We start from the raw sequence: 109,284 nt of genomic DNA, 5'->3' as shown, positions 1-109,284 counted from the left end.
CAAATCCTGCTCCCGCAACCAAAATACTACAGCCAAATCAAGATGATAGCGCCACAAGGGGCGCTTCCCGCGTTCGCGCCACCGCAACCGCTGGAAGCACTGTGGAAGCAAACGAGCTCAACTCGCACTGTGGCAGACATACAACAACGGCCAAAACCTCAGAGACAGTGATAAAGCCTAATGCAGACCTTGGATAGCGGCTGCAGAGCCGATCCTGTTGCGGAAGAAAAGGTTGTCATTGAAGGTCCGCTTGTCGGAAGGAACCAAAGCCTTCCTTTGATGGACACCTCACGAAGTCGACACTGCCCCCACGGCGGCCAAGACCCAGTCTACGGGACAAAGCGATCATGCCCGGAAAATACAGCGCCCGCATAGGACGCAAATTGTCTAACCTATAGGATCAGTCGTCGAAAACCAGCAACTCGTCAGAGGAAAGGTCGTAAACTTCTTCATGGTATTGGTAGAAGAACCATGTCCGAAACAATTCAAATGTTATCTCGGACGGCCAATGTTCTTTAGGGACATATAGGCTTTGAGAAAGCTCTTGCTCGACGACCTTTTTGAAGTGCTTTTCAAGGACCAAGCCGTGGCAGTTTTGATCCTCCATTTCAATTAAGTATGCCGACGGTCGATGATTGAGGGTGCGCAAGTCCCATCTGCGCAGTTCAGGCTTGACTGACTTCAGCCAGTCAAGCAATGCCTGCGTGCCAAATAGAGTTATCTGGTGGCGATTTAGGCTCTTCATTCTCAAGGTCCGTCCTAGCTTCAGCACACAATCAAGAGTTTTCAAAACAAGAATCTGCTACTGATCAAAGGTGCATCTGACCTCCTTTCTGGACTTCCGCCAACCTTCGAACACAAGGCCGCGAACAGAATGGCGACAAGAGCACCGAAAACATAGGACCCGGTATCGAGTGAGCGCATAATCCCAGCTCCAACCGCTGCGCAACTAACCGCTAGCAAGAGAACCCTATTCTTACTCATACCTTGCTCCCTTTTTTGGACGCAGCTTACTCGCTTAGCGCGACAGCGCAATTGTCGTTCCGAGCCCATTGCGGTCATCGAGCAGCGGACGGCCCTTTGCGAATTCAGCAGGCCGCGAACGGCGCGAAGCGGCCATTGAAAGGTGCGCTAAGGAAAGACAGCAGGGCGGACCTGACAAGCGCCGAGCCTTGGCTGTCAAAATACGCGTCTGAATACCCTAAAACCAACCAAGGCAATTCCGAGGAAACTGGCGGTCAGCAGTACAACATTTGCAACCTCAAGCGATCCGACGCAGCCTCCTAGTTGGCCGAGGTAAAGATCATCAACGAGATTATACTTGAACAAGTTCCAGTCTGCCAAAAGAGCTAAGGAAAGGAATGCCAGCAATGCGCCGGAAAGGGCGTTTCTCTTCCAAAGGAACAGGGTAACGACAGCCACCCAGACATATCCAGATGGCGAATTCATTGCTATGAGCAACTCATAGAAAGAAGACGCCACACCATCATCCGGCGTCCAATCGGGGCGCGCACGCTTGCAATCCACCAAATAGTCTAAGTCGATGCTCATGTGTTCTATCCGGCTTCGGTTGGATGCGCTGCCAGTACCAAAAAACCACGCTTTGCATGTAACCTACCTAGTTTGAGGCCTAATTTGTAGGCTTGAGCTCGCTTCTGAGGTCCGTAGCTGTTGAGAACAGCTAGGCTGGTTGGATCCGGCCGCCCGCTGCGGGGAGAACAGACGGACACGAGCCCTTAGCTGCCGCTGGTCAGGTGAGGCCACCTCGCAGCTGCAGCATGTCGATCCCAGCCCGAAACGGACCTTGGCCCAACCTGCGCATTTGCTCAGAAGCTCAAGGCGATGGAGCGTGCCTGAGAAAAATCAAATTGATCCTTCCTGACCCAGTGTTGCCCTTAAAGTTTCACAATCCCATCGCAGACTAGCTACTTTAGGTGAGAGGAAAGCCGATGTTGAAGTGGGTGGCTTTGGTCCTTGGCTGTCTAACCAGTCAAATAGCCGCAGCGGACGAAACTACTCTGATTACGGCGGCCCAACTCAGGGAAGCTATATACAACCGGCAAGTTGATCGGGTTGAAACCAGGCTAGATGCAGCACAGCAAGCGTTTGAGGCTGGTGAAATATCGGCCTATGACATGCGTGCCCTGTTCAGCATATTCGCGGTTACTCATCCTGATGTGATTTCATTTGTTGAGGGTTGGCGAGATGCCCACCCCGGTTCGCCCTATGCAAAGGTTGCACAGGCTTGGGTGTATTATCGCGCGGGGTGGATCGTTCGTGGGCAGAAGCCGGCCCGGCGAACACATCCCGAAGCGATGGAGAAACACTACCTCCTGCATCATGATAGCCTGGAACTGGCGCTTGAAGCTTATGAGTCAAATCCCAAATTGATCCCCGCTTCTGACGCGATTATCCTGCTGGGCAACACTGGCGGAAACAGGCAAAAGTCATTCGACGTTTTCGACCAGACCATGCAGGATGCACCCAATTGGGGTACCATTGAGAGAGCTTTCACCTTCACCCATCCAGGCTATGGCGGCAGTTATGAGATGGGGCAGGCAATCTGCGAACACTACGCGCCGATGGCTGAACACGAACGCAACAACCTCACACGTTACTGCCAGATCGCCTTTCTGGTTCAACGCAATCCTGTAAATGAGTGGCCAAAGCTGGCACTCAGCTTGCTGGATGAAGAGAGCGATCCCTCTCTCGGCCAGCTGGAATTTATAGCGCGCCTAAACAACCATCCGCAGTCACGGGAGGACGCAGAGTATCTGCGCGGCTACAGTGACGAACATGGCTTCGATACTCTGCGCCGGGCCAGATACTACGACGACTATGTCGCCAAGCGCCATGGCTTTGCCCCTAAGTATCACGAGATGCTGGAGCTAGAGAAGACCCGTGCGGAAGACGCCTTGGCTCATGATCCCTATTCCCCTGAATTGCTCGATATCCTGTCACAAAGATCCACACATGTGACGAGAACAGAGAACGGCTGGAGCTATAGTCCGGTCCAGAATTCGCCCAGCCCGGAGCAGGAGCTCGACCTCTTGCTGCGCAGAGTTGTGATCGCCCCCTACAATCCTGAACAGTGGGACAGATTGGCGAGTGCGATGGAGACCCGCAGCCGCCTATCCCATCGAGAGGGTGCTGACTTGATCCGCTGGGATGATCTTTATGGCAATGCAGTGTACTACAGCCAGCACGCCCCCGAATATCTGGAAACCTTTTTGAGAAAGAAGGTCACTCAATTGATGCTCATCCGGAAAGTGCGCGAAGAAGGTGTCAAATTCAATGGCTGGGACATTGCTCTTCTCAATATCGACGAAACTGACGATATCATTTGTCCGATAATCCGTGCCGGGCGTCTGTTGGAAGCAGTTCGTCTGGGCGAGAGCGCCAACAATGCATTTGCTGAGGGATACCAGCCCGTGATCGACGTTCTCACACGCGAAGCGGCGCAGACTGGCGATTGCAAACATGTGCTGAATGCAGAAATCGAGGCCTTAGCTTTTGCGCCCACCGTAATGGGTCTTGGAGCTCTGAGGACATTCGTGGCCGATACCACGTCCACAGAGTAACATCGGGAATTCAGACGGATTTCGGCATCCTTTTTTGCCATAAAATGGGCTATTGGGATGTGGCTGAAGACTGCCAAGTAATGTGTCTTGCAGTCGGGCTTTGCAAAGCCTGTTTCCTGTGCAATGCGGACACTATGGGCCGCCCAGACTGCGTGTGCGCCGAATGGCGGCAAGGTTCCGCGAGGCGTTGCTAGGTATAAAATGCTGCACCCGGTTGCCAATGGCCGCTTTGGCGACCGCTGCAATGCGGCGGTTGGATGGTGACGAATGTCTGGATTGGGCCGCCTCTTCGCGCGCCAGGCGGGTCTCATGGACACCCAGGCTGCACGTCTACCGGCCCCATAACTCAGCGCTCGGAACTCAGTGATCAGCAGTTGGCGGCTTTGCCCGGAAGCTGATGTTCAGCAGAAGTCTTTTACTCCGCCCCGGAATTCCGCCGCCGCAAATTCAAAGAAAGCATGAACGCGCGCGCTCCGGCGGATGTCAGGGTGTGCGAGCATCCACAAGCTCGAGTTATACTTTTCTTGGGGTTCATGCACGCGGATCAGTTCAGGGCAAGTTTCACCGAGGTAACCCGGCAAGACAGCAATCCCAAGGCCGGCCCGCACAAGTTCGAACACTCCCATCAGCGTGTTGGTAAGGGTCACCGGAGCCATCGTGGGTTTAAGCTCTGTGGTCATCTGGCTCATTGCTGATTGATTGGCACTGTCGTTCATTCTGATCCAGCGCTTTTCGGCCTCTGGCAGATCCAGGCAAGTCTCCAGAAAGTCCTTATGCGCATAGGCTGCAAAACTCAGCTGTGCCAAATTGCGGCCGATCCAGTGCTCCGGAGGGTTTCGTGTTGGGCGCAAAGCGATGTCTGCGTCCCGCTGCATCAGATCAAGCGGCCGTGTGCCAGACAGCAGCCGCAACTCGACATCCGGAAACCGGTTCTGAAACGCCACGAACACTGGCGACAGAGTATAAAGCAATGAATCCGTCGTGGTGACGGTCAAGACGCCTTCCAGACGCAGATCCTGCCCGCCAAGCTCCCGTTGAATGCCGTTCATACCGTCGCGGAGCTGCAGGCCGCTCCGGTAGAAATGCTCACCGGCTGCGGTCATCACATAGCCATGGCTCAGCCTTTCAAACAGCCGGACGCCCAGCCTGGCTTCGACGCCCTCAATCCGGCGGAACACGGTGGAGTGGTTGACCCCAAGCTGCCGCGCAGCACCGGACAGGCTTCCAGCCTCGCAGACCGCCAGAACGAACGGGATATCGCTCCAGTCCAATGTTTGTGCATTCATGCAAGGCCTCCTTGCATTCACTGTGAATTACTTTGCGCGAACCATCAATCTAAGTTCGTCCTGCATCGAAATGGAGAAACGCCATGAGACAAGCATTGAACCTCCCGCAGCGCGCTGGTCCAAAACCCCAGACCACCCATGGGCTGCCGCATGCCCAAGTCACACAGCATGGGCCAGATCACATCGTTGATCGGATGCGGGATTGGGCCTTCGCCCTGCCCGGGGTCGAAGAGCACCACAGTCTGGTATCGGTTCCTGGCGCAAGGGCGTTGGTCATGCACGATAATGCCACCTGCAACCATGAGGCCTTTATGGCTGGACGCGAGTTTGCCCATATCCATCCGCACCCCGACAACGGCAGCCTGCACGTTCAGTTGCCGAAGGACGAAGCTCTCGAAGTTGTCGAAAAGGGATGGGGTGAGCATCACACGCTTGTTCTGAAAGGTCTCCGCTCGATTGGACTGGTGATGGTGTTTTCACCCCGGGACGAGGCCGGGCTGGAAACTGTCAAAACCATCATCCGGCGTTCCTACGAATATGCAACCGGCACAAGCCCTGCGGAAGCATGATCTGTCAAACTTGAACTCGAACAAACTGGAGAAACATGATGAACATCCTGGTCGTAGGTGCGACGGGCACCATTGGCAAAGCGGTCGCAGATGCCTTGGCCGAGAACCACACGGTCATCCGCGCCGGATACAATGACGGCGACGTCAGGGTCGACCTCGGCTCCAAAGCTTCCATCGAAGCGATGTATAATTCCATAGGGCAGGTTGATGCGGTCGTCAGCACCGCCGGTCTCGCAGGCTTCGCCCCTTTCTCGGAACTGGACGATGCTGCCTATGATCTGGCACTTCAGAACAAACTGATGGGGCAGATCAACCTCGTGCGGATCGGGCAGGCGCACATCAGCGACGGCGGGTCGTTCACGCTCACAGCGGGTATTCTGTCGCGCAATCCCATGCCTGGATCCGTTGTGATCAGCCTGGCGAACGGAGCGCTGGAGTCCTTCTCCAAAGCCGCAGCTCTGGAGCTTGGACGCGGCCTGAGAGTGAATACTGTCAGCCCGGTATTCGTCAAAGAGACGATGGAAGTGATGGGAATGGACTCCAGTTCAGGGCTTTCGGCGGCAGACACCGCCAAGGCTTATCTCGCCGCTGTCGAAGGTGATCTTACTGGGGCTGTTTTCGACGCACCCGACTACGCGTAGATCTTGCCGGCTAAGACGTTCCTGCATCTCAAACTTTCTGAAACGGTCAGTGCAGCTTCTAACATGACTGCGCTGACTTGTTGCTCCTTCTGTCGGGCACAAACCCGCGGTAGCAGCAGTCCTTAGTTCGATTAGGCCCAACAAAAGCACTGTGTTCAGACCAAGGGAGTGAGAACTGCTCTGCTCACCCGAGGCATGATCAGGGAAAGCTGTTGCATCAGACCATTAGTTCCGGAAATCTGAAGCGGTCTTGTCAAGGCGCCGCTTGATACTTGCCAGATGAAGCCGGGCAGACTCTGCATCTTCTGCCCTCATTTGTTTGGCAGTGGCTTCAGCGATCGCCTCACTGACCGGGGTGATTTTCCTGCCGCTGGATAAAGCAAGATGCTGCACCTGGCATGCTCTTTCCAGATAATAGAGATCATCCCAAGCTTCAGCGATCGTTTCCGCCAGGATCATGACGCCATGATGAGCCATGAAAATGATGTCGGCTTCGCCTGTAGCCTCTGCAATGCGGGTGCCTTCATCGGTGTCAAGCGCCAGTCCACGGTAATTGTGGTCTACACAGGTCCGGCCGTAGAATTTGAGAGCCGTCTGTCCGGCCCAAAGCAGGGGCTCGCCTTTTGTCATGGTCATTGCGGTTGCATAGGGCATATGTGTGTGGAAAGCCGCCTTTGCCTTAGGTTTTCTGCGGTGCAGCTCTGCGTGGATGTAAAATGCCGTGGCTTCCGGTTTACCCACTCCGCTCACGACATTCCCTTCGAAATCACAGATCAGCAGGTCCGAAGCTTTGATCTCTTCAAAGGCAAGCCCATAGGGATTGACCAGAAACAGATTGGAGTGACCGGGGACCACGGCAGAGAAATGATTGCAGATCCCTTCTTCCAGCCCCATTTGCGCGGCGGCGCGGAAACTGGCTGCCAGATCAATCCGTGCATTGCCGATGTCATCTTTCTCCAGATCGATGTTGATCCTTTGCGGTGCGGCACTGCTGGCTAATTTATGAGCCATGTCTAACCCCTATCTTTCAAAAAATTGATGATGGCGCTGAAATCCCGGCCAGCCCCGCCACCATCTTCAACAAAATCCGTAAACAGCTCGACGCTTTTCTCGGTAATGCTGAGTTGTCGGCCTTGCTGCCAGCCGGCCGTCAGCGCCAGCTTGGCGTCTTTCAGCATGAGTTCCGCGGCGAAGCCTGGAGCGTAATCCCGGTCTGCAGGTGTTTCAGGGCCCACGCCGGGCCAGGGGCAGTAGTCATTCATAGCCCAGCTGTAACCCGACGAGGTACTGACAACATCGAACAGTTTCTGCGGATCCAGACCGAGCGACTGGGCCAGGAGAAAAGACTCGCATGTGCTGATCATCGTTGCTGCAGCAATCATCTGGTTGCAGATCTTTGCGGCCTGCCCAGCACCGGCTTCGCCGCAATGAACCGCTTTAGAACCCATCTTCTTTAGAATGGGGAGAACCGTTTCGAAGTCCTCTGCTGACCCGCCGGCCATGAAAGTCAGGGTTCCCTTTTCTGCCCCGGTTGTCCCTCCCGAAACCGGCGCGTCCAGAAATCGCAGATCTCTTGCTTGCAATAGCTTGGAGACAGTTTGCGCAGACGCGACATCGGTTGTTGAGCAATCGACAACCATGGCACCTTTGTGCAAGCTGCCCAGCATATCGGCCACGACATTCTGAAGCGCATCACCATCCGGCAGCATTGTGACGACGAGGGACGCATTGGCGACGGTGCTTTCGAGTGTTTTGCCCGGATTGATACCGTGTGGAATTGGACGCGAGCGGTTGTAGCCGCATACATCAAACCCAGCATCTTTTAGATTGCGTGCCATTGGCCCGCCCATGTTCCCAACGCCAATAAACGCAACCTTCATGTCTGACCTGCCTCATGCCAATCCCAATCTGGTTGCCGTACCGGATAAGGGAGCTTTGAGTTAGATACAGGCCCGGAAATCTATCATTACAATGGCGTGCTGTTTGTTGCGAGTTCATGAATGGCTGCGGCGATCACGCCGATACCAGCCGGAATTGCTGCAACATCAATTAGCGAGAAGCCAAGCCTAATGTATGAGTGGTTCAGCCGGGTGTCAGAGAAAGCGTTGCCAACAACCTCGAACACCGCGCCCTTTCGCTTTACCGCTTCCTGTAGCTGATGCGAGTCGATGCCTTCGGGCAGGCGGAACCAGATGCTGCCTCCGCCATAGACTGGCCGGGTTGAGTGACCGGGAAAATGACGTTCCAGTTCGTGGAACATCACATCGCAGCGTTCGCGGTAGACATCAGTCATACGTTTGACGTGACGGTCGAAGTAGCCGCGCTGCAGGAACAGGGCGACGGTGCGCTGGTTGTTGACCGGGGGATGTCGCAGGATGTGATGGCGCAAAGCCCGCGCCTCCCGGACAAAGGCCTTGTCAGCGACCAGATAGCCAATCCTCAGGCCGGGCATCAGCGATTTGGTCAGGCTGCCCACGTAGATCACGTTGCCATTCTTATCCATGCTTTTCAGCGCAGGCGGCGGCGTCTTGTTAAAGCTGATCTCTGCCTCGTAATCGTCTTCGATGACAAATGTCCCGTTGCGCGACGTCCGAGCGAGAAGCTCATTGCGCCGTTCCATCGGCATCGTCACATTGGTCGGGAATTGATGGCTTGGGGTGACAAAGACGCTTTTCAGATGGGCGCCGATGCCGTCCACAATCACCCCTGAAGAGTCTATGGGCAGCCGCTCGATCTCCAGCCGCTCCAGCTGGGCGATATTGACGATATCGGGGTATCCCGGGTCCTCGATGCCAATGCTTTCACCCCGCCGGTGCAGCACTTTGATAGCCAGATACAGCGCCATCTGCCCGCCAATGGTCACCAGAACCTCGCTGGGATGGGCATTGATACCGCGGCGGAACAGGCAGCGCTGGATCAGCTTTTCCACCAGCAGTTCGTCGTCGATATCCGAGAAATCCGCCGCCCAGTTCCGCAGCTCAATGGCGTTGACCGAGTCCCGCAGGCATTCCCGCCAGCTGGTGATCGGAAACAGGGAGGGATCGACCAGCCCGCAAATGAACGGGTAGCGGTAGCGCAGCAGAGCATCCGCGGGTTTCACCACCCGGTCTAGGTCGAAGCTGCGTTCGCCGAACAGCGTATCGAAGTCGACCTTGGAGGCAGTTTCTTCAACAGCACCAGAGCCGGTCCTGGCCTCGTAGCCGCTATTTTCAGCCGCAAGCACATCCGGATTGACGAAGAAACCGGACCGGCCTTTGCCAAGTACAAAGCCGTCCGACTTCAGCGCTTCATAGGCCAGGGTCACGGTGGTGACGCTGACCTTCAGGTCTGCCGCCAGTTTTCGGATCGATGGCAGCGGGTGATGAATCGGGAACTGGCGGCCGAGGATGGCAATCGCCATCTGCCGCCGGATCTGGGTTTGCAAACTTTCGCTGGAGGCCCGATCAATCGATATGATGTTCTCATACATCGCCTGAAACCTTAAATTCTCGCATCTTTTCAGTGGAGTATGCTCTGTACTTAGAGATTTGCTCCTCTGTATCTAACAGCGCGAAGCAAATTTCGAAAGTCTTGGGGAAGAGGAAAACCTGTTGAGCGCTCCGGCCATTGCCGCGGCGCTCGCCCCAAGATGGAGAAGGACATGGCCATTCAGTTTCGTGTCGAGGATGGTGTCGCCACCATAGCACTGGATCGCCCGCGTCAGCGCAATGCGATGAACGCCGAAATGCTCGGCAAACTGCAGGACGCCGTTACCGAAACACGCAGGAACGGCGCAATCCGCGTACTGCGGATCGTAGCAGAAGGGCCATCTTTCTGCGCGGGCAGTGATCTGACCGAATTGGGTGGCCTGTCAGTTGACGAAATGTGCGAAGTTGAAGCCCGCAAGGCCGCTTTGCTGCGCGATATCGCGCTTTGCACAAAGCCTGTCGTTGCCGCCGTGCAAGGGTATGCGGTTGGCGGCGGGGCATTCCTAGCTGCCGTCTGCGACGTCGTTGTCGTCTCGGATGACGCGAAGCTGCGCTGCATGGAAGTCCCCAACGGCTGGATCACCCCGTGGGGCATGCATGCCCTGACAGCCCGCCTTTCCCCGCGGAACGCGCAGCGCGTTTCCTGGGGCCATGAGTTCCTCGGTGCCGAGGAAGCGCTGCGCATCGGCCTCGCTGACTATCTCTCTCCCCATGCCGAGCTCGACAACCGATCGGCTGAGATTGCCCGGAACCTCGCGGCTCTGCCGATGGTCAGCGCCGGTGCGACCAAAGAGTTCTTTCTGGAGCGCACCCTTGGCACCGGGGAAACCGAAGACACCCGTCTCAACAACCTGTTCCGCCTGCACTGCTCGCAAGAGGCCGCACAAGAAACCTTCAAGAAGTTTGCGAATTAACCATGACCAAGCTCTGTTCTCTCGAAGAAGCTCTCTCCGTCATCAAGGATGAAGATTCCGTTGTGTCCACCGGTGTAATCGGATGGATCACACCCGATGCGCTGCTGAAAGGCGTTGCCGACAAGTTCGAGGCCACCGCGCACCCCAAGGACCTCACTTTCTATTTCCCCTGCGGCACTGGGGATGCGATGCATATCGGCGGTATGGATCATGTGGCCAAGAAAGGCCTGATGAAGCGCATCATTGGCGGCTCTTACCTGAACCCTATCCACCCGGACACCGGCGAGCGGCCCAAGCTGATGCAGCTTATTCATGCGGATGAGGTCGAGGCCTACAGCTGGCCGATTGCCACCACCATGCTGTGGCTGCGCGAAGTGGCGCGCGGCACGCCGGGTTACATGACCAAGACCGGGATCGGCACCTATGTAGACCCCGATAACCAAGGCGGCCGTTTTACCCCGTCCGCCAAGGAAGATTTGGTCGAAAAGATCAATTTCCGCGGCGAGGATTACCTGTTCTACCCGGCCCGGCCGCTGCAAGTCGCCTTCCTGCGGGCCACATCCGCGGATGAAAATGGCAACCTATCGTTCGAAAACGAAGCGCTGCAATCCTCCAACCTGGGCATCGCCATTGCCGTAAAGGCATCCGGCGGGACCGTCATTGCGCAGGTCGAGCGTAAGGTGCCTCTGGGGTCACGGAAAGTGTCGGATGTCTGCATCCCCGGCTCTCTGGTCGACAAGGTTGTGATCGTGCAAGATCAGAAGTTTGTCACTAATATCGACAAACCTGATCCGGCCTATCTAGGCGGCAATCCGGTTGATCCCAAGAACCTGCCCAAACCTGCACCCGGCGCGGACAAGATCATTGCCCGCCGTGCTTCGATGGAGGTCCGCAAGAAGGAACTGTCGATCTTCGGCTTCGGAGCCTCGGGTGATGTGCCGCTGGTCATGGCCGAGGACGGCAAGTTCGACGGCGGCCAGATATACGACTACGAGTTCACCACCGAGCACGGCAGCTATGGCGGAGTGGTGATGAGCGGCTGGCAGTTCTCGGCCAATATCAACCCCGAAGCCCTGATCGATGGTCTCTATCAGTTCGACGTGATCGAAGGCGGACTGTGCAAATTCGCGGCTCTGGCTTTTGCCGAGTTCGATCAAAGCAGCACCGTCAATGTGTCGAAATTCGGCAAGGTGAACCCGGGTTCGGGCGGTTTCGTGAACATCGCCCATAATGCTGAGCGTGTAATCTTCACCGGCACTTTCACCACCGCCGGGCTGAAGACCGCTGTGCAGGACGGCCAGCTATCGATCATGCGCGAAGGCAAGGTCAAGAAGTTCGTCCAGACCGCCCAGCATATCACCTATCTGGTGCGGGAGGGCGTTCTGGAGCGGGGCCAGACTGCCAAGCTCATCACCGAACGTGCGGTGTTCGAAGTCACCGCCGACGGCCTGGAACTGGTCGAGATCGCACCGGGCATCGATCTGCAGCGCGACGTGCTGGACCAGATGGAATTTGCTCCCAGCCGCATCGTCGATCCGCTGCCGCTGATGGATGCGGCGCTGTTTGCCGAAAACTACGAAGAGTGAGGAAGCTGACATGAACTGGCAACCCACATTCAAATTCGATCCCGGCCACACATTCCCCGTCTTTGCCGAAGTTGACGCCCTAGTCGTCGGCGGCGGGGCGGCAGGTGTCGCGGCGGCTGAAACTATCGGCCGGAGCGGGCACAAAGTACTGCTGATTGAGCGTTACGGGTTCTGCGGCGGCGGTGCCGTTGCGGGACTGTCCGGCACCATCTGCGGCCTCTACATGTCCACGGATGCGCCGGGTGCCAAGCCGGAGCAGACCGTATTCGGTTTCGCCGACCGCTTCCGGCGCCGGATGATCGACATGGGCGGGCTGACGGATCCCATCCAATACGGCAAGACCTGGACCGTGACCCACGATCCGCTGATCTGGCGCGAGGCGGCGGACGGCTTCCTGCAAGAGGCCAACGTGCAGATCCTTTACCACTGCCAGGTGGTTGGCGTGATCATGGAGGATGACCAGTTCCGCGGTGTGATCGTGAACTCCAAATCCGGCCTCGCTGCGGTCCATGCCAAGCGCATCATCGACGCGAGCGGCGACGCAGATGTCATCTACCGGGCCGGGTTCAAGACTTCTAAAGGCCGGGATGGCGTGATTCAGAACCCGACAATGATCTTCCGCATTGGCGGGATCGATGTGAATGCTTTCAATGAATACTGGGGGAAGGACTCGATCTCTCCCAAAAAGGTGATCGATCAGCTGATTGACGCAGATCCGTCGGGCAAGGAACTGCCCCGCAAGAAGATCTGGATCTTCAACACCTCCCGCCCGGATGAGCTGATGGTCAACGCCACCCGCATCCTGGGCCGCGACGGGCGTGATCTGGACGTGACCGACCCGGTCGATCATTCCGAAGGCGAGCTGACCGCCCGCGAACAGGTCCGCGCCTATCACAAGTTCCTGCGCGAGCATATTCCCGGCTGCGAAAACGCCTTTGTCGTCGACACCGGCGTTGAAATCGGCATCCGCCAGACCCGCTCGATTGCCGGGATCAAGACCTTGTCGAATGACGATGTGACCGGCCGCCGGAAGTTCTCGGACGGCGTGGTGCGTTCGCCCTGGCCGATCGAGCTGCACTCCGGCGACAAGCCCTATGTCGAATGGCTGCTCGATGACTTTTACGAGGTGCCCTATGGCACGCTTGTGCCTGAAACCGGCGAAAACCTGATCGTGGCCGGCCGTTGCCTCAGCTCGGAACATGAGGCGCTGGCCTCCTGCCGTGTGACCGCGCAGTGCTTCGGCTATGGCCACGCAGCCGGGCTGGCCACCGTTCAGTCGCTGAACGAGCAGGCTGCCTACCGCAGCCTGTCAGGTGCAGACCTTCGTGAACAACTCAACCGGGACGGCGCAGCGCTCTGAGCGCTGCCCTTACCAGAAGGAATTTGAGCCGCCAGCGGCCTCAAATCGCGCGACCGCGCGGAGCCTGTGAGCTCCAAATACCTACAATGAAAGGGAGAACTAAGATGCTGAAATTTTCGAAGGCGAAGGCTGCCGTTGCCGCCGCTGCGATGGGGTTTATGTCCTTGTCGCCAGCGGCCTCGCAGGCGGACGAGAATTTCATTCTTGCCCACGCGATGAACACCGACCATGTGTTTCATTCCTTGTCGGAACGCTTCCTCGGTGAAGTCGAAGGCAGCGGGTTGAATGTGGCTTACCACCCCGGCGGAGATCTCGGCGACTGGACCTCGCTGTTCGAGCAATCGATGCAGGGTGTGGTGCCGATGACGCTGACCTGGGGGGCATCGGAGTTCGATGCGCGCCTTGATCTAGCCTATCTGGGCTATGTCGTGTCGAACTGGGAGGAAGCCCGCGCGCTTTACGGCCCCGGATCGGCCATGCTGGGTGTCTACAATTCCATCCTGCATGACCTGGGTGTGCATGCCGTCGGCATCATTCCGACCGATTTTGGCTCGGTGGTGATCCGCAAGGGCGTTGGCGCCATGCCCGTCAACCTGCCCGAGGACGGCAATGGCCTGAAAATCCGCGTGCCGGGCCTGCCGGTTGCTGTGGACCGGTTCAACAACTTCGGCTTCTCCGCTGTGCCGATCCCGCTGGCCGAGGTCTACACCGCGCTGCAGCTGGGTACAGTTGATGCACGCTCCTTCTCGACCGCGGTCGAGACCTACCAGCTGCGCGACGTGCTGGAGACCAACATCCTCACCAATGACTACTTCGAGACCGCCTTCTGGCTGGTCAACAAGGATTGGTGGGAAGGCCTCGATGCTGCCGACCGCGAAAAGCTGCAGGGGGCGATCGACTCCACCATCGAATTCTCCTGGGGCGAAGCAGAAGCCAAGTCCAACGAGTTCCTGCAGAAGGCACGGGACGAAGGCATCAACGTTGTCGAGCTGACGGACGCGCAGCTGCAGGCCCTCAAGGACATCACCTACGAAAAAGAGTGGCCCGCAATGGAAGAAACCCTGGGCTCCGAGGTGATGAACCAAGTTCGGGCAGCCATCGGTCTCAAGTAACCGGTGAACAAAGAGGCTGGGCGCTGCAGCCCGGCCTCACGAAATGCTTCGGGAGGAACACGCATGCCAGTCCGGCAATCAAAGCAACACCCACGCAATCCCACGGCAGCCGGGGAATCGTTCATCTACGATGCTGAGCTGGACGCACTTGAGCCGCCGGAACATGTCACCGCTATTCCCGAAGAGCCGAAGTCCGGGGTCTACGGGCTGGTTCTCAAACTGGAAGCCGCGCTAGAAAAGCTGCTCTTCATGACCATCGTTCTGGCCGGCCTTGGCCTGGCTGCCCTGATGTTCACCCAGGTTCTGCTGCGCTACGTCTTCCACTCGCCCTTTGTCGGCATCGAGGAACTGGCTCTGCTGCTGGGCGCCTGGTCCTATTTCCTCGGCCTGGCCTATGTCACCCGCAATGGCGAGCACATCCATGGCGGCATTGTCACGCTGCTGACTCAGAACCCAAGGACCATCCAAGGCATCCGCCTGTTCATGTCTTTGGCCAGCATCGCTGCCTGCATCGTTTTTGGCTACTATGCTTCCAAATACGCCTGGTTCGAAATTGAGAAGGGCCGCATGAGCTCTTACATGCGCTGGCCCAAGGGGCTGTGGTCTGCCTCCATGATCTTCGGGTTTTCGCTCACCATCCTCTATCTCGCGCTGCAAGCCATCAACCAGTTCGTTGAACTGCGCAAGGGCTCCAAGACTGCGGAGACCGCACAATGACTATTTTCCTGATTTCACTTGCTATCATCATCGTCCTGCTGCTGGCAGAAATGCCGATCGCCTTCGCATTCGGCATCGGGGCGCTGGTCTTTGGCGTCGCCACTGGCTCGAATATCTCCTTTCTCATTCCTTTCGCCTATCAGACTACGCTCAGCTTTGCCCTGCTGGCGCTGCCGCTGTTTGTGCTCGCCGGCACGCTGATGGCAGAAGGCGGCATCTCCGACCGGCTGCTGAACTTCGTGAACGCCTTCGTCGGGCGGCTTAAGGGCGGCCTGGGCGCGGTAACCGTGATCACCTGCGCCCTGTTCGGCGCGATTTCAGGATCGTCATCGGCGGCCATCGCTGCAATCGGCCAGATCATGATCCCGCGCATGGTCAAAGAAGGCTACCCCGTCGGCCATGCCACCGCGCTTGTGGCCTGTTCCTCGGTTTTGGCCCTGATGATCCCGCCCTCCATTCCGATGATCGTCTTTGCTGTTACTGGCGGGCTATCGGTTGGCGCGGCCTTCTTGTCGACCGTCATTCCCGGAGTGCTGCTGGCGCTGGTTTATGTCGGGCTGAATTTCTGGTTTCTGCGCAACAACGACAATATTAAAGTCGAAGATGCGATCCCGATGGCACAGGCCGTCCGCAACATCGGCACCAGCGGCATCAGCGCCTTCTGGGCGCTGCTGATGCCGCTGCTGATCCTGGGCGTAATCTACACCGGTATCGCCACCCCGACCGAGGCCGCAGCCATCGCGCTCGTCTACGCCGTCGTTGTTGGGCTGTTCATTTACCGCGGCCTCACCTTCCGCAGTATTCCCAAGGCAGTTGTGCGCGCAGCGATCACCACTAGCTCAATCATCGCGGTGCTGTTCTTCCTGTTCGTCATGAGCCGCGCCATGATTCTGCAGCAGGTGCCCAAGGAAGTTGCCGGGGCGCTGATCTCGATCACCGACAACAAAGTGCTGATCCTGCTGATGATCAATCTGATCCTACTGTTGATCGGCATGATTGTGGATGATGTCTCGGGCAGTGTGCTGGCTGCGATTGTTCTCTTGCCTGTGGCCACGGAAATCGGCGTGCATCCGATCCACTTCGCGGCCATCGTCGGCACCAACCTCGGCCTCGGCAACGTCTCTCCACCCTGCGCCCCCATGCTTTATATGGCTGCAGGTGTGAGCAAACTGACCCTGGACAAATATGTTGGGATCACCCTGAAGTTCCTGCTTCTTGGCCACCTCCCGATGGTTCTTGTCGTCACCTTCATCCCCGACCTGTCCCTGGCGCTGCCGCGCTGGATCATGGGAATTGCCTGACCTCCCCAGGCAATTTGGGGCCAATCCCGCGCAAGGAGTTTGAGCAATGCTGCTGACCAAGCCTTTGGCACCTCAGAAAACCGAAACGGGATACAGCGTCGAGATCAGATTTCTCGACGCAGCCCCTCCTAACCAACTGAGAGGCCTGAATGAACAGTCCTACCGCCAGCACGCAATTGCTGCACTGGAAGAGATACTAGATCTTGTTTCCCGAGAAGATGGGGATGTAATCCCGTGGCAGGACGTATTTCGCATTCGCGACTTCGAGATCGAGTGGAACCGGGCTAACCCCTATCTTTATACGACGGCAATTGAGTTTACCTTGCATGACCTGGAAAACTCATCAGCCACAATAGAGATGCGGATCACGTCCCAGGACGGCAAAGTGGAAGTCGCACGGGCTCTTTGCGGGCTGGCAATCCTCTCAGGGGACATCTCGATTGCGGGAAACGCCTACGGCGCTAACAGGCTGCTGGGATACTTCAGCGACCCGGAGACGACTCCGCAATGACCGCTCAGCCTGTTATTCGCATAAGCATCGATCCGACCTGGATCGATGCTTATGGCCATTTGAATGAAGGCTATTATCTTGTGGCCTTCTCAGAAGCCAGCTGGCCGTTTCAGGAGCACATCGGACTGGGAGAGACCTACACCCGGAAAACCTCAAATGCGATCTACACTGTGGAATCCCGCATTTCCTATCTGCGGGAGGTTACCTATCCCGCGGACCTCACCATCACCAACCATTTGTTAGGAGCCCAGGACAAGAAAATCTGGTCTGCGCATGTCCTGTCGGCCGCCGGTGAAGAATGCTGCCGGCTTGAACGGATATCTCTTAACTACAACCAAGCGAGCAAACGTGTGGCTCCATTCCCCAAAGACATCTTTGCCGAGTTGAGCTGCTTCAGTGAGGTCATAGCGCCGGATTGGGTGCGGTTGGAGAACATTTTTTCCAAGCCTCGCCGTCAAAACAGCCCAACCAGCGTACCCGCCAAGGAAATGCATGACCGGCTTCAAAACAGACCCTGATTGCCAACCAGGGTGAGACTGGATTGCGGCCGCAGACACAATCAAAGAAGCGCCTAAAATGGAGAGAAGTCGGAAACTGCCATGACTCATGCAGAAAGGGCCTACGAGGGTATTGAAACTTTGGTCATTGTGGGAGACTTGGCACCTGGCAGCTTACATACAGAGCGCGAATTCTGTGAGCTTCTGCAAATTGGGCGTACTCCTATTCGGGAGGCACTTCAGCGCCTTTCGCATGAGGGCTTAGTGGAGTTTCAGCAACGCAGGGGAATAAGAATCCCAGCACTCCATGTAGAAGACCAGTTGAAACTTCTGCAAGTTAGGCGTGTTGTCGAGGTTATGTGGGTTGAAGATGCTTGTGAGCATGCCACCAGTGGCCAACGGTTTGCATTGTGCAAGCAGGCCGACGTATTACAAGGTTCCGTATTGCGGTCGAAGACTCGTATTGAGTTCTTCCGAAACTTGGGTAATGCACAAAACCTTTTGAACGCTGCTGCAGGGAACCCTTTCCTTATGAGCAGTATGCGGCCGATTCAGGGATTGTCTAATCGCTTCTGGTTTCATCACGCTCATTGCAAAGATTATGAACCATACGCCAGATTGCACTCAGTTATTCTTAGGACCGTCAGTGCAGGGTGCAAAATTGCCGCGACTAGCGCAGCAGACGCGCTGGTAGATTACTTGCTGGCTCTAGCGATTAACGCGCAACAGTCACTCCCCGCAAATAGGATTGACTAATTTGCAATCCAATTCTCAGGCTAGGAGTACTGACGTACTCCCCATGGAGTTCGCATTCCTGGTTTGCTCTGTTCAGTTCTCTACCAGTCACTGTCATCTGAGGCGGCCGAATGCTGCATGATGCTTCAATGGCAGGTTTTACAGGCTGCATTGCGGCAAACGTCGGGGCCGCTCGAGGTCGGCTTTGGGCCGAAAAAACACTGGTGGAGCAGGGCATCATTGATAAAGGGTTGTGCCCGCCCCGTGGTCAGCAAAACTCGTAATCTTTGGTGCTAGCTGTCGTCCTGCAATCGATAAGACCGTTACGATTCAATTGGCTCCCGAAGCCGCTATTCCTATTTCGACAAACCGGCTTTTTTGCGATCTGTCAAAAAGATGTATTGTAACGCCGTTCATGCTCGAGACTGAAGGATGCTACAATGCCGTTGGAACTTGCTGATCTTCAAGACGAAGGCACGTATTTCGTCTGTAAGCCAACCGTTGTCCTTAAAGAAACCAATGACGGTAAAACCGGAATCAACCATTTGCTACTTGGCGACTGGCTTCAATTTCAAGGCGAAAGCAACGTTCATGAAGGCAAGACATACGCAAAGGTGAAGTGTCGCGGCGACACAGGATGGTTGCAACTTGACGAATTTGACGCCGTGCGCGGGCTAGAGGTGAATTTTGTCGACGTCGGTCAAGGCGACGGCTGTCATATCGTGACACCTGACGACAAGGTTTTTCTGATCGATGCTGGAGTGTCGGATAACATGAACCGCTTCTTGAGCTGGCGTTATAAACTCAGGGGGCGCAACGTACCAGATACTGAGGGTTTTGATCCGAACAGGGCTGAGAAGCGGCCCTGGAAAATTGACTATGTTTTGATTTCGCACCCCGACAATGATCACTACCTTGGGCTGAAATATGTCATTCGAAACCCCAAACTGCAATTTGGCGATGTCTTTCACAATGGCATTATTGAACGCCCTGACGAAGAGGAACACGATGGTGTTGACTACCCGTGGGATCTTGGCGGTCAGTTTGAAGCATCGGGCGAGAAGTATTTGTTCGACTATGTCGCCACGACCGCTGAACTAGAGGCAATTTCGGATCGGCACCCGAGAACGACCAAGGACCTCTTGACGACAGTGCGGGCTTTGTTTGCATCTTCGCCCAATTGCACGGTGCGGTCGCTCGGCGTTGATATGGCGACATTGGATCAAGATATCTTTGTGCCCGATTTTGAAGACGACAAAGCGTTCTCGCTGCAGGTGCTTGGGCCTATCCGTGAGCAAGTCACATTCAGTGGAGCTGATCGCAAAGCATTGCGCCGACTTGGCAACGAAAGCGAGACGAAAAACGGACATAGCGTGATTCTGAAAGGCTGTTATGGAAATCTGCGTTTGTTACTTGGCGGTGATCTAAACGAACCATCGCAGAATTTTCTGCTAAAGGCCTACGCCGGGACCGAAAAAACGCCAGATGAGGTACACAAGGCGATTGGAAAATTGATGGCCAAACGCCAGCCACTTACAAGCGCTCAGCAACAAGAGTTAAACGCGTTGGAGGCCCAGCGTGTCAGGCTCGCCACGCGAGGAAACGAAGTGTTTGGCGCGGACATTGCCAAGGCGTGTCATCACGGCAGCCAGCACATTCTGGACGATTTCATTCGGGCAACCGATGCTGTTGCAACTGTTCTGTCCAGTGGCGACAACGAATCCCACAGCCATCCGCGTCCTGATGCGCTTGGGGCTTATGGCAAGCACAGCCATGGAAACCGCCCTTTAATATTCTCGACCGAATTAGCACGCAGCACCAAGGAATTTTCGACGCCAGTGCCTGACTTTGTGGCACTATTGGAAGAAATTGGTGCCGTTGATGCCATCACCGATACTGCCGAAAGAAGGGCTGCGATCAAAGCAATCGAAGCCCGCAAGGACCGCAACGTAGCCGTCTACGGCATGATCACAGTGCGCGCGTTGGGCGACAAGGTTGTTATTGCGCAAAAACTGGAAAAGCCGCGCAAGGACTCGCAAAAATGGGACTGGTACGAGCTGCGCTTTGATGCCGGCGCCGGACGATATTTGCGTTACACTGGCCGTAAACACTAGGACTTCTATCTGGGGCGAGTTGACCATTCAGTCCGTCCAGTGGCCCGCCCTCTTCGTCGTACATTATTTGATCGACCAAAGTCAGTTCTAGGTCGGCTGCGGTAGTCGTGAAGCTGCCCAAAAAATGTCCAATAAGGTAAATCTGGACGTTCTGAAGCAGTCATCAGGATAGCTTCCAAGAAATGACTCTTAGTTCAGCACGGCAGTCATAAGGGGATTGACGTCCGCTTCCAAGAAGCCGCACTGCAGCGCTTGATAACAACGGCAATGTCCGCTTAGGGCCGCTACTCGCACTGCAGCGCGCAGCCCGAAACGGTATTCATTCAAGGACATCCTGAAGCGTCGTGCGGGATTGAACTTAAGCTGCCCGGACAGCTGCGACCTGGTCCGGGGTTCAGTCGAAAATCAGATCAGTGACCGAACTGTCCTTGTCGCTTGCCTGAACAAATCCCTCTTCCCGGCGGATCTGGCTGGGGGTGGCACCAAATTGCTTCTTCAGGCTTCTGGAGAAATGAGAAACGCTTTTGTAACCGCATTCAAATGCGATCTGAGCATGGCCGAGACCTGTGTGGATCAGCAATTGCCGCGCCCGGGTCGAGCGCATCTGCCAAAGGAATTTACCAGGCGTGGTACCGAGCGACGCCTTGAACGAAGCAATGAGATGCTGCGGAGACATGCCAACATGGGCCGCTACCGAGTTTACGTCCAGGGTTTCGTCGCTGATACGCTCTTCCATGAAGCGTTTGGCTTCGAGAACCCTCTTGGGCAGCTTTTCCTCCGACAGGCTTTGCCGGGCATCCAGGAGAAATGTGCGGCATACGGCGAGGCCGACTGCATCCCGTATGCTGTTCAGGCCGGCCGAAGACGTGTGGCCGGTGTCCACTCCGATATTCTGCAGTTTCTTCAGCCGGTCCGTTGCAGCGAGTGGGGCAAATCGCTCGTACTGCGCGTGAAACACCGGCTCCGGTAACTCCGGCAGGAACCCTTCGCACCAGCTTACAGTGGTGCTCTGCCCCCTGGTGTAAGCAAACTCGAACCGGCTGCGCCCGGCGAGAATGCCCGTTTGGCCGGTTTTGACCGTCACGCTCCCTAGATCCGAACGCATGGTGCAACAGCCGTTTTCGATGACAATCACCGACAGGTAGGGACGCAGAATGGGGCCGAACAGGCCACCCTTTTCATAGGTCATGCCGCCAAAGGAAAAACCCCGGACCTGATTGATGAGTTGATCCATGCAATTGCCTTTCGAGTCGAGCGCCCAAATTCGCGGATCGCACTGAAGGAGCATCCGCCAAATGTGCGGAGGCTTCCAGAAACATGTATGAAATATGGATCAAATATTCATCTGAGTCAAAATTTCACGCGTTATGGTCATTCATTTATTGATTTTAAACAAAGACAGTTGATGGGACACGATCCCAGCCAACCGCGGCCACAGACCGCTAGTCCGGAGATGTAAAGATGTTCCAAGCTGTGAATCACTCAAAGTTTGCCGGTGATTTGCCCCGCAACTGCACGTTTGAAGAAAGCGATTGGCGCGTTCTATCGAACTTCTGGCATCCGGTGGCATTCGCGCATGATGTGCAGGACAAACCCGTAAAGGCCCGCCTGCTGGATGTCGATCTGGTGGTGTACCGCACCTCGCAAGGCGTGTCCGTCGCGCGGGACATTTGCCCTCACCGGGGCACCAAGCTGAGCGCGGGCTGGGTCAGGGACGACAACCTTGTCTGCCCGATGCACGGGCTGTGCTTCGACCATTCCGGCCAATGCACCAAGATCCCGTCCATGCCGGATCAAAGCGCCCGGATCCCGCCAAAGATGCGGCTCTATTCGGTGCTGACCGAAGAGAAATACGGCATCGTCTGGGCCTGCCTGAGTGGCGAGCCGGGCTGGCCGCTGCCGGAGTGGGAGGGTATCGGGAACCCTGATCTGAAGAATATCTATGTTCCGTCGGGAACCTGGCACGCGGCCGCCAGCCGCCATGTGGAGAACTTCAACGATCTGGCGCATTTTCCCTTTGTGCATGGCGCCACCTTCGGCAATGAAGAGCCTGCGCCGGTGCCGCTCTATAAGGTGCATGAGACCGATTACGGGCTGACCTTTGATATGCCCTATCTGGAAGGCGGCAACCGTTTTCCTGACGGGGTGGAGGGTGAGAACCGGGAAGTCGTTTACACTTACGAGCTGACCTTTCCTTTCACCACTATCATCCACATCAAGCCCGTGGACAGCGATTACGTCCAGTATTTCGCCGACACGGTCTGTCCGGTTTCGGCCCATGAAACCCGGATCTTCCAGGTAGTCACGGACACTACGGATGAGCCCGACGAGGACTTCCTGGTGAAGGAATCGCTGATGATCAACGACGAGGACAAAGGCATGGTGGAAGGGCAGCACCCGGAAGACCTGCCACTGGATCTGACGGAAGAGATCCATATCCCCGCCGACCGTATCTCGCTTGAATACCGCCGGGCACTGGCCAAGAAATTCGGCCTCGGCGCACCGATCGCAAGCTGACGGAAGACCGCAAGATGACTGTTCCCCTGATCAACGTGAAGATTGCGCGCAAGGCAGTGCTGGCCAAGGATATTGCCGGGCTGGAGCTTGTGCCGGCGGATGGCGGCACCCTGCCGCCGTTCAACGCTGGGTCGCATATCGATGTGCATCTGGGCGGCGGTCTGATCCGCCAGTATTCGATCTGCAATGCCCCAAGCGACAGGACATGTTACCGGCTTGGCGTCCTGCGGGAGGCCGATGGGCGGGGCGGCTCGGAAGCGGTCCACGCTCTTGAAGCCGGCCAGCACATTCAAATCAGCGAACCGCGCAACCACTTTGCTCTGAGCAGCGAAGCCCGGCATTCCATGCTGATTGCCGGGGGCATCGGGATCACGCCGATCCTGTCGATGGCGCAGGCGCTGCATGCGCAAGGTGCCTCCTTCGAGCTGCACTATTGTGCCCGTACCGAGGAGCGGATGGCATTTCGCGACGAGCTGCTGGCGTCCGACTATGCCGGCCGGGTGCATTTGCATTTTGACGATGGCGATGACGCCCAGAAATTCGACATCGAGGGGCTTAGCCAGGCTCCAGACGCAGGCACCCACCTTTATGTTTGCGGCCCGACCGGGTTCATGGATGCGGTGCTTGCTTCGGCGGCCAAAGGCTGGCCTTCGGAAGCGGTGCATCGCGAGTATTTCGCAGTTGAGCCCCAAGAGACCGATGAGGAAGACCGCCCGTTCAGGATCAAGATCGCCAGCACTGGGCAAATTGTTGATATTCCGGCGGATATGGCGGCAATCGACGTGCTGGAAGAACTGGGTTTCGACATCCCGAAATCATGTGAGCAGGGCATCTGCGGCACCTGTATCACCAAGGTTCTCGAAGGAACCCCCGATCACAGGGACTTCGTGCTGACCGATGAAGAACACGCGGAAAACGACCAGATGACGGTGTGCTGCTCGCGGGCGCATTCGGACCTACTGGTTCTGGATCTTTGAAATCCGAAAAACAACAGGGAGACGAAATGATGCGGAAGAGAACGTTTTTGCAAACGGCCAGTGCCCTAGCTGTTGGGGCACTGATAGGAACGGTGCAGCCAGCCCTGGCTGAAGCGCCAGACGACCTCAACATCGCGGTGATCCTGTCCGCCGGAATTGAATCCGGCTGGGACGGCACGCTGATCGACTCCCTGGAACGGGTCAAGAATGAGAAGCCGCACGGGCTCGATATCTCCTGGACCTACACCGATCCGCTGTGGGGGGATGACGCGGGTGACGCAATGCGCCTCTTTGCGGATTCCGGTGAGTATGACATCATTTGGGCCCATTCGACCTATTCTGACCAGGTCAAGAAGATGAAGGACGAATACCCCGGTATCCTGTTTGTCGTGGTTGGCTCGGGCAACGAAGGCCTGGGCGGCAACCAGTACTGGGTCTACAAGCGCGTGCATGAGGCCGGTTATGTGCTGGGGGTGATGGCAGGCAAGCTGACCAAATCCAACACGCTGGGTGTTGTGGGCACCTTCCCAGCGGATGACGTGAATGACGAAATCAATGCTTTCTTTGCCGGCGCCCGTTCGGTGAACCCTGACATCAAGCAGAAGGTCGCTTTCATCGAGAGCTGGTATGATCCCGGCAAGGCCTCGGAAATGACCTCGGCCCAGATCTCGACCGGGGCGGATATCATCTTCTCGCTCGCCGGTAACTTCAAGCCGTGTGAAGAAGCCGGGATCTTCTGCTTCGGGAATTTCAGCGACAACCACTCCTATTCACCATCAACAGTTGTCTCCAGCGCCTTGGCTGTCTGGGATCCGGATGTGAAGTGGATCGTTGATGAGTGGTGGGACCACAAGGCCAACGGCACGCCTTACGGCGGGAACACAGATATCGTCTGGCATGGCATGGCGGATGGCGGTTCAAATATCGCTCCATATCATGCACTGGCGGACGCCGTTCCAGCAGAAGTGAAGGCCGAAGTCGAAAACACGGTGGCTGGTATCAAGTCCGGGGCGCTTCAGGTCCCTCTGGATACGTCAGCTCCGGCCTCGAACTGAGGCCTTTCGACAAGTAAACCCGCACGCTTCCCGCCGCCTGGCGCGGGATGACGGGAGGCGTGCATCCCGACACAGTTCCAACGGTAAGCCAGATGACAACCATTCTCAGAACTGTAAACCTGACCAAGCGCTTTCCCGGCGTGATTGCCAATGAGGACGTGAATTTCGACCTCCAGAAAGGTGAAATCCACTGCTTGTTTGGTGAGAACGGAGCCGGGAAATCGACGCTCTCTTCCTGTCTTTTCGGTTTCTACCAGCCGGAAGGCGGAAGTCTGGAATTGAACGGGGAGCCGGTCAAATTCCGCTCTCCGCGCGATGCGATCCACGCCGGGATTGGGATGGTGCACCAGCATTTCGTGCTGGTTCCCGATTTCACGGTGCTCGAAAACATCGTGGTGGGCACCCACGAACACGGCTGGCAACTGGGGCTGGATGAGGCCCGGAAGCGGGTAGCCAGCCTGTGCCGGGAATATGAAATCGATCTTGAGCCCGACGCTCTCGTGCGGGATCTTGCGGTGGGGCAGCAGCAATGGGTCGAGATCCTCAAGGCGCTGTACCTGGGGGCCAAGGTTCTGATCCTGGATGAGCCCTCCGCGGTGCTGACGCCCGAGGAATCGATCCGTCTCTTCCGCATTATCAGCCATATGAAAGAGCTGGGCCTTTCCATCATCCTGATCAGCCACAAGATGGTTGAGGTGATGCAATCCGACCGGGTGACCGTGCTGCGCAAGGGCAAGGTGGTCGGCACCGTATGCCCGGATGAGGTCACGCCCAAAGAGCTGACCCGGATGATGGTGGGCCGTGATATCGAACTCCGGGTTGTCCGCGACCGATCAAATAAAGAAGCCGCGAAAGAGCCAGTGCTGGTGGTCGGCGGCCTGAGTTACCGCGACACCCGCGACAATCTGATGCTGGACCAGGTTACACTGACCATCGGCCGCGGCGAGATCCTCGGGCTGGCAGGGGTGTCCGGCAATGGCCAGAAGGAGCTATTCGAAGTTTTATCAGGCATCATTGTCCCCGGTAGCGGCAATGTCACCCTGGCGGGTGAACGGATCGAAGGGCTGCCCTCGCGCCACTACATGGATCGCGGTGTCGGGCTGGTGCCCGATGACCGGTTCCGCGAAGGGCTGATCCCCGAATTCGGCATCCAGGAGAACATGATCCTGGGCTGGCAGCGTCACGACGATTACACCCAAGGCCCCTTCCTGAACCACAAGCAGATCGGCACCATTGCCGAAGGGCTGATCGATGAGTTCCGGATCAAGGCGCCCTCGGCCGACACGCCGGTCAACCACCTGTCCGGCGGCAATGCGCAAAAGGTGATCCTGGCCCGCGAATTTGTGCATTCGAACAAGCTGTTGCTGGCCAACCAACCGACGCGGGGCCTTGATCTGGGCGTGATTGAATACGTGTACAAACAGATCATTGCCAAGCGCGACGAAGGCTACGCAGTGCTGCTGGCTTCGGAAGAACTGGAAGACCTGCTGAACCTTTCGGACCGCATCGCGGTGATCTCGGGCGGCCGGATCACCGGTGTGGTCGATCCTGAAAACACATCCATCGAAGAAATCGGCCTCTTGATGGCCGGAGAAAGAAAGGAGGCGGCGGAATGACCTCCATCGAACGCGATACTCCTGCTCCCCGTCCGGTGACCCGGATCCGGATCGAGCCGCGGGTGAACCGCAAGCCGCTCTGGACCTTTGCAATGTATCTGGCGGCAACCCTGTTTGGGCTGCTGCTGTCCGCGCTCTTGGTCTGGACCAGCGGTGCGGATGTGATCAAAGCCTTCTCGGCACTCTTGAACGGGGCTTTTGGCAGCCAGAAGGCCATCATCGCCTCGCTTGCCAAGGCAACCCCGCTGATCCTGACCGGCCTGGCCACGGTGGTGGCCTTCCGCGCACAGGTCTGGAGCATCGGGCAGGAAGGCCAAGTCTATGCTGGCGCAATGGGCGCCTATACCGGCTATCTATTGTTCGCGGGGCTGCCGCCTGCGCTGTTCGTCTCCGCCATTGTCTTGTGCGGTATCATTGGCGGCGCGGTTCTGGGGGCGCTGGCTGCGATCCTGAAAGACCGGTTCGACGTGAACGAGATCATCTCCACCGTGATGATGAACTATCTGATCGTGTTCCTGCTGTCCTGGCTGATCGGCGGCGGCCCCTGGACCGAAGTCTCTACTTCGGTGGTCTATCAGCAGACTGGCCCGATTGGCGAGGCCGCGCATTTGCCAGCGCTTATGGGCAGCGGCAAGCTGCACCTGGGATTTGCATTCGCCCTTGTTTCGGCGCTGGTTTGTTACGTGGTGCTTGAAAAAACGCCGCTGGGCTATGAGATCCGCGCCCTTGGCTACAACCCGGTTGCGCTGGCCTACCGCGGCACCAACATCGGACGCACCATCATCCTGGTGATGATCCTGAGCGGTGCGGTTGCCGGGCTGGCGGGCGTTTCCGAAATCTTCGGCACGGCGCACCGGCTGCGGTCCGACACGCTGTTCAACCTCGGCTACACCGGCATCATCATCGGCATGATCGGCGGCCTGCGCCCGCTGGGAACCGTGGCCGCGGGGATCGTCTTTGGCGGGCTCAGCAGCGGCGCGCTTTATATGAAACTTCTGGCACAGGTGCCTGCCTCGCTGGTCCCGGCAATGGAGGGCATCCTGATGCTGACCTTCCTCTGCGCCGGCGTCGCGGCCCGCTACAAGATTGTGAGGGTCAAGACCGATGGGTGAATTGTTTCAGGAAGCCATTCTGGTCAGCATTCTGGCCGGCATGATCCGCATCGCTACGCCGATCCTGTTCGCGGCCATCGGCGAGCTGGTGACCCAGCGCGCCGGGATCTGGAACATGGGGGTCGAAGGCACCATGCTGATGGGAGCGTTCACCGCTTACTTCATCGCCACAGCGACGGGATCGGTTTGGCTGGCGGTGCTGGCTGCTATGATTGCCGGCGCGCTGGTGGGGCTGATCATCGCCTTCATGACGGTGACCATGCGGGTCGACCATTTCATCACCGGGCTGGGTATCAACCTGCTGGTTGCCGGCCTGACGCTCTATTGGTTCCGCATGTACATCAAGGGCCGTGCGCAGCCGACTTTCGACGGTTTCGACAACGTGGCCATTCCCGGCCTCAGCGCGATCCCCTTCATTGGCGAGATCCTGTTCGACCAGCGCCTGCTGACTTACATGGCCTTCGCTGCCGTCCCGGCGGTCTGGTATCTGCTCTACCGTACCCGCTGGGGGCTGGAGCTGCGCTGCCTTGGCGAAAATCCCAAGGCGCTCGACATCAAGGGCCTGAGTGTGAGCGCTCGCCAATACGCCGCCGTGCTGTTCGGCAGCGTGATGACCGGGCTTGGCGGCGGCTTCCTGATGCTGGGGTTTTCCGACCGCTTCCTGGCCGACATCACCGCAGGCCGCGGCTGGCTGGCCATCGTGGCGCTGATCGCGGGCAACTGGATGCCCAGAGGCGTGCTGGCTGCGGTGCTGGTCTTTGCCCTGCTCGAAAGCGTCGCCACGCATGTGCAGGTTCTGGGCATCGACGTGCCGCATCAGATCTTCCTGGCGCTGCCCTATCTGGCCTCGATCCTGCTGCTGATGGGATTGCGCCGCCAGTCCCGCCAGCCGCAGCGCCTCGGCATCCCCTATTTCCGCTGATCCTAAAGAGGAGGTCATTCATGACCCATACGAAATGCACTGATCCGGTAGTCCTGGAGCAATGGCATCCGCTGATCTCGGATCGTGAGCTGGCAGATCTTGGAGAGTTCCGGACCACCCTTCTGGAGCGTCCGCTGACCATCAAGCATGGCGCGAGAGGTATCGCTACTGTCACGGCAGATGGACCGGGGGCAAGCCCCAAGGTCTTGCAGCAGTACGGTTATGTCTGGGCCAGTTTCGGCCAGGATCCTAACTCGCTTTTCCCATTTCCCGAATTCGAGGAACCGGACCGCAGGTTTGTGCCAACCGGTGTCTTTGGCGTCAATGTGTCGGCGGGCCGGGCGGTTGAGAACTTTCTCGACATGGGCCATTTCCCTTATGTCCATACCGGCATCCTGGGCGAGGAACCCCATACCGAAGTCAAAGAATACGATGTCGAAGTGTCCGAGACCCGGGACGAGGTTGTGGCAACCCGCTGCCGGTTCTATCAGCCCAAAGCGGCGCTGGCCTCCGACGAGGGCGCGGACGTAGAATACACATACCGCGTGCCCCACCCGAACTGCGCGCTTCTTTACAAGTCCAGCCCGGCAGACCCCAGCCGCCGTGACGTGATCTATCTTTTCCTGCAGCCGATGGGCGAGGAATGGGTGCGGGCGCATACCGGCATGTGCATCCTGGACGAGGACAACACAGACGAGTCCATCCGCTATTTCCAGCAGGTGATCTTTGGCCAGGACAAGCCGATCCTGGAAAACCAGCACCCCAAGCGCCTGCCGCTGGACCCGCGCGCTGAAACCCCCATCCGCGCCGACAAGACCGCAATCGCATACCGCCGCTGGCTCAGCCAGAAAGGACTCACCTATGGTGTGATCTCGGTGGCGGCGTGACCAGAAATCCGGGAGTTTCTCATGACAATTGATCTCAGCCAGTGGCATCCGATTGCGTCCAGCAGCGATCTGCCTTTGCGGCACGTCTATCAGGCGCAGCTCCATGGCCGTGAGTTCGCCGTTTGGCGCGCTGACGACCAATACGTCAACGTGTGGGAGAACCGTTGCCTGCACCGGGGGGTTCGCCTGAGCGTCGGGCTGAACGACGGCAAGGAGTTGAAATGCCTGTATCACGGCTGGCGCTACTCCAACCGTTCAGCAGGCTGTACATACATCCCAGCGCACCCGGCGGACGCCCCGGCACGCACGATTTGTAACCGGACCTATCCCGGGGTCGAAGAAAAGGGGCTGGTTTGGTCCGCGGTCGATCCGGCTGGCGACTTCGAACTGCCAGAGGTGCTAAAGGGCTGTGACCCGCTTGTCCTGCGGCCAATCCCGCTGAATGCGGCCCCCGGCCTTGCGCTGTCGCGGTTGGCGGACCTGAAGCTGGAGGGCGGCACCTCCAGGCAGATTGCCTCTACTGGCAGCTATTCTCATCTTGCTTTTGATGGCCTCGATTTGCCTGAGCTGGTTTTGTTTGTTCAGCCGGTCGACGCGCACCGTTGCGTTCTGCGCGGCGTTTTGAAGGCGGTGCCTGCCGATCCGGCTGGGACGCTGCGCCAGTTCAACACGGCCCTGAACCGGCTGCGCACCCTGATCGAGGCGGCTGCTGCGGAAGCCCCCGCACCTGAGCCGATTGCGGTGGACTTTCGGCCTATTGACGAAGAGTTGGCTTCAATGCCGGAAATCTCACGCTCAGGCCCCAAGGCAGAGCTGCGCGTGACCGTTGCCCGCAAGTGGGAGACCTCCGAAGGCGTTGCCGCCTTCCGGCTGGAGCCGCTGAGCGGCGCGCTGCCGACCTTCCAGCCCGGCGCCCATATCGACGTGCATCTGCCCAACGGCATGGCACGGCAATACTCCATTACCAATGGGCCGGGTGAAGGCGGGCATTATACTATCGCAGTAAAACGTGAGCCGGACAGCCGCGGCGGGTCCGAGTGCCTTCACAACGCGGTTCAGACCGGGGATGTGCTGGCGATCTCGGCACCGCGCAACAATTTCCCGCTGCGCCGCGATGCAGTCAAGGTGACGCTGGTGGCGGGTGGCATTGGCATCACTCCGATGCTGGCAATGGCGCGGGCGCTTGATGCCCAGGGTATTGCCTTCGAACTGCACTATTTCGCGCAATCCAAGGCGCATCTGTCCTTTCCTGAATTGCTCAATGAGCTGGGTGACAGTGTCGTGACGCACCTGGGGCTCAACCCGGCCGAAACTAGCGCCAAGCTGAACGAAATCCTGGCCGATTACGGATTCGCCCGCCACCTCTATATCTGCGGCCCGGGCCCGATGCTGGAGGCTACCCGCGACGTGGCAGCCAAGCAGGGCTGGCCCGACGAGGCAGTGCATTTCGAGTACTTCAAGAACACCCAGGAGATCGACGACAGCTCGACCTTCGAAGTCGCGCTGGCCCGCTCGGCCATGACGCTGCAAGTGCCTGCGGGCAAGACAATCCTTGAGGTGCTGCAGGAGAACGGAATCGAAGCCCCAAGCTCCTGCGAGCAGGGCGCCTGCGGAACCTGCCTGGCCACGGTGATCGAAGGCGAGCCGGATCATCAGGATGTCTATCTGACACCCACAGAGAAAGCTGCCGGTGACAAGATCATCACCTGTGTCAGCCGGTCGAAGTCGAACCGCCTGGTTCTGGATATCTGAGGAGCGTGTGATGAAACTCTACGATTATGAGCTTTCGGGCAACTGCTACAAAATCCGCCTGATGCTCAGTATTCTTCGGGTCGGCTATGAGACGCAGACCATTGATTTTTATCCTGGGGCGGAGCACAAGTCGGACTGGTTTCTGGAAATCAATCCGCTAGGCCAGCTGCCGGTAATCGAGGATGAGGGCCGGGTGCTGCGTGATGCGCAGGCGATCCTGACTTATCTGGCGGTGAAACACGATAACAGCAGCCAGTGGTATCCGGCCAGCGAACCAGCGCGCTTGGGCGAAGTTGCCCAATGGCTGGCCTTCGCCGATGGCATCACGGGCACGGCTTCGGCTGCCCGGCTGCATGACGGTCTGTTCTACGATCTTGACGTGGAGGCTGCGCGCAAAGGCGCACACCGCCTGTTCCGCATTCTCGATGAGCATCTTTGGTTTGCAGAGCAGCAGGGACAGGATTGGATCTGCTCTGGCGATCACCCGACCATCGCGGATATTGCCTGCTTCCCTTATGTGGCGCTGTCCGAAGAAGGCGGTATCTCCCGCCAGGATTACCCGGCGATCCGCCGCTGGATGGATCGGGTCAAACGCATCCGCGGATTCGTAGGCATGTCGGGTGTCTTCCCCGCAAGCCCCGCTGCAGACGGCAGCGCACAGACGGCGGCCTGAACACAAACTCTCTCCCCTAGCCGGCCACTCTGTCCGGCTATCCTGGGCGTCCGGTAATTGCTTGCTAACTCCTGCCGGAGGCCCGCCTTTTATCAAGATAAGGACCAATCACATGATCAAGACCCGTGCCGCCGTAGCCGTTGCTCCCGGCAAGCCGCTGGAGATTATGGAGGTGAACCTGGAAGGCCCCAAGGCGGGCGAGGTTCTGGTGGAAATCAAGGCCACCGGCCTGTGCCATACGGACGAATTCACCCGCTCGGGCGACGACCCGGAAGGCATCTTTCCGGCGATCCTAGGCCATGAGGGCGCCGGCGTCGTGATCGAGGTCGGCGAAGGCGTGACCTCGCTGAAGCCGGGCGATCACGTCATTCCGCTCTACACCCCGGAATGCCGCGAGTGCGACTACTGCCTGAACCCGAAAACCAACCTCTGCCAGGCGATCCGCTCGACCCAAGGCCAGGGCCTGCTGCCCGACGGCACCACCCGCTTCTCGATGGAGGACGGCACCCCGATCCACCACTACATGGGCTGCTCGACCTTCGCCAACCACACCGTGGTGCCGGAAATCGCGCTGGCGAAAATCCGTGAGGACGCGCCGTTCGACAAGGTCTGCTACATCGGCTGCGGCGTCACCACCGGCATCGGCGCGGTGATCAACACCGCCAAGGTGGAAATCGGCTCGCGCGCGGTGGTCTTCGGCCTCGGCGGCATCGGCCTCAATGTCATTCAGGGCCTGCGGCTGGCCGGTGCAGACCAGATTGTCGGCGTCGACCTGAACCCGGGCAAGGTGGAGATGGCCAAGCACTTCGGTATGACCGATTTCGTCAACCCGGCCGAGGTCGAGGGCGATCTGGTGGCGCATCTGGTGGAGCTGACCGGCGGCGGCGCCGATTACACCTTTGATGCCACCGGCAATGTGAACGTGATGCGCACCGCGCTGGAATGCGCGCACAAGGGCTGGGGCGAGTCGATCATCATCGGCGTGGCGCCTGCCGGGGCCGAGATCTCGACCCGGCCGTTCCAGCTGGTCACCGGCCGGTCCTGGCGCGGCACCGCCTTCGGCGGCGCCTCGGGGCGCACCGACGTGCCCAAGATCGTCGACTGGTACATGGACGGCAAGATCGAGATCGACCCGATGATCACCCACAAGCTGACGCTGGATCAGATCAACGAAGGCTTCGAGTTGATGCATAAGGGCGAAAGCATCCGCGCCGTGGTGGAGTTCTGATTCATGGAACTGATCGAAAGCACGGTATGCTTCGGTGGGAAAAACGCAGTTTACAGGCATCCTTCAGATGCCTGTGGCTGCGATATGACCTTCGGCATCTACCTGCCGCCCCAGGCCGAAACCACTTCGGTCCCGGTCCTGTGGTACCTCTCAGGTCTGACCTGCACCCACGAAAACGCCATGTCCAAGGCAGGCTTGCAGAAGTTCGCAGCCAAGCGCGGCCTGGCACTGGTCTTCCCGGACACCTCGCTCCGCGGAGAAGGAGTGGCCGATGACGAGGCGTATGATCTGGGCCAGGGAGCCGGGTTCTATGTAAATGCGACACAAAAGCCCTGGGCGCCGCATTTCCGGATGTACGATTATGTGGCCAGGGAGCTGTTTTACAAAGTTTGCAGCAGTTTCCCTGTGACAGAAAAACATGGCATCACTGGGCATTCCATGGGAGGGCACGGAGCTCTGACTCTTGCGATACACAACCCTGCCCAATACCAATCAGTTTCCGCCTTCGCTCCAATCGCGAACCCGACCGAGTCCGACTGGGGGCGTAAGCAGTTGGAAGCATATCTCGGCGGGGACCAGGCGCGGTGGGCCAATTATGACGCAAGTTTACTTTTGTGCCGAACTGGCTGGGAACGGGATATTCTCGTGGATCAGGGTAACGATGATCAATTCTACGAGTTATTGCGTCCAGGCACGCTAACTGAGGCGACCCGGTCATCGGGAGTTGCTCTCACCTACAGGGAGCATGAGTGATACAATCACAGCTACTATTTCGTGGCCAGCTTTGCAGAAGATCACATTAACTGGCACGCAAAAAGGCTAGGCTGACTTTCCGGTCCGAGCAATTCGGCCGCGTAATCCTGCAGGAAGCTTAGCTCCGCCCAACCAAGTAAACTGTTTTCGCTTCGCTTTTTGCTTAGCAGGAAATGCTGCACAATGCACGGACGACAGGTTGGAAGGGCTGCGCCGCAGCATCCACGGTAAACGCTGGATGTCTCCTTTGGGCCGGACATGGAAGCAGGCTGTTGGAGTGCGAGCGTGCCACCTATAGTTGACAATCCGATCTGAGCAACATATTTAATCGGGCATGCAAGGAGGTCTTGCATGCACATTGATATCGCGGAGGTCGCGCTATGACACAGGTCACGCTTTCAGTGATCATTGGACGGTTTCAGCCTTTTCACAAAGGGCACCGTAAGCTTTTCGAACATGCTTCACAAATCTCAGATCAAACGTTGACGCTGATCGGATCGGCTTTCCGGCCGAGATCAGAGAAGAACGCGTTCAAATGGACGGAACGGGCGGATTTCATCACCACGGCGATGAAAGCTGCGGACTGCACTGCGGATATAACCTGCCTGCCGCTGGTCGACACGCTGTATGACGACAGAACCTGGGCAGGCAATGTGCGCACGGCGATTGATCTTCACTTGCGAACCCAAGGGGTTGCGCGGGCGGATGCCCGGATTGTTCTGGTCGGGCATGATAAGGATGAAAGCAGCCGCTACTTGCGCTGGTTTCCGGAGCTCGAAGCTGTCTCAGTAGAGGCGGAACGCAACGGATCCACTGTTTTGAATGCCACCGACATGCGCGCCGGGCTGTTCCTGGATAAAGCTCCCGTTGCGAAATTGCGTGACACCTTCGGTGCGGTTGAAACCGATCAGGTTGTTTCATGGATGGAGCAAAACACAAGCGCTGTGGCTCAAATCCGCGCAGAGGCGGCGTATAATCAGGCCTATCGCGAGAACTACCGAAAGGCAGTTGCCGCGTTTGGACATGAAATCCCTGCGGACTGCGCCGATGCTGTGGTGGTCCAGAACGGGCATATTCTGCTGGTCGAACGGGCCAAGGCTCCGGGGCAAGGACTGTATGCCTTGCCTGGTGGGCACCTCCAGAAAGAAACTGCGCAAGAGGCGGCAATCCGCGAGCTGATCGAGGAAACCCGTCTGAACATTCCGCGCAAGCTGCTGGAAGGCCGGATCGCCGCGCGGCAGGTGTTCGACCACCCGGATCGCTCCGAACGCGGCTGGGTGCGCACCGAGGCGTTCAAGTTCGAGCTGATTGATGGCAAGGCGCAGGAAAAGGTCAAAGGCGCGGATGACGCCAAACGCGCCTTCTGGATGCCGGTCAACCAGCTGACCCCGGATGTGATGTTCGAAGATCACTTCGACATCATTCAGGCTTTGGTGCCCAATGTGCCCTTTGCCTATTCTTCGGTTCTGATGAGCCGGATGCACTGAATTCATCGGCCCCGCCGGAGCCATGATCCCCAGCCTGCCGGGAGGTCCGGCACGGCTTCACATATCCAATCCAAGGAGGACTGGAGCCATGATGATGCAAACATCAAATTTTGCAAACAGTGTTGCTGCGGGCAATTTCCTGCTCGACGCGGACAGCTACAAATACAGCCACCCCAAGCAATTTCCCGAAGGCACTGAACAGGTCTTTGCCTATATCGAGCCGCGCCGCCCCGATGGTGAGATTGATGAAGTCCTGTTTTTCGGTCTTCAGGCTGAACTGGTGAAGCTGGAAGGGCGCATCGTCACCCAAGCCATGCTGGACGAGGCCGCCCCCTTTATCGAAGCCCACGGCCTTTCGCTCTACGCCGAAATGTTCCAGCACATCATCGACGCGCACGGCGGGCGTTTGCCGGTGCAGATTGATGCGCTGGCAGAGGGCACGATTGCCCCGGTTTCGATCCCGCAGGTCAGGATCGTGAACACCGATCCCAAGTGCTGGGCCTTGCCCGGCTTCCTGGAGACCCGGCTGCTGCGCGCTGTCTGGTATCCCAGCACCGTCGCGACCATTTCCAACTACGTGGTGCGGCAGATCCGGGACCGGCAGATCCGCACTGACGGCAGCGACGAAGGCCTTGCCTTCAAACTCCACGACTTCGGTGCGCGCGGCGCCACCAGCGCCGAAAGTGCCGCAATCGGCGGAGCCGCGCACCTGGTGAATTCGATGGGCACCGACACCGTGGGCGGGCTTGTGCTTGCCCGTAATGTCTACGGTGCCGATATGGCCGGTTTCTCGATCCCCGCGACCGAGCACAGCACCGTGACCTCTTTCGGCGCGGATGGGGAGCTGGACTTCATGCGGCAGTTCCTTGCGGACAATCCCCAGGGGATCATCGCCTGTGTTTCGGACAGCTACGATCTGATGCGGGCGGTGCGGGAGTATTGGGGCACCGAGCTGCGCGACACGGTATTGGCACGTGACGGGGTGCTTGTCGTTCGCCCCGACAGCGGCGACCCGATGCAGATCGTGCCCGATGTGATCGAGGCGCTGATGGAGAGGTTCGGCTATTCCCTGACCCCGAACGGCTTCCGCATCCTGCCCGGCCAGGTGCGGGTGATCCAGGGCGACGGGGTAAACAAGACCTCTATTGTCCGGATCATGGACCGGATGATCGAGCGCGGCCTTTCCATCGGCAACATCGCCTTTGGCATGGGCGCAGGCCTGCTGCAGAAACTGGACCGGGATACCTTCTCCTATTCGATGAAAACCTCGGCCATCCGCGTGAACGGGGAATGGCGCGATGTCTTCAAGGATCCGGTCACTGCCGCAGGCAGCAAAACCTCGAAGAAGGGGCGCCTTGGCGTGATGGAAACAGATGCGGGCAGGTTCGTGACGCGGCCTTACGGCAATATCCCATCCGGCCATGATGCACTGAAAGTGGTGTTTCGGGATGGAGAGATCATCACCCGTCAGAGTTTTGACACCATTCGAAAACGCGTTGGCCTGGTCGCGTGATTGCTACCCTACCAAGGCCGCCTTGTTCTGCAGGGTGGCCTTGGCCTTCCCTCAATAACCCTCAAATCCGTTTGGATGCTGAACTCACGGTGAAAGTCTGCCCGTGATAAGCTGCATTACAGCGTTGGCGCTCATAGCGAACATCGGTTCAGGGCCGTCCTTGAAGACGGCCCATAGCCTTAGATTTCAATGGCCTCTGCAATCGCAAGAGCATCTTCTAACTCAACGCCGAGATATCTAACAGTGCTGTCCATCTTGGTGTGACCCAACAGGAGCTGAACGGCGCGCAGATTGCCCGTCTTCTTGTAGATCTGAGTCACCTTGGTGCGCCGCATGGAATGGGTGCCGTATGCGCTCGCCTCCAGACCAATCGACGTCACCCAGTCACGGACAATCCGTGCATACTGACGGGTTGAGATGTGAAGACGTTCGTGAAACCGACCGGGCCATAGGTATTCAGATCCGACCATCAGCGGGTCTTGCATCCACTTTTCCAGTGACGCCCGCGTGCCTTCAGAGATTTCGAAGCGTACAGGTTTCTGCGTTTTGCTTTGCAAAACCGATGCGCGTTCTTTGATTTGGCCTGATGCCATAACGTCGATGACCTTCATTTTGACAAGATCGCAACCGCGCAGCTTGCTGTCGATTGCCAGGTTGAAGAGCGCAAGATCTCGTTGGTTACCAGCGAGCTCGAGTCGAACCCTGATCGCCCAGACATGTTTGGGCTTCAATGGTCGCTTTTGCCCAACAATGCGCCCCTTATTCCAAGCGGGACGAAGTGCGCGAATGGCAGGTAAGTTGGCAATGGTCATGATGGTTCCTCCCATCCGCCACGACCCACCACAACGCCAACCGGACGTTGACAATCCAAGGTAACACTCTCAGGTTCAATCGCGGACAAAGGCAGGAACGAGCCCACAGCGGACCTTGATCGCTTCCAGGCTTTCGCATGTGCAGCGCGACGCAGTCGGCTGACGGCGCAATACGGTCATTGACTGGTTTGCAAAGGGAAGATGGCTGAGCGTGACGGAGCTGACATTTAACCGAAAGCCAACTATCGATGCTATCAATCGATCCTGAGCTGGCCTTCACTGGTGCAGAGTCCCGCGTAACCACACACGCGTCCATTCACATCCGGGGTTATTGCCGAACTCCAAGTTTTTCTAAAGCAGCATAAGCCTCGGTCACGAGATTGGCGATGATTGTTCCTGCAGGGTCAACTTGATTTACGAAGCATGCGGACTGTCCCATATCGATCATACCCCGTCTGTAGTCACCGGACCGGATTGCCTCCCACGTCGCGCTGCCTTCAACAAGCGGGCGGTAGGTTTCGAAATCGGCTACCCCTTGGCGTTCCAGTTCCAACACTTTTTGGGTCGCATCGTTCGAGAGAACCCGGTGGTGGTGATTGAAAATGGACTGAACAACTACAGTATTTGTCCCGTCGCTTGCCGCTACCCGCGCCTTGATTGCCTCATGCGGAATTGCCTCTTTTGCGGCCATCATGCGTGTCCCTATCAGCACGCCTTCGCATCCCATCGCAAACGCCGCAGTCACTTGGCTGCCATGGCCAATGCCGCCGCCCAGGATAACTGGTAACGGTATTTCCTGCGCGCCCTGAGCGCCTTGAACAAAACTTCCGACCATCTTGGGTCCAGGGTGGCCGCCGCATTCCGCGCCGACCAGAATGACCGCGTCAACTCCTAACTTTGCAGCCGATTTGCCGTGGCGAACAGTTGGAACCTTGTGCAGAATTTTGACACCTGCTTGCTTCAGTGGAGGAATAAGATCGTTGGGTCGTGCACCAGATGTTTCGACAAATGGAACTTCCATGTCACACACCACGTCCACCAAGCGCCTCAGGTCCTGGTCACTGTCTTGATGATTGGAAATGTAGAGGTTAACGCCAAACCGATCACTTTGCGCCAGATCACGGCATCGCTGAATTTCGTCCCGCAGTTTTTGCGGGTCCGGAAAAGTCAAAGCGGATAAAAAACCGGTGGCGCCTGCACGTACAACCGGGGCGACCAGGTTAGCCCGTCCCAGCCACATCATGCCGCCCATTAGAATGGGATAGCGAATTTTCAGCGTCCGTGTTACCCAGCTGTCAAATAGCAGATCGCTGCCGGCCAGTTGATGCTTGGCGAATTCTGTCATCTCACTTTAATCCCGTCTCTAAAGCTTAACCAGTTGCTTGCCGAAGTTTTCCCCCTTCAGCATCCGTACAAATGCACCGGGCACAGCCTCGATCCCTTCGGCGATATCTTCGCGTGTCTTGAGCAGGCCTTGCTGATGCCAAGACAGCAGATCAGCGGCGGCGTTTGTGTAGTCTTCCTCAAAATCATCCAGTAGAAATCCCTGGATCCGGGCACGCGTGATCAACGTCTGGCGCAAATGCCGCATCCCTATGTCCGGTTTGTCAAATTTATCGGCCAGCGCGATAGTTCCAACAATGACGACCCGCCCAAATGTATTGAGGTTGAGCATTGCTGCGTCATGAAGAGGCCCGGCAGTGTTGTCCAGAAACACATCAACACCGTTGGGACAAGCCGCAGCAACATCACCAACTAAATCGGTAGATGTCCGGTGATTGATACCTGCCCGATATCCTAACTCTTTGCACCAGGCGACCTTGGTATCAGTTCCAGCAATTGCGACGGGATCAAGCCCTCTGATACGCGCGATTTGGCCAGCAATCTGGCCCACAGCACCGGAAGCTGCAGATATCAATACTGTTTCACCTTCTTTTGGTGCCCCGGTTTTTAGAAGAGAGAAATAGGCCGTCAGACCGGGCATCCCAAGATAACTCAGCGCCGCTTGTGCAGGCGCAGATACAGTATCGACAATCTTGGCGGAACCGGCAGGGATCGTACTGAAGGGCTGCCATCCAAAATAGTCACTTATAACCACGTCACCGGGCTTAAAGTCAGGTGAGTTTGAGGCAATCACTTCGCCGATCCCACCTCCTTTCATCAAGCCGCCCAAAGGGATGCCCGCCGCATAATTCTTAGCCGGGCTAATTCTGCCCCGCATGTAAGGATCAACCGACAGCCACATGGTTTTGACCAAAAGCTCACCATCTACTGCATCAGGTATGGCGCGATCCTCTAGCGTCCAATTGTCAGGTGTGGGCATGGCGGTGGGGTGGCTTCTCAACACCCAGCTTGGATTTACGGTCATTGTTTGGCTTTCGATCTTGTTTCACTGTTTAAGCTTTTTTGTACATTGAGTAGGTTTTCGAGGTAATATATGAATTCTGAAGACACTATCTCATTCCACGAAAGAGTGATGCTATGGATATGTTTGCCGCTATGCGCGTTGTCACTGAGGTTGCGCGCTTGGGAAGCTTCGCGGCTGCTAGCACAGAGTTGCGGTTATCCGCGGCGTCCGTCAGTCGAGTTGTTGCCGATCTGGAAGCAGACTTGGGCGTACGTCTCATCAATCGCACAACACGCCAAATGAATCTGACAGATGCTGGGTTGGAATTCGTTCAACGAAGCTCTGGCTTGCTCGAAGAAGTGGCTAACATGCGGAACGCTGTTCACGAGCGCCACGCTGCTCCGCGCGGGCGGCTACGCGTATCCTGTGTTGCCGCGTTTGGGAACGAATGTCTGGCACCGGTGTTGCCTGAGTTCATGGACAGATTTCCCGAACTGGAGGTTTCGTTAGAAATCAGCAACCGCACAGTTGATTTGATTGAGGAGCATTTTGATGTCGCAATTCGGGTAGGGCCATTGCAAGATTCATCACTGGTTGCGAAGAAGATTTTCAGCCAAAAGGTGGTATTTGTCGCGACGCCTGAGTTTTTCCGTCAGTACGGGGTGCCCAAGTCACTCGAAGAGATAAGGAGCCTGCCTTCTGTTACACAAATTAGCGGAGAATGGGGGCGAAGTCAGCGCTTCACCTATGAAACCAGTAGCGTTGAATTCGAAGCACCTCAACGTTGCACTGTAAGTTCATCAGTCGCTGCAAAGAACGCTGCTCTATCGGGAAACTGCTATACAATGCTTGGTGACTTTATGGTGGCAAGTGATATCTCTGAAAATCGTTTGGTTCGTCTTCTTCCTGAGTACAAGCCAGTCGAACAACCAATTTATGCCGTATACCCACAACGGCATTACCTGCCTCAAAAAACCCGCGTATTTGTTGATTACCTGAGCCAAAAATTTAGTGTCTAATCCGGCAAAGCAGTCATTTGTACATTGCGCAGTATTCAGTGGATTGGGTTCACTCCTGCCGCCCGCTGAATGTGGCACCAATGTCAGTTACCTGCGGTAAGCAGACGCTCTTCGTGACCGATGCTGCCTTGGCAGCGAATGACTGTTCTGTCCCGAAGGTACAGTTTCCTTCACTTGAACCTGTACCTGTCTGCAGCTTTTCCCAGCCTCTCATGAATGGGTGCAGGATGTTCGTCTGAGAGACGTTTCAAGGTTTCTATGTGGCTGTCCAGAAAGCCTTGAAACTCAAGAGGCTGCACTTCTGATGCTGCCGCCCGTGACACCAAACCGGTTTCGCCGGTCCAGTGTCCCGTCCGCAGCGAACTTTGACTGGCGGAGAACGCTTCGCGAGAACCTCAAAACCTATGATCCAGACACGCAACGGATCATTGCGGAAAACATCCGTTTCAACAGTCGTGAAAAGCGGCGGCTGCCGTGGACCATCATCCTGTGTTTCGACCAGTCTGGCTCGATGACCGACAGCGTCATCCACTCTGCCGTCATGGCTGCGATCCTGTGCGGTTTGCCGGGCGTGACGGTGAAGATGGTGCTGTTTGATACCTCAATCATCGATGTTTCTGACCAGTTGGAGGATCCTCTGGAAACGCTTCTGTCGGTGCAGCTTGGCGGCGGCACGAATATCGGGCGCGCGGTGACGTATTGCGAGCAATACATCACAGACCCGGAACGCACCGTCTTTGCGCTGATCACGGATTTTGCCGAGGGTGCCGCGCCACGCATGCTTTTTACGGCCCTTGCACGGATGGCCGAAGCGCGCGTGCGGATGGTGGGGCTGACTGCGCTCGATGATCTGGGCACACCATGCTTTGATGCAGTTACTGCCCAACGGGCGGCAGACATCGGGATGCATGTGGGCGCGATGACGCCTGATCGTTTTGCCAACTGGCTCGCCGAGGTTATGCAATGAGCCTCGCCACGCTGATCGCCACCCATGACGAAGATGCGCTGGCAGCACTGGCCAATGCCGGCATCGTTAAGCGTGCGATACGCGATCTGGCGGCAGGCAAGGCAGTGATCGAAAGTTTTACCGGCGACTTGGCAGTCGTCACCATTGGCGAAAACACGGTACGGTTTACAGGCTCCGCTTTGCAGGCTTCCAATTGCACGTGCAGTGCAACGAGCGTGTGCCGACACATGGTGCTTGCCGTGCTTGCATTGCGCGCGACACCACAGGCAGATGCGGCACCCCAAACTTCTGCTGCAGCGGAAATGGGCGCGCTGACCGAGGCAGACCTGCGCAAGTTTGCGGGTGCGGACTGGGACAAGGCGGTGACTTTGGCGCGGATCAGCGGCGGAGCCGTGGTAGCGGAGGAGGGGCTGAACCTTTCGGTGACGCTGCCCGATATCGAACACGGCGTGATGTTCCTCGCAGGTCAGGGGTTGGCGAATGCCGCTTTCAAAGGCGCCAAGAGCGCGCGTAGGCGGGTTGTGGCGGCGGCGGCCGTCGTCGCGCGCGCGCAGGCTAAGGAGACACATCCATGGAAAGATCACAGGTGCTGGACGCGATGACCCAGCTGAAGCTCTACGGCATGAAGGCCGCCTACGATGAGACCATCGCCACGGCGGCGAAGCGTCAGCACGAACCGCAACAGATCATCCGCTGCCCGGCAGGCGCATGCGCAGCATGCTGCCGAGAGGGGGCGATCTGCTGAACGCCGAGATCAGTGAGAAGCAGGCGCGCTCGATCAAATACCAGATGACGATTGCCTAGCTGCCCCTGGCGAAAGAGGTCGATGAGTTCAGCTTCGAAGGCATGCCGGTCAACGAGGCGCTGGCCCGTGATCTGGCGGCCGGAGAGTTTCTGGCGCAGCAACGCAATGTCGTGCTGATCGGCGGCACAGGGACCGGTAAATACCACCTGGCCGTCAGCATCGCTCGGGAGCATCTGCCGCGGCAGACGGGGGCGCTTCTTCAACGTTGTGGACCTGGTGAACAAACTCGATGCGGAAGCCCGCGCCGACCGACAGGGGCGCACGGCAGATCTGCTGTGCCGCCTCGACTTCCTGATCCTCGACGAGCTTGGCTATCTTCCCTTCGCACAAACCGGTGGTCGGCTATTGTTCCATCTCATCAGCTGCCTTTACGAGCGCACATTGATCATCGTGACGACCAACCTAGACTTCGGCGAATGGCCCTCGGTCTTCGGCGACGCCAAGATGACCACCGCGCTGCTCGACCGCCTTACCCACCATTGCGACATAGTCGAAACTGGCAACGAGAGCTGGCGCTTCAAAACCCGAGAATAGTCGAGCCGACGCTGGCCCGATACGGCTTCGCTTTGTGGAGGCTACACCGCATCGGGTCAGCTAACCGCACGTCAAACAGGGGGTCAATTTTGGATGCCTATAGGGGGTCAAAGTTCCATGCCGATTGACAGTGTTAGGCTTAGGTGAGCCAATTGCTGCCGTTGCCCCCAGGCATCGCCGAGCTCTGACAAGACAGCTATGCGGGTCTCAACCGGTGAAACTTGGCGGTCGGGTGAACGGCAGGATTGGGCCGTAAAGCATACTGACCTATTGATACTGCGATACCGTTGTGCGTCCTAGGACTGCTTGCCTGGGGTCACCTTAGTTGGGCCAAAGGGCGGTTTGAGGGTGGAACTGCGACCAGGCAAACCAGAATGCCTGATGGCTTCCCAGGTCGGAACCGTACGCATCAACGGCCTTCACGCCGCCGGCGTCCAATTGCAGGCGTACGTTTTCATATGAGACCTCGCGGCCACGCGTCAGCTTTGCAATTGCCTTGCTGCGCTGGAAGGCGACAGGTTTGCCTGAGGCCGTCACAACACCAATGATGTCTTCATGAATCGGCAGGCGCGGGTCGACATCTCCGACCGGGAAGATTGGGCCATTGGCGTCCCGGCCGTTCCGGAAGTCAAAGTTGCGGCCAAGTGCCAACGCCTCGACAAGCACCGTCGTTTCGGGATGTGCCCGTTTCCAGGTTCCCCAGTCCGTCGTTACGACGGAGGCCTGTTTCAGCTGCAGGTTCCTCTTCGCCAGCGGGCCGGTTACGGCCTTGCCCAGAAATGTATCGAACACTGAGTACGTATTGACGTCATACATGACCTTGTTGGATCGGATCAGCAGGCCCGAGGTGCGCAGGACCGGACGCTCAATCCCCGCAGGCAGCTGATCCGTGAAATAGGCCTGGGCTGAACCGCACAACGTGCAATAGGGAATGCCAAGATCCCGGCCGCCGAGGGTGTCGTTCACCATTTCCCGGACTTCCATAATGCGCCGCGGATATGCGCGGTATTCACCGTTCACCTCAACTCCAAAGACGATGTCGCTGTCTTTCAGCCAAATGGCTTCTTCAGCACTGCTCACCTCCGGATTGTCGGCGGCGGGAATGCAATTACAGGGGCTGTCTGTATTGTCGTAAGCACGGTCATCGATCAGGACGCCGCCCCAGGAGACGTGCCGCCAGTCGATCTCGCCCTCTGCAAAGATCCTGTCCCAGCCGGGAATGACGCTGGTGAAGATGGCGCGTTTCACGGCCAGGTAGTCAGGGGGGGGCGGAATGTCCCATGCAATAAGGTGGTCGGTAATCGCGCCCCAGCTATTGCGTCTGGGCAGCTTCTTGTCCAGCAGGCTGGAGGCTGATTTGGTCAGCGCTGCGCTGATGCTGCGCTCAGAAACGAAACGGAGCACATCACTGATGATCCAGACCAGCCGGGGGTCGCCGGACGCGGTGATTTCCTCCAGCGCCAGGTTTTGATCCGGCCCCCAGGCTTTCTGCTTGAGGCTGTCAACAAAGGCCACCTGAACGGCGGAACGCAGGCTGCCGGATAGCGGACCTGCCGGAGTTGCGGGCGGAGCGCCAAAAGCGTCGATCACATAGTCCGGGAGGACGCGCGCTTCCTGCGCCCTTGGAACGGCAGGCCAGGAAAGAGAGAGCGCCACAAAGGACGCAAGCAAGAAACCGCGGGAGGGAAATCCGGTTGCGGTATGCATGGGATGGCCTTTCGTGTGATTGCTGTACCAACTTGCTTACCGGCTGCGGGAGTGACTGCCGGAACAGTGGTCAAATTACCCGGCGCAGACGCGATTAGTTTAGAACAGGCTAGGCCCGAACGCGCAGTGCGGCCAATCACACCTGCATCAAACTTCTGTGGACTGCTGCAGAGGGCTTTTAATGTGTATGTTCCTGGGGGCGCTGGAGAAGCTGCGTCCCGTGACTTTCAGCTCCATTGGGGAGATACAGCCCTTGTGGTTTGATCACCTTGGTCCACAGGGCAAAGTCATCGCTCGGACTTGCTTCAGGGATCACGGTGCGACCGGGTCGCCCACGCCCGAAAATCTGCCACCGCCTTACCCGTTGCGGCGAGGGTGAAGACACAAAGCAGGGTTTTTGACACAGTCTCCATTGTGCCCTCGATCATCATGGCATGGGCCACGCTCCCGATGACGGTAACTGACACGAGAGCGGTATGAGCACGGCGCCAGCTGCGCAGTCTCTGGCGGAAACGCCCGCGAAATGCGGCCAGAAGCGCAGCACCGAAGACCGCCCACATCGCGATCACGCCCCAAGCGGAAAACGGAGTTGGCGACGCGAAGAGCAGCGCATCGGCCACGTCTGGCGGGCTGGTGATCCATAGGCCTGCCACGTGGGTTGCAACTGCTGCGATCAAGGCTCCGCCGGTCCAGCGATGCACGTTCCGCCCGCGCCGCACAGACAAGCCAGGCAAGTACCCGCCTGCAAGCAAAGGCTGTACAAGCAGGAGTGCCATCGCGATCACGCCGGCAAATCCCGCCGCGATATAGACAGTGTGGCGCCATGCGAGTAGCGGGCTCATTGCCGCAGCAGAGATTGGCGCAACAACGACGGCCGCGAAGACGCTCCAGATTAAGGCCCTTCGGGCCGGACTCATATCCTTTGCACCCACTGCGCTTAGGCGGGCTGAAGGACGAAGTGCGCGCTTAGAGTGGTATCTTTGGCGCTCCGCATGACCGGACGCAGGAAGACGGTTTCAAAGTCACCGCTATCATAAGCGAGATGGCCATGCGGCTGTCCAAAGGCGGGGACGATCTGCGGCATCTCGAGGCGGAATTCCCCATTCGCATCCGTAAGTGTGGCCCCATGGCTCCGCTGCTCGCGCTCATGCCCTTCGGTCGTGTGTGCCCAGATCTGGATGCGCTGGCCGGCAAGCGGGGCGCCATCACCTGCGCGCCGGACCGTGCCCGTCATCCAAAACCCCCCGCCGCCAATCCTGTCGACGATTGGTGCGCCTGGCCGGTAATTGTTGGCGCCGCCGCGCATCGAAGGCGTCGGCGCGAGGCCCGCAGCGTTGGCAGGAACAGGGAAGCCCGAGGCTCCCATCGCCACAGCAGTGCTTCCTAGGGCGAGGAGAGATCGACGGGTAAATAAGGCGGCAGGCATGAAAAAGACTCCCGGCGAGCGTTCGGAAACTCGGCCGGTCGCTCAGGGCCGGTCTCGAGCCAGTCAAATTATAGCAGGTTTGCAGAATTTTCCGAGCTCCCGCGGCCGGAGGGCGCGTCAGTACTTGCTAGCGCAGCAAGCAACACTGTCCTGAAACTGCTGTTGCCCGGGGGGACATCAAAGATCTTATGGAAGAAATGGCGGTTTCGAGCCTCCATCTTCGGCTGCGTGTTTAGGGCTGCCGGGGCTCAAGGCCAGCAGCTCTGATAGCTGCACTGATAGCCTCAATGACCGCTTGCACCGATTTCGGAGCGAGGGCGCCGTAAGCGTGTACTGCGAAGATTGGTTCTGGTTCGTTTTCCCCTACCGGGCATAACCGCACGAGACAACCTGCTTGGAGGTCTTTCAAAACAGCAATGTCCGGCAGAAGTGCGATCCCCAGGCCTTCCCGTACAAATGACACCAATGCTTCAATTGTGTTGCTGCGGAGGCTTGGGGTGAAACGCGCCACGGAGGATTTGGTACTGTCGGCAACCGGAATGTTGTGCTCTACTGTTAAAGGTTCGCGCACGTGCGCCAAGTAGGGGAGTGATTGAACCCATTGGCAAAAGGCCGGGTCTGCGGCCGCAGGTGCTTCTGACATCAAAGCAGGCGAGACACAAAGAACATCGCATATTTGGCCTATCCGCCGTGCGCGCAAGCTGCTGTCCGGCAGGTGTCCGGCGGTTATCGCTACATCGATGCCTTCTGAAACGAGATCAAGGCGTTTGTCCTCGGCTATGACAAAAGGCTCAAGCCGGGGAAACCGTTGCTTCAACCGGAGTAAAGCAGGGGCGATAACCGGGCCGATGAATGCATGCGGTGCTGTAATTTTCAGGGGTCCGGCCGGCTCCGCGCCAAACACTTCCATTTCTGTTGCTGCTCTTTGGGACAGTGCAAGCAACCCTTTGCAATGCTGATAGTATTTTTCCCCGGCAGGTGTCAGCACAAACTGGCGTGTCGTCCGGTTCGCCAGCTTTACGCCAAGCCGTTCTTCGAGCCTTTTTAGGTTTTGGCTGACCGCAGACTTGGCAATTCCTAGATCCTCCGCAGCCCGTGAGATAGATCCGGTTTCAACGATAGTTACAAAGCTACGCGGGAGCGGAGACAGCATTTACAGTTCTCTCAATATGAACAATGATTTCACTTTATCTCTGTTTTTCAAACAGTGTAAGGCGGGCATTCTCTCCCATGAACTGCAAGTCAAGGAGAACTCTCATGAAGCCCGTCCGATCCATAGCCGCGGCCGCAATTGCAATTTCCGCTATGAGCGCCCAGGCACCGGCACAGGAGGCCGAAGCCCGCGCCGTGAAAGAATATGAGCTGAACCTGGCCGTAGCTTCCGCCAGCCGCGCCTGGCGGGAGGCTTTCAATGCCGGTGACGCCGCCGCTGCAGCGGCAATGTACGAAGAAGATGCCGTCATGGTTGCCAAACCTTTCGGCAGGTTTGAAGGCCGTGAGGCGATCCAGGGGTTCTGGAAAAACATAATCGAACAGGGGTTCGATGACGTGATCTATTTCAACACCACAACTACGGTTGTGGACAAAACCTTGACCGCGGCGCGTGTTTCAGCGGACTGGGAAATGAACAATGCCCGGGGCATCATCACCAACGAATTGTGGGTTTTGCAGCCTGATGGCACCGCGCGCCTTCGCGAAGACCACTTTGAAGTTGCAGAATAACATTCACTGCGGGCGTCCGGTGTACAAGCGGGCGCCCGCGACTGCCGGGCTGTTGCCCGGTAACACCATGAGGCACGGCCGGAAACGCGGCCGTAAGCCGCTGGCAACCAGGAGCATTGGCAAGTGCCGGATATCGACAATCAATTTTACCTCCGCAGGCGGCATCCCATTGCCCGGTACCACTTGCTGACAAACTTGGTTCAAAGCCATGTTGCACGCTACCGGTTCAGCTGTTCTCTGGATGTCGGCTATGGCAGCAGTGCGGGCCAGAAGCTCGATATCTTCCCGGCCCAAATCAGCAATGCCCCGGTATTCCTGTTTATCCATGGCGGCTACTTTCGCGCACTGGACAAAAGCCAGTACCGCTACATCGCAAACCGGATGGTCAGGCAAGGCTATACTGTTGTGCTCGTGAATTACGACCTTGCACCTACGGTGCGGGTTGCGGAGATTATCCGCCAGGTTTTGTTGTCGTTTCACTGGGTGCGTGAAAACATCCCGGAGTGGAATGGTGATCCGGAGCGGATAACTTTGTGCGGACATTCTGTGGGTGCCTTCCTAGCCGCGCGGATACTAGAAGAGGAGTGGGCCGGCGGCAGCGGCATCCGGAAGGCGGCGCTGCTGAGCGGGCTCTTTGACCTTGGTCCTATGAAGCGGTCCTTTTTGAACCGCGACCTGCATCTAAGCGACGCGGATGCCGCGAACCTTAGTCCCCGCGCAGAAGCAATAACCGAGCGCCCGGATATCCTTGTGGCGGTCGGAAGCCGTGAAACGGGTCAATTCATCTCTCAGTCAAAAGACTACAGCGGCCAGCTTGCACGTGCCGGTATCCGCGCCCAGCTGATGGTTTTGCCTAAGATCAACCATTACTCCATGTCCCGCCTGCTTGCCAACAGACGCAATCCGGTCATGGACTGGATATCAGACAGCTTTTAGTTTTGAATATGGCTGCAGGCTAAGCGCATCTTTATCGCGTGGCGTGCCTTCGCGCATGTCCAGCGTGGAAGGCTTTGAAGCTTCACTGCCTTGAGGTCAATTTTCTTCGATGGAGAACATTCTGGAGTAGTTTTCCGCCAGCACTCTTGCGTCCTGACGGTCAAACTTCACCGACTGCAATTGCGCCAGGTTCAATACGGATGCGCTGTCAAACAGTTTCATGACGTCTACTTTGAAACTCACCTCACTCGTACCGCTAAGGTCCTCTTCCATGGGCCGAGTGAACAGGAGGTCGCGACGGTTTTCGTTAAAGCCCACATGGTAAACCAAAGGCTGGATGCCCTCGCCCATTTTCAGGCTGCCCTCGAACACAACGAATTTGTAGCCGACTTCCCAGTTCCAGGCCATTTGGCTGTTTGGATCCAGGTCGCCGCGCGGTTCGATTGAGGAGTTCGCTGGTTCATCTATGCCGACCGAAAAGGCGAGGCTGGAATATGATTTCAACGGAACATTGCTCAGCTCAATCGAAAAATCTTTGTTTTGGCTGCCGAACCGGACCAAGTGGTAGCTGTCAGGCTCAACATAGGCCCCGTCTTCTCCGGAAAGCTGAATATTGCTGATATAAAAGCGGAAGTTCTGCACTCTGAATTGCCCCGGCCCGCTTGGGTTTTTATACAGGAACTGATCGAAGACCAGATCCTCTCCGTCGGCCTCTGCTGTAAAGACGAGCCGCAGCTGATTGGATGGCGGACCCGGTTTCCAAATGGCGTGCCAAGCGGTGAGCCCCAGCAGGGAAACCAGCAAGATGTTGATGAATTGCGGCTTCACCGCAGGCATCACGTCTCTCCTTCAAATGGATTGGAAAACCGGTCATCTGACAAAAACGCCTCGTCCGTCAGCGTATGGAGAAAGGCTATGATTGCGGCCTTCTCATCGTCCGTCAGGCGCAATCCCACAAAGGGGCCAGGCGGAGAAGTGGTGTTATCGGCTTCGAGAATGAGGGGGCTCAGCGTGTCGCTGACCACCACCCCGTCATTGTAGTGGTCCATCACGTCTTCAAGCGTCCGTAGGCGCCCGTCGTGCATATAAGGGGCTGTCACGGCGATATTGCGCAAGGTTGGCACTTTGAAGAAGCCCTTATGCGCCGGGTTGCCGGTGACTGCCATTAATCCGGCGGGCAAGTCTTCGTCCCTATCCAAACCGTTGTTGGAAAATCCATCCAGACCGTCCCGGAACCCGGAAGTGAGGAATTGGCTGTGGCAGTCGATGCAATTGCCGCCGCGAAGCGAAGCCTTGGTGTCCGGATGGGCCATGAAGAGCTTGCGGCCCAGTTCCTCTTGCTCGGACAGCTTCGCCTCGCCGCGAAGGAAGCGGTCATATTTTGAATCGGCGGAGATGAGCATTCGCATGAAAGTGGCCAGCGCACGCGCGATGTTCTCGGATGACACATCCCCATACGCCTGCCGGAACATCCGCCGGTATCGGCGGGAGCCATTAAGTTCGCTGACCAGCCCCTCCAGATCCTGCGCCATTTCCCTGGGGTTCTGAATCGGAAGCAGGGCCTGCTGCTCTAGGCCGAGAGCTCTGCCGTCCCAGAAAAATCGTTCCTGCCCCCACAGCAGGTTCACCAGGCTCATGCTGCTGAAGTCCAGATCTTCAGCATCCAGTCCGGCAGCTCTGGGGAGGCCGTCTGTGAAAGCAAGCCGCTGGATGTGGCAGGTTGCGCAAGACCGGTCGTTGCCGCCGGAAAGCAAAGGATCGTAAAACAACCGCCGCCCGAGGGCAAATGCCTCCTCGGTCAGCGGATTGTCCTGCGGTACCGAAAACCGCCCGAACACAAACGGGGCCGAGAACCCCGCAACCGGCGTCGGATCTGGCCGAAGCGCCCCTACTGCGAAGAATGCTCCGCCTCCCATGGCAACCGCCGCCGCGACTGCCGCAATCCAGCGCTGCTCTGCCATCGCCGCATCGCCTCAGTGGTGATGCACGAAACCGGATCCGAACAGCCCTTCAAGATTGTCCACGCCCTTGTTGTACTTCTCTCTGAAGTTCACTGTGCCCAGGCGTTCGCCGGTGGCCAAATCATGCACTGTGATCGTATGGGCATTCACAGCCGCTATGAAGTCCACGTCAGTCGGATCATTGTCTGCCGCATTGCCGAGGTTCAGCAAGTTGTTCTGGATCGCAATCAGATCGCGGCCGGATTTCGATTTGAAGAAAATCATGTGATGCGCACCGGCTTCCGCCTGAATGTCCGGACCGGTGGACACCAGTTCAGGGAGTTTGGAGAGGTCATAGCGCTTCACCACACCAGGCAGTGCATGGCTGATGAAAAGCTCCGTTTCTGTGCCATAGAACTCCAGCGGCACAGCCGTGTTGTTTGCCACACCGCTGTAAAGAACTTTGGGGCTGCCAAAGGTTTTAGAGGCTTCGTCATAGGGGACCTTCCAAGTTTCAAACCCGAACATCGTATTCACCAGCACCGCTGGCTCGATGTTTTCATTCATCGTAGGCCGGGCGAACAGAACTTCTACAGGCGACGACGGGAAGCCGAGCGGTTTTTCGTTCTCCACCACGATATTCTGGATGGGTTCCAAGGAGTTGAGGTCAATGACGGTCAGTGCGTTCCCCACGCCAGTGGCAAGGTCAGGATGAACCGTTGAAGTGATGACCATCCGGTCCTGATAGGCGGAGATGCCGTGCGGATACATTATGTACGGTTTGTCCGCGCCCACCTGGCTTGGCCGCGCTTCGATGACTTTGGCAACCGCGTTGGATTGCGGGTCAAATACCCCTAGTGTTCCGCCATCATTACCACCGAGGCCTCCCATAAAGGTCACGAACATGTACTCCTTGCCATTTGAGGAATGCCACATGATGTCTTCGCCTACCATCTGGCCCTGAGTATCGAGACAGTCAAAACCCGTTACTTGCGGTGCTCCGGTGGCGTCCCGCTCCAGTCCGATTTCCGCAAGGCTGCAAACCGGATCCAGGCCGGTCGCATAGAGTCGCCCGGCAGGGCTGTAGTACAGATGATGCAAAGGGTGAGTCATTTCCGGCTGCTCAACCTCGCTTAAGATTTCTCCAAAGTTTGACTGCTCCGGATCAAGCTCAACAATTGCTATGCTGTGTGCCGTTTCCAGCGTCGGCAGCCCGCGCAGAAGCACAACGCCATGGCTTTCCTCACGCACCTGGGCTTCGGTATCAGCCGGTGCAGTTGCAATCAGAGCGGCAGTAAGAAGTGCGGGCAAAACGCCCTTTAACTCGTTATGAAGCATCATGGCAGCTACGTCCCTTTCAGAGCAAATGAACCCGCTCGAACTGGCCTCAACGCAACTTGTGCCGAATACTATCACATTAGGGCACCGCTCCCAAACTATAGAACTCCTAGCCACTGACGATGCTCTTTCAGAGCATTTGCGCCGGTCGGAAGTTGCTGCGCACGACGACAGCGCAGGCGTCGTATGCAGGCTTCGTTCCGCTTGGAATCTCTGGCTAGGTGGTTACCCGGATACCCGGCTCAGAGCGGTCTCTCAACGCGCGCTTCAGAGGATGCTTGCGGCCGGCTTTGCCCATCTCGGCCGAATGGACCTGGCACAGGAAATGGCCGGAAGCACCAGGAGGCACATCTGAATTTCGCGCTGGAGCGCCGGGCCAGGGTGCGGCCCGACCGCCTGGAGGAAGACACGCAGCACTTTACCGAAGGGCTGAAGAAAGTCGGTTTCTGACGCGGCGCGGAACGCGGACACGTTTCAGTCGCCCGAGACCTTAGCACCGCTTACCTTGGCGCCGCTAACTTTGGCTCCGCTTACCTTTGCTCCGCTAACCTTGGCGCCACTCACTTTGGCACCGCTGACGGCTGGGCCAGCTGACCCGAAGTACACGTCCAGCAAAACCTGCTCCAGCATGCCGGTCATCAGGTCCATGCGTATTGTGTAGTCAGCCTTGTCGTATTCCCAGACCTTGACCTTGTCGGCCATCTGGAAATCCGCCGCAGCAACACCTGATTTAGAAGGGCTCAATGGCGAGCGGGCGAATTCGCCGCTGTCAGCAAAAGCGTCTTCCCCTTTACCGTGCACCAGCAGGATGACAGGCTCAGGCAGCTGATGATAGGCGCCTTCATAGGAAAACCCGTAGATGCGGGCGAGCCGTGGATCCGTTCCTTCTTGCAGCTGTTTTGCAAGAAACCCGTTGTCGCCGCAACGCTCTCCCCGGCCCCTGTCCTTGATCTTCAGGTCCTTCACCAAACGTCCGAATAGTAACACTTCTGAAAAACTGAGTAACGTCTCGGCCACCTTACTCACTCCCGTGGCTATGAAAACAACACCAGAAGATTTTCTCCCAATGCTTGAGCCGAAACACGTGCGCGCCCGATTGTTCGAGAAAGTCCCCCTGCAAATAAAATGCCACAAAAAGGTTGGAATTTAAAGGTTATTGAATCTCTACCATTCGGGCACCCGGGTGCGAACCGAAACCGCGTGGCTTGTATCATCGGCGGACTGAAGGCGGGGGCCGGCTTGAACCAGCCCGATGCCGCGCATTCTGAAATTGCCTGCAATGATCGTGCGGAAGGCGCCGCCGGTGATATCAGCATCCACAGCCAGCAGCGCCTGTTCGACGGCTGAATACGTGAGGTTCTTCGCTTCCAGCAGGCTCCAGGCATCGGCCAGGTAAGAGCCTAGGAAATCGCGGGCCTCCAGCAAGGACACGCGAAAACCTTCGGGATCAAGCGCATAGCGGGCATCAAAAAGCGCTTGCATGACGTCGCTGTAGTAAGGCGTTTCCTCCAGCCGGTCCGAGAGGTCCTCCATTTCCGGCGTGATCAGCCCTTGAACCAGCAGCCTTTCGTGGAAGATATCGACAAAGATGTCGAACATCGCGCCGGTCAGGGGTTCCGACAGCGCGTGCTCGCTGGTCCAGCCATGCGCGAATTCCGGCAGGGTCCGGGTATTGGCCGCCATCCGGATCTGGGCGTTTCCGGAAAGCTCTGCAAACCGGCTGAGTTGATTGAACGTGTACAAATTGCCCCGGGTGTTCTCCAGAAGTTCTTCGACAACAGATCCAAAATGCAGGGATGCAAGCAGCGCGACCATATCAGCCGCAGATTCATGGAAACCGTAATATTCACCGGGCACATCCTCCGAGGGCGGCATCCCCACCACGCTGTAGATGATGGCGTGGCCGATCTCATGGGCAACAACATCAAAATTCAGGCTGTATGCGCGGTATTCGCCTCCATGTTCGCTGGTGCCGCCGGTTTCCAGAAAGCCCCAGCCGATATGGGCATTATCCAGACTGGGCAAAAGCGACAGTTCCAGCCGCTCGAAATCCCGCGCAAAGTGCCAGGGTACCGGGTGGCCGAAGTACCCTTCCCAGACATCCATGGTGAAATGCGCCGCGCCAAACAGATGCGCTGCTTCAAATGCAGGATCGGATGGCAGGATATGGCTGAAATTACCGAACTGATCCGGTTCGGGCGGCGGCTGAATATAGCCATCCCAAGGCGGCAGATACATGCCAGTGCCTGCCGGGCGGTCTATGAGGGCGCCGTAGGGGATACGTTTACCCACCGGGTTGACGGTATACATGCGCGGCCCCGACGGCCCCGGGTCGATGCTGCCCCGCGGTGCGGAGATTTCAACCAGTTCGGGAACGGCATCCGGCTTGCGGAACGGTGCCTGCGGGAACAAAAGGAATCGGGTGCCCGGGGCCTCTTCGTCAAAATCATCAGGGTTGTACATGGGTCCCTCCAAAACCGCTGTGTCCCCTGTATCTCCTGCCTATTCCGTTTTTCCCGCCGCTGGCTGGTTTATGCAGCTTTGATGATACATGAATTCGCGGGTGATCAGCGCATAGAATTCTTCGGCGTCTGCAAGACCGATGGATTTCGCATGGGAATCGAGGTTTGAAGGCGTCTCGCGGCCCAACAGGGTTTCAAAGTACCAGATTAGTACCTGCAGTTTGTCCGCACCCGGCAAGCTGTCTGCTGCTGCGTCCATCTTTTGCAGTCTCTGTTCTTTTTCCTTCGCGCGTTCCTGCAAACCCGCATAAGCACCCGCATACCGGAGTTCGGCCAGAATATGCGGGTCCAGGTGGTTCCCAAGAGCGCTTACCGTTTCCTCTGCGCAGAGAGTGTCCCGGAGCAACTCTTCGTATCCTGTTCCGTCCAATCCGTTCTCTCGCAGCCAATGTTGCAAGACGCGGCTTTGAGACAGCCCCCTAGCAGCACGGTGGCGGGCCATTAGATCCAAAAGTGCTGCGTGTTCGATGCGCTTTGCCGTACCTTCCGTTCTCTGCAGCGCCAGTACGCGAAGAGCGGCCTTTGTGCGGAAGCCGGCATAGCGCTCCGGGTCAAGGCGCAATTCGTCAAGAAGGCCGCGTGAACCCTTTTGCACGCCTGTATTCTCTGCTTCGACGCGGCTTGCCAGTTTCTGCCAGGCAAGCGTGCGCTCGACCCGGTGCCCCGGCACTCCCCTGCCGCGCGCATCGCCGGTCAGAAATGCTGACATCTGCGCCAGCATCTCACACGCATCCTGGCGCTTTGCATCAATGCGCCCTGCCGGCAGCCAGTTCGAGAACACACTGTGCCAATGGGCGTCCCCGAACCCCTCCAGAATTCTGTCCCAGGTCCTATCCTTGTAAAAAAGCGCTTTTGCAGTGTTTATCAGCTGCGCAGCCTCATCAGCTGCCAGCAACCCCTCGCTGGCCGCATGCTCAACAGTTGCACGGATCGAAACCATAGGTTCGCTCAGCGGCTTGAAACCGAGCTCTTCCGGGCTGTGAAGAACCGCCACTTCGTCATCGTCGCTCAGCAGGCTGGATGCGTAGTCTTCAAAGATACGGCCAACACCGGTCATACCGAAAACGGACAGTTCAGCGGCCCGTAAAGCCCCCATGCTGGCACTGCCAAAAACCGCAATTCCCTGCTCCATCGCCCAGAGAATTTCCTTGTGCCGGACCGATGGAACGCCTTCGAAATACCCGTCGATCAGGCCAATGACAGACGGTTTTTCCCGGGCTGCCCTGTAGATATCCCCCTGACCGGCTGGAGGCAGAACCTTCGCATCAATCAGTGCCCTGACTTCGACCGCCGCAATGGTTGGGCCTGCAAAGACAATTGCAGTCATCCCGCCGCCTCCATCACTTGCTGCGCGCGCGGACCAGGGACAAAATCCGGGTCGTCGTGCGGCGCCTCCAGGCCCGGTATCAATGCACGCACCACAGCAATGCCCATGCCGCGGCGGGACAGGTCGACGATCAGAACCTGATTTATCCCAGCGGAATTCAGGCGCTCTAGCAGCCAATCCAGGTCCTCTTCAAAGGATGGCGAGCTGAAACTCGGGCAATCCTGGAAGCTCTCTGTCGGCTGAGTACAGCGGATCAAGCCGCGGATATATTGCCCCCGTGTTGCGACAGCCTCTGCTGTGAACTCGTTTGGATCCAGGTCGTCGCGTGCTCCCGAAATATAAGTAAGCCGGGTCTGCGCCGCCTCGGTCACGGCCCGCAGCAGCGCTATGGAACGGTCAGGATGGCAGCCGTCGCCAATACCGATATGGCCGGGCTGGCTGCCTCCCTCACCAATGACGCAATGAAAGCAGGCAACACCAACGTCGGTCGCTGTTTCCCAGATCCCGAATTCGATTCCGGCCCTTGCCAAGCGGTCAAGCGCCTGCCTGCAGCGGGGATCGTCGACCGTATCCGGGTCAATGCGCGGTTTCGAATCTGAGTAATGCCAAAGCGTGGTGGCGTCCCGCTCAATCAGCTCGCAAATTGCGTGGCAGGCAGCCTCCAATGCATCATTGCCCGAGGCAAGCCCGTTGGTGGAGCGCGGGAATGCCCCTTGCCCGCCGCGGGGCGGCGTGGTGTAGTCCGTATCGACCATCTCGTAAGGCAGCCACCGGGAAGTTTGGCCAGCAAGATCATGGCCTTCTATCCATAGCATGGGCCGGTACGGATCAAAACGGCTCCCGGCAACCCGGGGCAAGCGCTCAACATCCGCAACTTGCACCTCCTGTTCCAGATCCGTCAGGCTTGCCAGGCGAAGCGGCAAGGAAACCCGCTCGGCATGCCAGGTCTCGATTGCCTCCATAACCCCCGACGCCTGCGCGGCTTCTAGCGACAACCCCTTGCCCAAGGCGACCGCGACAGAACGGGAATTCGGCCGGGTGACCATCACGGCTGGCAGGCCGATGCGGTCAAGCCCGGTCAGATTGGCAATGCGGGTTATGCCCATGCTGGCGAGATGCGGCCTGACCTGCTCCAGCGTCTGCGCCGGGTCGCGCAGGCGATGTGTGTCGAGCAAATAGGTCTTTCGCGCCGCTTCAGGCATTTTGCAGGCCTCGCTTACTGCTTGACCTTTAACCGGCTGCGGCTCCCTCGCTGAGCGGCCGTCAAGCATACACTTAAGATGATTGATCAATTCACTCGGTCAAATTTTTCAAAGGATGAAACTTTGGGAAAGGCTGTCATGCCGCTGGCGTTTGCCGGACAGCAAGCCCACAGCGCATGGAATGCCCCATCTGAACTGGTCTACCGTTATGTATTGGAAACGGAAGACAGAAAATGACGAACAAGCGGCACTAGCCTGAGGAAATAGTTCAGAAGCTGCGGCAGGTTGATGTGCTGGTCGGGCAATGAATGGCGCGAGTTGATGCGGTCCGGGAGGTTCGCATCACGGAGCAGACCTACTACCGCTGGCGCAAGCAGTATGGTGGAACGGGAGCCGACCAACTGAAGGAACTCATGCGTCTCCGGAAAGAGGACGAGCGGCTGAGAAAGGCTGTGTCGGACCTGACGCTGGAAAAGCACATCCTGAAGGAAGCTGAACGGGCGGCGCCCCTGAGCCCCGCTCGTCGCCGAACCTGCACTGAGCTGATCCGTAGCGGGATGAAGGTATCGGAGCGCCGGCTCTGCCGCGTGCTCGGACAACATCGCTCGACACAGCGGCAGCGTCCAAGGGGCCGGGGAGAATGAGCCATTGATGCGCCTTTGGTTCGAGTACAAGGGCGAAAGAGCGGCTGGTTGCCGACATGACCGAATTGGCCAGGCAATACGGCCGATACGGCTATCGTTGGATTGCAGCATTACCGCGAGATGCAGCCTGTCAGGTCCGTGGCGGCCGGATCGAGCGGCTGTGGCGGCGGGAGGGGCTGAAGGTGCCGTCTAAACAATCGAAGAAAGGGCAGCTCTGGATGAACGATGGATCATGCATCGCGACCGGTATAACCCATCATGGTGCCAACATATTGAACTTGCAGAGATTATGTGGGAAGATTCGCAGGGCGACTCTACGGCCTTCAGAAATGCTGCGCGAGGCATGGACGGCGGCAATGCCAAAGCTGTTCTGTGGCACTCGGTCAGACCTGGGCGGACGCCCAAGTGAGTATCGCAGGATACTGCAAATTCCGTTTCCTGTGCAAAGCTGCCGATATCTGAGCGCTGCTATGCGTTAAATTTCTTGTAAAGAGGGCAGGTTAGATGCTGCGTTTGCCTGCTCTGGCCGCCAAAGTAAAAGACTTCAACGTAATAAAAGGGCAACGGGTGTTTCTTGCATATGTACTCTCACAACCGCTGAAAGCACGCGGTTTCCTTACGACTGACTCGATTAAGTAGAAGAAGGTTAGCATCACGTTCAGTGGGACTTTAGAATCCGGCGGGGCCAGAATTCACAACCGGCGGCATGCACTTCTCAAGAAACCGGTCAGCCAGCTCTGCGCGGGCGGCTTGGCGGGCGCGGGCGATCACAACCCTGTATTGGCCAATGCTTTCCTTGAGCGGCCGTGCAACAATCGGGTCGCCCTCGATTGTACGGTCTTGTTTCAGCGGGAAACCAGCCAGCGTGTACCCAAGCCCCTTACCGACATAGGCGTGAACCAGCTCGCGCGATTGCGATCGGAACGGCACATCGGGATGGACGCCAGCAGCATTGAGCAGTTGAAGGTAGCTGGGGCCGGGCCCCTCAGAAGACACTGCGATGTAGGGCAGTCCTCCCAGGTCAGAAAGGCTGATCCGGCTCTTGGATGCCAGTGGGTGAGCGGCTGACAACAGAACCAGTGGCGGCAGCTCCATCAGCACCTCAACGCTGTGGCGGCGAGGGTCGAAGCCCTGATCAAAGACGACCAGCGCATCCACTGCGCCGCTGTCCAGCGCTTCCGTCAGGGCGTGGTAGTCATCTTCCACCACCTCGATCCGGACGCCGGGGTGTTCTTCGCGGAAAGCAAGCACCGCAGGCAGAACAATCCGCTGCGCCAGCGCGTGATGGGTGCCGATGTGAATCCGGCCCGCACGGCCTGCTGCCAGATCGCCGGCGTGCCTGTCCAGTGACGCGGCTTGTGCCAGCAGCGTCTTCGCATGCTCGGAGAAGGCCTGACCGGCACGGGTCAGCCGCATGCCCTGCGCCGGGAACCGGTCGAACAGGGTCAACCCGGTTGCGGCTTCCAGCTTGTCCAGTGCCGAAGCGATGGCTGCGGCCGAAACATTCAGGCGGCGGGCAGCCTGGGCGATGCCGCCCTGCTGCGCCGTTTCTGTCAGGTAGAGCAGCTGGCGGAGGGTGAAGCGAACCATCAGATAAACCTGTTTTTGGGTTAAATTAAATCAGTTTTTCCACGCTTCAGGCAAGCCCTATTCTGCCTTTAGTACATGCTGGAGGATGACATGGAAATTTTGCCTCTGACAGGCGGGCTGGGTGCGGAGATTTTCGGTGCGGATATCCGCCGCAGCGAGGATTTCATCGCGATTGAGGCAGCCTTTGCCAAGTATTCTGTCGTAGTCTTGAGGGGACAGGCTGCTGGTCCGGAAGACCATCTGGCCTTTGCCCGCCGGTTCGGCCCGATTAACGTCAACCGGTTCTTCAAGCCGGTCGAGGGACACCCGGAAATTGCCATGGTGTTGAAGGAAAAGGACCAGGCGGAGGCGGTCGGCGAGGGCTGGCACACGGATCATTCCTATGACAAGGAGCCAGCAATGGGGTCCATTCTTCGCGCAATTGAAATGCCGCCCTTTGGCGGTGACACGCTGTTTGTCTCCATGGGCGCGGCTTATGAAGCGCTGTCGGCGCCGATGCGCCGGTTTCTGGACGAGCTGACAGCGGTGCATTCATCGCGCCATGTGTTCGGGGCTGCCGCCGCGGACAGCGAGGCAGCCAGAAGCGGCCGTCTGGGCAATGCCGGGGCCGCCACCCAGGAGGTTAGCCACCCGGTTGTTATCACCCACCCTCTCAGCAGGCGGCGCGGGCTGTTCATAAACCCGGTCTTCACCACCCGGATCGAAGGGCTGAGCCCAACTGAGTCTGACGCTGTTCTGACGATGCTCTACGCCCATTGCCAGCAGCCCGAGTTTCAATGCCGGGTGCGCTGGCAGGCTAGTGACATTGCCATGTGGGACAACCGCGCGACTTGGCACAAGGCGATCAACGACTACCATGGGTTCCGCCGGCTGATGCACCGGGTCACTGTTGAGGGGGTGCCGCTGTCCGGCGCTTCAGCTGCCTGAATACGCCTGAAAGTTCTGCCATGACCGAGAAAGCCGTTCCCTCCCGCCCCAACGTAATCCTGATCCTGGCCGATGACATGGGCTTTGCCGACTTGGGTTGCACCGGGTCCGAGATCCGGACCCCTAGCATCAACGCCTTGGCCCGGGGCGGGGTGCTGCTGTCAGCCATGTACAATTGCGCCCGCTGCTGTCCCACACGCGCCTCTTTGCTGACCGGGCTTTACCCCCACAATGCAGGCGTCGGCCATATGGGCGCCAATCTGGGCACACCCGCCTACCAGGGGTTTCTGCGCAACGACAGTGCGACAATTGCCGAGCATCTGCGGGCCAGCGGCTATGCCACGCTGATGTCTGGCAAATGGCATGTTGCCGGCGACTTTGAGCCCCGCAGCGTGGACAGCTGGCGCGTTGGCGATGTCGAGCATCCAACCCCGCGCCAGCGCGGCTTTGACCGGTTCTACGGCATCATGGACGGCGCAACGCATTTCTTTTCGCCGCACTACCTGCTGGAGGATGACAGCCGGGTCGAGACTATGCCCGATGACTTCTATTTCACTGATGCCATCACCAGCAAAGCTATCGGCATGATCGAGGGCGCGGTCGCCGATGAAAAACCGTTCTTTCTATATCTCGCCCATACCGCACCGCACTGGCCGCTGCATGCCCATCCCGAGGACATCGCCCGCTATGACGGAATCTATGCCAAGGGCTGGGACCAGATCCGGACCGCCCGCCACGAAACCATGGCCGGCCGGGGCGTGTTCCAGCGCAATTGGGATATTTCGCCACGCGACCGCTCGGTGCACAGCTGGGCGGAGGAAGCAAACAAGGATTGGGAAGCCAGCAAGATGGCAACCTATGCGGCGATGGTGGACCGGATGGACCAGTCCATTGGCACGCTGGTTGCCGCGCTGAAGCGGCTGGAGCAGTTTGACAATACACTGATCCTGTTTCTCAGCGACAACGGCGGCTGCGCTGAATTCATGGCCGAGGACGGCTGGGCGAAATTCTACCCCGACAGGACCCATGACGGGAAACAGATCACCATGGGCAATGTTGCCGGGCTGCACCCGGGTGATGCCCAGACCTTCCAAAGTTATGACAAGCCTTGGGCCAATGTCTCCAACGCGCCGTTCCGCCTATACAAGCACTATGTGCATGAAGGCGGTATCTCGACCCCTCTGGTGGCGCATTGGCCGGCAGGATTCAAGCCGAGCGGCACTGCCCATGCAGCCTGCCATGTGGTGGACATTCTCCCGACCATCCTGGAAGCGGCCGGGGCTGCTTACCAGACCGAAGTGGGCGGGCATGAAATCCAGCCGCTGCAGGGGGAGTCGCTTCTAGGCCTCTTTCAAGGCAAGGACTGGCAGCGCGAGCTGCCGATTTTTTGGGAGCATGAAGGCAATGCGGCTATCCGGCTGGACCAATTCAAGCTGGTGCGGATGCATGATTGCCCATGGGAACTGTATGACATCGAGGCAGACCGGACCGAGCTGACGAACCTCACAGGGTGCAGTCCGGCTCTGGAAAAAGACCTGATCCGCCAATATCAGGGCTGGGCTGAAAGCGCGGGTGTCCTGGATTGGAACGAAGCTCTGCCGAAACTGCTAGCGGCGTGGAAAATGGAAACCGCCGACGGATGACGTTCGTGCTAATTCGCCAGCAGCTGCTGTGCGAATGGCAGCTACAGATTGCGCAGAACGTCCTTACGAAGCAAACGGCTTTTGCGCGAGCAAGGAATGATCAATTCGCAAATGCCGCAACCTGAATTCATTCAAGCTGATTTTGAAATGCCTTGGCAGCTTTAACTTAGCTGATGACAAGACATGTCGCCCTGTGGCCTGATCCAGCAGCTGTCCAAATTTTCTGTTTGGCATCCCTAGTGCAAGTCGCGGAACCGCGAGCTGAGCCGCTGCAAGGGGGGAGACTTGAGAAGGGCAACTGTGTGCAGCCGATGTCTTCAGCTTTGTTGCTTTAAATGATTAAGCCCCGGCTGCGAACTCGCCGCTAGCAACTGTGTTTTCGAAATTATGAAATCCTAGGTGTCTGGCGCCCGCGGCGCCGGGTAGATTTCACCCAGGGAGCTTTCAACGGCTCTGCCGTTTCGGCGCCAGATCAGCTGAATTCTGCCATGCTGGCCTTGCGGCGTGCCATGGCATGAAAGTTTTCCATGCTGAACGCGACCCTCTCGCCAGTGGTCCAGTCAAACAGCGAACGTTCGATTTTTGTCAGGGGGCCTTCGTAGACGTGGATAGCATGGCTTTGCGCATTCCCGTCGGCCGTTATCGCATGAATGGCTTCCGGTCCAAGGCGCACCACACTGCCTGCCTTGACCAGGCTGTTGCCTCCATGGCGCAGCTTGCCGGGCTCGCGTTTGTAAAGCACTTCGACCTCGGTGCCCCGGTACACGGCGATATGCACACCCATGCAATGCTCATGCGGGGCAAAGACGACATCGGCAAAATAGCGGCAGGTCCAGATCGAACACGTCTCATCCTCGAAGACCATCACCTCGTCTTCCTCAAATGCCGCGATGGCCTCCGCCAGTTCCTCCTTGTCCGCCTGGCTTTCTTGCAGCAATGCGCGAATGGCGGAAACGCGGTCTTCAGATGCTGCGGCCTGACGGATCCGGAGGATCAGATCTTCCAGGATGTTCTGTGGCATAGTCTTTCCCCTTCTTTGCGGCACGGCCCAGGCATTGCCTAGATTGATGTGTTGCAGCGCTTCTGCTTGTCTGATTGCGACGCTGGAAACAGTGTTATCAGGTTTGCTGGAGAAGGTGTGCTGCCAGAGTGTGCCGGGATCCTTGTCAAGCTTGCCCGCCGGGCGGAAAGTAAAAGCTCGATGCAGCCAACCAGCCAGAAAATTGGCGTCAATGAATCGGACATACAAATTGGCGGCCCGCCGATTATCGAAAACGAGGCACCGGCCCCTTGGAAATTTCTAGCGGCCTTTGAAGTCGGTTTTCTAGGGCGGTATAAGGCTTGTCTCTTTCAACGCCCTTCGCAAACTACCTAGGGCTTTGCGGGTGAAGTATCTTATTGTGCTATAAAACTGGCACTTACTTCCACCATAGTTGTGTCTCTCTGAGTGGAGAGAGCCGAAAAAGACCGCGGTCAGCCGGTGAATGTCGTCCGGAATGTGAAGCTATAGCCGCCTGGCGCCAGGGCTTTGGGAGCACGCGGCATACGGGCACTTTTAACAGCGGCCACTGCTGCTTGATCTACCTTAGCGTTGCCTGAACTTTGGGAAACAGTAACCGCCATCAGATGCCCCTGGGTTGAAACCGTCAGGTGCAGCCGCACTGTCCCCTTCCCACCGCCGCGGGGCTGGCGTTTTTGCCGCTCGATGCGCGAGATAATTGCTGCGCCCCAGCGGTTCTTGAGACTGGCAGTGCGTTTTGAATCACCGGTGTTGGCCGCATCTGCGCCACCGTCGCCCTTGGCCTGCTGGCGGCTGTTGCCGGCAGCTTGCTCTTGCATACGTTCTGTTGAAGGCGCGGGGGATGGGGCGGGTGCAGCTGCAGCGGCCGGAAGTGGTGGAAGTGGCGGCGAAACTTGCCGTTGCGGTGCTGTGTCCACGGCGGTTGCAGCCGCAAGCAAAGGCTGACTGACGGCTGCCGGAGCGGGCGGGGTAAAAGGCGCAGCCGTAGCGGCAGCGAGCACAGGCTGCTGCGGTGGCTCGCCTAGGATCTTGGCAGGCGCTGGCGTGTGGATCTCCGGCGGGCGGGTCCAGTCTGTTACCTGCTGCGCCAGCGCCTCAGAGGCGGCCACCAGTGTCACTTGCCCGTTTCCGCTGTTCCCGGAGCCAGCGGCCCTTGTGCTGCCTTCCCGTATCGTCAAGAACGGAGCGGCATGCAGCACTGTGGCGGCAGCGAGGCAGATGGGGAACAGGGCGCGCCGGGTCATGAGCCTGTGCCTGTCAGGGTCACCGCCTTGACGCCTGCATCGCGCAGCCGGGTGATCAGCGCTGCAACCGCGCGGGCGGGCACTTTGGCATCGGCCCGCAGGGTGAGGCTCTCAAGCTTGGCCGCCTGCGCCATCACCGCGGCCATTGCGTCGCCGCCCTCGGCGCCTGAGAAATGCAGCCGGCCATCGCCGCCCATGAACAGCACCGCTTCCGGTGCCGCGGTCTCGCCGGTCTCTAGCTTGGGCGGGGTCACCGCAAAGGGCGCGCGCGGGGCGATCTGCGAGGAGAGCAGGAAAAAGATCAGCAGCAGGAATACCACATTGATCATCGGCAGGATCGGCTCGCCGGCCTGGCGTTTCTTGGAGGCGGAGAAATCCATGCCGCTCACTCCATCACCGCCAGGGAAGTGAAGCCGGCCGCGGTCAGCAGCCCGGCGGCGTCCATCAGTTGCTGCAAAGAGGCGCTAGCGTCCGGCTGCAGGATGATGGTGTCCGTTTTCTCACGGGTCAGCCCGTTCAACTGCCCGGCCAGAGCTTCGGCCTCCACCGGCACCCCATTCAGCCGCAGCCCTTCAGCGGTGACCAGAACCAGCCGCGGCGGCCCTTGATACACCGTGCCCGCACCGCCCATCGCCAATGGCACCGCCCGGTCGCGGCCGAATTGCGAGGCCAGCATGAAGAACACCAGCAGCAGGAACACCACGTCGATCATCGGCGCGAGGCTCAGGCGCTTTTTTGCGCGCGGTATCCCGAAACCCAGCGTCATTCCGCAGCGTGCCGCAGCGCAGGGCGGGCAGGGGCGCCGTTGAACACACGGGTGGCGGTATCTTCCATCCGGGCCTGCTCACGCTCGGCCAGCCCTTCGATCCAGGAGGCCAGCGCCGAAGCCGGGATCGCCACCGCCATGCCCGCTGCCGTGGTCAGAAGCGCCTCCCAGATACCGCCGGCCAGCACCGAAGGGTCCGCGCCGCTGCCGTTTTCCTGCAAGGCCTGGAAGGCGCCGATCATGCCCAGGACCGTCCCCAGAAGCCCGACCAGCGGCGCAATCGCGGCAATCAGCTCCAGTGGCCGCAGCCCCCGCCGCAGCTCTGCCAGCTCCGCCTTGGCGATGCGGGTGGTTTCCTTTTCTGCGGCCTCAGTGCTGAAGCCTGGCGCCAGAAGCGCCCGCATGGCCGCCCCGGCAACCCGGTCCAGCGGGGTTTGCCCCGGGGCGGCGGGCGGGGTGCCGCCCTCGCGCCACTCTGCAATCCATGCCTCGGTCTGCGTCCTGCGCCAAGCGCCTGCCTGGGCCAGTGCAACCGCCCGCCACAGGAACAACGCCAGCGTTAGCACCGACAAGGCCGCAATCACCCAGAGAGCCGGTCCGCCGCGGGTCATGAAATCAAAGAGTGGAGCAAGGGACATCTCAGCTTCCGTCAGTGGCCCGGATTTTCCGGGTCGGTTTCTCCAGCCCCGCGGTCAAAGCGTTCGGCATAGGCCTCGGTCAGCCGGTTCGGCCCGTGCAGCACCCGCCATTGCCGGATGCCGTTGCGCCAGCCGGCCCGGCCTTCGCGGGTCTCCGGCTCCGCGGCATCCTCTGCCGGGGTTTCCGCCTGCAGCAGCTCCCAGACCGCCTGCTTACCCTGGCTGTAGGCTTCGGCGCCCCAGGCGCCTAGCAGTTCCTGGAAGGCGTCAAAGGCTGTGCGGTTGAACACCTTGTCCTCACCTAGCCGGCCGATCACCGGGTTTTCCGGATGCACGCCGCAGCAGGGCACCCAGCCCTCGGGAATCGGAGTGTTGGCCGAATGGGTGCGCTCTGCCTTCAGAAGCTTCGGCAGCACATGGGTGTGCGGACCCTCGGGCGATTTGCCGCCGGTGTCGGGGCCGCCGATCATCTGGTAGACCTCGACCCGGCCCAGGCGGGTCAGCAGCACCCGTTGGGGATGGTGCTTCAGGATCGCGCCCATCGCCGGGTTGCCGTGCTCAAACAGCGAGCGGCCGGCGTTATCATTCAACACCTCCTCCAGCTCGGGATCGGCGGTGCGGATGCAGAAATCCGCCTGGTACTGGCCCAGCCCCATGTCGAACAGCAAAGCGCCGCGGTCTTCCTCGCGCAAAGCGTCTTCGTCGGGGCCAAGCGCGGTCAAGACATCGCGCCGGTTCATCGCGGCATCGGCGTGCGGCAGGCACAGTGAGACTGCCTGGGTCCAGCGGTGCGGCTTGGGGCTGAGGGTCTCATATGCCACCGGGCGTACACCTTCGAGGCTGTCGATGCGGACACCGCCGCGGCTGGTCACCTGCATCAGCCCGGCATGTTCCTGCGGCGCCGGGTCGCCATAGACATGGTGAAACTCGCCGATGGCGCCGAAAGAGCCCATGTTCCAGCCGCAGTCTTCCTGCATCAGCGCCGCTTTCAGCATCTGTTGAAGCTCAGGCATCTGCTGTCCTCCTGTTGGTTGTTTTCCATTCCAGGGCGCCCGTGTGGACGGCCTGGTAAACGGCTTTGCCGATGGCTTCGCCGGTGGCAGTGTGCAGCCCGGCATAAGGATTTGCGCCAGCCGGAGCCGCGACCGCGACGCAATCGGTTCCGGTGCCGGTCGCGGTTCCTGAGGGCAGGTCGATGCCCGCCTCCATCACCGCGGCGGTGCGGGTTTGGACGGCAATGCTCATTGCTTCGATCAGCCCGGCCTGGGTCAGCCCCTGTGACAGGCGCAGGGCAACATTGATGGTGCCCCAATTGCGGCTGGCATAATCCATTCGGCTGCCGACCCGTTCGGCATTGGACAGGCCCACGGTCGCCACGGCATGGGCATGCACGCCCTCAACCTCGGCGATGGCTTCGCAGTAGCGGCGCACATCGCGCGAGGTGAGGAAGGCCACCGCATCCCCGCCACCGCGCGCAGAAAGCTCGCATGCGAACCACTCTGTCACATCCAGATCGCGCGGCAGATCACTGTTGCGGACCTCGCGCCACAGGATTCGGCGGGCAGTGACGAGGCCGGGGCGGTTCACTGCCCAGCTCAGCACTTGCATATCTGCGCCGAGGTCAAACTCGATCCAGGGGCGGTCCAGGGTGACGGCAGGCATCATAGCACCTCCAAGGGTTGGAATATCGGCCCCTCTGCCGTGTTCTGATGCCAGATCGAGATGCCAAAGGCGCGGGCCATCAGTTCCGGTGTCAGCACATCGGCGGGCGCCCCGTCAGCCAGAATGCCGCCCTCGGCCAGCAGGATCAGCCGGGTGCAGTGGCGCGCCGCCAGCCCCAGGTCGTGCAGTGAAACCAGCGCTGAGCGGCCCTCGTCAGCCAGCGCTGCAAAGACCTCCATGGTCGAGATCTGATGCGCCGGGTCCAGCCCCGCGGCGGGTTCGTCGGCCATCAAAAGCGGCGTGTCCTGGGCCAGCGCGCGGGCAATCAGGGCGCGCGCCTGCTCACCGCCCGACAGGCGCGAGGCGGCGCGCTGGCGGAACGGGCCCAGCCCCATGCGGGCGATGGCCTGATCCACGAGCGCCTGATCTGCGGGCGGCAGCCGCAGCCCCTGCGGCAGATGCGGCAGACGGCCAAGCGCCACCAGCCGCTCCACCGGGATCGGCCAGGCAATCTCGCGCGATTGCGGCATCCAGGCTACGGCGCGGGCGCGGTCTACCGCGCTCATTTCAGCCAGCGAGCCGCGCCCGCCGGAGCTGATCAGCCCCAGCGCAGCACGCATCAGGCTGGTCTTTCCGGTGCCGTTGGGGCCCAGGAGGCCGACGAACTCACCCGCCTGGATCTCAAGCGATACATCCCGGATCACCGGGCGGCCCCGTAGGGTGACCGAGAGGTTTTCGACCGAGAGCACGCTCATGCCAGCCCTTTCCGTGTCTTGTAGATCAGATGCAGAAACAGCGGCGCCCCGACCAGGGCGGTGACCACCCCAAGCTTCAGGTCGCGCGCGGGCAGGATGATCCTCACCGCGATATCCGCCATTTGCAGCATGATCGCGCCCCCCAACCCCGACGCCCACAACAGCCGCGAGGGCTGGCCCGCCACAAAGGGGCGCAGGATATGCGGCACCACCAGCCCGATGAAGCCGATGGCTCCGGCCACTGCCGTGGCGCCGCCGACAATGCTGGCAGTGCCCAGCACCAGCAGCAGCCGCAGCGGTTTGAGGTTCATGCCCATGGTCTGGGCTGCATCCTCGCCCAGGGTCAGCGCATCCAGCCCCCGCGCCAATGTCAGCAGGATTGCGGCACCGGTCAGCGCAAAGGGCAGCACCAGCCAGACATGCACCATGGAGCGGTCGGCAAGCGAGCCCATCATCCAGAACACGATCTCATTGGCGGCAAAGGGGTTGGGCGACAAGTTCAGCACCAGCGAGGTGAGCGCGCCCGCCATCGCCGAAATCGCAATCCCCGCCAGGATCAGCGACAGCGAACCGCCTTGCGGCCCGGCCAGGGCCATCACCAGGAAAACTCCCGCCAAAGCGCCCGCCAGCGCCGCCAGCGGCAGGCCCAGTGTCAGGGTGGCGGCCAGCCCGGAGTTGATCGCCAGCACAGCGCCAAGGGCGGCCGAGGAGGACACCCCGATCAGCCCCGGCTCGGCCAGCGGGTTGCGCAAATACCCCTGCATCGCCGCGCCCGCCAGCCCCAGCCCGCCGCCGATGACAATGGCCAGAATGGCGCGCGGCAAGCGGATCTCCCGCATCACCAGCGTCAGCGGGCCGTAGCTGTCGTCAAACAGCGCCGCGAGGCTGTCGCCCACGGTGACATCTGCAGGCCCCACAGTAAGCGAGATCAGGAACAGCACTGCGACGGCAGCCGTCAGGATCAGCATCAGACGGGTCATTTCCCGTGCTCCTTTTGCAAGAACAAGCGGCGCTCCTCGGACAGATTTTGCACCGCGCGCAGCACATGCGGGGTGCCGCAGACCCAATCCGCGTCGCGTATCTGCCCGGCGCCGCTTTGGGCGGCCAGCTGCTGCACCACGGGATGGGCCAGATTGTCCTCGCTGCGCGAGGCGCGGGGATAGGGCGAGGTGCCCACCAGCAGGTCCGGCTTTGCCATCGCCAGCACCTCCAGCGGCATTTTGCCGGAGCGGGCGTAACCCATCTCTGCAGCGATGTTCCTGAGGCCCGCAGCCTCCAGGATCTGTCCTGCCAGAGATTGCGGCCCGGCGGTGTAATTGTTGGCCGCATAGAGGGCCGCCCGCGGGCGGGGGCCGTCAGCGGGCTGCAGCAAGGCCAGCTGTTTGTCGTAATCCGCCACCAGAGCGCGGGCCGCCTCCTGACGGCCCAGCACGTCGCCCATCTGGAGGATCCGCGCGCGCACATCCTCCAGCGAGTCTGCCGGCTGGAACACCGCAACCGGCACCCCCAGGCGCTGCAGCATGCCGGTTGTGGCAGGTGTCGAATAGGCCCCGGCGATCACCAGATCCGGCTTCAAAAGATAGATCTCCTCCGCCTTGCCGTGATTGACCGGATAGGCTAGGGCCTCTTCAGCCATGGCCGAGGCGCGGCTGTCCCGCGCGATATAGGAGACCGAGGCCAGCTGGCCGGGCGCTGCCAGCAGCATCGCCAGCTGGTCGGTGCACAGGTTCATCGACACCACGCGCGACGGTCCGGCCAAAGCGCCGGTGGCGGCCCACAAAAGGGCCAGGACTATGCCGGGCAGCCTGCGCATGGATCAGAACGAGGCCCTTACGCCGATATAGGCGGCGCGGCCGCGTTTGGCGTAGCCCCAGACGTCCGAGTATTCCTCGTCGAACAGGTTGGTGACGCGGCCGGTCAGCACCACGTTGTCTGTCAGGTCATACTGGGCTGATACATCGACCGTGGTGTAGTCCGGCAGCTCGGCGGTTGCAAATGAGCCGAAGAACTGGGTGTCCCAATTGCCTGCCACATGGCGGATATCTGTGGTCACAGAGCCGCGGCCGTTGAAGGTCTGCACGGTGGCGCTGAGCAGCAGTTCGTGTTCCGGGCGGCGGACCTCGACCGAACCATTAGGGTTGGTGGCATCCAGGTAGGTGTAGGACAGATTCAGGAGAAGATTGTCTGTAGCATCCAGGCTCGCAGATACTTCGAAACCTTCGCGGTCGCTGTCACCCGCCTGGTTGCGGTAGTTGAAGACGCTCCCGATTGCCGGATCCGGATCCGTGCCGGCAAAGAAACTCTCAATTTCCCCGGTCAGCGTTTCCTTGAAGTAAGTCACGTCGATGACACCGCGGTTTTGCAGGAAAGGCACTTCGATCCCGACATCAAAACTCCGGTTTTCTTCCGGCGTCAGGTTTGGATTACCCCTGAAAGTGGATGCCCCGAAGGCACTTGTGAAAGTATCGTTCGCAAATAGTTGGAAATAGTCGGGGTCGGCGATACCGGTGCCTGTCGAGCTGTGCAGACGCACGCCGCTGCCGGCAAAGGTGTAGGAGGCGCTGGCCGTCCAAGTGGTGGCATCGTCAAAGACGCTGTTGTCGTCATGTCGGACGCCAAGTTGAAGGTCCAGCCCGTTTGCAAAGCTGCCGCGGTACTCCAGTGCCAGTGATTTCGTTTCACGGATAAACGCTGGGTTCCTGCTGCTGCTGTCTTCTTCCCATTCTGCCAGAACATTCAGCAGGTGGTCCGCTTCATCTGCACGCTGCCCGTCAAGGCCAAAGCTCAGAAGGTATTTGGCGGCTTCCGTCTTGGTTTCTGTAGGGGCGAAGCCGCTGAAGGACTGATCGAAATCCGTGCGCTCAAAAGACAGCCGCTGCTTTATACGACCGCCCAGGGAATCAAATTCGGCGTAGACCTGGGCCTGCTGCTCCTCCCGGTCGCTGAAAGGCGCCGTGTCATCCACTACATACCCCTCCGGAACCGCAGCACTATCCGTCGTGCTGTCGTTGTCATAGTGTTCGTTAGAGGTGCGGAAATTGAAGCCAAGCTTCAGGCGGTCGGTGACAAGGTAGTCGCCCTTCAACTGGGCGGTGTTGCGGCGGATGCCGTCCTCTTCGCCGCCGTCGCCGGAAGCGTCATAGCCGTCGTCGTTGTCATGGGTGAGGCTGAAGGTGATGCCGCCGCGTTCGGTGCGGGTGGAAACCCGTGCAGATGCCCGGTAGCCGTCTGAGCCGGCTTCGGCGCTGCCGCCGTATTCAGTGCCGATACCGCCCGTCTTGGTGATAATGTTGATCACGCCGTTGGAGGCGTTGGAGCCGTAGAACACCGACTGCGGACCGCGCAGGACCTCAATCCGTTCGATATTGGCTGTGTCCAGGCCGGACAGGATATATTCGCGGTCGCCGCCGGTGGCTTCGACGCCGTCGATCAGGATCAGGGTGTGGTTAGCTTCACCGCCGCGAATGCGGACTTGGGTAAAGCTGTCGCCGGCGCCGTTGATCATGACACCGGGAAGCGACCGAAGCGCGTCCTGCACGGTGGTGATGCCGCGTTTTTCGATTTCCTCGCTGGTTACAACTGAAGCTGACCGGCCGTATTTCTGAGCTTCTACCGGGGTCAGGCCGCCGGAGACGATGATTTCGCCCAGATCGGTGACGTCGGTATCCTGGGCGGTTGCGATTGCGGGGGCGGCGGCGAGGGCCACGGCCATCGCAGTGATAGGGGGCAAGCTTGCCTTGCGCATAGTCAATTCCTCCCGGCCCGCGCGAACAGACGCAGGCCAAGCGGCTGCCCGGAGCGGGCAGCATGGTCAGATTTTGGTCTTTGGAAGGCATTGCCTCCGCAGACGGTGAAAACTGCCACCACTACGGAAGTCCGTTGTCCTCAGCGCGCCCCGCACCCGGACAGGGTGATCATCCTGGCAGGTCTCCTGACTCGCGGGTCGAGGCTTTGCCGCGCCTTCCCGCCCCTTGGGGCAGTGGCATACCGCAGCATTGCTCTCCGCTCACAGTTGCGGGGGCAGTCACGGATTTGGCGCCTGTTGGCTACACCTCACCGTGTTCCCTTTTACCCGGGTGGTCTCCCAGCCGGACCAGAATGGCCGGGACTTAGGCAAACTGAGCGTATTCTGTCAAGCGCCATTGTCTCGTTGGGTGCCTCTGCCGCGGTTCCCATGAACCGTCATTGCAAGAAGTTCATTGCGTTATCGTGCTGTAATTACACATTTATTCTGGACAAGGAGGGCTAACGCGATTGGGCCTAAGGGTCCTACTTGGAAACACAGCCGCATACTGATCTCGTAGTACATGGTGAAGCAGATGGCCGCTCGCCGGTCTTCAAATTTGCAGTGCCTTTAAAACGTTGCACCTGCTGCAGAACGGCTGCTTTGAACCCGGTGCGCTGTGGTTTTTGGAATACTGAAGGCAGCATGTATTGGTCTGGTTAGACTGATCCGGAACGCCCGCTGCGAGGAGCATAGGCGGGCGCTAAGAGCCCGTTACGGTTGTTGGCCCCGCTGCATACCGGCCGGGCATCCGCACAAGAAGCACAAGCAGCCCGAGGCGTCGATCACGTCGCCCGGATAGGCAGGCTCTCCAAGTTATGTCCATTGAGGATGTTCAGCGCACGGAATGCTTTGCTATCCTCCGTCCGGCAATGGACAAAGTCATAGCTCCAGATGCGATGCGGGTATTCTGGCCAAAGCCGGACGCCGGAGCCACCGTTCAGCCAGACAAGCAGGAATGCAGACTTTCGCTGCGATCGCGGGAACAACTTTTCCGGTCAGTGCATGCAGCCATTCACAGCCGAAAAAGCAGTATTTATTGCGCAGCTTCCCTGGCCGAGGTCAGCAATGCTTCGGTATCAGTCCTGACCAGCAAGCCTTGCCCTTGTGTCTTCTGTTGTCTCGCCCTCGGCCATGCGTTCGAATGCCTGCCTCCAGCCGGGGGCTAAGTCAGCCAAGTTTGCCAAGGCGTCAGCATCATCACGGGACACCCTGCGTGTCAGCCGGGCGCGGGTCACGACCTGAACACTCCAGTTCGGGTTGCGTCTTTCAATCAGTGTTATCCGGTCGCCCGCTGCAGCCGCGCCGGTTTCCAGCACCCGGTAATACCATCCAGTGCGGCCCGTTTTCTGGAACAGGTAGGGCATCTTTTCGCTGCTGGTGTGCAATCCCAGCTTCCAGCAGGGCTGGCGGCCCTGGCTGATTTGAACGGTTGCTGTGCCCAGCCTCAGGATGTCTCCGATGCAGAGATCTTCTTCGGTCAAACCGGTAGTTGTGATGTTTTCACCAAAGGCAGCAGGTACCGTGCCTGCGGCCATGTGACCCTCGCTCTGCCAGGCTGCATAGTGATCGAGTGCATAGTGGTGAATGGCCTTTTCTTCACCGCCGTGCACAGTCAGGTCCGCTTGCGCATCATCTGAAAAACCGGTCAGCGTAAGGGCCTGGGGGCCGGACACTTTGTTTTTTTGAATGGCGGAGGGTGGTTTCCCCGCCCATCGGTCCTGAACTTTGCCCAGGAAAATGCCGCCGATTTCTGCCGACAGGTCAGGAAGGGTCATTCAGGCCTCTTTGTGTTCGATGCAGATCTTGTCATTTTCGCCGGCCTCCAGACCGAGCCCCAGCAAGGTGCAAAAGCCGTTTTCAGAACTGGCGTCATGGTAGGCGCAGGTCTTGCATTTCCCGAACGAGTGGCCGCCGTTAGCCGCCAGAGCCAGTTTCAAGCTTAGAAGCAGCCCGTCCTTGAGTGCGGCCTGGGCATCGGCGGGCAGGTTGCCAATTGCGTCGGCAATCGGATTGGGTTCTGTCGCCGCGGCCTGGCCTGCCTCGGTCAGTTCATAGGAAATTGACCGCTGGTCGGACTTTTGCCGGCGTTCTGCGGCGTATCCCTTGCGCACCAGCGCCTTCAGCGTCTGGGACATCGTTCCGCGGGTTGTCCCCAGATACTCGGCGACATGCGACGGCGACCGGGAAAACTGGTTTGCCTCAGACAGATACTCCAGCGCTGCCCTTTGTGTCGGGTTCAGGCCGCCGGTCCAGCCGGAGGCGGAATCTATCCTGGCAAGGCGGTTGATGAGGATGCGGATGCCGTGGTCGTTTCTCATACGGCAACAAGTAGCGAGTCGAAATTAAAGTTGCAATGCGTTTTTCTATATAGTAGCGAGTCGCTATCAAATAGCTGGAGATGCGAAATGAAAAGTTCCTGGATAGCCCTTGCCGCCATTGCGTTCGGAGCCTCACCCGCTGTTGCGGGCGGCGATCATGCCCTTCATCAGGAGGGGGCTGTCATCTCTCCGGCTGATGCCGGCAAGGTGGCGGATTTCGACATTCTTGCGGCGCATGCACACCGCAACGGCAACACTGTGACCTTCCACATGACCACCAGCGGCACCGCCGGGGCATCGGTTCCAGCCGCAACCGGGGCAGTGGGCGGGTCCGATGTCTGGTCCTACGTCTGGCCCACATCTCTGGATCCCTCGGCAGTGGGCTTTGAGAGCGGCACTGGCATTCTGGCAATGGCCGCGACCAGCCATCCGGATTTTGACGACACCCCGCTTTTTGATGAAAACGGGGATGGCGACCCGGCCAACGACGGTATCGAATGGCACAGCCATTGGGTGGTTCTTACTCCGACTGAAGCCTGCGGTCCGGGGGCTCTCGCGGTGCGCGACATCCCCGAAGGAACGACGCCCAAGCTCCCCGCGACCTGGCCGGGTTTCCCGATCTTCTTGGACAGCCCCGGGTTCACTCCGCTGTTCGACGGGCCGGAGATCAAGGTGAATGCCGGCTTTGCCAGCGATGTCCAGCTGGAAGGTGCAGCCTATGACGGCGTCACATCCGCCCTGCGGGTGAACGCCAGCATTCACGCGCCGCTGCTGTGCGTCACGGATGTATTCGATGTTGCCTCAGGCGATCTGAGCCTGCCGGGCAAGCTTCAGTAACGGCATCAGCCGGCCGCTCCAAACAAGCAGCCGGCTGCAGAACAGGAGAGACCAATATGCAAGCGCCAGAACTGCAGGTCAGTGAATGGTTCAACACTGGCAAAAACCTCAAGCTTTCGGATTTCCACGGAAAGGTTGTCCTGATCAAGGCCTTCCAGATGCTGTGCCCCGGCTGTGTCGTCCACGGTATTCCATTGGCACAGGAGGTACAGCGGCACTTTTCCAGCGATCAGGTCGCGGTGATCGGGCTGCACACCGTCTTTGAACACCATGACGCCATGAGGCCGGTATCGCTGAAGGCCTTTCTGCACGAGTACCGCATTACGTTTCCTGTAGCGGTCGACAAACAAGGGGCAGGGCCGCTGCCGGAAACCATGACCGCCTACGGCATGCATGGAACGCCCAGCCTGGTTCTGCTGGATCCGTCGGGCCGGATTGCAGCACATCACTTTGGCCAGGTTTCAAAGCTGCAGATGGGTGCAGAGATTGGCAGCCTGCTTGCCGGCAAGGCTGCTGCGAGGGCGCCGGGACAGCAGCCCGGCTCGGCCAGCCGATGCGGTGATCATGGCTGCACCGTGTGAAAGAGCTGCGCCAGACTGCTTTTCATGGAGGACAATCTTTAGCGAAAGTGCCTGCCATTGCCGAGACACATGACCGGGGCGGGCTGGCGCTGATCTTTGTTGGACGGCGGCCCGCCGAAAGGCCTTTGCAAGTCCAAGTTGGTCGGTCCGGCGTCTTGGCGGAAGGAGAAGAACTCAAAACTATGAAGGAGGCTGCTTTGCTCGCAATTGGCTCGACCGGCCTGAACGCTAAAAATGCAGCGCCGTAGGTGGATCTAGTGGGCGCTTTCTACGCCCGGATTGGGGGCCGAGCGGCTCATAGCACTGTCGGCGCTGGTGCCGCCGTTCGGGATTTTCTGGTTGCTGCCGGCTCGATTTACGCAGGTTTTGCCACCCCGACCGAACCCGCCGTGCTAACCATGTGCGTGATGCCGGGACTTCTGCTGGCTTTCCGAGGCGCTCTGGACCGGGAGAAGCTGGCACATCTGCTGGCCCCGTGAAGACAGACAAGCCGCGCCGCGCCATGACAGCAAAGCCGCAGGCTGTGGCGGGTGCCCGCGGTATTCGGAAGGGAACTGGCGCCGCAGCTGGAGGAAGCCTCCCATGCTGCAGGCTTCTCTGCCGAGGAGATCAGTGCCTCACTGACGCAAACTCGGGTGCAGGTGCAGACCATCGGCTTCGCCCCCGGCCAGCCCCATCTGGGAAAGTTGCCGCCCGCCTGGGACATCCCGAGACTGAGCAGGTTGACCAGCCGCGTCCCGGCAGGAGCCTTGGCGGAGGCAATCCGGAAGCTGGTGCTGTTCCCTGTGTCCACGCCCATCGGCTGGCGTCATGCCGGCCAGATCTGTTTCCAGCTGTTCCCTTCGGACACGGATGACCCTTTTGTAAAGGGGCCTGGCGATGAGTTGCAGTTTGAACTCGTCGGAGTGGAAGTGCTCGCAATGATGCAATCCGATCCCGGCGGCGGCGCCCGTGCGGGCAGTGAGTTTGAAGCCTCTAAAGACATGCGCATCGCCCAGACCGGCGCGGTGATGCAGGCCAGCCTGAATGGCGCTCCGTTGGTCAGGAACGCCAGCCACCTGTTGCTCGCCGGCCGCTCGGAGAGGACGAAGGCTTGCATGGCATCGGCCAGCACCTAGATCCGGCGCCAAGGCTCGATGGCGGCACCATGCGGATGATGGCCGGGACGCAAACCGGCTTCTTCAGCCCGGCGAAATTGCGCTGTGCGTGGTCAGAATGCTCAAAGAAAGTACGATCGTCACCACTGATGGAACCAGGATTGCCACACGCATCGACACCATATGTTTGCACGGTGGTACGGCTGATGCAGATTTGGGCGCCAAAAGGATCCGTGAAGCGCTTAGGTCAGAAGGCATTGGCACCGCTCGATTTGATGGCGGGGCATAGGCACAGGCGACGCCCTCCCAGTCGGCGGCATGGGGGCAGCCGCCGTCCCGGAGCATGCTCAGAGCAAGCATATGGAACGGCCGGTTCACCGTGTTCGGTGGAAATCGGGCCTTTATGCCAGCCACAGCAGAATTGTGCGGCTGGTTCCGGAGCGAACTTTTGTCCGCCAATGGCCCGAGCGGCAATAGCGAAAGCAAACCGTTCTGCCCTTATGCTCCGCAGGAGGTAAGTTCTTCCCGCCGGTGCAACTTATCCGTTGCCGGGAAGCGGAAGAGAGACGCTATCACTGCGATCGGCGGCCAGGCTGCGCACGCCGCAGCGACAGCAGCCTAATCAAAAAGAGAGGCATCAATATTCAGGCCGAGGAAGTCTGCAAAACCGGACATTTTCTGCGTTAGGCCGTGTCAGCAGTCCCAATCTTACTCCAAAGTTCGTCTGCAACGACGCCCGGCGGCTGGTCTTTGCGCCGCATCTTGAAAATCATCGTCCGGCGCACTGGAAAGGTCTCCAGATTGAGGGAAACCAATGCCCCGCTGCGCCGCTCCTCCTCTGTCATATGGTCAGGCAGGCCACCCCAGCCGAGGCCGGCGAGGATCACCTTTTTCTTTGCTGACAGATCGGAAACGGTCCACTTGAAACCGCCGGGCAGCAGATCCCGGCTTTGTTCATATGCAGCGCCTCCGGTTCCAGCCGCAATCACTTGCACATGGCTTTGCATTTCCAGTGCCGATATTGCGCGGGAACCGTCAGACAGGTTCAAGCTGGGGCTGGCCACGGGCCGGATCGTTACCTCGGCGACCGGCTCGGCCTCCACATCCTCCAGCGGTACGCCCTCAAGCGACGCAAGCACGATGTCCGCCTGACCCTCCATCAGGCGGGCAATCGGCCCTCCCATCATTTCCATACGCAGCCGCAGGTGGGTTGCAGGGTGGCACCGTCCGGTGTCCGCAAGCACAGGGAGCAGCGGGTCCAAATCCATTGTTGCGCTGACAGCAATCGTCAGCTCCGGCTCTTCGCGGGCACGCAGCCGGGCCGCCGTGGTGCGGAGCCCCTGCATCTGCCGCAGCACCCGCAATGCCTCGCGGTAGAAGATTTCACCCTCAGGGGTGAGCGAGGGGCGGTAGGCCGCCCGGCTGAACAGTTCCAGCTCCAGTTCTTCTTCCAGCTGGCGGATTGTGTGGCTGATGGCGGACTGGGATTTATGCAGACGCTCCGCCGCACCGCGGAAGGTACCGGTTGAGACAATTGCCTCCAAGGCAAGGAGCTGGTCGTGTTTCATCCATTCGCTCTATGATTAGGTATTTCGATCATAAGTGTGAAAACTCAATATTATCAATAGATCGTAATCGGGCGTAGTCAGAGATCATCGCTTACCACAGGAGACTGTCATGAAACTCTACTACAAACCCGGAGCCTGCCCGCTGGCCAGCCACATCGCACTGCAGGAAACCGGCCTGCCGTTTGAAATCGAAGCCGTTGATACCGCAGCGGGCCGGACCGAAAGCGGTGCAGACTATCGCGCGATCAACCCAAAAGGCTATGTTCCGGCCCTGGGCCTGGACGATGGCAGCATCCTGACCGAAGGGGCTGCTGTTCTGCAGTACATTGCGGACAGCAATCCGAAGGCAGGACTGGCGCCTGCGGCCGGCACCATGGCCCGCGCCCGGATGCAGGAACAGCTCAACTGGATCGGAACCGAGCTGCATAAGGCCTTTGGCCCGCTGTTCCGCGAGGGCACCTCTGAGGCCGGGAAAGACGAAGCGCGCATAGCTGTTGCGGGTAAATTCGATTTCATTGAGACCCAGCTGGCGGATGGCCGCGAGTGGCTGGTTGAAGGCCGGTTCTCTGTTGCGGATGCCTATTTGTTCGTGGTGGCAAACTGGGCCAATTTCACCGGCATTGATCTGGCCCGCTGGCCCAATCTGGCCGCCTTCGTGGGCCGCAGTGCCGCCCGACCGTCTGCTCAGGCCGCAATGCGGGCAGAGGGGCTGATCCAATGACGCCTGCCGCCCATAAACAGGTCGGCGAACTGATGGAGGCCTATTTCGAGGGTCTCCACCAGGCTGACAGCGCCATGCTGCGCGAGGTCTTCCACCCGCAGCTGGCCTATGTCTGCGCCACTGAAGATGATGAGCTGTATCTGGATCTTGAAACCTACATGAGCCGCGTGGACCGGCGCGAGCCGCCGACCAAACGCGGTGACCCGCGGGAGGAGGAGATCCTGGAGATCGCCTTTGCCGGCGACAGGTTGGCCCGCGTCAGCGCCCGCATGACCATGATGGGGCGGGATTTCCACGATCTGCTCACCCTTGTCCGCTACGGCGCCGAATGGCGCATCGTCGCTAAAGTGTTCTCCTATGTTCCGCGAAAGGACTGACCGATGCCCTATGTGAACATCAAAGTGACCCGCGAGGGCGGCCCTGACGGCACCGGCCCAAGCGCAGACCAGAAGGCGCAGCTGATTTCTGGAGTGACCGGGCTGCTGCGTGACATTCTAGGCAAGAACCCGGCGACAACCTTTGTAGTGATCGACGAAATCCCGCTGGAGGATTGGGGTGTTGGCGGCCTGCCGGTGCAGGATTACCGGAGACGGGCGCAATGAAGACACGGCTGACAGAAGCGCTGGGGATCACCTGTCCGGTGATTCAGGCGCCAATGGCCTTTGCCGCAGGCGGCGCGCTGGCCAGCGCCGTCTCCAATGCCGGAGGGCTGGGCATGATCGGAGGCGCCTACGGAGATGCCGGGTGGATAGATCAGCAGTTCGGCATCGCCGGGGGCGCCCGTGTAGGCTGCGGGCTGATCACCTGGAAACTTGCGGAACAGCCGCAGCTTCTCGATCAGGTACTGGAGCGCAGTCCCGCGGCGCTGTTCCTGTCCTTTGGCAACCCAGCGCCGTTTGCGCCCGCGATCCGGGACGCCGGCGTGCCGCTGATCTGCCAAGTTCAGACCCTGCGCGATGCGCAGCAGGCGCTGGACTGCGGCGCAGATATTATCGTTGCGCAGGGGGCGGATGCCGGCGGCCATGGCGAGTCGCGCGGCACTTTTGCCCTGGTTCCTGAGGTCGCGGACGAGATCGCGCGCCAGAACAGCGAGGCGCTGCTGTGTGCCGCCGGCGGCATTACAGACGGCCGCGGCCTGGCAGCGGCCCTGATGCTCGGGGCGGATGGCGCGGTGATCGGCACGCGGTTCTGGGCCTCGCGCGAGGCGCTGGTGCATCCGCGCATTCTGGATCGCGCGTTGTCGGCAACGGGTGACAGCACAGTTCGCACACGGGTGGTCGATGTGGTCCGCGGCTTCGACTGGCCCGGCCGCTACAACGGCCGCGTTCTGCGCAATCCTTTCATTCAGAAATGGCACGGCTCCGAGGATACCTTGAAACTGGAGGCGGGTGCCGAAGCTGCCAGATGGGCGGCAGCTCAGGAGGCCGGGGATCCGGATGTGGCAACCGTCTTTGTTGGGGAAGGCATCGGCCTTATCAGCTCGGCTCCGCCTGCCGGCAGTATTCTCGAGAACCTCACCGCAGTTGCACAGCGTTGTCTAACGAGGGCAGCCTCTATCACGGTTTGTTAAAGAGCGCAGTGTTCATGCGGTTTGCGCTTGGGGCGGATGAACAGTCGCTATCTGAAACCGGCCGCATGAAAATGTACCGAACCAGAAGGGGCCGTTACGTCCGGTTCATAACAGATGTGCATGGACCGGGGCCCGGCGGGGCAGCGAAAGTTCGAGGAACGCTTTTGCCTGTCCCCGCGCAGACCTAATCCGAAATCAACGAGCAGGGCTTGAGAGCCAACGGAGCCAGAAACTGCTGGCTGCCAATCGTCCCGACTGTTTCTGCCGTTGAATTCCGGAAAGCCACCTAAAGGCTGGTCTGTGGTACAAATGCAGTGGTGTCCCAAGGCTTATCGTCCAATCTCCTCAAGAACAGCCTGCGTCTCCGGCATCTTGCTTAGGCTTGCAGCGATGCGGCTGCGCCAGGCGGGACCGCGGTCCAGAGCGTCTTCATAGGCCTCAGCCAGGTCTTCAGGGCGCTCATTGGCCAGCACGCTGATCAGGAAAGCGGCCTGGGTGCGGTCTTTTCTCGACTTCAGTGCATCCGGGCCGCCGCGGCGGCGGTCGGCGACTATAAGTTTGTGGATCGCATAGCGTTCGGGCCGGGGGATCTGGATCAGCACGCCGGACCGGTAGAGCAGCGGAGTCTGAAGGGGTTCGGCGATCAGATAGTTCAGGAAATGCAGGCTTTGGGCGCTGACGCCGAGAGCAGGCAGGTCGCGGATTTTTTCCTGCTCGCTGAAGGAAGGGGTGAGGAATTCGACTAACGTGCGCCGCGCAGTCTGCTGCCAGCGCCAGACTTTGCCTTTGCCGAGAGCCGGGACAGGGTCGAATTTCAGCTCGGAGAACACCTCGGCCAGGGGGCTGTCGACGCTGTCCTGCAGCACCAGCGACAGGCGTTCGAAGCTGGCGATGTCGATGTCGTCGGTTACCGCGGCCTGGTCAAAGCCGATCCGCACGCCCAACTCGCCCTCGTAGCAGCGGAAAGCCTGGGTGCCGACCAGGGTACCGCCGAGGCGGAATACACCGGTTTTGGCCATCGCCGAGATTATCTGTCCGGTGCCCGCATCGGTCATTAGGTAGCCTTCGGCTCGCAAGGTTCGCATCAGCCGCGCGCGGTCGCGGCCGGCCTGTTTTTCGCTCTGGGCGAGGGCCTTTTGGCGGGACAGGCGGCTGCGCAGCTCTTCGGTGTCTTCGCCGATGTAGCGGTCGGCGGTTGCCGTGCCGATCCGGTAGTGGTCGTACCAATAGGCCTTGCTGCCGATCACCTTGCGTTTAGGAGCCCCGCGCAGGCCGGAGACCGCGCTGTCCTTGAGAGAGCGCAGAAGATCTGTCCAGGCTGCTGTTCCGGTTGCAGTGTGATGCTGGGCCATCGACTTACCCCACGAAAAAAATTTTGTGGGGTAACATGGTGCAAATTTTACCCCACAAAACAATTATTGTGGGGTAAATTGACGGCGGTCAAGGCTGCGCTGCGGTTTCAATTGCCAGGGACAGGGCCTGCTGCACCCAGGCGGCAACATTAAGCAGGTGCAGATCATCGCCGCGGCGGGCGATCAGCTGGATGCCGAGAGGCAGGCCGTTTGCATCCGTGCCAAAGGGCAGGGCCACTGCAGGGAGCTGCAGCAGATTCCACATGCGCGAGAACAGCGGATCGCCGGTGGCCTCCAGCCCCGCAGGGGCCGGTCCGGGTGCGGAAGGCACCAGCAGCGCGTCAGCATCGCCAAGCAGCTGGTCCAGAATGGCATTGGCATGGTCCCGCGTGGCCAGAGCCGCGTGGTAGCCGGCATCGCTCACCTTCAGCCCGGCTTCTATAAGGGCCGCAAATTGCGGACTGATTTCATTGCGGAACGCCTCGAATTCATGAGTGCGGGCGCGGGCGGCCTCGTATCCCATGACGGTGATCTGCGCCTGGGTAAGGCTGGCAAAAACTGGCGGGTGAGCGGTCTCGCCGGTTTCCGCCCCGGTCGCGGCAAGTACTTGCAGCGCCCTGGTGCAGGTGTCGCGCATCTCGATCGACCCATCCTGCCAGTGCGGCCCGCGCATCAGCTGGATCCGCGGCAGGCTATCGGTGAAATCCGGCGGCGGCGGCAGGTCCATAGCCGTCAGCGCTGCGCGGGCCAGGATCAGGTCTTTCACATCGCGCGCCAGCACTCCCAGCGTATCGAGCGCAGGCGACAGCCCCATCACACCGCCCAGGTCAAAGCCGCCGGTGGTGGGACGGAAAGCTGCCACCCCGCAATAGGCTGCAGGCCGAACCAGCGACGCCGCAGTCTGCGACCCCAGCGCCAGCGGCGCCATGAAGTCCGCAACCGCCGCCGCCGAGCCCGAGGAGGAACCGCCCGGCGTATGGGCCGGGTTGTGAGGATTGGCGGTCTTGCCCGGTTTGAAATAGGCAAACTCGGTGGTCACCGTCTTGCCGATGGGAATGGCGCCGGCCGCGATCATGGCGTCCACGCAGGCCGCGTTCCGGTCCGGCTGGCGGCTGGCATAGGGGTCGAACCCCCAGCCGGTGGGCATATCTGCAGTGTCGATGATGTCCTTCACCGCAAAAGGCACGCCATGGAGCGGGCCGCTGACGGGGGAGCGGTCAGCAGCCTCGGCCCGCTCCATCGCGCGCGCCGCGTCGAGGTATTGAAACGCCCCGATCTGCGGCTCGCGCGCGGCGATGCGGTCCAGATGGTCCCGCATCACCGCGCTGGGGGTGGCCTCACCCGCCCGGATGCGGGCGGCGATCTCATATGCCGGCAGAAGGTTCAGCCCGCTCATGCGTCCAGCGCCTCCATCGCGTCGGCAAAAGGTGCGACCGGCATGTCGTAGATGCCGCCGCCCAGCCGCCCGGCGGTGCCTTCCCGGTCGAGAATGCCCAGCGAGATCACCGGACCGGCGCCCGCAGACACTGCGCCGCGAGCGGTGGAGCCCAGCCGGATCTCAAGGTCCCGGAAGTAGGGGTGCGCACCCACCGAGAGGCCCGAGGTCCGCACCTTGGCGTTGTCCGGCAGATAGGCGCCCTGGGCCTTCTTCTGCTCCGGGCTGAGTTCGATTGCCATAGCGCCAAGGCCAAAAGCCTCGACCACCGCGCTGTCGCCGATGGCGCCCAGGGCGCGGGTCCCGGGCAGGTCCACGTCGAAACTGCCGCGCGGCGGGCTGGCAGGGGTGGTGAACCACTGGCCGGGCAGGCCGGAGACCTGGATGCCAACCTCACGCCCGTTGCCGCCCGCGGCGGTGATGAAGCTGGAGCCTTCGATGCCCTCGGCCAGTTTCATCATGATCTTGGTGGCGGCCATCCACAAGTTCAGGAACAGCGAGGGCGAGCTGTGCAGGAACTCGAGCGCATCCTCATCCGTCAGCCTCTCGGCAGTGCGGTCGGTAATTTCAGCCGCCAGCGCTGCACCGGCCACCGGCGTGCGCCCGTGGCAGTCGTCGCCTCCGGCCAGGCCCAAGGCCGCCAGCGGCACCAGCGCCATGCCTTCGGCGAGACCTTTCTCCAACACATCCAGGAACCTTGTGTTGAGCCAGCGGATATGCGCCAGCACCGCCTCGGACCGCAGTCCCAGCCGCATCGCCGGGCGCGAGCCGCCATTGATCGGAGTAAAGATCCGCTGCGTCCCGCGCCAGGCGTCGTAGACGGTGTGTAGCGGCATCGAGGCGCTGACAACGGCGGCCAAAGGAGTGACCACGTCGTGATCCTGGGCCGGTTTCAGCAGGATTTCGCTCGCGCGGATCATCGCCTCCGCTTGGTCGAAATCGCGCGCCAAACCCTCGTAAACCGCTGCAACACAAGCGGAATTCAGGATCGGCAGGGTGATGTCATCAACGGCAGCAAAGGCAGGCCCGGCGTGCAGCAGCACGTTTTCGGGCAACTCCAGCGCCTCGGCTGCGGTATTGAACCGGTTCCACACCGGCTGGGTGACCATGGCCTTGTCAAAGGCCAGCTGGTCGGCGGGATGCAGATTGGCGGAAGTGCTCATGCGGCCTCCGGCGGGATCACCCAGGTTTCCGAGAAATAGAGGAAGGCGGTGGTGGTCTCATAGCCCGCCTGCACCCTGGTGCCCAATTGGCCGGGCAAGGAGCGGCCATTGACGATGATCTGTGCTGCATGGGCGGGCACCAGCAGGGTGAACATTGTGTGCTCTCCGGTGCCCACCTGATCCGGTGTCAGCTCCAACGCCCGGGGGGCTTCCAGTTGCTCCCAAACCAGCTCCACCGTGAGGCCCTCGCCTGCGATGGTTTCGGTATAGCGGTGCCCCATTGGATCGCCGCTGCTGCGCACCGCTTGCGCGCCCAGCTCGGGCAAGGTGGCAAAAGCCGGGGCATTGGCAAAGGCCGCCAGCTTGCCGATGAAATTCTCCTTCAGAAAGGCCGTCAGGGCCGGATTGTCCGACAGGATCACGTTGGGGGCTTCGGCAGGGCCTTCAATAGCGCTGGGGGTGCCGTAAAGCAGCAGCACCTGGCCCTGGCCCGCGGGCGACCAGGCGACCCGGAAGAACAGCGCCATGGCGCTGAAATCGCCGTTTTCATCTTTCAGCAGAATGCCAGGGTTCTCGCCGGTCCAGTCGACAATGCCGGGGGTGACGGGTTCATTCAGCGGCATAATGCGTCCTCCTGCGGTGTGACCCAGGTTTCGGAGAAGGCCAGAAAAGCGGTGCTCATGGTGCGGCCAAAGAACTGCCGGTCCGCCACCTGGCCGGGCAGGGCGGTGCCGTTGATCCGAACCTCCGCTGCCTTGGCCTCCAGAAAGACCGAGTACATCTCATGCGCCTTGGTGGCGGAATTCTCTTTGGTCACCTCAACCGGCAGCGGCGGCCCCATGTCCCGCCAGACCATCTCCACCGTCACGCCGGAGCCGCGCAGGGTTTCCGAGTAGCGCGCCTTCAGATCACCGGGCCGTTTCTCGACGCTGCTGCAATCCAGCCAGGTCATCGCCTGCAGCCCCGGCTTGCCGATGAAAGTGGGCATTTTGGCAACCCAGCCATCGACGATCCAGCGCATCAGGCGCTGGTTGTCGGTCATTATCAGGTTCGGCACCTGCGGCCAGCCCTGCGCCTGATCCGGCGCCCCCAGCACCAGCGCCGCATGGCCGCGGCCGTAAGGCGACAGCGCGACCCGGAAAAACAGCGCCAGCGTGTCATATTGCTCCTGTCCCGGATCCCGTTTCAGGTAGATCCCCGGATTTTCCCCCGACCAGTCCACCCGGCCCGGATTATGGGATACGCGCGTCATGTCCTCTCCCTGTCTTCTTCTTTGTGCAAATACTCCGGGGGAGTCCCGGGCCTGCCCGGGACGGGGGCAGAGCCCCCATCCCCGCTTTCCTCAGGCCCAGCCGGCCTCGTATTCTTTCAGCGCACCCTCGATGAAGGCCCGCCGCTCGGCGCACTGCAGGTGGTCGCCGGAGGTCAGGATTTCCGCCACCTTGAAGCTCACCTCTTTTTGCAGCGCGCCGTCGTCGCGGCCCTCCTGCAGCGGGATGCGCAGCACCGTGTCGCCGGCATAGGTCGGGATCACCCCGTCGAATCCATCGGTGGGCTGGGCCGGGCGCTCGCCCTTTTGCAGGGCGCGGATGGCGTTCCTGACCATGCGCCGCGCCTTGGCCACGCCGCGGTCGGTGAACGACAGGTTTTCGCGCGCATGCACGTTGATCGGCCCCTGGCTGACCCAGGCGTCATAGTCGCCGGGATCGCGCTGGCGCATCTCATAGGGCCGGTCCGGCCCCTGGCCGTAGAAATCGGTCTTACCAAAGCCCACTTCCTCCCGGTTGGTCATGCCGCGGGGGTCGTCGTTAAAGCGTTCCTCGCGGAAGTGGCGCCAGGCGATGACCATGGTGTTGGTGTCGTCGATCGGGGTGATCCAGCGGGTCAGCCCGCCGCGTCCGAAGTAGCGCGAGCGGTCGGGGATCGGGAAGTGGCCGCCGTTCTGGGTAAACGACGGCAGCATGTGGTCATGCACCCGCACCCAGATGAAATCGCCGTCGCGCCGCACGTTGGTGTAGAAATCGCCCGTCGCGCTGTCGTGGAATTCGATCATCGGCATATGGGCAAAGGCCTCGTGGAACTGCACCCGCGCGGCCTTGGTGTGCAAGTAGACCACGTGGAACGGGTCCCAGGCGTTTTCCATCACCTGCAGCCAGTTGCAGGGCGACTTGATCAGATAGGGCACCAGCTCGTCGCCCTCGTCGTCAAAGGTGTCCATCACCGGGAAGGGCGGGCGTTCGGCGGCCGGCCCCATGTAGAGGAAGGCGAGCCCCTTGTACTCCACCACCGGATAGGCGCCGAGGCAGGCCTTTTTCTTGACCTGGCTTGCGGGCGGTTCGCAGGGTGTCTCCAGCACGGTGCCGTCGAGCCCGTATTTCCAGCCGTGGTAGGAGCAGCGGATGCCGCCCTCCTCGACGATGCCGAATTCCAGGCTCATATTGCGGTGGCAGCAGTGCAGATGGGTGCAGCCGAGCCGGCCCTCTTTCTTTTCGCGGAACAGCACCAGGTCCTCGCCCAGGATGCGGATGCGGTAGGGGAGGTCGCTGATCTGGTCGGTCATCGCCACCGGCATCCAGAACCGGCGCAGGTATTCGCCGCAGGGGGTGCCGGGGCCGACCTCGGTCAGCTCGGGGTCATGCGCCTGGCTCCAGACCGATTGCTGGTCATGGCCGCGGAAGTTGCCTTCGGGGACTGCAAAGGGGTCTCTGTCAAAGGGCTTGTTCATCTTATCCTCCGTGTTCGTCTTGTTTTTTTGGCTCTCTCGCGCGTCTCGGTGTCAGGCCGGGAAGGGGTCCGGCACCGGCGCGGTGCCGGTCCAGATGGATTTGGCCTGCAGGAAGTCCTTGACCGCGTCCGGACCCAGCTCGCGCCCGTAGCCGGACAGCTTGATGCCGCCGATCGGAGAGCTTGGGTCGACGCTGCGGTAGTGGTTGACGTAGACGGTGCCCGCCTCGATGGCGGCGGCGGCCCGCGCGCCCCTGGCGGTGTCACTGGTCCAGACCCCGGCGGCGAGGCCGTAGTTGCTGTCGTTGGCGAGGCGGATGGCCTCTTCTTCGCTATCGAATTGGGCGATGGCGAGTACCGGGCCAAAGACCTCCTCGCGCCACAGTTGCATGTTCTGGGTGACACCGGAAAACACTGTGGGGCCAACGTAATAACCGGTTTTCCCGTTGGCCGTGGCGAGCCCGTCGAGCAGGCATTCGGCGCCGTCGTCCTTGGCCTGCACGATCATCGAACGCACCTTGCGCAGATGCGGTTCATTGGCCAGCGGTGCGATCTGGGTCGCCGGGTCCATCGGGTCGCCCAGGCGCAAGGCGCGGGCGCGTTCCAGCAGCCGGGCGGTGAAGGCTTCGGCAATGGGGGCCTGCAGCAGCAGGCGGGAGCCCGCAACGCAGGTCTGGCCGTTGGACAGGAAAATGCCGGAGAGCACGCCGTTGACGGCGTTTTCCAGATCAGCGTCGGCAAAGACCACCTGCGGGGACTTGCCGCCCAGCTCCAGCGTGGCCGGAACTACGCCGGCGGCAGCGGCCTCGGCCACCTTGCGGCCGCCCATATCGGAGCCAGTGAAAGTGACCTTGCGGGTCAGCGGGTGGCGCACCAGGGCTTCGCCGGCTTCATGGCCAAGGCCGGTCACCACGTTCAGCACGCCAGAGGGCAGGCCGGCCTGATGCGCCAGCCGGGCGAACTCAAGCGTCGAGGCCGAGGCCATTTCCGAGGGTTTCACCACCACGGTGTTGCCTGCCGCCAGCGCCGGGGCCAGTTTCCAGGCCAGAATCATCAGCGGCGAGTTCCAAGGGGTGATCGCCACCACAACGCCATAGGGCAGGTGGTGGCCAGTGCTTTCGACGCCGTGAATGCTGTTGGCCTGGGGTTCGGGGGCCAGCTTGCGGGCCTCGGAAGCGAAATGCCGGTACCAGCTGTGCAGCCCTGCGAATTGGCCGCGCACCTCGGTGATGCGCTTGCCGTTGTCGCGGATCTCGGGCTCGACGAGTTCTTCCCAGCGGGCTTCCAGCGCGCCTGCCAGGCGGTCGAGGATGTCCGCGCGCGCTGCGGCGCCCGCCTCAGCCCATGGGCCGGTGCGGAAAGCGCGGTCGGCGGATTTGATGGCTTGGTCTGCCTCGGCGGCGGAGCAGCGGGCAACCCGGCTCCAGGCCTGGCCGGTGGCCGGGTCGGTGCTGTCGAGCCACGGGCCGTCCCAAGGCAGGTCTTCGCCGTTGATGAAAGGGGTATAGCCGCGCATGGAGGCTCCTATGGGGTTGAGGGGGCGGGGAGGTTCTGGGCCACCAGCGCCAGCAGCTCGCCCCGGCGCACAATGCCGCGGTTGCCGTGGGCGAGGATAAAGCCATCGGCGGAGAAGGTGAGGGGCAGGGCTGGGCGCTCAGGCTCCAGCGGGAAATGCAAGGTGCCTGCGGGCTGGCCTGCCTCGGCTTCCTGCCCGGCTTGTGTTTGGCGGTCGAACAGACCGTCGGCGGGGGCGTAAAGGGAGTGCAGTGGCGCGGTGATGCGGACCTGGCGCATTTCCTCTGCCGGCTCCAGAGTGCCAGGAAAAATGCCCATATGGATCAGGCAGTTGCGCAGCCCGGCCTCAGCCAAAGCGGTGATTGCGGGGTCGGCACCGCCGCCGCCGCCAAGCTCTGCCGCGATCATCGGGATGCCGGCACGGGCGGCAGCAGCGTTCAGCGAGCGGGGGTCGTTGTGCGCGCCCAGCATCCAGTTGAGCGGCAGGCCGAAGGCGCGGGCGAGGGCGGCGTTGCCTTGGTCCAGCTCTATATCCGGGGTTTCCGAGGTCAGCACGCAAGGCGCAAAGACCGAGGCCTTGCCGCCGGAGTGCAGGTCGATGACCGCATCGCAGCGGGGCAGCAGCACCTGCTCGGTGAACTCTGCCAGCATTGCGGTTGGCCCGGCTGCGGGCTCGCCGGTGAAGGCGCGGTTCAGGTTGCCGCCGTCCAGTGGCGACACGCGCGAGGAGGCGGCTACGGCGGGCGCGTTCAGCGCCGGCATCAGGATCACCTGGCCGGTGAAAGCCGCCGTGCGCAAGAACGCCGCCAGCCGCATGATTGCAGCGGGGCCTTCGAACTCATCACCGTGGGAACCGCCCACAACCAGAACGGTCGGCCCCGCCCCGTTGCGGAAGCTGAGGAGGGGGACCGGATGGTAACCCAGCGGGTTCGAATTGTCCGACCACTTCAACATCACATCGCCCGCGTGGCAGCCCTCGGCGTCGAGGTCGAGGGTGGTTTTCAGGCTGTTATGCGCTGTGGCGGCCATTTGAATCCTTTGGGTGGCGGTTTCGAATTCGTGAGTCCTTCTAGCATAATTTTTCTGAAAGTGAATTGCCTAAAACGAAATCTTGTGTGATGTATTTGAAAACGTCAGACCGGAGGGACCCATGGCAGTCGCACGCGCCAAAGCGGGAATTGAGCACATCAAACCTCATATGATCGGCGGCCCGGCCGCGGCGGTGCCGCCTGCGGCTGTGCTGCTGAACTCGAACGAAAGCGTGTTCGGGCCAAGCCCGCTGGCGCGGGAGGCGGCGCGGGCGGCGGTAAGCGGGTTCGAGCGCTACCTGGAAAACCCCGACTCTGTTCTGGCGCCTGCCATTGCCGGGTGTTTCGGGCTGGATGCGGCGCGGATCACCACCGGGCAGGGCTCGGACGATCTGCTGGCGCGGCTGGCGCGGGCCTATCTGGGGCCTGGCACCGAACTGATCCGCAGCGCCAACGGCTATCTCAAGGTGCCGAACTATGCATATGCCAATGATGCCGCGGTGATTTCGGTGCCGGATGACAATTTCAAACCCTCGGTGGAGGGGATGGTCGCGGCGCTCACTGAGCGCACGCGGATTGTCTACTTGGCCAATCCGGAGAACCCGGCGGGCACCTATCTGAGCGGCGTGGAGGTGCGGCGGCTGCATGCCGCGATGCCGGAGAACGCGCTGTTGGTGATTGATGCGGCTTATGAGGAATACGCCGATGCCGCGGATTACGAGCCCGCGCACAAGCTGGTCGAGGAGGCGGGCAATGTTGTCATGTGCCGCACGTTCTCGAAGATCTTCGGGCTGGCCGGTGCGCGGGTCGGGTGGCTTTACGGGCCGGATGATGTGATTGACACGGTGCGGCGGATCTCGCTGACGTTTCCGGTGGCCAATCCGTCGGCGGCCGCTGCGGTGGCGGCGATGGAGGATCGGGCGCACACACGGTTTGTCTATGAGGCCAACCGCAAGGGGCGCAACTGGCTGACGGCGGAGCTGCAGGGGCTGGGCCTTTCGGTGATTCCGAGCCAGGCCAATTTCATTCTGGTGCATTTCCCGGACCCGGCGCGCTCTGCCGAGGCCTGCGACAAGACCTTGCGGCAGAAGGGGATTGCGCTGCGCCGCTTCGCCTCGCCCGCTTACAAGGATTGTGTCCGCATCACCATCGGCCATGCCCATGAAATCAAGGCCGCGCGCGATGCGATTGCGGCGTTTCTGGAGGGAGAGGGCTGATGGTGGCGGGAGCGGTGGCGGCGGCGGACATGCCCAAGGTGGCGCATCCTTCGGGCGCTAAGATCATTGCCGGGATCAAGGCGGCCGGCGCGCGCGAGATTGTGGCGCTGCCCGATATCGTGACCAGCGACGGGCTGCTGTGGCCGGTGTCGCGCGATCCTGATTTCCGGCTGACCCGGATCTGCAAGGAGGACGAAGGCGTCAGCATTTGCGGCGCGATGTCCTATAACGGCACCCGGGCGGTGCTGATGATGCAGCAGACCGGGCTGATGGACTCGCTGAATGTGATCCGCGCCATCGGGGTGGATTATGAGCTGCCAGTGGTGATGATGGTGGGGCTGCAGGGCAAGGAGCCGCATCTGCATCCGGACCAGTCCAGTGCCTATGGCGTGCGGATCATCCGGCCGGTGCTGGACGCGATGGAGCTCACGCATTCGCTGATTGAGGCGCCCGGCGACGAGGTCCATATCCCGCAGATGATCGAGGCCGCCTATGCCGCCTCGCGCCCGCATATCTTTCTGATTGGCCGTTCCCCGGAGGCAGCATGACCCTACGCCGTGACGATGCATTGAAAGCCCTGATCCCGCATGTGCGGGAGGAGGATATCGTGGTGGCAGTCTATCAAAGCTGCTTTGACTGGCTGGCGCTGTACCCGCGGGATCTGAACTATGTGGCGGTGGGGGCGATGGGGCAGGCGTCCTCGCACGGGTTGGGGCTGGCGCTGGCCAACCCGGACCGGCGGGTGATTGTGCTGGACGGCGATGGCAGCTTGCTGATGAACCTCGGCTCTTTGGTGACCATCGCCAGTGCAGGCGTCACCAACCTGTATCACTTCCTGTCGGCCAATCGGGTCTATGAGGTGAACGGTTCCCATCCGCTGCCCGGCGCGGATACGGTGGATTTTGCCGCCATGGCGCAGGCGGCGGGTTACGCCGGGTTCCGCAGCATTGCGGAGCTGGATGCGTTTGAGGCCGCTTTGCCCGGGATCCTGGCAGCACCCGGGCCGCAGTTCACCGCGCTGGAGATTGTCGCAGGGGAGCCATATCCCCGTGATTACGCCTATATTCACAGCGCCGAAGCGCGGGCCAGTTTCCGGCAGGCGCTTAACGGCTGATCCCGGCGCGGGCGATGTCCAGGAAGGTTTCGCCCACCGCCGACATCGGCTTGTTCTTGGACCAGAACAGCACCGCGCGGAAGCTGAGCGGTGCCGCGAAGGGCAGGGCGACGCAGTCGGAAATGGTGCGCAGATACTCGGCGCTGGAGCCGACCACCGAGACCCCCAGCCCGCGCGCCACCAGGCGGCAGATCACGTCGGTGGTGCGGGTTTCATACTGCATCCGCCGCTCGATCTGCTTGGCCTCGAAGAACTGGTCAACCTCGAAGCGGAACCGCGACGACGGCATGTAGGAGATGAAGTTCTCCCCGGCCAGGTCGCGGGCGTGCACGATGGTTTTCTGCGCCAGCGGGTGAAACGGCGGCACCACGCAATAGACGTCGTTGTCCTTGATCACCATGCTCTCAAACGAAGGGTTCGCGGGCTCGGTCGTGGTGATGCCGAAGTCATAATTCTGCGACACCATCCATTCCACCGCATCGTCGCTGGGGGCGATCTCCATCCGGGCCATTGCGTCGGGGTGGGCTGCGGCAAACTCGCCGATCAGATCGGGGGCCAGCTGTGACGAGACACCGGGGGTGACCACCAGGCTGAGGCGCGCATGGCCGAATTTGCCGATGGCGGCGGCGGATTCCTTGATGTGCTCCATGCCGCTGACCGCCTGGCGCACTTCCTCGACCAGCAGCCGGGCCTCCTCAGTCGGGACCAGCACCCGGCCCGACCGCTGGAACAACGGGAAGCCGACCTCGGTTTCGAAGTCGGAAATAAGGCGGCTGACGGCAGGCTGGGAGATTCCAAGCATGGCTGCCGCTTCGGTCACGGTGCCGGTGGAAACAACGGTCCGGAAAGCGTCAACCTGTTTGAACGTGATTTTCATGGGGTGCTATTTCACCAATGCCTGCGGATTACACAACGGTTATTTTGATTTATAGCATTTTTGCAAGCATAATGTCCAAAACTGTTGACAGGGCTATATATTGAAATTGATACTCCTGAGGTATGTTTAAGCGCGGACAGCAGGGAGACGACATGCAGGGACGTGTTTCGGCGCCGACACCGCGGGCTATGCGCCGGCGGGAGCACCAGGGGTTCGACCTGGCGGGGTTTTCCAGAACCCTGTGGCAGGTCGGTCAGGCAGTGCTGGTCTTTGCCATCATCGCCTTCCTGATCTGGCGCGGCGCCCAGGCCATGGAATACAATTGGCAGTGGTACCGTGTCGAGCCGTTCTTCTACCGTGTCATTGACGGCGAGGTGATCTGGGGGCCGCTGGTGCGCGGGCTGATCCAGACGCTGAAGCTGGCGTCGATTGCCGGGGTGATTGCCATTGTGATCGGCTTTGTCACTGCCTTTGCCAGGCTGTCGGACTCGATCTCGGGCCGGATCATCGCCACCACTTACCTGGAGGCGATCCGCAACACGCCGCTCTTGGTGCAGTTGTTCCTGTTCTATTTCGTGCTGGCGCCGATTTTCGGCATCGACCGGTTCTGGGCCGGGGTGCTTTGTCTTGCGTTCTTCGAGGGCTCCTTCGCCGCCGAGATCATCCGGGGCGGCATCATCGGGGTCGACAAGGGCCAGTACGAGGGCGCCGACGCCATCGGGCTCAGCATTGCCGACAAGTACCGCTTTATCATCATCCCGCAGTCGCTGCCGCTGATCCTGCCGCCGCTGACCGGGCTGATCATCTCGCTGATCAAGCATTCCGCCATTGTCAGCGTCATTGCGGTGTCCGAGCTCACCACCGCGGGCCTGAACCTGATCGCCGACACCTTCATGGCGTTTGAGGTCTGGTTCCTAGTCGCGGGCATCTACCTGGCGGTGACGGTGACGCTGTCGATCGGGGTCAGCCTGTTTGAGCGCACGTTGAACAAAGACAAACGATAAGCCCCGCCAAAAGGGGTGCCAACCAGCATTGGAGGAAAGACACATGAAGTTTCTGAAACCCCTCAAGGGCTTGGCCGTTGCCGCGGCGATTGCCGTGACCAGCTTTGCCGGATCGTCTGCGCCGGCGACCGCGGAATCCGACAGCGTGCTGATCGAGATCCAGAAGCGCGGCAAGCTGCGGGTCGGCATGGCAACCTTTGTGCCCTGGGCGATGCGCGACAAGGAAGGCAACCTGATCGGCTTTGAAATCGACGTGGCCAAGAAGGTGGCCGAGGACATGGGTGTCGAGGTCGAATTTGTGCCCACCGCCTGGAGCGGCATCATCCCGGCGCTGATCGCCAAAAAGTTCGATGTGATCATTGGCGGTATGTCGATCACGCCGCAGCGCAATCTGACCGTCAATTTCACCATTCCTTATGCCCACTCGGGCCAGCAGATGGCAGCCAACACCGACCTGGCCGGCAGCTTCACCTCGCTGGACGACTATAACGACAGCAGCGTCACCATCGCCTGCCGCCGCGGTGCGACGCCCTGCAACATCGCCCAGAAGCGTTTCCCCAAGGCATCGGTGCGCCGCTTTGACGACGACGCCCAGGCGTTCCAGGAAGTGGTGAACGGCAATGCGCACGCAATGATCTCTTCGGCGCCGAAACCGCGGTTCTGGTCCGAGGCGCATCCCGACAAAGTGTTCGTGGCCAATGAAGGCGAGAACCTGACCCGCGGCGACGAGGCCTTTGCCCTGCGCAAGGGCGACGCGGATGCGGTCAACTTCTTCTCCAACTGGATCCTGGTGAACACCTCGAACGGCTGGCTGCAAGAGACCCATGACTACTGGTTCAAGGACCAGTCGGCCTGGAAAGAAATGGTTGCGACGCAATAAGCTGCGCATCCCATTGGGAGGGCGCCGGCCGCACCGGCGCCCCCTTTGAACGACATCCTAGGACAGCCCCATGGATCGGAATTCCCCGCCGCCCGCCCCGCCCCGCAAGCGCCTGACGCCGCTGGACTATCTATTGTTCGGCTCGGTTGCCGCGCTGGTGGTCTATGCCGGCTACCGTGTGAACGACGTGCTGGTCTACAACTGGGACTGGAGCCGGGTTCTGGGCTTCCTGGTCCGGTTCGACGAAGACACCGGCCGCTGGATCGGCAACCTGCTGCTCACCGGCCTGTTCACCACCCTGCGCCTGGCGGTCTGGGCGACGCTGCTGGCCACCGTCATCGGCATCGTGATGGGCTACTGGCGGACCTGCGAGAACCTGACCCTGCGGATCATCAGCCGCTGTTATGTCGAGCTGATCCGCAACATTCCGCCGGTTGTCTTCATCTTCATTTTCTTCTTCTTCATCTCCAGCCAGATCTTCCCGGCGATGGGGCTGGACGACATCGATCCCGACGGGGCGCTGGTCGCCAATCCGGTGTTCCACTTCCTGTTTGGCGATCCGCGCTTGCTGTCGAACTTCCTGGCCGGTCTGCTGTGCCTGGCGATGTTCGAGGGCGCCTATGTGACCGAGATCGTGCGCGCGGGCATCCAGTCGGTTCAAAAGGGCCAGTGGGAAGCCGCCCGCGCCATAGGTCTTTCGCGCACCAATGTGCTGCGCGACGTGATCCTGCCGCAGGCGCTGCGCAAGATCCTGCCGCCCTTGGCGGGGCAGTTCATCACCCTGATCAAGGACAGCGCCATCGTGTCGCTGATCTCGATCCAGGAACTGACCTTCTTGGCCACCGAAGTTGCCGCCACCACCACCAAGGTGTTCGAAACCTGGATCCTGGTCGGCGCCATGTATTTCATCCTTTGCTACAGTTTTGCGGTGCTGTTTGCCTGGTTCGAACGCCGGGCCGCCCGCAGCCGCCGATAGGAGAGAGCGATGTTGGACACATCCGCCGCCCGCCCGCTGGTCGAAATCACCGGCATGTGCAAATGGTACGGGGAATTCAGCGCCCTGCATGACATCAACCTGTCGGTGATGGAGGGCGAAAAGGTGGTTGTCTGCGGCCCCTCCGGCTCGGGCAAGTCGACCATGATCCGCTGCATCAACCAGCTGGAGGCGCATCAGAAGGGCAAGATCCTGGTCGACGGCACCGAGGTGACGCCCGACATGAAGAACATCGAGCAGATCCGCCGCGAGGTGGGCATGGTGTTCCAGAGCTTCAACCTGTTCCCGCATATGACGATCCTGGACAACCTGATCCTGGGACCGATGCGCAATCGGGGAGTATCCAGGAAAGAGGCCACTGATCTGGCGATGCACTACCTGGAGCGGGTGCAGATCGCCGCGCAGGCAGCCAAATACCCGCCGCAGCTGTCGGGCGGCCAGCAGCAGCGGGTGGCGATTGCCCGCGCATTGTGCATGAAACCCAAGGTGATGCTGTTTGACGAGCCGACCTCGGCGCTGGATCCGGAGATGATTGCCGGGGTGCTGGACGTGATGATCGAGCTGGCCGAAGACGGCATGACCATGGTGGTGGTCACCCACGAGATGGGCTTTGCGCGCAAGGTCGCCGACCGGGTGGTGTTCATGGACGAGGGCGAGATCATCGAGGTCGCCCACCCCGAGGACTTCTTCAGCAACCCGCAAAGCGACCGGGCGCAATTGTTCCTGAGCCAGCTGCTGGGTCATTGAGGCAGCAGAGACGGGCGGGCGGTGTTGCCTGCCCGCAGGCGGGCCCCGGCTCCCTCCTGGCCGGGGCTTTCGCTTGAGCGTGCGCGGCGCGGTTGCAATCCTCCGGACAGGCCGCAATATGGGTGTTGGAAGCGGCTGCTGGCGGTGTTTGAATTCCATGTCTGCGGCTGCTCAAGGGCAATCGGGGTGGAGTTCAAGTACCCTAAGATTGCCGTGCCAATAATAGAGCGGGGGAGCCATTTGAGCGTCAAACTCTTTTTGATTGCAGCTGTTTTTGTTGGATTGGGGCTGGTTGAACAAGCGCGCTCCGAACAATCGACTCTAACCGTAAGTGAAACGGCCTGGAAGTGTTTCCCCGACGCCTATCGGAAAAAGCAGCGTGTGTTTCCCTATTCCGATGCAGGGAGAGAGGAAGGCGTAAAAATAGTCATTAAAGACGTTGAGGGAGCGCGGTTTTCGAGTGACTCCGTCAGGGAAGCCTGTTCAAATTCCTACAGCTCACTTTGGTCTCCGAAGGGCAATGGAATGCACAGCGTGGAACTTTCGCTTCTGTGGGGATTGGACCTTCTTGTTCCTTTATCGGTGGAGGCGTCCAGAGCTGAGATTGTTTCCGGACGTTATGGGCGGGCGTATTATGTGCTAGTAGATTCCGCCGCCTTAATGCTTGGCGCTGTGGAGAATTGCGCCGCGGGTTTGGTGCCCCTACCAGAAAGAACCTCTCTGTGCAAAATTGACAGGTTTGCGTCCTTCCGGAATGCCGTTGCTGGAGAGGTTGAACGTGTCAGGTCCCTGATTGACGAGGAGGCTCCCGCATTAAGTTCAGAATTCCTGGCGGATATGGACGGGATCTTTCATGAAACTGATGATCGTATCGTATTCCTGATCCAAGGCATAAAGCGGTAGGAAATGGATCGAACTTTGGGGGTCCCGGAACACGAGTAGGAGTTTCCGGCGTCCGGGTCCGGTTGCTGGCAACAGTTATTCCGGCTTGGTCGAGGTGGTGATGAACTCGATCGCCTCGGTGCGGATTTCCTTGAACCCATGCGGCAGCTTGGCGTCAAAGCTGAGGGTGTCGCCGGCCGACATCTCGAAAATCTCGCCGCCGCAGCCGTAGGCGGCGGTGCCCTCGATCATGTAGATGAAGACATAACCCTCGTGCTGATAGCTGGGCAGGGTGCCCGAGTCCTCGCGCCGGATGCGGATGCGGGAGGACTGGAAACTGCTGCTGGGGCCGCTGTGCTTGCCCAGAAGCAGGTAGTCATGGGCGTGATCCGGCGTCAGGCGCCGCGAGGGCAGGCCTTGGCCGGCCTTCACGTAATGCACATCCGCGGCGTTCTCGCTGTGCGAAAACAGCGCCATCAGCGACACCGACAGCGCATCGGCCAGCGCCTGCAGCGTGTTGAGCGAGGGCGAGACATGGCCGTTTTCGATCCGCGAAATCATCGCGGTGGAGAGCTGGGCCTGGGCCGCCAGCTGGGTCACCGTGAGCGCGCGTTCCTGCCGCAGCCGGTTCAGGGTGCGCCCCACCTCTGCGTCGATCTCAGATCCGCCTGCCATTTTGCTGCCTCTGCTGTCTGCCGGTTCACCCGTTTTAGGGCGCGCGGCGGCTGGGCTGCAAGGCGGGGAGATGGCGATTTTGGCAGACCGGTTCGGGCGGCGTAGGGAAAATCGATGAATCTCAGTGGGTTGCCGTCAATCAGCAATTTTACTGATGGTAAAAGTATTTCTTGACGGACAATTATCTAAGGTAAATAATGTTACCACTATGCAAAATTATAACATCTTCTCCCTCGCCCGGAACGCATTGACGGGCCACAAGAACTGGCAGCGGGCGTGGCGGAGCCCGCCGCTGAAACCAGCCTATGATGTTGTGGTGATCGGAGCGGGCGGCCATGGGCTGGCCACCGCCTATTACCTGGCCAAGGAATACGGCGTCACCAACGTGGCAGTGCTGGAGCGCGGCTGGCTGGGGGGCGGCAATATCGCCCGCAACACCATCACCATCCGCTCCAACTACATGCGCGATGAATCGATCCCGTTTTATGTGAAATCGGTCGCCATGTATGAAGCTCTGACCAAAGAGCTGAACTTCAACATGATGCACTCCAAGCGCACCATGGTGGATGTGGTGCAGACCTATCCCAAGATGCGCGAGCTGCGGCGGCGGCAGCTGACGATGGACATCTATGGCTCGACCTATGAGCAGATTTCCGAAGCCGAGCTGCGCCGCCGCATCCCGGCGCTGACCGGCGGCGGGCCGAATGCGCGGCTGCCGGTGATCGGCGGCATGGTGCATACGGATGCGGGCGTGAACCGGCATGATGCGGTGGCCTGGGGCTATGCCCGCGGCGCAGATGAGCTGGGGGTTGAGATTCACCAGCAGACGGCGGTGGAGTCGCTGTTGCGCGGCGCCGATGGCGCCATTGAAGGGGTTCAGACCAGCCGCGGCGTGGTGCGCGCCAAGAAGGTCGCGGTGGCGGTCTCGGGCCATACCACAACGCTGACCGAAACTGCGGGGCTGAAGCTGCCGCTTCGGACAATGAACCTCACCGCTTTTGTCTCGGAGCCGGTGAAGCCGCTGGTGGATGTGATCGTCAACTGCCCGGACAGCGGTTTTTACTTCAGCCAGTCCGACAAGGGCGAGATGGTGATTGGCGGCGCGCCCGACATGGGACAGAGCTTCCGCCGCGATATCAAGCAGCATGTGTTCGAGGACACGGTGACCGCGATGCTGTCGCTGTTCCCCTCCTTCAAGAAGCTCAAGCTGATGCGGCAGTGGGGCGGGCATCTGGACATTGCCCATGATGCCTCGCCGATCATGTCGAAGACGGATGTGGAGGGGCTGTTTGTCACCGCCGGATGGTGGGGCGGCTACAAGGCCATTCCTGCCGGCGGGCTGACGCTGGCGCATCTGATCACCACCGGGCAGCCGCATAAGCTGATGGCGCCCTTCACCCTCGACCGGTTCCGGCATCTGGATTTCGTGATGGAAGCCGGCACCACCACCGCCCGCTAAGGCAAAGGACAGGACCATGCTGAAAATTCCTTGCCCGTTCTGCGGTGGCCGCAACGAAAGCGAGTTCATCTTTGGCGGCCCGGTTGGCGCGAACCGTCCCGATCCCAATGCGGTCAGCGATGCCGAATGGGTCGAATATCTGACTATCGTGCCGAACCCGCTGGGGCCGGTGCAGGAGAAATGGTGGCACGCGCGCGGCTGCGGCGAATGGCTGACGATCTGGCGCGACACCCGCACCCATGACATCGTGGAGGGCCCTGATGGCGCATAACAGGCGACTGGCGTCCGGCGGGCGCATCAACCGCAACCGCAAGCTGCGCTTCCGCTTCAACGGCAAGGTGTATGAGGGGTTTGAAGGCGACACCCTGGCCTCGGCGCTGATTGCCAACGGGGTGCTGGTGACGGCGCGCAGCTTCAAGTACCACCGGCCGCGCGGCATTGTTGGCCACGGGCCGGAGGAGCCTGCGACGCTGGTGGAGCTGGAGGGGGTGGATGCCTCAGGCAACAACCCGGCGACCACGGTGCGATTGCACGAGGGGCTGAGCGCGCGGTCGGTCAACTGCTGGCCGTCGCCAGAATTCGATTTGGGCGGCATCAACCAGCTGTTCGCCCGTTTCATTCCGGCGGGGTTTTACTACAAAACGTTCAAGTGGCCGAACTGGCACCTGTTTGAACCCTCGATCCGCAAGGCTGCCGGTCTGGCCGCGGCCCCTGCTAAACCGCCTGCCTCGGGTCATTTCGAGGCGCGCCATGCCCATTCTGATGTGCTGATCGCAGGCGCAGGCCCGGCGGGGCTGATGGCGGCGCTGACTGCCGCCCGCACGGGCGCGCGGGTGTTTCTGGCCGATGAGGGCACGGAACCGGGCGGTAGCCTGCTCAACCGCAACCTCAGTATTGACGGCGCGCCTGCGCTGGAGTGGGTGGCCGCCGTTGCGGCCGAGCTGCAGGGGATGGACAACGTCACCCATCTGCAGAACGCCACCGTTTGGGCTTACCGCGAGCACAACCTGATGATCGTGAATGAGCGCGCGCCGGAAAACCTCTCGGTGATCGAGCGCAGCTGGCGGGTGCGGGCGGGGCAGGTGGTCTGTGCCACCGGCGCCATCGAGCGGGCGCTGGTCTTTGGCAACAACGACCGGCCCGGGGTGATGATGGCCTCGTCAGTGCAGGCCTATGTGAACCGCTATGCGGTGCTGCCGGGCGCGCGCGCGGTGGTGTTCACTAACAACAACAGCGCCTATGCCGCGGCGGCGGATCTGCAGGGCGCAGGCATGGAAGTCGCCGCCATTGTGGACAGCCGCGCCGCGGTGCCGCCCGAGGCTTTGGCGCAGGTGCCGGGAATTGATGTGCTGGAGGGCCATGTTGTGACCTCGGCAAAGGGGCACAAGCGGGTGCGCGGGGTCACCGTGGCGCCGAAGGCCGGCGGGGCGGCTAGAAGCATCGCTTGCGATCTGGTGGCCCAGTCCGGCGGCTGGAACCCGGCGGTGCATCTGTTCTCGCAGTCGCGCGGAACCCTGAGATATGACGAGGCGATTGCCAGTTTCCGGCCGGATAGCCCGGCGCAGCAGACTTTGAACGCCGGTGCCGCAGACGGAGACCTTACCTTGCAGCAGGCGCTGGACGGCGGCGCGGCGGCTGGGCAGGCGGCAGCGCAGCGGGCGGGCTTTGCCCCGGTGCCGGTCCGCGTCCAGGCAAGCGGCGATCTGGACTATGCCATTGAACCGCTGTGGCGGGTGGAGGCTCCGGGCGCCAGGGGCAAGGCGTTTCTGGATATCCAGAACGATGTCTCGGTTGATGACGTGCACCTGGCCTTGCGCGAGGGCTATGACAACATCGAGCATGTCAAACGCTATACCACCGGCGGCATGGGGATCGACCAGGGCAAGACCGGCAATATCAACATCATCGGCACCGTGGCCTTGCAGCAAGGCGTGCCGCTGCAGCAGGTGGGCACTACCACCTTCCGCTCGCCCTATACGCCGGTTTCTTTCGGCGCCATTGGCGGCATCCGCGAAGAGAGCGTGCTGTTCCCCTACCGGCATACGCCCATTACCGAGTGGAACCTCGCCCAGGGCGCCTTTATGTACGAGGCCGGGGCGCGCTGGCGGCGGCCGGGGTATTTCCCGCGCGCAGGCGAAAGCTTTCAGGAGACCGTCAACCGCGAATGCCGCGCCGTGCGCGAGAGGGTGGGCGTCTATGACGGCTCGCCGCTGGGCACCTTCGAGCTGAAGGGCCGCGACGCGGGGCGGTTCCTCGACTTCCTCTACACCAATGTGATGTCGAGCCTGCAGCCGGGCGAAGGCCGCTATGGGCTGATGCTGTCGGATGACGGGCTGATCCTGGATGATGGCGTCACCTTCCGGCTGGACCCGCACCGCTGGCTGATGTCGACCTCAACCGGCCATGCGGATGCGGTGAACCAGCATATGGAGAAGCTGTTGCAGACCGAGTTTCCCGATTGGCAGGTGATGATCACCACCGTCACCAGCCAGTGGAACAACGCCACCATCTGCGGCCCCAAGGCGCGCGAGGTGCTGCATGCGCTGGGAACGGATATTGACCTCACACCCGGGGCCTTCCCATTCATGTCGTTCCGCGAAGGCACGGTGGCTGGTCTGCCTGCCCGGGTGGTGCGGGTGAGCTTCACCGGAGAGCTGTCATTCGAGGTGAACGTTGTCCCCCGCCATATGCGGGAGCTGTGGGATAGGGTAATGGAAGCCGGTCGGCCCTTTGGCATCGAGCCGGTGGGCTCCGAAGCAAACCATGTGCTGCGGGTGGAGAAGGGCTTTCTGTCGCTGGGCCATGAGGTCGACGGCACCGTGGATGCCTATGATCTGGGCATGGGCTGGGTGATGTCGAAGAAAAAGGCGGACTGCCTGGGCAAACGCTCGGTCGCCTTGCGGCGCGCACGGGGCGGCACCCGGCGCGAGCTGGTCGGCATCCTGCCGCAGGACCCGAACCGCCAGATCCCCGAAGGCGCGCCGCTGACGCCGGGCGGGCGCAAAGAGGCGACCGAGGGCCTTACCACCGCCTGCGTCTGGAGCGTGGTCAACAACCGCTGGGTCGGGCTGGCGCTGCTGGACAACGGCCATGCGCGCCACGGCGAGACCGCTAATGTGCGGCTGAAGGACGGGGTGATCCCGGTGACTGTGACGGCTCCGGTGTTTCACGACCCGGACGGCAAACTGCTGAGGTCCTGAGATGAGCTATGATGTGCAGATAAAGCGCCACGGGCTGCATGCCCTGTTCGACCTGAAAGGCGCGGCAGCGGATGTTTGGGACTGGGCGGGCGGCACCTTGCCAGCGCAGCCGGAACGCCCCAACAGCCGCACCGTGAAAGGGGAGCTGGACCTGTTTTACATTGGCCGCAACCACTGGATATTGCGGGCGCCAATCGAGCAGGAGGAGGCGCTGGCCGCGGCGCTGAAGCCGGTGGATTGCCGACCGGACATCAGCATCGTGCTTGTGTCGGATACGCTGACCTTCTTCACGGTCATCGGCCCGCAGGCGGCGGATGTGATGGCGGTGGCCTCGCCGCTGGACCTGCATCCGCGGCAGTTCGCCGAGGATGCTGTAACCTATACGGAAATCTTCGGCCTCAAGGCGCTGGTCCAGTGCTGCGGCGGCGGGTTTGAGTTTGCCGTCGAGCAGAGCTTTGGCAATCTGGTGGTGGACTATCTGGCTCGCACCACGGCCTGAGACAGGGCCGAACCAGGGACTGAACCGGTGGAGACAGCACTGGAGGCACCGATGAGCCGCACCCATTTTTGCAAGTAGAAGAGCCGCTGCCACGTGCAGGGTCTCTTTCTCGCCGATGCAGGGCGCCCGCAATATCCGCGGTCTGGACGGCGCGCGTCGGTTCGCGACCCTTGATGACCTGCGCGCCTTTGCCGAGGCGGTGCTGTGCTCGCCCTTCGTGCTGGCGACAGTGCCACAGCTGAAAGCCGAGGCGATTGCCGGCTTCGCCTATGCCCAGCTGATCAAACCTGGCACCAAAACCATTTGCAGCCAGTTTTCCGTCCCGGTGCCGATGAAAATCGGCGCACTGGGGTTAGGCATGCCGGATGCCAGCCAGGCCTAAGCCCTGGCCGGGAAGCTGGCGCGCAAGCACAACGTCCCCCGGCGCCCTGCCGCCTCGCTAGCGTTGTCCAATGTTTTCGACACGCAATCGGGCAGCGAAACCGCCACCTCCTATTTGATAGAGTTCGATGCCAACGCGAACTTCCGACTGTTGCTGCCGGCGTTGGTTTCAATTGCCTGGATGAAGCGCTGGAGGCTGTGCACCGCATCGGGCCCGGCGGCCACTAACCGGGCGACGCTTTCATGCTGACGCCTTTTTAGGATGCGCTCATTTTGCCTGACATCCTGGACTGCAAAGTCTTCGAGCAATGGATGGTCCGCGTGCGCCCGCGACATGCCGGAAAGATCGCTGCGGGTTATCAGCACCCGGTGCTGGCTCCGGTCTGGTTGGAAGAGCAGAATGCCTTTGTTGTTCCCCGCGAATTCCTTGCCGCTGCCAGCGCATTTGGCGCTTCGGCCGCAACTACCTATGCAATGCCAGGCCTGCCCGCACCGGCGCAGGCCGCCGTCAATGCTTGCCAAGGCTGTACCGGCTGGGTGCAGATGGACGTGACTGGCCCTAAGGATCCGCGTTTCAATGGCTTTGCCCAGGTCGCCAATGTCTCGCGCGGCTGGCTGGAACACCTGGTGCAGTTCAATAACGATGCCACTTTTGAGGGCAAGCTTCTGGGAGGCTAATAAACCTCCGATGACGCCAAGACAGTTGTGCTGTTTGGGTTCAAGCGGGTGGCGTGGATTAACAGGGGGGAATGAATGGCTGAGGATTTGGCCCGCAATATCGGCGGCTAGTGCGGCAAGAAGGGTGAGAACCATACTATGGAGGGGCGTTTTGCCGCGATGATTGAGGCAACCGCCGGCAAGGCGCTCGATGGCGCTTTCCAGGTGGCCGAAAACCATACCGTGCAGGCAAGCCCGCCTGACCCGGATGTCACGCGGACCCCTGCCATGGCTGATTACCCGGTAGCAATCACCAATGCCTACCATGATCCCGGTTACGCGTCCGAATACCCGATCAGCATCGAGCCTTGTGCTCTTGAGACTATGGCGACCGACGACAAGGCGGTGCTGGCTTGCAGCCGTGGAAGCGGATGAAATCGACGTGCCATCTTCAGCACGTTTGATGAATGGGAGCGCTTCGACGTCGTGACCGCCACAACTATTTCGGTCCGTTCCAATTTAAAGGCGCTACCCGAAGACTATGCGCCTTCACCAGTACTCATCACAAAAATCGCGCCTAACATTTCTTCAAAGACGTAGCACCCGGATGTGGAATCCGCGCAGAAGTCAATTTCCGTACTCCGGCCGCCAAGCGACACGCCAGCGAATAGTCCGAGGCCAAACAGTACAGCGGAATTTGAAGCTATCGCCACCGTCCAAACTGTGAGCTTCAGCTGCGCCAGAGCGTGCTGCGCGCGCAATTCAGGTACCTTTAGCTGGTCAGTGAAACTCTGCGGCGCCTATTTGGGCGGGCGAGGTTGCGGCTTTGAGCGCCCCGGCAAGCCGCTTGACCGCGTCCGGGGTGTAGCGGCTGTAGTAGGCCTGGTTCTTGCGGCCGACGCCGTGTTCAGCGCTGAAGCTGCCGTTGAATTTCTCCAACGCGACCGCGATGACCCAGTCCCGCAGGCGGGCTTCATAGGCGGTCAGATCTGCAGGCGGGCCGCCGGGATGCGACAGGTTGAAATGCACCCCGCCATCGCCGTAGTGGCCGAAGTCGCAGATCTCCAGGTCCGGAAATTCTGCGGGCAGAGCAGTGCGCATATAGGCCAGGAAGTCCATCAGCGTGCCGCGCTCGAAGGCGAGGTCGAAAGCAAACAGATGGCCTGCGTGCTTCACCCCTTCGGACAGCGCGTGCCGCAGCGCCCAGATTTCCTCGGGGCGGCCTGTCAAAGCATCGGAAAGCGGTGCGCGCGGGCCCTCCCAGATGTCCGCCAGGCAGGTTTCCAGAAGTTCCTCGATGGCCAGTTCACCATCGCGCGGGGCCCAGGTGCGGGTGGCTTCGACCAGAATGGCGGTCTCCGGCACGGCGCCGTTTGCAAAGGGGTTGCGCAGGCCCGGCGCGTGGGCCAGCGCATGGCGGATGGCATTGCCTGACATGCCTTCGAATGCGGACAGCTGGCTGCCGAGGGCACGCTCCAGCGCATGCAGAACGTCAAAGACCGCATCATCCGACGCGGGCACCAGCAATGCAGCGGCGGTTTGCTGCGGCAAGAGTTCCAGGTTCAGAACCGCCTCGGTCACGATGCCGAAGCTGCCGACCGTGCCGATAAAGACCTGTTTCCAGTCCACCCCGGTGTTGTTCTTGCGCAGCCCCTGCGCCAGGTCGAGAACGGTGCCGTCACCGTCGGCCAGAACCACTGTCAGGCCTAAGGTATTGCTGCGCACGTCGCCGTAGCGCAGGAAGCGGCCGCCGCCGGTGTTGGTGGCAATCATGCCGCCGATCATTGGGTCGGCGCTGAGGTCGATGGGGAAGAAAAGCCCGTGTTCCTCCAGCCGGGCATTCAGCTCCGACAGGCGCATACCGGCGCCGACCCGTACCGAGCGGTTGCGCAGGTTCAGCTCAAACACCGGTTTCATCCGCTCCAAGCTGAACACCACCTGAGTGCCGCTGCCGTCGGGGGTTGAGCCGGAGACAACCCCGGTATTGCCGGATTGCGGAATGACGGCGAGGCCGCGGGCGCCGCAGGCTGCCAGAAAGTCCGAGGCTTCTTCGGTGGAGGCCGGCCGCAGCACCAGCGCCGCCTTGCCCTTGTCATGGCGGGCGCCGGTTTCATAGCTGCTGAGATCGCTGTCCGGCCCGAGCACGGATTTCTCCGACCGGGCCAGGGCGCGCAACGCGTCGATATCTTTTGCGGGGATCATGGAACTCAGGCCGCCGCCGCCGCTTGGAAGCTGGCAAGAACCGCCTGCTGCGAGGCCGCTTCGATTTCTGCGTAGTGGTCAAACTCGTTCAGCACAGTGGCGCCCAAGGCCTGTTCGAACAGGTCCTGATTGGGGTTCTGGCTGAATTCTTCACCGCGGTCATCGCCCAGGTTCGACTGGAAAATACCCGCAGCTGAGACCGGCAGGAAGTCTTCGTAGACCACGGGCACATAGGCTACGAGCCCCTCGGCAATCAGGGTGGCCAGATCCTGCGCCGCGGGCAGGCTGGCTGCGGATTTGCCTGCTTCGGTGATGTAATACTGGAAATAGGCCAGCCCTTGCGCACGCATCTCTTCCCAGCTGTCGGGGAAAGCGGCAAAGACCCCAGCCAGAACATCCATGTATTCGGCGCTGTTGCTGCCGTCGCCTGCCGGGGCGATCCGGCTGCGGACCTGGGCCAGCAGGCTGTCGTACAAGGCGCGCCCCTTGGGGGTCAGCGCCGCGCCGCGCTGTTCGATTTCGCCAAAGCGGGCGGTGTGGTGGCCTTCGCTCCAGTCGCCATCCTTGCCTTGGAACAGTACCGGCTCGCTCAGCGCCTTGAAGGAGGTCTGGCGCAGCAGGATCGGGCATTTCCGCGACGGCGGGCCTTCGACAACTGCCTTGGGGTCGATGCCGTGTTTGGGCATGGCGGTCTGCACGGCATCGATGTCCAGGGTGCGCGGTGTCAGGTGGTTGATGTGGGGGCCTTGGAAGGAGACCACGTCGGCAATCAGCCGGTGCGCCTGCAGCAGCCGGGTGAACAGCTCCTGATCCAGCCGCGCCTTGGAGTGCCAGCGGAAGGTCTCCAGCGCTTCTTTGACAAATTCAGCCGCATCAGCCTCGTTCAAGCCGCCGTCTGTTTCGGCCTGAGCAATCAGCTCCAGCGCGCGATCGGTATAGATTTCGCGGGTGGCCAGGATTTCCCGGGCATCGGCGCGCAAGGCGTCGTCCTTGATCAGGTCCAGCCGCAGAAGGGAGGTGAAAACCCGGAACGGGTTCACCGCCAGCGCTTCGCGCCCGACGGGGCGGAAGCTGGTGGAATGCACCGGGATTCCTGCCACCGACAGATCGTAGTAGCTGACCGGCTGCATGCCCATGACGGCAAACAGCCGCCGCATGTTGAACAGCTCTTCGGCGGTGCCCAGGCGGATGGCGCCGTGGCGTTCCTCGGTAATCCGGCTGGCGCCATCGGTGCTGTCCAATGCGGCTTTCAGGCCGGGGTCGGCGGCAAGCGCGGCGGTGTTGATCTCTTCTACCATATCCATCAGCACGCCATAGGCCGGCACTTCCTCGCGAAACATTGCGGACATGGCGAGCGAGAACTGGTGGCGGATTGTGTCGGGGTGCACGAAGGGCATTAGTATCTCCTGGAGGCACAAGATTCTGTTTGATGCAGAGCTACTTGCAGGAAGCCAAGGGGAAAATTGCGGTTTCCCGACTGGACCCAGTCAGTTTTGGCATGAGTGACGCAGACCCCGGGTCAAAACAGCGCTTTGCGGAGCATGTTGAGGGCAACCAGCAGCAGGAATGCGGCGAACACCCGGCGCAGCGGCTTGGGGTCCATCCGGTGCGCCAGTGATGCGCCGAAGGGGGTGGTCAGCAGTGTCGCGCAGATCACGATGGCAAAGGCCGGGAGGTTGACCGCACCGATTGTGAACGGCGGGCGGCTGGCCTCGTCAACCGGTAGCAGCAGAAAACCCGGGGCCGAGGGCAGAGCGATTGCCAGGCCGAAGCCGGCGGCGGTTGCGATGGCCCGGTGGATGGCGACGCTGCACAGGTTCATCAGCGGCACGCCGAGGCTGCCGCCGCCGATCCCCATCAGCACCGACAGGCTGCCCAGAACCGGCGAAAGCACGGCTCGGCCCAGGCCCGCGGGCATCTCAGCACGCAGGCGCCAGCTGGCTCTGCCAAGCCCCATGTAAAGCGCAACGATAACGCCTAGGCCGCCGAAGATGGCCTGCAGATAGGCTGAGCGCAGCTGCGAAGCGGCCAGCACGCCCAGAACCGCCCCGGCGGCAATTCCCGGCGCCCATTTGCGCAGCATCTCCCAGTCAACCGCGCCTTTCCTGCTGTGGCTTTGCAGCGATCTGGCCGAGGTGACGATGATGGTGGCAAGCGAGGTGCCGAGGCAGACTTGCATCAGCTGGCTGCCGCCATAGCCAAGGTGTTCGAACAGGAAGAAGAAGGCAGGCACCAGCACGATGCCGCCGCCAACGCCCAGCAGGCCGGCAATGACGCCTGCCAGAGCGCCGACGCCGGCCAGGAACAGGAAAAGCACGAAGAGTTCAGTCATTTCATAGTCTTTGCAGTTGGAGGCAGGCCTAACGCGGCCTGCAAGAAAAGACCGCCCCAGCGCATCCGGGGGGAGGCAGCGGGGGCGGTGT

The 109,284-nt window shown here is 60.2% G+C and carries 105 protein-coding genes, 5 pseudogenes and 1 riboswitch; of the genes and pseudogenes, 59 read left to right on the top strand and 51 right to left on the bottom strand.

What is annotated here, in order from left to right:
* Window positions 1-400: 400 nt before the first annotated feature.
* Together RA19_RS23330 and RA19_RS23325 are read right to left on the bottom strand one after the other, a co-directional pair.
* A complete protein-coding gene (locus tag RA19_RS23330) occupies window positions 401-745 on the bottom strand; it encodes a hypothetical protein (protein WP_039167468.1) in 345 nt (114 codons plus the stop codon).
* A gap of 434 nt (window positions 746-1,179) precedes the next feature.
* Window positions 1,180-1,551, bottom strand: coding sequence for a hypothetical protein (locus tag RA19_RS23325; protein ID WP_039167466.1), 372 nt, complete (start codon window positions 1,549-1,551; stop codon window positions 1,180-1,182).
* A gap of 398 nt (window positions 1,552-1,949) precedes the next feature.
* Between RA19_RS23325 and RA19_RS23320 the strand changes: the two genes are divergently transcribed.
* On the top strand, window positions 1,950-3,581 hold the full coding sequence (locus RA19_RS23320; protein WP_039167464.1) for a DUF4034 domain-containing protein: 1,632 nt from the start codon (window positions 1,950-1,952) through the stop codon (window positions 3,579-3,581).
* A gap of 401 nt (window positions 3,582-3,982) precedes the next feature.
* Here the strand turns inward: RA19_RS23320 and RA19_RS23315 are convergent, their stop codons facing one another.
* Window positions 3,983-4,867, bottom strand: coding sequence for a LysR family transcriptional regulator (locus RA19_RS23315; protein WP_052262014.1), 885 nt, complete (start codon window positions 4,865-4,867; stop codon window positions 3,983-3,985).
* Window positions 4,868-4,950: 83 nt separating this feature from the next.
* Between RA19_RS23315 and RA19_RS23310 the strand changes: the two genes are divergently transcribed.
* Window positions 4,951-5,436 (top strand): luciferase domain-containing protein, encoded by a 486-nt coding sequence (locus RA19_RS23310; RefSeq protein WP_039167462.1) that lies wholly within the window; start codon window positions 4,951-4,953, stop codon window positions 5,434-5,436.
* A gap of 38 nt (window positions 5,437-5,474) precedes the next feature.
* Complete coding sequence (locus tag RA19_RS23305) at window positions 5,475-6,077, top strand: short chain dehydrogenase (RefSeq protein ID WP_039167460.1); 603 nt, start codon at window positions 5,475-5,477, stop codon at window positions 6,075-6,077.
* 225 nt (window positions 6,078-6,302) lie between these two features.
* Here RA19_RS23305 and RA19_RS23300 read toward each other — a convergent pair whose 3' ends face one another.
* The 3 genes from RA19_RS23300 to pdxR form a co-directional block, all read right to left on the bottom strand.
* The gene (locus RA19_RS23300) at window positions 6,303-7,088 is read right to left on the bottom strand and encodes an aldolase (protein WP_039167459.1); all 786 of its coding nucleotides are present in this window, start codon (window positions 7,086-7,088) and stop codon (window positions 6,303-6,305) included.
* A 2-nt stretch (window positions 7,089-7,090) separates the two neighbouring features.
* Complete coding sequence (gene mmsB, locus RA19_RS23295; protein WP_039167457.1) at window positions 7,091-7,957, bottom strand: 3-hydroxyisobutyrate dehydrogenase; 867 nt, start codon at window positions 7,955-7,957, stop codon at window positions 7,091-7,093.
* Between the two features lie 86 nt (window positions 7,958-8,043).
* Window positions 8,044-9,546: a MocR-like pyridoxine biosynthesis transcription factor PdxR gene (gene pdxR / locus RA19_RS23290; RefSeq protein ID WP_039167455.1), complete on the bottom strand. Its 1,503-nt coding sequence runs from the start codon at window positions 9,544-9,546 to the stop codon at window positions 8,044-8,046.
* Window positions 9,547-9,705: 159 nt separating this feature from the next.
* Here pdxR and RA19_RS23285 point away from each other — a divergent pair, with 159 nt between their 5' ends.
* The 10 genes from RA19_RS23285 (at window position 9,706) to RA19_RS23240 (ending at window position 20,391) form a co-directional block, all read left to right on the top strand.
* A complete protein-coding gene (locus RA19_RS23285) occupies window positions 9,706-10,458 on the top strand; it encodes an enoyl-CoA hydratase/isomerase family protein (protein ID WP_039167453.1) in 753 nt (250 codons plus the stop codon).
* A 2-nt stretch (window positions 10,459-10,460) separates the two neighbouring features.
* The gene (locus tag RA19_RS23280) at window positions 10,461-12,044 is read left to right on the top strand and encodes a CoA-transferase (protein WP_039167451.1); all 1,584 of its coding nucleotides are present in this window, start codon (window positions 10,461-10,463) and stop codon (window positions 12,042-12,044) included.
* Between the two features lie 10 nt (window positions 12,045-12,054).
* Complete coding sequence (locus RA19_RS23275; protein ID WP_039167448.1) at window positions 12,055-13,404, top strand: FAD-dependent oxidoreductase; 1,350 nt, start codon at window positions 12,055-12,057, stop codon at window positions 13,402-13,404.
* 104 nt (window positions 13,405-13,508) lie between these two features.
* Window positions 13,509-14,516, top strand: a complete 1,008-nt coding sequence (gene dctP / locus RA19_RS23270) for a TRAP transporter substrate-binding protein DctP (protein ID WP_241479133.1) — start codon at window positions 13,509-13,511, stop codon at window positions 14,514-14,516.
* A 63-nt stretch (window positions 14,517-14,579) separates the two neighbouring features.
* Window positions 14,580-15,233, top strand: a complete 654-nt coding sequence (locus RA19_RS23265) for a TRAP transporter small permease (protein ID WP_039167443.1) — start codon at window positions 14,580-14,582, stop codon at window positions 15,231-15,233.
* Window positions 15,230-16,534 (top strand): TRAP transporter large permease, encoded by a 1,305-nt coding sequence (locus tag RA19_RS23260; protein WP_039167441.1) that lies wholly within the window; start codon window positions 15,230-15,232, stop codon window positions 16,532-16,534. Before RA19_RS23265 ends, RA19_RS23260 begins: the two co-directional genes overlap by 4 nt.
* Before the next feature lie 46 nt (window positions 16,535-16,580).
* Window positions 16,581-17,045 carry a hypothetical protein gene (locus RA19_RS23255; RefSeq protein WP_039167439.1) on the top strand — a complete coding sequence of 155 codons (465 nt, stop codon included), beginning with the start codon at window positions 16,581-16,583 and terminating at the stop codon, window positions 17,043-17,045.
* Window positions 17,042-17,563, top strand: a complete 522-nt coding sequence (locus RA19_RS23250; protein WP_039167437.1) for a thioesterase family protein — start codon at window positions 17,042-17,044, stop codon at window positions 17,561-17,563. Before RA19_RS23255 ends, RA19_RS23250 begins: the two co-directional genes overlap by 4 nt.
* Window positions 17,564-17,644: 81 nt before the next feature.
* Entirely contained in the window at window positions 17,645-18,298 is a 654-nt protein-coding gene (locus tag RA19_RS27795) for a GntR family transcriptional regulator (RefSeq protein WP_039167435.1), read from the top strand.
* 419 nt (window positions 18,299-18,717) lie between these two features.
* Window positions 18,718-20,391, top strand: a complete 1,674-nt coding sequence (locus tag RA19_RS23240) for a ComEC/Rec2 family competence protein (RefSeq protein ID WP_039167433.1) — start codon at window positions 18,718-18,720, stop codon at window positions 20,389-20,391.
* A gap of 394 nt (window positions 20,392-20,785) precedes the next feature.
* Here RA19_RS23240 and RA19_RS25965 read toward each other — a convergent pair whose 3' ends face one another.
* A complete protein-coding gene (locus tag RA19_RS25965; protein ID WP_193748321.1) occupies window positions 20,786-21,580 on the bottom strand; it encodes a helix-turn-helix domain-containing protein in 795 nt (264 codons plus the stop codon).
* A 272-nt stretch (window positions 21,581-21,852) separates the two neighbouring features.
* On the opposite strand from RA19_RS25965, the gene RA19_RS23230 reads away from it, so the two are divergent.
* The 13 genes and pseudogenes from RA19_RS23230 (at window position 21,853) to RA19_RS23170 (ending at window position 36,883) form a co-directional block, all read left to right on the top strand.
* Window positions 21,853-22,908, top strand: a complete 1,056-nt coding sequence (locus RA19_RS23230) for an aromatic ring-hydroxylating oxygenase subunit alpha (RefSeq protein WP_052262011.1) — start codon at window positions 21,853-21,855, stop codon at window positions 22,906-22,908.
* Window positions 22,909-22,922: 14 nt separating this feature from the next.
* Window positions 22,923-23,885, top strand: coding sequence for a PDR/VanB family oxidoreductase (locus RA19_RS23225; protein WP_039167432.1), 963 nt, complete (start codon window positions 22,923-22,925; stop codon window positions 23,883-23,885).
* Window positions 23,886-23,977: 92 nt separating this feature from the next.
* Window positions 23,978-24,940 carry a BMP family lipoprotein gene (locus tag RA19_RS23220; protein ID WP_241479132.1) on the top strand — a complete coding sequence of 321 codons (963 nt, stop codon included), beginning with the start codon at window positions 23,978-23,980 and terminating at the stop codon, window positions 24,938-24,940.
* A 92-nt stretch (window positions 24,941-25,032) separates the two neighbouring features.
* Window positions 25,033-26,556, top strand: a complete 1,524-nt coding sequence (locus RA19_RS23215; protein WP_039167430.1) for an ABC transporter ATP-binding protein — start codon at window positions 25,033-25,035, stop codon at window positions 26,554-26,556.
* Window positions 26,553-27,668 carry an ABC transporter permease gene (locus RA19_RS23210; RefSeq protein ID WP_052262010.1) on the top strand — a complete coding sequence of 372 codons (1,116 nt, stop codon included), beginning with the start codon at window positions 26,553-26,555 and terminating at the stop codon, window positions 27,666-27,668. Before RA19_RS23215 ends, RA19_RS23210 begins: the two co-directional genes overlap by 4 nt.
* Window positions 27,661-28,590: an ABC transporter permease gene (locus tag RA19_RS23205; protein WP_039167428.1), complete on the top strand. Its 930-nt coding sequence runs from the start codon at window positions 27,661-27,663 to the stop codon at window positions 28,588-28,590. Before RA19_RS23210 ends, RA19_RS23205 begins: the two co-directional genes overlap by 8 nt.
* A 20-nt stretch (window positions 28,591-28,610) precedes the next feature.
* The gene (locus tag RA19_RS23200) at window positions 28,611-29,477 is read left to right on the top strand and encodes an aromatic ring-hydroxylating oxygenase subunit alpha (RefSeq protein ID WP_039167426.1); all 867 of its coding nucleotides are present in this window, start codon (window positions 28,611-28,613) and stop codon (window positions 29,475-29,477) included.
* Between the two features lie 21 nt (window positions 29,478-29,498).
* Window positions 29,499-31,229 (top strand): Rieske 2Fe-2S domain-containing protein, encoded by a 1,731-nt coding sequence (locus RA19_RS23195; RefSeq protein ID WP_039167424.1) that lies wholly within the window; start codon window positions 29,499-29,501, stop codon window positions 31,227-31,229.
* Between the two features lie 10 nt (window positions 31,230-31,239).
* Window positions 31,240-31,902: a glutathione S-transferase family protein gene (locus RA19_RS23190; RefSeq protein WP_206540300.1), complete on the top strand. Its 663-nt coding sequence runs from the start codon at window positions 31,240-31,242 to the stop codon at window positions 31,900-31,902.
* Window positions 31,903-32,017: 115 nt separating this feature from the next.
* Window positions 32,018-33,130, top strand: a complete 1,113-nt coding sequence (locus RA19_RS23185) for an S-(hydroxymethyl)glutathione dehydrogenase/class III alcohol dehydrogenase (RefSeq protein ID WP_039167506.1) — start codon at window positions 32,018-32,020, stop codon at window positions 33,128-33,130.
* A 3-nt stretch (window positions 33,131-33,133) separates the two neighbouring features.
* Window positions 33,134-33,958 (top strand): annotated as a pseudogene (gene fghA, locus RA19_RS23180) (S-formylglutathione hydrolase).
* A gap of 305 nt (window positions 33,959-34,263) precedes the next feature.
* The gene (locus RA19_RS23175) at window positions 34,264-35,370 is read left to right on the top strand and encodes an NUDIX domain-containing protein (RefSeq protein ID WP_039167421.1); all 1,107 of its coding nucleotides are present in this window, start codon (window positions 34,264-34,266) and stop codon (window positions 35,368-35,370) included.
* 94 nt (window positions 35,371-35,464) lie between these two features.
* Window positions 35,465-36,883, top strand: a complete 1,419-nt coding sequence (locus RA19_RS23170; RefSeq protein ID WP_241479131.1) for a nicotinate phosphoribosyltransferase — start codon at window positions 35,465-35,467, stop codon at window positions 36,881-36,883.
* A 179-nt stretch (window positions 36,884-37,062) separates the two neighbouring features.
* Here RA19_RS23170 and RA19_RS23165 read toward each other — a convergent pair whose 3' ends face one another.
* From RA19_RS23165 to RA19_RS23155, 3 genes are all read right to left on the bottom strand, one after another.
* The gene (locus tag RA19_RS23165; RefSeq protein WP_039167418.1) at window positions 37,063-37,695 is read right to left on the bottom strand and encodes a tyrosine-type recombinase/integrase; all 633 of its coding nucleotides are present in this window, start codon (window positions 37,693-37,695) and stop codon (window positions 37,063-37,065) included.
* Window positions 37,696-38,023: 328 nt separating this feature from the next.
* Window positions 38,024-39,040 carry an NAD(P)H-dependent flavin oxidoreductase gene (locus RA19_RS23160; RefSeq protein ID WP_052262009.1) on the bottom strand — a complete coding sequence of 339 codons (1,017 nt, stop codon included), beginning with the start codon at window positions 39,038-39,040 and terminating at the stop codon, window positions 38,024-38,026.
* Between the two features lie 18 nt (window positions 39,041-39,058).
* Complete coding sequence (locus tag RA19_RS23155; protein ID WP_052262008.1) at window positions 39,059-40,063, bottom strand: NADP-dependent oxidoreductase; 1,005 nt, start codon at window positions 40,061-40,063, stop codon at window positions 39,059-39,061.
* A 113-nt stretch (window positions 40,064-40,176) separates the two neighbouring features.
* Between RA19_RS23155 and RA19_RS23150 the strand changes: the two genes are divergently transcribed.
* The 4 genes and pseudogenes from RA19_RS23150 to istB all read left to right on the top strand — a co-directional run bounded on the left by RA19_RS23150 (window position 40,177) and on the right by istB (window position 43,367).
* On the top strand, window positions 40,177-41,061 hold the full coding sequence (locus RA19_RS23150; RefSeq protein WP_039167417.1) for a LysR family transcriptional regulator: 885 nt from the start codon (window positions 40,177-40,179) through the stop codon (window positions 41,059-41,061).
* Between the two features lie 304 nt (window positions 41,062-41,365).
* Window positions 41,366-42,028 (top strand): VWA domain-containing protein, encoded by a 663-nt coding sequence (locus RA19_RS23145; RefSeq protein ID WP_052262007.1) that lies wholly within the window; start codon window positions 41,366-41,368, stop codon window positions 42,026-42,028.
* Window positions 42,025-42,630, top strand: a complete 606-nt coding sequence (locus RA19_RS23140; protein WP_039167415.1) for a hypothetical protein — start codon at window positions 42,025-42,027, stop codon at window positions 42,628-42,630. The genes RA19_RS23145 and RA19_RS23140 overlap by 4 nt, the downstream gene beginning before the upstream one ends.
* 20 nt (window positions 42,631-42,650) lie before the next feature.
* Window positions 42,651-43,367: pseudogene (gene istB / locus RA19_RS23135) on the top strand (IS21-like element helper ATPase IstB).
* A gap of 321 nt (window positions 43,368-43,688) precedes the next feature.
* Here istB and RA19_RS23130 read toward each other — a convergent pair.
* The 4 genes from RA19_RS23130 to RA19_RS23115 all read right to left on the bottom strand — a co-directional run bounded on the left by RA19_RS23130 (window position 43,689) and on the right by RA19_RS23115 (window position 47,653).
* Window positions 43,689-45,074 (bottom strand): DUF3179 domain-containing (seleno)protein, encoded by a 1,386-nt coding sequence (locus tag RA19_RS23130; protein WP_039167414.1) that lies wholly within the window; start codon window positions 45,072-45,074, stop codon window positions 43,689-43,691.
* Window positions 45,075-45,379: 305 nt separating this feature from the next.
* Window positions 45,380-45,991 (bottom strand): ferric reductase-like transmembrane domain-containing protein, encoded by a 612-nt coding sequence (locus tag RA19_RS23125; protein ID WP_039167412.1) that lies wholly within the window; start codon window positions 45,989-45,991, stop codon window positions 45,380-45,382.
* Window positions 45,992-46,011: 20 nt separating this feature from the next.
* Window positions 46,012-46,440, bottom strand: coding sequence for a twin-arginine translocation pathway signal (locus RA19_RS23120; protein WP_241479134.1), 429 nt, complete (start codon window positions 46,438-46,440; stop codon window positions 46,012-46,014).
* A 292-nt stretch (window positions 46,441-46,732) separates the two neighbouring features.
* Entirely contained in the window at window positions 46,733-47,653 is a 921-nt protein-coding gene (locus tag RA19_RS23115; protein ID WP_039167408.1) for a LysR family transcriptional regulator, read from the bottom strand.
* 23 nt (window positions 47,654-47,676) lie between these two features.
* Here RA19_RS23115 and RA19_RS23110 point away from each other — a divergent pair, with 23 nt between their 5' ends.
* Window positions 47,677-48,222 carry a nuclear transport factor 2 family protein gene (locus tag RA19_RS23110; RefSeq protein WP_241479129.1) on the top strand — a complete coding sequence of 182 codons (546 nt, stop codon included), beginning with the start codon at window positions 47,677-47,679 and terminating at the stop codon, window positions 48,220-48,222.
* Between the two features lie 123 nt (window positions 48,223-48,345).
* Window positions 48,346-49,158: an alpha/beta hydrolase gene (locus tag RA19_RS23105; RefSeq protein WP_052262006.1), complete on the top strand. Its 813-nt coding sequence runs from the start codon at window positions 48,346-48,348 to the stop codon at window positions 49,156-49,158.
* A 96-nt stretch (window positions 49,159-49,254) separates the two neighbouring features.
* On the opposite strand, the gene RA19_RS25960 is transcribed toward RA19_RS23105, so the two are convergent.
* The 7 genes from RA19_RS25960 to RA19_RS23065 form a co-directional block, all read right to left on the bottom strand.
* Window positions 49,255-49,995, bottom strand: a complete 741-nt coding sequence (locus RA19_RS25960; protein ID WP_052262005.1) for an MbnP family protein — start codon at window positions 49,993-49,995, stop codon at window positions 49,255-49,257.
* A complete protein-coding gene (locus RA19_RS23095; RefSeq protein ID WP_039167406.1) occupies window positions 49,995-51,119 on the bottom strand; it encodes a cytochrome-c peroxidase in 1,125 nt (374 codons plus the stop codon). Before RA19_RS23095 ends, RA19_RS25960 begins: the two co-directional genes overlap by 1 nt.
* 12 nt (window positions 51,120-51,131) lie before the next feature.
* Window positions 51,132-52,439, bottom strand: a complete 1,308-nt coding sequence (locus tag RA19_RS23090) for a hypothetical protein (protein WP_039167404.1) — start codon at window positions 52,437-52,439, stop codon at window positions 51,132-51,134.
* Between the two features lie 471 nt (window positions 52,440-52,910).
* Window positions 52,911-53,453, bottom strand: coding sequence for a hypothetical protein (locus RA19_RS23080; protein ID WP_152615851.1), 543 nt, complete (start codon window positions 53,451-53,453; stop codon window positions 52,911-52,913).
* A 147-nt stretch (window positions 53,454-53,600) separates the two neighbouring features.
* Window positions 53,601-54,899, bottom strand: a complete 1,299-nt coding sequence (locus tag RA19_RS23075) for a hypothetical protein (RefSeq protein WP_052262004.1) — start codon at window positions 54,897-54,899, stop codon at window positions 53,601-53,603.
* 39 nt (window positions 54,900-54,938) lie between these two features.
* Window positions 54,939-56,285: a TfuA-like protein gene (locus RA19_RS23070; RefSeq protein WP_039167399.1), complete on the bottom strand. Its 1,347-nt coding sequence runs from the start codon at window positions 56,283-56,285 to the stop codon at window positions 54,939-54,941.
* Window positions 56,282-57,487 carry a YcaO-like family protein gene (locus tag RA19_RS23065; RefSeq protein WP_039167397.1) on the bottom strand — a complete coding sequence of 402 codons (1,206 nt, stop codon included), beginning with the start codon at window positions 57,485-57,487 and terminating at the stop codon, window positions 56,282-56,284. Before RA19_RS23065 ends, RA19_RS23070 begins: the two co-directional genes overlap by 4 nt.
* A 78-nt stretch (window positions 57,488-57,565) precedes the next feature.
* Between RA19_RS23065 and RA19_RS27085 the strand changes: the two genes are divergently transcribed.
* The gene (locus tag RA19_RS27085) at window positions 57,566-57,724 is read left to right on the top strand and encodes a hypothetical protein (protein ID WP_193748320.1); all 159 of its coding nucleotides are present in this window, start codon (window positions 57,566-57,568) and stop codon (window positions 57,722-57,724) included.
* A gap of 26 nt (window positions 57,725-57,750) precedes the next feature.
* Window positions 57,751-58,370, top strand: a pseudogene (locus tag RA19_RS27540) (transposase); the annotation flags it as partial.
* A gap of 430 nt (window positions 58,371-58,800) precedes the next feature.
* Here the strand turns inward: RA19_RS27540 and RA19_RS23055 are convergent.
* Window positions 58,801-59,721 (bottom strand): LysR family transcriptional regulator, encoded by a 921-nt coding sequence (locus tag RA19_RS23055; RefSeq protein WP_039167395.1) that lies wholly within the window; start codon window positions 59,719-59,721, stop codon window positions 58,801-58,803.
* A 90-nt stretch (window positions 59,722-59,811) separates the two neighbouring features.
* On the opposite strand from RA19_RS23055, the gene RA19_RS23050 reads away from it, so the two are divergent.
* Together RA19_RS23050 and RA19_RS23045 are read left to right on the top strand one after the other, a co-directional pair.
* Window positions 59,812-60,648: a TauD/TfdA dioxygenase family protein gene (locus RA19_RS23050; RefSeq protein WP_039167485.1), complete on the top strand. Its 837-nt coding sequence runs from the start codon at window positions 59,812-59,814 to the stop codon at window positions 60,646-60,648.
* 20 nt (window positions 60,649-60,668) lie between these two features.
* Window positions 60,669-62,291: an arylsulfatase gene (locus RA19_RS23045; RefSeq protein ID WP_039167393.1), complete on the top strand. Its 1,623-nt coding sequence runs from the start codon at window positions 60,669-60,671 to the stop codon at window positions 62,289-62,291.
* 472 nt (window positions 62,292-62,763) lie between these two features.
* On the opposite strand, the gene RA19_RS25955 is transcribed toward RA19_RS23045, so the two are convergent.
* From RA19_RS25955 to RA19_RS22980, 14 genes and pseudogenes are all read right to left on the bottom strand, one after another.
* Window positions 62,764-63,540: a hypothetical protein gene (locus RA19_RS25955; protein WP_152615850.1), complete on the bottom strand. Its 777-nt coding sequence runs from the start codon at window positions 63,538-63,540 to the stop codon at window positions 62,764-62,766.
* Between the two features lie 224 nt (window positions 63,541-63,764).
* Complete coding sequence (locus RA19_RS27080) at window positions 63,765-64,130, bottom strand: cell envelope integrity protein TolA (RefSeq protein ID WP_052262002.1); 366 nt, start codon at window positions 64,128-64,130, stop codon at window positions 63,765-63,767.
* A gap of 422 nt (window positions 64,131-64,552) precedes the next feature.
* Complete coding sequence (locus tag RA19_RS23030) at window positions 64,553-64,936, bottom strand: biopolymer transporter ExbD (protein ID WP_039167391.1); 384 nt, start codon at window positions 64,934-64,936, stop codon at window positions 64,553-64,555.
* Window positions 64,937-64,941: 5 nt separating this feature from the next.
* Window positions 64,942-65,322 (bottom strand): ExbD/TolR family protein, encoded by a 381-nt coding sequence (locus tag RA19_RS23025; RefSeq protein WP_039167388.1) that lies wholly within the window; start codon window positions 65,320-65,322, stop codon window positions 64,942-64,944.
* Entirely contained in the window at window positions 65,319-65,960 is a 642-nt protein-coding gene (locus tag RA19_RS23020; RefSeq protein ID WP_052262001.1) for a MotA/TolQ/ExbB proton channel family protein, read from the bottom strand. Before RA19_RS23020 ends, RA19_RS23025 begins: the two co-directional genes overlap by 4 nt.
* A gap of 11 nt (window positions 65,961-65,971) precedes the next feature.
* Window positions 65,972-66,973: a DUF6925 family protein gene (locus RA19_RS23015; protein WP_039167386.1), complete on the bottom strand. Its 1,002-nt coding sequence runs from the start codon at window positions 66,971-66,973 to the stop codon at window positions 65,972-65,974.
* A complete protein-coding gene (locus RA19_RS23010; protein WP_039167476.1) occupies window positions 66,966-67,622 on the bottom strand; it encodes an adenosylcobinamide amidohydrolase in 657 nt (218 codons plus the stop codon). The genes RA19_RS23015 and RA19_RS23010 overlap by 8 nt, the downstream gene beginning before the upstream one ends.
* Complete coding sequence (locus RA19_RS23005; protein WP_039167384.1) at window positions 67,622-68,377, bottom strand: ABC transporter ATP-binding protein; 756 nt, start codon at window positions 68,375-68,377, stop codon at window positions 67,622-67,624. Before RA19_RS23005 ends, RA19_RS23010 begins: the two co-directional genes overlap by 1 nt.
* Window positions 68,374-69,357 (bottom strand): FecCD family ABC transporter permease, encoded by a 984-nt coding sequence (locus RA19_RS23000; protein ID WP_039167382.1) that lies wholly within the window; start codon window positions 69,355-69,357, stop codon window positions 68,374-68,376. The genes RA19_RS23005 and RA19_RS23000 overlap by 4 nt, the downstream gene beginning before the upstream one ends.
* Complete coding sequence (locus tag RA19_RS22995) at window positions 69,354-70,190, bottom strand: ABC transporter substrate-binding protein (RefSeq protein ID WP_039167380.1); 837 nt, start codon at window positions 70,188-70,190, stop codon at window positions 69,354-69,356. The genes RA19_RS23000 and RA19_RS22995 overlap by 4 nt, the downstream gene beginning before the upstream one ends.
* Before the next feature lie 3 nt (window positions 70,191-70,193).
* Window positions 70,194-72,122 (bottom strand): TonB-dependent receptor plug domain-containing protein, encoded by a 1,929-nt coding sequence (locus RA19_RS22990; RefSeq protein ID WP_039167378.1) that lies wholly within the window; start codon window positions 72,120-72,122, stop codon window positions 70,194-70,196.
* 159 nt (window positions 72,123-72,281) lie between these two features.
* Window positions 72,282-72,490: riboswitch (cobalamin riboswitch) on the bottom strand.
* 465 nt (window positions 72,491-72,955) lie between these two features.
* Window positions 72,956-73,144: pseudogene (locus tag RA19_RS27535) on the bottom strand (IS3 family transposase); the annotation flags it as partial.
* 96 nt (window positions 73,145-73,240) lie between these two features.
* Window positions 73,241-73,939 carry an MOSC domain-containing protein gene (locus tag RA19_RS22985; protein WP_039167376.1) on the bottom strand — a complete coding sequence of 233 codons (699 nt, stop codon included), beginning with the start codon at window positions 73,937-73,939 and terminating at the stop codon, window positions 73,241-73,243.
* Window positions 73,940-74,482, bottom strand: coding sequence for a MarR family winged helix-turn-helix transcriptional regulator (locus RA19_RS22980; protein WP_039167374.1), 543 nt, complete (start codon window positions 74,480-74,482; stop codon window positions 73,940-73,942). It abuts the gene before it with no gap.
* Between the two features lie 87 nt (window positions 74,483-74,569).
* Between RA19_RS22980 and RA19_RS22975 the strand changes: the two genes are divergently transcribed.
* The 5 genes from RA19_RS22975 to RA19_RS27695 all read left to right on the top strand — a co-directional run bounded on the left by RA19_RS22975 (window position 74,570) and on the right by RA19_RS27695 (window position 77,286).
* Window positions 74,570-75,319, top strand: a complete 750-nt coding sequence (locus tag RA19_RS22975; protein WP_039167372.1) for a hypothetical protein — start codon at window positions 74,570-74,572, stop codon at window positions 75,317-75,319.
* 56 nt (window positions 75,320-75,375) lie between these two features.
* Window positions 75,376-75,900 carry a TlpA disulfide reductase family protein gene (locus RA19_RS22970; protein WP_039167369.1) on the top strand — a complete coding sequence of 175 codons (525 nt, stop codon included), beginning with the start codon at window positions 75,376-75,378 and terminating at the stop codon, window positions 75,898-75,900.
* Window positions 75,897-76,148 carry a hypothetical protein gene (locus RA19_RS26725; RefSeq protein WP_152615849.1) on the top strand — a complete coding sequence of 84 codons (252 nt, stop codon included), beginning with the start codon at window positions 75,897-75,899 and terminating at the stop codon, window positions 76,146-76,148. The genes RA19_RS22970 and RA19_RS26725 overlap by 4 nt, the downstream gene beginning before the upstream one ends.
* Window positions 76,149-76,421: 273 nt before the next feature.
* Entirely contained in the window at window positions 76,422-77,018 is a 597-nt protein-coding gene (locus RA19_RS22960; protein ID WP_152615848.1) for a carboxyltransferase domain-containing protein, read from the top strand.
* Window positions 76,927-77,286, top strand: coding sequence for a LamB/YcsF family protein (locus tag RA19_RS27695; RefSeq protein ID WP_082020651.1), 360 nt, complete (start codon window positions 76,927-76,929; stop codon window positions 77,284-77,286). The genes RA19_RS22960 and RA19_RS27695 overlap by 92 nt, the downstream gene beginning before the upstream one ends.
* A 394-nt stretch (window positions 77,287-77,680) precedes the next feature.
* On the opposite strand, the gene RA19_RS22955 is transcribed toward RA19_RS27695, so the two are convergent.
* Window positions 77,681-78,565 carry a LysR family transcriptional regulator gene (locus RA19_RS22955; protein ID WP_039167365.1) on the bottom strand — a complete coding sequence of 295 codons (885 nt, stop codon included), beginning with the start codon at window positions 78,563-78,565 and terminating at the stop codon, window positions 77,681-77,683.
* Window positions 78,566-78,674: 109 nt separating this feature from the next.
* On the opposite strand from RA19_RS22955, the gene gstA reads away from it, so the two are divergent.
* Genes gstA through RA19_RS22935 form a run of 4 tightly spaced genes read left to right on the top strand, consistent with a single transcriptional unit; the run spans window position 78,675 to window position 80,856 of the window.
* On the top strand, window positions 78,675-79,286 hold the full coding sequence (gene gstA / locus RA19_RS22950; RefSeq protein WP_039167363.1) for a glutathione transferase GstA: 612 nt from the start codon (window positions 78,675-78,677) through the stop codon (window positions 79,284-79,286).
* The gene (locus tag RA19_RS22945) at window positions 79,283-79,663 is read left to right on the top strand and encodes a nuclear transport factor 2 family protein (RefSeq protein WP_039167362.1); all 381 of its coding nucleotides are present in this window, start codon (window positions 79,283-79,285) and stop codon (window positions 79,661-79,663) included. The genes gstA and RA19_RS22945 overlap by 4 nt, the downstream gene beginning before the upstream one ends.
* Window positions 79,664-79,666: 3 nt before the next feature.
* On the top strand, window positions 79,667-79,888 hold the full coding sequence (locus tag RA19_RS22940) for a tautomerase family protein (protein WP_039167360.1): 222 nt from the start codon (window positions 79,667-79,669) through the stop codon (window positions 79,886-79,888).
* Window positions 79,885-80,856: an NAD(P)H-dependent flavin oxidoreductase gene (locus tag RA19_RS22935; protein ID WP_039167359.1), complete on the top strand. Its 972-nt coding sequence runs from the start codon at window positions 79,885-79,887 to the stop codon at window positions 80,854-80,856. The genes RA19_RS22940 and RA19_RS22935 overlap by 4 nt, the downstream gene beginning before the upstream one ends.
* Window positions 80,857-81,185: 329 nt before the next feature.
* Here RA19_RS22935 and RA19_RS22930 read toward each other — a convergent pair whose 3' ends face one another.
* The 8 genes from RA19_RS22930 to RA19_RS22895 form a co-directional block, all read right to left on the bottom strand.
* Window positions 81,186-82,208 (bottom strand): nucleotidyltransferase family protein, encoded by a 1,023-nt coding sequence (locus tag RA19_RS22930; RefSeq protein ID WP_039167358.1) that lies wholly within the window; start codon window positions 82,206-82,208, stop codon window positions 81,186-81,188.
* Between the two features lie 88 nt (window positions 82,209-82,296).
* On the bottom strand, window positions 82,297-83,604 hold the full coding sequence (locus RA19_RS22925) for an amidase (protein WP_039167356.1): 1,308 nt from the start codon (window positions 83,602-83,604) through the stop codon (window positions 82,297-82,299).
* A complete protein-coding gene (locus RA19_RS22920; RefSeq protein WP_039167354.1) occupies window positions 83,601-84,806 on the bottom strand; it encodes a DUF1116 domain-containing protein in 1,206 nt (401 codons plus the stop codon). Before RA19_RS22920 ends, RA19_RS22925 begins: the two co-directional genes overlap by 4 nt.
* Window positions 84,803-85,429 (bottom strand): hypothetical protein, encoded by a 627-nt coding sequence (locus tag RA19_RS22915; protein WP_039167352.1) that lies wholly within the window; start codon window positions 85,427-85,429, stop codon window positions 84,803-84,805. The genes RA19_RS22920 and RA19_RS22915 overlap by 4 nt, the downstream gene beginning before the upstream one ends.
* On the bottom strand, window positions 85,420-86,058 hold the full coding sequence (locus RA19_RS22910; RefSeq protein ID WP_039167351.1) for a hypothetical protein: 639 nt from the start codon (window positions 86,056-86,058) through the stop codon (window positions 85,420-85,422). The genes RA19_RS22915 and RA19_RS22910 overlap by 10 nt, the downstream gene beginning before the upstream one ends.
* A 90-nt stretch (window positions 86,059-86,148) precedes the next feature.
* Window positions 86,149-87,531 carry a Rieske 2Fe-2S domain-containing protein gene (locus RA19_RS22905; protein WP_039167350.1) on the bottom strand — a complete coding sequence of 461 codons (1,383 nt, stop codon included), beginning with the start codon at window positions 87,529-87,531 and terminating at the stop codon, window positions 86,149-86,151.
* Between the two features lie 51 nt (window positions 87,532-87,582).
* Window positions 87,583-89,046 (bottom strand): aldehyde dehydrogenase family protein, encoded by a 1,464-nt coding sequence (locus RA19_RS22900; RefSeq protein ID WP_039167348.1) that lies wholly within the window; start codon window positions 89,044-89,046, stop codon window positions 87,583-87,585.
* An 8-nt stretch (window positions 89,047-89,054) separates the two neighbouring features.
* Complete coding sequence (locus RA19_RS22895; RefSeq protein WP_039167346.1) at window positions 89,055-90,074, bottom strand: succinylglutamate desuccinylase/aspartoacylase family protein; 1,020 nt, start codon at window positions 90,072-90,074, stop codon at window positions 89,055-89,057.
* Between the two features lie 121 nt (window positions 90,075-90,195).
* Here RA19_RS22895 and RA19_RS22890 point away from each other — a divergent pair, with 121 nt between their 5' ends.
* The 3 genes from RA19_RS22890 to RA19_RS22880 are packed head-to-tail and all read left to right on the top strand — an operon-like array spanning window position 90,196 to window position 92,404.
* A complete protein-coding gene (locus tag RA19_RS22890; RefSeq protein WP_039167345.1) occupies window positions 90,196-91,290 on the top strand; it encodes a pyridoxal phosphate-dependent aminotransferase in 1,095 nt (364 codons plus the stop codon).
* Window positions 91,290-91,838: a decarboxylase gene (locus RA19_RS22885; protein ID WP_039167343.1), complete on the top strand. Its 549-nt coding sequence runs from the start codon at window positions 91,290-91,292 to the stop codon at window positions 91,836-91,838. The genes RA19_RS22890 and RA19_RS22885 overlap by 1 nt, the downstream gene beginning before the upstream one ends.
* The gene (locus tag RA19_RS22880) at window positions 91,835-92,404 is read left to right on the top strand and encodes a thiamine pyrophosphate-dependent enzyme (protein WP_039167340.1); all 570 of its coding nucleotides are present in this window, start codon (window positions 91,835-91,837) and stop codon (window positions 92,402-92,404) included. Before RA19_RS22885 ends, RA19_RS22880 begins: the two co-directional genes overlap by 4 nt.
* Here RA19_RS22880 and RA19_RS22875 read toward each other — a convergent pair.
* Complete coding sequence (locus RA19_RS22875) at window positions 92,394-93,281, bottom strand: LysR substrate-binding domain-containing protein (RefSeq protein ID WP_039167339.1); 888 nt, start codon at window positions 93,279-93,281, stop codon at window positions 92,394-92,396. The two genes, RA19_RS22880 and RA19_RS22875, sit on opposite strands and share 11 nt — an antisense overlap.
* 152 nt (window positions 93,282-93,433) lie before the next feature.
* Between RA19_RS22875 and RA19_RS22870 the strand changes: the two genes are divergently transcribed.
* The 5 genes from RA19_RS22870 to RA19_RS22850 all read left to right on the top strand — a co-directional run bounded on the left by RA19_RS22870 (window position 93,434) and on the right by RA19_RS22850 (window position 97,809).
* Window positions 93,434-94,285 (top strand): amino acid ABC transporter permease, encoded by an 852-nt coding sequence (locus RA19_RS22870; RefSeq protein WP_082020657.1) that lies wholly within the window; start codon window positions 93,434-93,436, stop codon window positions 94,283-94,285.
* A gap of 43 nt (window positions 94,286-94,328) precedes the next feature.
* Window positions 94,329-95,165: a transporter substrate-binding domain-containing protein gene (locus RA19_RS22865; protein WP_052261998.1), complete on the top strand. Its 837-nt coding sequence runs from the start codon at window positions 94,329-94,331 to the stop codon at window positions 95,163-95,165.
* 70 nt (window positions 95,166-95,235) lie between these two features.
* Entirely contained in the window at window positions 95,236-96,141 is a 906-nt protein-coding gene (locus RA19_RS26720) for an amino acid ABC transporter permease (RefSeq protein ID WP_039167338.1), read from the top strand.
* Between the two features lie 9 nt (window positions 96,142-96,150).
* A complete protein-coding gene (locus RA19_RS26715; RefSeq protein WP_039167336.1) occupies window positions 96,151-96,906 on the top strand; it encodes an amino acid ABC transporter ATP-binding protein in 756 nt (251 codons plus the stop codon).
* 240 nt (window positions 96,907-97,146) lie between these two features.
* The gene (locus RA19_RS22850) at window positions 97,147-97,809 is read left to right on the top strand and encodes a hypothetical protein (protein WP_152615847.1); all 663 of its coding nucleotides are present in this window, start codon (window positions 97,147-97,149) and stop codon (window positions 97,807-97,809) included.
* Between the two features lie 75 nt (window positions 97,810-97,884).
* Here the strand turns inward: RA19_RS22850 and RA19_RS22845 are convergent, their stop codons facing one another.
* Window positions 97,885-98,463 carry a helix-turn-helix domain-containing protein gene (locus RA19_RS22845; protein ID WP_039167332.1) on the bottom strand — a complete coding sequence of 193 codons (579 nt, stop codon included), beginning with the start codon at window positions 98,461-98,463 and terminating at the stop codon, window positions 97,885-97,887.
* 208 nt (window positions 98,464-98,671) lie between these two features.
* Between RA19_RS22845 and RA19_RS22840 the strand changes: the two genes are divergently transcribed.
* The 5 genes and pseudogenes from RA19_RS22840 to RA19_RS22820 all read left to right on the top strand — a co-directional run.
* On the top strand, window positions 98,672-99,922 hold the full coding sequence (locus RA19_RS22840) for an FAD-dependent oxidoreductase (protein WP_039167331.1): 1,251 nt from the start codon (window positions 98,672-98,674) through the stop codon (window positions 99,920-99,922).
* A 16-nt stretch (window positions 99,923-99,938) separates the two neighbouring features.
* Window positions 99,939-100,193 (top strand): sarcosine oxidase subunit delta, encoded by a 255-nt coding sequence (locus RA19_RS22835; protein WP_039167329.1) that lies wholly within the window; start codon window positions 99,939-99,941, stop codon window positions 100,191-100,193.
* Window positions 100,183-103,122 (top strand): sarcosine oxidase subunit alpha family protein, encoded by a 2,940-nt coding sequence (locus RA19_RS22830; RefSeq protein WP_039167327.1) that lies wholly within the window; start codon window positions 100,183-100,185, stop codon window positions 103,120-103,122. The genes RA19_RS22835 and RA19_RS22830 overlap by 11 nt, the downstream gene beginning before the upstream one ends.
* A gap of 1 nt (window position 103,123) precedes the next feature.
* A complete protein-coding gene (locus RA19_RS22825; protein WP_039167326.1) occupies window positions 103,124-103,621 on the top strand; it encodes a sarcosine oxidase subunit gamma in 498 nt (165 codons plus the stop codon).
* A gap of 115 nt (window positions 103,622-103,736) precedes the next feature.
* A pseudogene (locus tag RA19_RS22820) lies at window positions 103,737-104,087 on the top strand (trimethylamine methyltransferase family protein); the annotation flags it as partial.
* A 26-nt stretch (window positions 104,088-104,113) separates the two neighbouring features.
* Here the strand turns inward: RA19_RS22820 and RA19_RS27525 are convergent.
* On the bottom strand, window positions 104,114-104,815 hold the full coding sequence (locus RA19_RS27525) for a hypothetical protein (protein WP_241479127.1): 702 nt from the start codon (window positions 104,813-104,815) through the stop codon (window positions 104,114-104,116).
* 3 nt (window positions 104,816-104,818) lie between these two features.
* Between RA19_RS27525 and RA19_RS25945 the strand changes: the two genes are divergently transcribed.
* Entirely contained in the window at window positions 104,819-105,094 is a 276-nt protein-coding gene (locus tag RA19_RS25945) for a hypothetical protein (RefSeq protein ID WP_052261996.1), read from the top strand.
* A gap of 345 nt (window positions 105,095-105,439) precedes the next feature.
* Here the strand turns inward: RA19_RS25945 and RA19_RS22805 are convergent, their stop codons facing one another.
* The 3 genes from RA19_RS22805 to RA19_RS22795 all read right to left on the bottom strand — a co-directional run bounded on the left by RA19_RS22805 (window position 105,440) and on the right by RA19_RS22795 (window position 109,193).
* Window positions 105,440-106,861 carry an FAD-binding oxidoreductase gene (locus tag RA19_RS22805; protein ID WP_039167323.1) on the bottom strand — a complete coding sequence of 474 codons (1,422 nt, stop codon included), beginning with the start codon at window positions 106,859-106,861 and terminating at the stop codon, window positions 105,440-105,442.
* Between the two features lie 5 nt (window positions 106,862-106,866).
* Entirely contained in the window at window positions 106,867-108,258 is a 1,392-nt protein-coding gene (gene hglS, locus RA19_RS22800) for a 2-oxoadipate dioxygenase/decarboxylase HglS (RefSeq protein WP_039167322.1), read from the bottom strand.
* Between the two features lie 122 nt (window positions 108,259-108,380).
* Complete coding sequence (locus RA19_RS22795) at window positions 108,381-109,193, bottom strand: sulfite exporter TauE/SafE family protein (protein ID WP_039167321.1); 813 nt, start codon at window positions 109,191-109,193, stop codon at window positions 108,381-108,383.
* Window positions 109,194-109,284: the final 91 nt, after the last annotated feature.

This window comes from Leisingera sp. ANG-M1 (assembly GCF_000813745.1).
In the GTDB taxonomy this organism is placed as follows: Bacteria; Pseudomonadota; Alphaproteobacteria; order Rhodobacterales; family Rhodobacteraceae; genus Leisingera.
The sequence above is the reverse complement of the archived record's forward strand: the minus strand, read 5'-3'. Positions and strand labels throughout refer to the sequence as shown.

Excerpts from the sequence above, each read along its gene's own strand:
- RA19_RS23330 (WP_039167468.1), bottom strand. The coding sequence starts at position 745 with ATGAAGAGCCTAAATCGCCACCAGATAACTCTATTTGGCACGCAGGCA.
- RA19_RS23325 (WP_039167466.1), bottom strand. The coding sequence starts at position 1,551 with ATGAGCATCGACTTAGACTATTTGGTGGATTGCAAGCGTGCGCGCCCC.
- RA19_RS23320 (WP_039167464.1), top strand. The coding sequence starts at position 1,950 with ATGTTGAAGTGGGTGGCTTTGGTCCTTGGCTGTCTAACCAGTCAAATA.
- RA19_RS23315 (WP_052262014.1), bottom strand. The coding sequence starts at position 4,867 with ATGAATGCACAAACATTGGACTGGAGCGATATCCCGTTCGTTCTGGCG.
- RA19_RS23310 (WP_039167462.1), top strand. The coding sequence starts at position 4,951 with ATGAGACAAGCATTGAACCTCCCGCAGCGCGCTGGTCCAAAACCCCAG.
- RA19_RS23305 (WP_039167460.1), top strand. The coding sequence starts at position 5,475 with ATGAACATCCTGGTCGTAGGTGCGACGGGCACCATTGGCAAAGCGGTC.
- RA19_RS23300 (WP_039167459.1), bottom strand. The coding sequence starts at position 7,088 with ATGGCTCATAAATTAGCCAGCAGTGCCGCACCGCAAAGGATCAACATC.
- mmsB (WP_039167457.1), bottom strand. The coding sequence starts at position 7,957 with ATGAAGGTTGCGTTTATTGGCGTTGGGAACATGGGCGGGCCAATGGCA.
- pdxR (WP_039167455.1), bottom strand. The coding sequence starts at position 9,546 with ATGTATGAGAACATCATATCGATTGATCGGGCCTCCAGCGAAAGTTTG.
- RA19_RS23285 (WP_039167453.1), top strand. The coding sequence starts at position 9,706 with ATGGAGAAGGACATGGCCATTCAGTTTCGTGTCGAGGATGGTGTCGCC.
- RA19_RS23280 (WP_039167451.1), top strand. The coding sequence starts at position 10,461 with ATGACCAAGCTCTGTTCTCTCGAAGAAGCTCTCTCCGTCATCAAGGAT.
- RA19_RS23275 (WP_039167448.1), top strand. The coding sequence starts at position 12,055 with ATGAACTGGCAACCCACATTCAAATTCGATCCCGGCCACACATTCCCC.
- dctP (WP_241479133.1), top strand. The coding sequence starts at position 13,509 with ATGCTGAAATTTTCGAAGGCGAAGGCTGCCGTTGCCGCCGCTGCGATG.
- RA19_RS23265 (WP_039167443.1), top strand. The coding sequence starts at position 14,580 with ATGCCAGTCCGGCAATCAAAGCAACACCCACGCAATCCCACGGCAGCC.
- RA19_RS23260 (WP_039167441.1), top strand. The coding sequence starts at position 15,230 with ATGACTATTTTCCTGATTTCACTTGCTATCATCATCGTCCTGCTGCTG.
- RA19_RS23255 (WP_039167439.1), top strand. The coding sequence starts at position 16,581 with ATGCTGCTGACCAAGCCTTTGGCACCTCAGAAAACCGAAACGGGATAC.
- RA19_RS23250 (WP_039167437.1), top strand. The coding sequence starts at position 17,042 with ATGACCGCTCAGCCTGTTATTCGCATAAGCATCGATCCGACCTGGATC.
- RA19_RS27795 (WP_039167435.1), top strand. The coding sequence starts at position 17,645 with ATGACTCATGCAGAAAGGGCCTACGAGGGTATTGAAACTTTGGTCATT.
- RA19_RS23240 (WP_039167433.1), top strand. The coding sequence starts at position 18,718 with ATGCCGTTGGAACTTGCTGATCTTCAAGACGAAGGCACGTATTTCGTC.
- RA19_RS25965 (WP_193748321.1), bottom strand. The coding sequence starts at position 21,580 with ATGACCTATGAAAAGGGTGGCCTGTTCGGCCCCATTCTGCGTCCCTAC.
- RA19_RS23230 (WP_052262011.1), top strand. The coding sequence starts at position 21,853 with ATGTTCCAAGCTGTGAATCACTCAAAGTTTGCCGGTGATTTGCCCCGC.
- RA19_RS23225 (WP_039167432.1), top strand. The coding sequence starts at position 22,923 with ATGACTGTTCCCCTGATCAACGTGAAGATTGCGCGCAAGGCAGTGCTG.
- RA19_RS23215 (WP_039167430.1), top strand. The coding sequence starts at position 25,033 with ATGACAACCATTCTCAGAACTGTAAACCTGACCAAGCGCTTTCCCGGC.
- RA19_RS23210 (WP_052262010.1), top strand. The coding sequence starts at position 26,553 with ATGACCTCCATCGAACGCGATACTCCTGCTCCCCGTCCGGTGACCCGG.
- RA19_RS23205 (WP_039167428.1), top strand. The coding sequence starts at position 27,661 with ATGGGTGAATTGTTTCAGGAAGCCATTCTGGTCAGCATTCTGGCCGGC.
- RA19_RS23200 (WP_039167426.1), top strand. The coding sequence starts at position 28,611 with ATGACCCATACGAAATGCACTGATCCGGTAGTCCTGGAGCAATGGCAT.
- RA19_RS23195 (WP_039167424.1), top strand. The coding sequence starts at position 29,499 with ATGACAATTGATCTCAGCCAGTGGCATCCGATTGCGTCCAGCAGCGAT.
- RA19_RS23190 (WP_206540300.1), top strand. The coding sequence starts at position 31,240 with ATGAAACTCTACGATTATGAGCTTTCGGGCAACTGCTACAAAATCCGC.
- RA19_RS23175 (WP_039167421.1), top strand. The coding sequence starts at position 34,264 with ATGACACAGGTCACGCTTTCAGTGATCATTGGACGGTTTCAGCCTTTT.
- RA19_RS23170 (WP_241479131.1), top strand. The coding sequence starts at position 35,465 with ATGCAAACATCAAATTTTGCAAACAGTGTTGCTGCGGGCAATTTCCTG.
- RA19_RS23165 (WP_039167418.1), bottom strand. The coding sequence starts at position 37,695 with ATGACCATTGCCAACTTACCTGCCATTCGCGCACTTCGTCCCGCTTGG.
- RA19_RS23160 (WP_052262009.1), bottom strand. The coding sequence starts at position 39,040 with ATGACAGAATTCGCCAAGCATCAACTGGCCGGCAGCGATCTGCTATTT.
- RA19_RS23155 (WP_052262008.1), bottom strand. The coding sequence starts at position 40,063 with ATGACCGTAAATCCAAGCTGGGTGTTGAGAAGCCACCCCACCGCCATG.
- RA19_RS23150 (WP_039167417.1), top strand. The coding sequence starts at position 40,177 with ATGGATATGTTTGCCGCTATGCGCGTTGTCACTGAGGTTGCGCGCTTG.
- RA19_RS23145 (WP_052262007.1), top strand. The coding sequence starts at position 41,366 with ATGCTGCCGCCCGTGACACCAAACCGGTTTCGCCGGTCCAGTGTCCCG.
- RA19_RS23140 (WP_039167415.1), top strand. The coding sequence starts at position 42,025 with ATGAGCCTCGCCACGCTGATCGCCACCCATGACGAAGATGCGCTGGCA.
- RA19_RS23130 (WP_039167414.1), bottom strand. The coding sequence starts at position 45,074 with ATGCATACCGCAACCGGATTTCCCTCCCGCGGTTTCTTGCTTGCGTCC.
- RA19_RS23125 (WP_039167412.1), bottom strand. The coding sequence starts at position 45,991 with ATGAGTCCGGCCCGAAGGGCCTTAATCTGGAGCGTCTTCGCGGCCGTC.
- RA19_RS23120 (WP_241479134.1), bottom strand. The coding sequence starts at position 46,440 with ATGGGAGCCTCGGGCTTCCCTGTTCCTGCCAACGCTGCGGGCCTCGCG.
- RA19_RS23115 (WP_039167408.1), bottom strand. The coding sequence starts at position 47,653 with ATGCTGTCTCCGCTCCCGCGTAGCTTTGTAACTATCGTTGAAACCGGA.
- RA19_RS23110 (WP_241479129.1), top strand. The coding sequence starts at position 47,677 with ATGATTTCACTTTATCTCTGTTTTTCAAACAGTGTAAGGCGGGCATTC.
- RA19_RS25960 (WP_052262005.1), bottom strand. The coding sequence starts at position 49,995 with ATGCCTGCGGTGAAGCCGCAATTCATCAACATCTTGCTGGTTTCCCTG.
- RA19_RS23095 (WP_039167406.1), bottom strand. The coding sequence starts at position 51,119 with ATGGCAGAGCAGCGCTGGATTGCGGCAGTCGCGGCGGCGGTTGCCATG.
- RA19_RS23090 (WP_039167404.1), bottom strand. The coding sequence starts at position 52,439 with ATGATGCTTCATAACGAGTTAAAGGGCGTTTTGCCCGCACTTCTTACT.
- RA19_RS23075 (WP_052262004.1), bottom strand. The coding sequence starts at position 54,899 with ATGTACAACCCTGATGATTTTGACGAAGAGGCCCCGGGCACCCGATTC.
- RA19_RS23070 (WP_039167399.1), bottom strand. The coding sequence starts at position 56,285 with ATGACTGCAATTGTCTTTGCAGGCCCAACCATTGCGGCGGTCGAAGTC.
- RA19_RS23065 (WP_039167397.1), bottom strand. The coding sequence starts at position 57,487 with ATGCCTGAAGCGGCGCGAAAGACCTATTTGCTCGACACACATCGCCTG.
- RA19_RS27085 (WP_193748320.1), top strand. The coding sequence starts at position 57,566 with ATGATTGATCAATTCACTCGGTCAAATTTTTCAAAGGATGAAACTTTG.
- RA19_RS23055 (WP_039167395.1), bottom strand. The coding sequence starts at position 59,721 with ATGGTTCGCTTCACCCTCCGCCAGCTGCTCTACCTGACAGAAACGGCG.
- RA19_RS23050 (WP_039167485.1), top strand. The coding sequence starts at position 59,812 with ATGGAAATTTTGCCTCTGACAGGCGGGCTGGGTGCGGAGATTTTCGGT.
- RA19_RS23045 (WP_039167393.1), top strand. The coding sequence starts at position 60,669 with ATGACCGAGAAAGCCGTTCCCTCCCGCCCCAACGTAATCCTGATCCTG.
- RA19_RS27080 (WP_052262002.1), bottom strand. The coding sequence starts at position 64,130 with ATGCAAGAGCAAGCTGCCGGCAACAGCCGCCAGCAGGCCAAGGGCGAC.
- RA19_RS23030 (WP_039167391.1), bottom strand. The coding sequence starts at position 64,936 with ATGGATTTCTCCGCCTCCAAGAAACGCCAGGCCGGCGAGCCGATCCTG.
- RA19_RS23025 (WP_039167388.1), bottom strand. The coding sequence starts at position 65,322 with ATGACGCTGGGTTTCGGGATACCGCGCGCAAAAAAGCGCCTGAGCCTC.
- RA19_RS23020 (WP_052262001.1), bottom strand. The coding sequence starts at position 65,960 with ATGTCCCTTGCTCCACTCTTTGATTTCATGACCCGCGGCGGACCGGCT.
- RA19_RS23015 (WP_039167386.1), bottom strand. The coding sequence starts at position 66,973 with ATGCCTGAGCTTCAACAGATGCTGAAAGCGGCGCTGATGCAGGAAGAC.
- RA19_RS23010 (WP_039167476.1), bottom strand. The coding sequence starts at position 67,622 with ATGCCTGCCGTCACCCTGGACCGCCCCTGGATCGAGTTTGACCTCGGC.
- RA19_RS23005 (WP_039167384.1), bottom strand. The coding sequence starts at position 68,377 with ATGAGCGTGCTCTCGGTCGAAAACCTCTCGGTCACCCTACGGGGCCGC.
- RA19_RS23000 (WP_039167382.1), bottom strand. The coding sequence starts at position 69,357 with ATGACCCGTCTGATGCTGATCCTGACGGCTGCCGTCGCAGTGCTGTTC.
- RA19_RS22995 (WP_039167380.1), bottom strand. The coding sequence starts at position 70,190 with ATGCGCAGGCTGCCCGGCATAGTCCTGGCCCTTTTGTGGGCCGCCACC.
- RA19_RS22990 (WP_039167378.1), bottom strand. The coding sequence starts at position 72,122 with ATGCGCAAGGCAAGCTTGCCCCCTATCACTGCGATGGCCGTGGCCCTC.
- RA19_RS22985 (WP_039167376.1), bottom strand. The coding sequence starts at position 73,939 with ATGACCCTTCCTGACCTGTCGGCAGAAATCGGCGGCATTTTCCTGGGC.
- RA19_RS22980 (WP_039167374.1), bottom strand. The coding sequence starts at position 74,482 with ATGAGAAACGACCACGGCATCCGCATCCTCATCAACCGCCTTGCCAGG.
- RA19_RS22975 (WP_039167372.1), top strand. The coding sequence starts at position 74,570 with ATGAAAAGTTCCTGGATAGCCCTTGCCGCCATTGCGTTCGGAGCCTCA.
- RA19_RS22970 (WP_039167369.1), top strand. The coding sequence starts at position 75,376 with ATGCAAGCGCCAGAACTGCAGGTCAGTGAATGGTTCAACACTGGCAAA.
- RA19_RS27695 (WP_082020651.1), top strand. The coding sequence starts at position 76,927 with ATGGCGCTCCGTTGGTCAGGAACGCCAGCCACCTGTTGCTCGCCGGCC.
- RA19_RS22955 (WP_039167365.1), bottom strand. The coding sequence starts at position 78,565 with ATGAAACACGACCAGCTCCTTGCCTTGGAGGCAATTGTCTCAACCGGT.
- gstA (WP_039167363.1), top strand. The coding sequence starts at position 78,675 with ATGAAACTCTACTACAAACCCGGAGCCTGCCCGCTGGCCAGCCACATC.
- RA19_RS22945 (WP_039167362.1), top strand. The coding sequence starts at position 79,283 with ATGACGCCTGCCGCCCATAAACAGGTCGGCGAACTGATGGAGGCCTAT.
- RA19_RS22940 (WP_039167360.1), top strand. The coding sequence starts at position 79,667 with ATGCCCTATGTGAACATCAAAGTGACCCGCGAGGGCGGCCCTGACGGC.
- RA19_RS22935 (WP_039167359.1), top strand. The coding sequence starts at position 79,885 with ATGAAGACACGGCTGACAGAAGCGCTGGGGATCACCTGTCCGGTGATT.
- RA19_RS22930 (WP_039167358.1), bottom strand. The coding sequence starts at position 82,208 with ATGGCCCAGCATCACACTGCAACCGGAACAGCAGCCTGGACAGATCTT.
- RA19_RS22925 (WP_039167356.1), bottom strand. The coding sequence starts at position 83,604 with ATGAGCGGGCTGAACCTTCTGCCGGCATATGAGATCGCCGCCCGCATC.
- RA19_RS22920 (WP_039167354.1), bottom strand. The coding sequence starts at position 84,806 with ATGAGCACTTCCGCCAATCTGCATCCCGCCGACCAGCTGGCCTTTGAC.
- RA19_RS22915 (WP_039167352.1), bottom strand. The coding sequence starts at position 85,429 with ATGCCGCTGAATGAACCCGTCACCCCCGGCATTGTCGACTGGACCGGC.
- RA19_RS22910 (WP_039167351.1), bottom strand. The coding sequence starts at position 86,058 with ATGACGCGCGTATCCCATAATCCGGGCCGGGTGGACTGGTCGGGGGAA.
- RA19_RS22905 (WP_039167350.1), bottom strand. The coding sequence starts at position 87,531 with ATGAACAAGCCCTTTGACAGAGACCCCTTTGCAGTCCCCGAAGGCAAC.
- RA19_RS22900 (WP_039167348.1), bottom strand. The coding sequence starts at position 89,046 with ATGCGCGGCTATACCCCTTTCATCAACGGCGAAGACCTGCCTTGGGAC.
- RA19_RS22895 (WP_039167346.1), bottom strand. The coding sequence starts at position 90,074 with ATGGCCGCCACAGCGCATAACAGCCTGAAAACCACCCTCGACCTCGAC.
- RA19_RS22890 (WP_039167345.1), top strand. The coding sequence starts at position 90,196 with ATGGCAGTCGCACGCGCCAAAGCGGGAATTGAGCACATCAAACCTCAT.
- RA19_RS22885 (WP_039167343.1), top strand. The coding sequence starts at position 91,290 with ATGGTGGCGGGAGCGGTGGCGGCGGCGGACATGCCCAAGGTGGCGCAT.
- RA19_RS22880 (WP_039167340.1), top strand. The coding sequence starts at position 91,835 with ATGACCCTACGCCGTGACGATGCATTGAAAGCCCTGATCCCGCATGTG.
- RA19_RS22875 (WP_039167339.1), bottom strand. The coding sequence starts at position 93,281 with ATGAAAATCACGTTCAAACAGGTTGACGCTTTCCGGACCGTTGTTTCC.
- RA19_RS22870 (WP_082020657.1), top strand. The coding sequence starts at position 93,434 with ATGCAGGGACGTGTTTCGGCGCCGACACCGCGGGCTATGCGCCGGCGG.
- RA19_RS22865 (WP_052261998.1), top strand. The coding sequence starts at position 94,329 with ATGAAGTTTCTGAAACCCCTCAAGGGCTTGGCCGTTGCCGCGGCGATT.
- RA19_RS26720 (WP_039167338.1), top strand. The coding sequence starts at position 95,236 with ATGGATCGGAATTCCCCGCCGCCCGCCCCGCCCCGCAAGCGCCTGACG.
- RA19_RS26715 (WP_039167336.1), top strand. The coding sequence starts at position 96,151 with ATGTTGGACACATCCGCCGCCCGCCCGCTGGTCGAAATCACCGGCATG.
- RA19_RS22845 (WP_039167332.1), bottom strand. The coding sequence starts at position 98,463 with ATGGCAGGCGGATCTGAGATCGACGCAGAGGTGGGGCGCACCCTGAAC.
- RA19_RS22840 (WP_039167331.1), top strand. The coding sequence starts at position 98,672 with ATGCAAAATTATAACATCTTCTCCCTCGCCCGGAACGCATTGACGGGC.
- RA19_RS22835 (WP_039167329.1), top strand. The coding sequence starts at position 99,939 with ATGCTGAAAATTCCTTGCCCGTTCTGCGGTGGCCGCAACGAAAGCGAG.
- RA19_RS22830 (WP_039167327.1), top strand. The coding sequence starts at position 100,183 with ATGGCGCATAACAGGCGACTGGCGTCCGGCGGGCGCATCAACCGCAAC.
- RA19_RS22825 (WP_039167326.1), top strand. The coding sequence starts at position 103,124 with ATGAGCTATGATGTGCAGATAAAGCGCCACGGGCTGCATGCCCTGTTC.
- RA19_RS27525 (WP_241479127.1), bottom strand. The coding sequence starts at position 104,815 with ATGGTTCTCACCCTTCTTGCCGCACTAGCCGCCGATATTGCGGGCCAA.
- RA19_RS25945 (WP_052261996.1), top strand. The coding sequence starts at position 104,819 with ATGGAGGGGCGTTTTGCCGCGATGATTGAGGCAACCGCCGGCAAGGCG.
- RA19_RS22805 (WP_039167323.1), bottom strand. The coding sequence starts at position 106,861 with ATGATCCCCGCAAAAGATATCGACGCGTTGCGCGCCCTGGCCCGGTCG.
- hglS (WP_039167322.1), bottom strand. The coding sequence starts at position 108,258 with ATGCCCTTCGTGCACCCCGACACAATCCGCCACCAGTTCTCGCTCGCC.
- RA19_RS22795 (WP_039167321.1), bottom strand. The coding sequence starts at position 109,193 with ATGACTGAACTCTTCGTGCTTTTCCTGTTCCTGGCCGGCGTCGGCGCT.